109 protein-coding genes, 4 tRNA genes, 5 pseudogenes and 1 riboswitch (3 of these 119 cut by a window edge) are annotated in these 113112 nt (G+C 61.7%); of the genes and pseudogenes, 57 read left to right on the forward strand and 61 right to left on the reverse strand.

Features of this window, described 5'->3' with window-relative positions:
* Positions 1 to 405 (reverse strand): annotated as a pseudogene (locus M1B35_RS07600) (acyclic terpene utilization AtuA family protein) (it extends 926 nt beyond the left edge of the window).
* Position 406: 1 nt separating this feature from the next.
* The gene (locus M1B35_RS07605) at positions 407 to 1702 is read right to left on the reverse strand and encodes a CitMHS family transporter (protein ID WP_123328325.1); all 1296 of its coding nucleotides are present in this window, start codon (positions 1700 to 1702) and stop codon (positions 407 to 409) included.
* A gap of 131 nt (positions 1703 to 1833) precedes the next feature.
* Here M1B35_RS07605 and M1B35_RS07610 point away from each other — a divergent pair, with 131 nt between their 5' ends.
* A complete protein-coding gene (locus M1B35_RS07610) occupies positions 1834 to 2739 on the forward strand; it encodes a LysR family transcriptional regulator (RefSeq protein ID WP_123328326.1) in 906 nt (301 codons plus the stop codon).
* A gap of 39 nt (positions 2740 to 2778) precedes the next feature.
* Here M1B35_RS07610 and M1B35_RS07615 read toward each other — a convergent pair whose 3' ends face one another.
* Both M1B35_RS07615 and M1B35_RS07620 read right to left on the reverse strand, forming a co-directional pair.
* Complete coding sequence (locus M1B35_RS07615; RefSeq protein WP_268261621.1) at positions 2779 to 3381, reverse strand: glutathione S-transferase family protein; 603 nt, start codon at positions 3379 to 3381, stop codon at positions 2779 to 2781.
* 10 nt (positions 3382 to 3391) lie between these two features.
* Positions 3392 to 4558, reverse strand: coding sequence for an aminotransferase-like domain-containing protein (locus tag M1B35_RS07620; RefSeq protein ID WP_268261622.1), 1167 nt, complete (start codon positions 4556 to 4558; stop codon positions 3392 to 3394).
* An 82-nt stretch (positions 4559 to 4640) separates the two neighbouring features.
* Here M1B35_RS07620 and M1B35_RS07625 point away from each other — a divergent pair, with 82 nt between their 5' ends.
* The 3 genes from M1B35_RS07625 to M1B35_RS07635 all read left to right on the forward strand — a co-directional run bounded on the left by M1B35_RS07625 (position 4641) and on the right by M1B35_RS07635 (position 7369).
* A complete protein-coding gene (locus M1B35_RS07625; protein WP_123328329.1) occupies positions 4641 to 5093 on the forward strand; it encodes a MarR family winged helix-turn-helix transcriptional regulator in 453 nt (150 codons plus the stop codon).
* Between the two features lie 236 nt (positions 5094 to 5329).
* Positions 5330 to 6679: an NCS2 family permease gene (locus tag M1B35_RS07630; RefSeq protein WP_268261623.1), complete on the forward strand. Its 1350-nt coding sequence runs from the start codon at positions 5330 to 5332 to the stop codon at positions 6677 to 6679.
* Positions 6680 to 6742: 63 nt separating this feature from the next.
* The gene (locus M1B35_RS07635; protein ID WP_268261624.1) at positions 6743 to 7369 is read left to right on the forward strand and encodes a LysE family translocator; all 627 of its coding nucleotides are present in this window, start codon (positions 6743 to 6745) and stop codon (positions 7367 to 7369) included.
* A gap of 148 nt (positions 7370 to 7517) precedes the next feature.
* Here the strand turns inward: M1B35_RS07635 and uraH are convergent, their stop codons facing one another.
* Positions 7518 to 7871, reverse strand: coding sequence for a hydroxyisourate hydrolase (gene uraH / locus M1B35_RS07640; RefSeq protein ID WP_268261625.1), 354 nt, complete (start codon positions 7869 to 7871; stop codon positions 7518 to 7520).
* 423 nt (positions 7872 to 8294) lie between these two features.
* Here uraH and puuE point away from each other — a divergent pair, with 423 nt between their 5' ends.
* The 8 genes from puuE (at position 8295) to M1B35_RS07680 (ending at position 16618) form a co-directional block, all read left to right on the forward strand.
* On the forward strand, positions 8295 to 9221 hold the full coding sequence (puuE, locus tag M1B35_RS07645; RefSeq protein WP_123328333.1) for an allantoinase PuuE: 927 nt from the start codon (positions 8295 to 8297) through the stop codon (positions 9219 to 9221).
* A complete protein-coding gene (uraD, locus tag M1B35_RS07650; protein ID WP_268261626.1) occupies positions 9218 to 9733 on the forward strand; it encodes a 2-oxo-4-hydroxy-4-carboxy-5-ureidoimidazoline decarboxylase in 516 nt (171 codons plus the stop codon). The genes puuE and uraD overlap by 4 nt, the downstream gene beginning before the upstream one ends.
* Positions 9734 to 9824: 91 nt before the next feature.
* Positions 9825 to 10820 (forward strand): allantoicase, encoded by a 996-nt coding sequence (gene alc / locus M1B35_RS07655; RefSeq protein ID WP_268261627.1) that lies wholly within the window; start codon positions 9825 to 9827, stop codon positions 10818 to 10820.
* A 120-nt stretch (positions 10821 to 10940) separates the two neighbouring features.
* A complete protein-coding gene (locus M1B35_RS07660; protein WP_123328336.1) occupies positions 10941 to 11444 on the forward strand; it encodes an ureidoglycolate lyase in 504 nt (167 codons plus the stop codon).
* A 50-nt stretch (positions 11445 to 11494) separates the two neighbouring features.
* Positions 11495 to 12799 (forward strand): urate hydroxylase PuuD, encoded by a 1305-nt coding sequence (locus M1B35_RS07665; RefSeq protein WP_123328337.1) that lies wholly within the window; start codon positions 11495 to 11497, stop codon positions 12797 to 12799.
* Positions 12800 to 12971: 172 nt separating this feature from the next.
* The gene (locus M1B35_RS07670) at positions 12972 to 14330 is read left to right on the forward strand and encodes a nucleobase:cation symporter-2 family protein (protein WP_268261628.1); all 1359 of its coding nucleotides are present in this window, start codon (positions 12972 to 12974) and stop codon (positions 14328 to 14330) included.
* A 432-nt stretch (positions 14331 to 14762) separates the two neighbouring features.
* Complete coding sequence (locus tag M1B35_RS07675) at positions 14763 to 15548, forward strand: outer membrane protein OmpK (RefSeq protein ID WP_123328339.1); 786 nt, start codon at positions 14763 to 14765, stop codon at positions 15546 to 15548.
* Between the two features lie 215 nt (positions 15549 to 15763).
* Complete coding sequence (locus M1B35_RS07680) at positions 15764 to 16618, forward strand: pirin family protein (RefSeq protein WP_268261629.1); 855 nt, start codon at positions 15764 to 15766, stop codon at positions 16616 to 16618.
* Here the strand turns inward: M1B35_RS07680 and M1B35_RS07685 are convergent.
* Both M1B35_RS07685 and M1B35_RS07690 read right to left on the reverse strand, forming a co-directional pair.
* Entirely contained in the window at positions 16615 to 17772 is a 1158-nt protein-coding gene (locus M1B35_RS07685) for a patatin-like phospholipase family protein (protein WP_123328341.1), read from the reverse strand. The two genes, M1B35_RS07680 and M1B35_RS07685, sit on opposite strands and share 4 nt — an antisense overlap.
* Positions 17773 to 17815: 43 nt before the next feature.
* A complete protein-coding gene (locus M1B35_RS07690) occupies positions 17816 to 18748 on the reverse strand; it encodes a lipid A biosynthesis lauroyl acyltransferase (RefSeq protein ID WP_123328342.1) in 933 nt (310 codons plus the stop codon).
* Positions 18749 to 18869: 121 nt separating this feature from the next.
* Between M1B35_RS07690 and minC the strand changes: the two genes are divergently transcribed.
* The 7 genes from minC to M1B35_RS07725 all read left to right on the forward strand — a co-directional run bounded on the left by minC (position 18870) and on the right by M1B35_RS07725 (position 25586).
* Positions 18870 to 19607, forward strand: coding sequence for a septum site-determining protein MinC (minC, locus tag M1B35_RS07695; RefSeq protein WP_123328805.1), 738 nt, complete (start codon positions 18870 to 18872; stop codon positions 19605 to 19607).
* A gap of 199 nt (positions 19608 to 19806) precedes the next feature.
* The gene (gene minD, locus M1B35_RS07700) at positions 19807 to 20619 is read left to right on the forward strand and encodes a septum site-determining protein MinD (RefSeq protein WP_123328343.1); all 813 of its coding nucleotides are present in this window, start codon (positions 19807 to 19809) and stop codon (positions 20617 to 20619) included.
* Positions 20619 to 20873, forward strand: coding sequence for a cell division topological specificity factor MinE (gene minE / locus M1B35_RS07705; protein ID WP_019693048.1), 255 nt, complete (start codon positions 20619 to 20621; stop codon positions 20871 to 20873). Before minD ends, minE begins: the two co-directional genes overlap by 1 nt.
* 90 nt (positions 20874 to 20963) lie before the next feature.
* A complete protein-coding gene (locus M1B35_RS07710; RefSeq protein WP_123328344.1) occupies positions 20964 to 21599 on the forward strand; it encodes an RluA family pseudouridine synthase in 636 nt (211 codons plus the stop codon).
* A gap of 140 nt (positions 21600 to 21739) precedes the next feature.
* Positions 21740 to 23029 carry a M18 family aminopeptidase gene (locus M1B35_RS07715; RefSeq protein WP_268261630.1) on the forward strand — a complete coding sequence of 430 codons (1290 nt, stop codon included), beginning with the start codon at positions 21740 to 21742 and terminating at the stop codon, positions 23027 to 23029.
* A gap of 147 nt (positions 23030 to 23176) precedes the next feature.
* On the forward strand, positions 23177 to 23353 hold the full coding sequence (locus tag M1B35_RS07720) for a hypothetical protein (protein WP_185039065.1): 177 nt from the start codon (positions 23177 to 23179) through the stop codon (positions 23351 to 23353).
* Between the two features lie 76 nt (positions 23354 to 23429).
* Positions 23430 to 25586: a mechanosensitive ion channel family protein gene (locus M1B35_RS07725; RefSeq protein WP_123328346.1), complete on the forward strand. Its 2157-nt coding sequence runs from the start codon at positions 23430 to 23432 to the stop codon at positions 25584 to 25586.
* Positions 25587 to 25636: 50 nt separating this feature from the next.
* Here M1B35_RS07725 and M1B35_RS07730 read toward each other — a convergent pair whose 3' ends face one another.
* Positions 25637 to 26350 carry a UTRA domain-containing protein gene (locus tag M1B35_RS07730; RefSeq protein WP_268261631.1) on the reverse strand — a complete coding sequence of 238 codons (714 nt, stop codon included), beginning with the start codon at positions 26348 to 26350 and terminating at the stop codon, positions 25637 to 25639.
* A 358-nt stretch (positions 26351 to 26708) separates the two neighbouring features.
* Here M1B35_RS07730 and M1B35_RS07735 point away from each other — a divergent pair, with 358 nt between their 5' ends.
* The 6 genes from M1B35_RS07735 (at position 26709) to M1B35_RS07760 (ending at position 31963) form a co-directional block, all read left to right on the forward strand.
* Positions 26709 to 27776, forward strand: coding sequence for an ABC transporter substrate-binding protein (locus M1B35_RS07735; RefSeq protein ID WP_123328348.1), 1068 nt, complete (start codon positions 26709 to 26711; stop codon positions 27774 to 27776).
* A gap of 71 nt (positions 27777 to 27847) precedes the next feature.
* Positions 27848 to 28654, forward strand: coding sequence for an alkaline phosphatase family protein (locus M1B35_RS07740; protein ID WP_268261632.1), 807 nt, complete (start codon positions 27848 to 27850; stop codon positions 28652 to 28654).
* On the forward strand, positions 28651 to 29496 hold the full coding sequence (locus M1B35_RS07745; protein ID WP_268261633.1) for an ABC transporter permease: 846 nt from the start codon (positions 28651 to 28653) through the stop codon (positions 29494 to 29496). The genes M1B35_RS07740 and M1B35_RS07745 overlap by 4 nt, the downstream gene beginning before the upstream one ends.
* Positions 29483 to 30283, forward strand: a complete 801-nt coding sequence (locus tag M1B35_RS07750; protein ID WP_123328351.1) for an ABC transporter permease — start codon at positions 29483 to 29485, stop codon at positions 30281 to 30283. Before M1B35_RS07745 ends, M1B35_RS07750 begins: the two co-directional genes overlap by 14 nt.
* Positions 30280 to 31269, forward strand: coding sequence for an ABC transporter ATP-binding protein (locus tag M1B35_RS07755; protein ID WP_268261634.1), 990 nt, complete (start codon positions 30280 to 30282; stop codon positions 31267 to 31269). Before M1B35_RS07750 ends, M1B35_RS07755 begins: the two co-directional genes overlap by 4 nt.
* A gap of 40 nt (positions 31270 to 31309) precedes the next feature.
* A complete protein-coding gene (locus tag M1B35_RS07760) occupies positions 31310 to 31963 on the forward strand; it encodes an HAD family hydrolase (RefSeq protein WP_123328353.1) in 654 nt (217 codons plus the stop codon).
* A 111-nt stretch (positions 31964 to 32074) separates the two neighbouring features.
* Here M1B35_RS07760 and M1B35_RS07765 read toward each other — a convergent pair whose 3' ends face one another.
* Positions 32075 to 33037, reverse strand: coding sequence for a zinc-binding dehydrogenase (locus M1B35_RS07765; protein ID WP_123328354.1), 963 nt, complete (start codon positions 33035 to 33037; stop codon positions 32075 to 32077).
* 139 nt (positions 33038 to 33176) lie between these two features.
* Between M1B35_RS07765 and M1B35_RS07770 the strand changes: the two genes are divergently transcribed.
* Positions 33177 to 35258 carry a carboxy terminal-processing peptidase gene (locus M1B35_RS07770; RefSeq protein WP_425273397.1) on the forward strand — a complete coding sequence of 694 codons (2082 nt, stop codon included), beginning with the start codon at positions 33177 to 33179 and terminating at the stop codon, positions 35256 to 35258.
* 131 nt (positions 35259 to 35389) lie between these two features.
* Entirely contained in the window at positions 35390 to 37210 is a 1821-nt protein-coding gene (locus M1B35_RS07775) for a bifunctional diguanylate cyclase/phosphodiesterase (RefSeq protein ID WP_268261635.1), read from the forward strand.
* On the opposite strand, the gene M1B35_RS07780 is transcribed toward M1B35_RS07775, so the two are convergent.
* From M1B35_RS07780 to bamJ, 5 genes are all read right to left on the reverse strand, one after another.
* On the reverse strand, positions 37167 to 37577 hold the full coding sequence (locus tag M1B35_RS07780) for an SEL1-like repeat protein (protein WP_123328357.1): 411 nt from the start codon (positions 37575 to 37577) through the stop codon (positions 37167 to 37169). The genes M1B35_RS07775 and M1B35_RS07780 overlap by 44 nt on opposite strands.
* Complete coding sequence (locus M1B35_RS07785) at positions 37578 to 37949, reverse strand: hypothetical protein (protein WP_007898892.1); 372 nt, start codon at positions 37947 to 37949, stop codon at positions 37578 to 37580.
* Positions 37946 to 38287, reverse strand: a complete 342-nt coding sequence (locus M1B35_RS07790; protein ID WP_268261636.1) for a helix-turn-helix domain-containing protein — start codon at positions 38285 to 38287, stop codon at positions 37946 to 37948. Before M1B35_RS07790 ends, M1B35_RS07785 begins: the two co-directional genes overlap by 4 nt.
* A gap of 115 nt (positions 38288 to 38402) precedes the next feature.
* Complete coding sequence (locus tag M1B35_RS07795) at positions 38403 to 38858, reverse strand: YkvA family protein (protein ID WP_123328358.1); 456 nt, start codon at positions 38856 to 38858, stop codon at positions 38403 to 38405.
* Positions 38859 to 39151: 293 nt separating this feature from the next.
* Positions 39152 to 39865, reverse strand: coding sequence for a BamJ family beta-barrel-assembly machinery protein (bamJ, locus tag M1B35_RS07800; protein ID WP_123328359.1), 714 nt, complete (start codon positions 39863 to 39865; stop codon positions 39152 to 39154).
* 267 nt (positions 39866 to 40132) lie between these two features.
* Between bamJ and M1B35_RS07805 the strand changes: the two genes are divergently transcribed.
* Together M1B35_RS07805 and M1B35_RS07810 are read left to right on the forward strand one after the other, a co-directional pair.
* A complete protein-coding gene (locus tag M1B35_RS07805; RefSeq protein ID WP_268261637.1) occupies positions 40133 to 41941 on the forward strand; it encodes a c-type cytochrome in 1809 nt (602 codons plus the stop codon).
* 28 nt (positions 41942 to 41969) lie between these two features.
* Positions 41970 to 43106, forward strand: coding sequence for a catalase family protein (locus tag M1B35_RS07810; protein WP_268261638.1), 1137 nt, complete (start codon positions 41970 to 41972; stop codon positions 43104 to 43106).
* Between the two features lie 146 nt (positions 43107 to 43252).
* Here M1B35_RS07810 and M1B35_RS07815 read toward each other — a convergent pair.
* The 4 genes from M1B35_RS07815 to M1B35_RS07830 all read right to left on the reverse strand — a co-directional run bounded on the left by M1B35_RS07815 (position 43253) and on the right by M1B35_RS07830 (position 43799).
* Positions 43253 to 43329 (reverse strand) — tRNA-Asp (locus M1B35_RS07815).
* Between the two features lie 19 nt (positions 43330 to 43348).
* A tRNA-Val gene (locus M1B35_RS07820) sits at positions 43349 to 43424 on the reverse strand.
* Between the two features lie 202 nt (positions 43425 to 43626).
* Positions 43627 to 43703, reverse strand: a tRNA-Asp gene (locus M1B35_RS07825).
* 20 nt (positions 43704 to 43723) lie between these two features.
* A tRNA-Val gene (locus tag M1B35_RS07830) sits at positions 43724 to 43799 on the reverse strand.
* A 160-nt stretch (positions 43800 to 43959) separates the two neighbouring features.
* On the opposite strand from M1B35_RS07830, the gene rdgC reads away from it, so the two are divergent.
* The 3 genes from rdgC to sugE all read left to right on the forward strand — a co-directional run bounded on the left by rdgC (position 43960) and on the right by sugE (position 46423).
* The gene (gene rdgC / locus M1B35_RS07835) at positions 43960 to 44880 is read left to right on the forward strand and encodes a recombination-associated protein RdgC (protein ID WP_123328361.1); all 921 of its coding nucleotides are present in this window, start codon (positions 43960 to 43962) and stop codon (positions 44878 to 44880) included.
* Positions 44881 to 45022: 142 nt separating this feature from the next.
* Positions 45023 to 45988 (forward strand): bile acid:sodium symporter family protein, encoded by a 966-nt coding sequence (locus tag M1B35_RS07840; protein WP_123328362.1) that lies wholly within the window; start codon positions 45023 to 45025, stop codon positions 45986 to 45988.
* Between the two features lie 117 nt (positions 45989 to 46105).
* Positions 46106 to 46423: a quaternary ammonium compound efflux SMR transporter SugE gene (sugE, locus tag M1B35_RS07845; RefSeq protein ID WP_123328363.1), complete on the forward strand. Its 318-nt coding sequence runs from the start codon at positions 46106 to 46108 to the stop codon at positions 46421 to 46423.
* A 67-nt stretch (positions 46424 to 46490) separates the two neighbouring features.
* Here sugE and M1B35_RS07850 read toward each other — a convergent pair whose 3' ends face one another.
* The 3 genes from M1B35_RS07850 to M1B35_RS07860 form a co-directional block, all read right to left on the reverse strand.
* Entirely contained in the window at positions 46491 to 48365 is a 1875-nt protein-coding gene (locus M1B35_RS07850; protein WP_123328364.1) for an MFS transporter, read from the reverse strand.
* A gap of 82 nt (positions 48366 to 48447) precedes the next feature.
* Positions 48448 to 49599 (reverse strand): TDT family transporter, encoded by a 1152-nt coding sequence (locus tag M1B35_RS07855; RefSeq protein WP_268261639.1) that lies wholly within the window; start codon positions 49597 to 49599, stop codon positions 48448 to 48450.
* Positions 49600 to 49708: 109 nt separating this feature from the next.
* Entirely contained in the window at positions 49709 to 50020 is a 312-nt protein-coding gene (locus tag M1B35_RS07860; protein WP_268261640.1) for a cupin domain-containing protein, read from the reverse strand.
* A 200-nt stretch (positions 50021 to 50220) separates the two neighbouring features.
* On the opposite strand from M1B35_RS07860, the gene M1B35_RS07865 reads away from it, so the two are divergent.
* Positions 50221 to 51195 carry a GlxA family transcriptional regulator gene (locus M1B35_RS07865; RefSeq protein ID WP_268261741.1) on the forward strand — a complete coding sequence of 325 codons (975 nt, stop codon included), beginning with the start codon at positions 50221 to 50223 and terminating at the stop codon, positions 51193 to 51195.
* Positions 51196 to 51205: 10 nt separating this feature from the next.
* Here M1B35_RS07865 and M1B35_RS07870 read toward each other — a convergent pair.
* Positions 51206 to 52410 (reverse strand): annotated as a pseudogene (locus M1B35_RS07870) (MFS transporter).
* Between the two features lie 92 nt (positions 52411 to 52502).
* On the opposite strand from M1B35_RS07870, the gene M1B35_RS07875 reads away from it, so the two are divergent.
* Positions 52503 to 53048: a TetR/AcrR family transcriptional regulator gene (locus M1B35_RS07875; RefSeq protein ID WP_123328369.1), complete on the forward strand. Its 546-nt coding sequence runs from the start codon at positions 52503 to 52505 to the stop codon at positions 53046 to 53048.
* Between the two features lie 149 nt (positions 53049 to 53197).
* Positions 53198 to 56668: a hybrid sensor histidine kinase/response regulator gene (locus M1B35_RS07880; protein ID WP_123328370.1), complete on the forward strand. Its 3471-nt coding sequence runs from the start codon at positions 53198 to 53200 to the stop codon at positions 56666 to 56668.
* Positions 56669 to 56685: 17 nt separating this feature from the next.
* On the opposite strand, the pseudogene M1B35_RS07885 reads toward M1B35_RS07880, so the two are convergent.
* From M1B35_RS07885 to M1B35_RS07895, 3 genes and pseudogenes are all read right to left on the reverse strand, one after another.
* Positions 56686 to 58052: pseudogene (locus tag M1B35_RS07885) on the reverse strand (DNA recombination protein RmuC).
* Between the two features lie 175 nt (positions 58053 to 58227).
* On the reverse strand, positions 58228 to 58551 hold the full coding sequence (locus M1B35_RS07890) for an SEL1-like repeat protein (protein ID WP_123328372.1): 324 nt from the start codon (positions 58549 to 58551) through the stop codon (positions 58228 to 58230).
* A 302-nt stretch (positions 58552 to 58853) separates the two neighbouring features.
* Positions 58854 to 59162, reverse strand: a complete 309-nt coding sequence (locus M1B35_RS07895) for a hypothetical protein (RefSeq protein ID WP_123328373.1) — start codon at positions 59160 to 59162, stop codon at positions 58854 to 58856.
* Positions 59163 to 59485: 323 nt separating this feature from the next.
* On the opposite strand from M1B35_RS07895, the gene M1B35_RS07900 reads away from it, so the two are divergent.
* The 3 genes and pseudogenes from M1B35_RS07900 (at position 59486) to M1B35_RS07910 (ending at position 61897) form a co-directional block, all read left to right on the forward strand.
* Positions 59486 to 59710, forward strand: coding sequence for a hypothetical protein (locus M1B35_RS07900; RefSeq protein WP_007898912.1), 225 nt, complete (start codon positions 59486 to 59488; stop codon positions 59708 to 59710).
* A gap of 276 nt (positions 59711 to 59986) precedes the next feature.
* Positions 59987 to 60469, forward strand: a complete 483-nt coding sequence (locus M1B35_RS07905) for a hypothetical protein (RefSeq protein ID WP_123328374.1) — start codon at positions 59987 to 59989, stop codon at positions 60467 to 60469.
* Positions 60470 to 60611: 142 nt separating this feature from the next.
* A pseudogene (locus M1B35_RS07910) lies at positions 60612 to 61897 on the forward strand (OmpP1/FadL family transporter).
* 148 nt (positions 61898 to 62045) lie between these two features.
* On the opposite strand, the gene M1B35_RS07915 reads toward M1B35_RS07910, so the two are convergent.
* The 14 genes and pseudogenes from M1B35_RS07915 to cobO all read right to left on the reverse strand — a co-directional run bounded on the left by M1B35_RS07915 (position 62046) and on the right by cobO (position 73352).
* The gene (locus M1B35_RS07915) at positions 62046 to 62597 is read right to left on the reverse strand and encodes a glutathione peroxidase (protein WP_123328376.1); all 552 of its coding nucleotides are present in this window, start codon (positions 62595 to 62597) and stop codon (positions 62046 to 62048) included.
* A gap of 55 nt (positions 62598 to 62652) precedes the next feature.
* On the reverse strand, positions 62653 to 62775 hold the full coding sequence (locus M1B35_RS07920) for a hypothetical protein (protein WP_259740341.1): 123 nt from the start codon (positions 62773 to 62775) through the stop codon (positions 62653 to 62655).
* Complete coding sequence (locus tag M1B35_RS07925; RefSeq protein WP_425273398.1) at positions 62772 to 63974, reverse strand: MFS transporter; 1203 nt, start codon at positions 63972 to 63974, stop codon at positions 62772 to 62774. The genes M1B35_RS07920 and M1B35_RS07925 overlap by 4 nt, the downstream gene beginning before the upstream one ends.
* A 52-nt stretch (positions 63975 to 64026) precedes the next feature.
* Positions 64027 to 64431: a MarR family winged helix-turn-helix transcriptional regulator gene (locus tag M1B35_RS07930; protein WP_123328378.1), complete on the reverse strand. Its 405-nt coding sequence runs from the start codon at positions 64429 to 64431 to the stop codon at positions 64027 to 64029.
* Positions 64432 to 64495: 64 nt separating this feature from the next.
* Positions 64496 to 65226 (reverse strand): annotated as a pseudogene (locus M1B35_RS07935) (adenosylcobinamide-GDP ribazoletransferase).
* A 2-nt stretch (positions 65227 to 65228) separates the two neighbouring features.
* The gene (gene cobC / locus M1B35_RS07940; RefSeq protein WP_268261641.1) at positions 65229 to 65804 is read right to left on the reverse strand and encodes an alpha-ribazole phosphatase family protein; all 576 of its coding nucleotides are present in this window, start codon (positions 65802 to 65804) and stop codon (positions 65229 to 65231) included.
* Positions 65801 to 66856, reverse strand: a complete 1056-nt coding sequence (cobT, locus tag M1B35_RS07945) for a nicotinate-nucleotide--dimethylbenzimidazole phosphoribosyltransferase (RefSeq protein WP_268261642.1) — start codon at positions 66854 to 66856, stop codon at positions 65801 to 65803. The genes cobC and cobT overlap by 4 nt, the downstream gene beginning before the upstream one ends.
* The gene (cobU, locus tag M1B35_RS07950) at positions 66853 to 67374 is read right to left on the reverse strand and encodes a bifunctional adenosylcobinamide kinase/adenosylcobinamide-phosphate guanylyltransferase (protein WP_123328382.1); all 522 of its coding nucleotides are present in this window, start codon (positions 67372 to 67374) and stop codon (positions 66853 to 66855) included. The genes cobT and cobU overlap by 4 nt, the downstream gene beginning before the upstream one ends.
* A 39-nt stretch (positions 67375 to 67413) precedes the next feature.
* A complete protein-coding gene (locus M1B35_RS07955; RefSeq protein WP_123328383.1) occupies positions 67414 to 68871 on the reverse strand; it encodes a cobyric acid synthase in 1458 nt (485 codons plus the stop codon).
* Entirely contained in the window at positions 68868 to 69860 is a 993-nt protein-coding gene (cobD, locus tag M1B35_RS07960) for a threonine-phosphate decarboxylase CobD (protein WP_268261643.1), read from the reverse strand. The genes M1B35_RS07955 and cobD overlap by 4 nt, the downstream gene beginning before the upstream one ends.
* Entirely contained in the window at positions 69853 to 70761 is a 909-nt protein-coding gene (gene cbiB, locus M1B35_RS07965) for an adenosylcobinamide-phosphate synthase CbiB (protein WP_123328385.1), read from the reverse strand. Before cbiB ends, cobD begins: the two co-directional genes overlap by 8 nt.
* Positions 70758 to 71408 (reverse strand): 5,6-dimethylbenzimidazole synthase, encoded by a 651-nt coding sequence (gene bluB, locus M1B35_RS07970; protein WP_123328386.1) that lies wholly within the window; start codon positions 71406 to 71408, stop codon positions 70758 to 70760. Before bluB ends, cbiB begins: the two co-directional genes overlap by 4 nt.
* Positions 71405 to 72730: a cobyrinic acid a,c-diamide synthase CobB gene (locus M1B35_RS07975; protein ID WP_268261644.1), complete on the reverse strand. Its 1326-nt coding sequence runs from the start codon at positions 72728 to 72730 to the stop codon at positions 71405 to 71407. The genes bluB and M1B35_RS07975 overlap by 4 nt, the downstream gene beginning before the upstream one ends.
* A 10-nt stretch (positions 72731 to 72740) precedes the next feature.
* Complete coding sequence (gene cobO, locus M1B35_RS07980; RefSeq protein ID WP_268261645.1) at positions 72741 to 73352, reverse strand: cob(I)yrinic acid a,c-diamide adenosyltransferase; 612 nt, start codon at positions 73350 to 73352, stop codon at positions 72741 to 72743.
* Positions 73353 to 73435: 83 nt separating this feature from the next.
* Positions 73436 to 73671: riboswitch (cobalamin riboswitch) on the reverse strand.
* Between the two features lie 169 nt (positions 73672 to 73840).
* Here cobO and M1B35_RS07985 point away from each other — a divergent pair.
* Together M1B35_RS07985 and M1B35_RS07990 are read left to right on the forward strand one after the other, a co-directional pair.
* On the forward strand, positions 73841 to 74422 hold the full coding sequence (locus M1B35_RS07985) for a hypothetical protein (protein ID WP_123328389.1): 582 nt from the start codon (positions 73841 to 73843) through the stop codon (positions 74420 to 74422).
* Between the two features lie 73 nt (positions 74423 to 74495).
* Entirely contained in the window at positions 74496 to 75815 is a 1320-nt protein-coding gene (locus M1B35_RS07990; protein WP_268261646.1) for a PQQ-dependent sugar dehydrogenase, read from the forward strand.
* A gap of 2 nt (positions 75816 to 75817) precedes the next feature.
* Here M1B35_RS07990 and M1B35_RS07995 read toward each other — a convergent pair whose 3' ends face one another.
* From M1B35_RS07995 to M1B35_RS08020, 6 genes are all read right to left on the reverse strand, one after another.
* Entirely contained in the window at positions 75818 to 76480 is a 663-nt protein-coding gene (locus M1B35_RS07995) for a class I SAM-dependent methyltransferase (protein ID WP_268261647.1), read from the reverse strand.
* 24 nt (positions 76481 to 76504) lie between these two features.
* On the reverse strand, positions 76505 to 77038 hold the full coding sequence (locus M1B35_RS08000) for a C40 family peptidase (protein WP_268261648.1): 534 nt from the start codon (positions 77036 to 77038) through the stop codon (positions 76505 to 76507).
* A 164-nt stretch (positions 77039 to 77202) separates the two neighbouring features.
* Entirely contained in the window at positions 77203 to 77826 is a 624-nt protein-coding gene (locus M1B35_RS08005) for a C40 family peptidase (RefSeq protein ID WP_123328393.1), read from the reverse strand.
* Between the two features lie 212 nt (positions 77827 to 78038).
* A complete protein-coding gene (gene hda, locus M1B35_RS08010) occupies positions 78039 to 78743 on the reverse strand; it encodes a DnaA regulatory inactivator Hda (RefSeq protein WP_007898944.1) in 705 nt (234 codons plus the stop codon).
* 230 nt (positions 78744 to 78973) lie between these two features.
* On the reverse strand, positions 78974 to 80047 hold the full coding sequence (locus M1B35_RS08015) for an AI-2E family transporter (RefSeq protein WP_268261649.1): 1074 nt from the start codon (positions 80045 to 80047) through the stop codon (positions 78974 to 78976).
* A gap of 37 nt (positions 80048 to 80084) precedes the next feature.
* Positions 80085 to 81119, reverse strand: coding sequence for a DUF2066 domain-containing protein (locus M1B35_RS08020; RefSeq protein WP_268261650.1), 1035 nt, complete (start codon positions 81117 to 81119; stop codon positions 80085 to 80087).
* A 385-nt stretch (positions 81120 to 81504) separates the two neighbouring features.
* On the opposite strand from M1B35_RS08020, the gene purM reads away from it, so the two are divergent.
* From purM to M1B35_RS08040, 4 genes are all read left to right on the forward strand, one after another.
* Positions 81505 to 82563, forward strand: coding sequence for a phosphoribosylformylglycinamidine cyclo-ligase (gene purM / locus M1B35_RS08025; protein ID WP_123328396.1), 1059 nt, complete (start codon positions 81505 to 81507; stop codon positions 82561 to 82563).
* The gene (gene purN / locus M1B35_RS08030; RefSeq protein ID WP_123328397.1) at positions 82563 to 83225 is read left to right on the forward strand and encodes a phosphoribosylglycinamide formyltransferase; all 663 of its coding nucleotides are present in this window, start codon (positions 82563 to 82565) and stop codon (positions 83223 to 83225) included. Before purM ends, purN begins: the two co-directional genes overlap by 1 nt.
* An 8-nt stretch (positions 83226 to 83233) precedes the next feature.
* Positions 83234 to 83947: a DUF3108 domain-containing protein gene (locus M1B35_RS08035; protein ID WP_123328398.1), complete on the forward strand. Its 714-nt coding sequence runs from the start codon at positions 83234 to 83236 to the stop codon at positions 83945 to 83947.
* A gap of 283 nt (positions 83948 to 84230) precedes the next feature.
* Positions 84231 to 84419 carry a hypothetical protein gene (locus tag M1B35_RS08040; RefSeq protein ID WP_123328399.1) on the forward strand — a complete coding sequence of 63 codons (189 nt, stop codon included), beginning with the start codon at positions 84231 to 84233 and terminating at the stop codon, positions 84417 to 84419.
* 48 nt (positions 84420 to 84467) lie between these two features.
* On the opposite strand, the gene M1B35_RS08045 is transcribed toward M1B35_RS08040, so the two are convergent.
* From M1B35_RS08045 to M1B35_RS08075, 7 genes are all read right to left on the reverse strand, one after another.
* Positions 84468 to 85007, reverse strand: a complete 540-nt coding sequence (locus M1B35_RS08045) for a DUF2058 domain-containing protein (RefSeq protein ID WP_123328400.1) — start codon at positions 85005 to 85007, stop codon at positions 84468 to 84470.
* Between the two features lie 26 nt (positions 85008 to 85033).
* Positions 85034 to 85867 carry a nucleoside triphosphate pyrophosphohydrolase gene (gene mazG, locus M1B35_RS08050; protein ID WP_123328401.1) on the reverse strand — a complete coding sequence of 278 codons (834 nt, stop codon included), beginning with the start codon at positions 85865 to 85867 and terminating at the stop codon, positions 85034 to 85036.
* 69 nt (positions 85868 to 85936) lie between these two features.
* A complete protein-coding gene (gene relA, locus M1B35_RS08055; protein WP_268261651.1) occupies positions 85937 to 88180 on the reverse strand; it encodes a GTP diphosphokinase in 2244 nt (747 codons plus the stop codon).
* A gap of 121 nt (positions 88181 to 88301) precedes the next feature.
* Complete coding sequence (rlmD, locus tag M1B35_RS08060; RefSeq protein ID WP_268261652.1) at positions 88302 to 89654, reverse strand: 23S rRNA (uracil(1939)-C(5))-methyltransferase RlmD; 1353 nt, start codon at positions 89652 to 89654, stop codon at positions 88302 to 88304.
* On the reverse strand, positions 89654 to 90556 hold the full coding sequence (cysM, locus tag M1B35_RS08065) for a cysteine synthase CysM (protein ID WP_123328404.1): 903 nt from the start codon (positions 90554 to 90556) through the stop codon (positions 89654 to 89656). The genes rlmD and cysM overlap by 1 nt, the downstream gene beginning before the upstream one ends.
* A gap of 129 nt (positions 90557 to 90685) precedes the next feature.
* On the reverse strand, positions 90686 to 92047 hold the full coding sequence (locus M1B35_RS08070; RefSeq protein WP_123328405.1) for a sensor histidine kinase: 1362 nt from the start codon (positions 92045 to 92047) through the stop codon (positions 90686 to 90688).
* Positions 92034 to 92756, reverse strand: coding sequence for a response regulator transcription factor (locus M1B35_RS08075; RefSeq protein ID WP_268261653.1), 723 nt, complete (start codon positions 92754 to 92756; stop codon positions 92034 to 92036). The genes M1B35_RS08070 and M1B35_RS08075 overlap by 14 nt, the downstream gene beginning before the upstream one ends.
* Before the next feature lie 218 nt (positions 92757 to 92974).
* Between M1B35_RS08075 and M1B35_RS08080 the strand changes: the two genes are divergently transcribed.
* The 4 genes from M1B35_RS08080 to M1B35_RS08095 all read left to right on the forward strand — a co-directional run bounded on the left by M1B35_RS08080 (position 92975) and on the right by M1B35_RS08095 (position 97718).
* Positions 92975 to 95728, forward strand: a complete 2754-nt coding sequence (locus M1B35_RS08080) for a response regulator (RefSeq protein WP_268261654.1) — start codon at positions 92975 to 92977, stop codon at positions 95726 to 95728.
* A 71-nt stretch (positions 95729 to 95799) separates the two neighbouring features.
* Positions 95800 to 96789 (forward strand): 2-hydroxyacid dehydrogenase, encoded by a 990-nt coding sequence (locus M1B35_RS08085; protein WP_268261655.1) that lies wholly within the window; start codon positions 95800 to 95802, stop codon positions 96787 to 96789.
* A 90-nt stretch (positions 96790 to 96879) separates the two neighbouring features.
* Positions 96880 to 97317 (forward strand): hypothetical protein, encoded by a 438-nt coding sequence (locus M1B35_RS08090; protein WP_268261656.1) that lies wholly within the window; start codon positions 96880 to 96882, stop codon positions 97315 to 97317.
* Positions 97314 to 97718, forward strand: a complete 405-nt coding sequence (locus M1B35_RS08095) for an META domain-containing protein (protein WP_268261657.1) — start codon at positions 97314 to 97316, stop codon at positions 97716 to 97718. Before M1B35_RS08090 ends, M1B35_RS08095 begins: the two co-directional genes overlap by 4 nt.
* A 57-nt stretch (positions 97719 to 97775) precedes the next feature.
* Here the strand turns inward: M1B35_RS08095 and M1B35_RS08100 are convergent, their stop codons facing one another.
* Positions 97776 to 98243, reverse strand: coding sequence for a TlpA disulfide reductase family protein (locus tag M1B35_RS08100; protein ID WP_268261658.1), 468 nt, complete (start codon positions 98241 to 98243; stop codon positions 97776 to 97778).
* Positions 98244 to 98369: 126 nt separating this feature from the next.
* Between M1B35_RS08100 and arsC the strand changes: the two genes are divergently transcribed.
* The 4 genes from arsC (at position 98370) to M1B35_RS08120 (ending at position 100502) form a co-directional block, all read left to right on the forward strand.
* Complete coding sequence (gene arsC, locus M1B35_RS08105; protein ID WP_123328412.1) at positions 98370 to 98723, forward strand: arsenate reductase (glutaredoxin); 354 nt, start codon at positions 98370 to 98372, stop codon at positions 98721 to 98723.
* Positions 98720 to 99325: an NAD(P)H:quinone oxidoreductase gene (gene wrbA, locus M1B35_RS08110; protein ID WP_123328413.1), complete on the forward strand. Its 606-nt coding sequence runs from the start codon at positions 98720 to 98722 to the stop codon at positions 99323 to 99325. The genes arsC and wrbA overlap by 4 nt, the downstream gene beginning before the upstream one ends.
* The gene (locus M1B35_RS08115) at positions 99318 to 99743 is read left to right on the forward strand and encodes a DUF2069 domain-containing protein (RefSeq protein ID WP_123328414.1); all 426 of its coding nucleotides are present in this window, start codon (positions 99318 to 99320) and stop codon (positions 99741 to 99743) included. The genes wrbA and M1B35_RS08115 overlap by 8 nt, the downstream gene beginning before the upstream one ends.
* Before the next feature lie 87 nt (positions 99744 to 99830).
* Entirely contained in the window at positions 99831 to 100502 is a 672-nt protein-coding gene (locus tag M1B35_RS08120; protein ID WP_123328415.1) for a DNA-3-methyladenine glycosylase I, read from the forward strand.
* 78 nt (positions 100503 to 100580) lie between these two features.
* On the opposite strand, the gene ttcA is transcribed toward M1B35_RS08120, so the two are convergent.
* Complete coding sequence (gene ttcA / locus M1B35_RS08125) at positions 100581 to 101405, reverse strand: tRNA 2-thiocytidine(32) synthetase TtcA (protein ID WP_123328416.1); 825 nt, start codon at positions 101403 to 101405, stop codon at positions 100581 to 100583.
* A gap of 280 nt (positions 101406 to 101685) precedes the next feature.
* Between ttcA and M1B35_RS08130 the strand changes: the two genes are divergently transcribed.
* A complete protein-coding gene (locus M1B35_RS08130; RefSeq protein WP_123328417.1) occupies positions 101686 to 102288 on the forward strand; it encodes a Yip1 family protein in 603 nt (200 codons plus the stop codon).
* Positions 102289 to 102446: 158 nt separating this feature from the next.
* Positions 102447 to 102941 (forward strand): SprT family zinc-dependent metalloprotease, encoded by a 495-nt coding sequence (locus tag M1B35_RS08135; protein WP_123328418.1) that lies wholly within the window; start codon positions 102447 to 102449, stop codon positions 102939 to 102941.
* Positions 102942 to 102974: 33 nt separating this feature from the next.
* On the opposite strand, the gene M1B35_RS08140 is transcribed toward M1B35_RS08135, so the two are convergent.
* Both M1B35_RS08140 and M1B35_RS08145 read right to left on the reverse strand, forming a co-directional pair.
* Positions 102975 to 104156, reverse strand: a complete 1182-nt coding sequence (locus M1B35_RS08140) for a CaiB/BaiF CoA transferase family protein (protein ID WP_268261659.1) — start codon at positions 104154 to 104156, stop codon at positions 102975 to 102977.
* A 150-nt stretch (positions 104157 to 104306) separates the two neighbouring features.
* Positions 104307 to 105638 carry a dicarboxylate/amino acid:cation symporter gene (locus tag M1B35_RS08145; RefSeq protein WP_123328420.1) on the reverse strand — a complete coding sequence of 444 codons (1332 nt, stop codon included), beginning with the start codon at positions 105636 to 105638 and terminating at the stop codon, positions 104307 to 104309.
* A gap of 334 nt (positions 105639 to 105972) precedes the next feature.
* Here M1B35_RS08145 and M1B35_RS08150 point away from each other — a divergent pair, with 334 nt between their 5' ends.
* Positions 105973 to 106971 (forward strand): AraC family transcriptional regulator, encoded by a 999-nt coding sequence (locus M1B35_RS08150; protein WP_268261660.1) that lies wholly within the window; start codon positions 105973 to 105975, stop codon positions 106969 to 106971.
* Between the two features lie 21 nt (positions 106972 to 106992).
* Here M1B35_RS08150 and M1B35_RS08155 read toward each other — a convergent pair whose 3' ends face one another.
* From M1B35_RS08155 to M1B35_RS08165, 3 genes are all read right to left on the reverse strand, one after another.
* Positions 106993 to 108339, reverse strand: a complete 1347-nt coding sequence (locus M1B35_RS08155; protein ID WP_123328422.1) for an ATP-binding protein — start codon at positions 108337 to 108339, stop codon at positions 106993 to 106995.
* Complete coding sequence (locus M1B35_RS08160; protein WP_123328423.1) at positions 108336 to 109013, reverse strand: response regulator; 678 nt, start codon at positions 109011 to 109013, stop codon at positions 108336 to 108338. The genes M1B35_RS08155 and M1B35_RS08160 overlap by 4 nt, the downstream gene beginning before the upstream one ends.
* A 122-nt stretch (positions 109014 to 109135) precedes the next feature.
* Entirely contained in the window at positions 109136 to 109738 is a 603-nt protein-coding gene (locus M1B35_RS08165; protein WP_123328424.1) for a hypothetical protein, read from the reverse strand.
* 144 nt (positions 109739 to 109882) lie between these two features.
* Here M1B35_RS08165 and M1B35_RS08170 point away from each other — a divergent pair, with 144 nt between their 5' ends.
* Positions 109883 to 110674 carry a dienelactone hydrolase family protein gene (locus M1B35_RS08170; protein WP_268261661.1) on the forward strand — a complete coding sequence of 264 codons (792 nt, stop codon included), beginning with the start codon at positions 109883 to 109885 and terminating at the stop codon, positions 110672 to 110674.
* A gap of 80 nt (positions 110675 to 110754) precedes the next feature.
* Positions 110755 to 111471 carry a 4'-phosphopantetheinyl transferase family protein gene (locus M1B35_RS08175; protein ID WP_268261662.1) on the forward strand — a complete coding sequence of 239 codons (717 nt, stop codon included), beginning with the start codon at positions 110755 to 110757 and terminating at the stop codon, positions 111469 to 111471.
* 28 nt (positions 111472 to 111499) lie between these two features.
* On the opposite strand, the gene M1B35_RS08180 is transcribed toward M1B35_RS08175, so the two are convergent.
* Positions 111500 to 113112 carry the 3' portion of an ATP-binding protein gene (locus M1B35_RS08180; protein ID WP_268261663.1) on the reverse strand. It continues 1 nt past the right edge of the window, so the window shows 1613 of its 1614 coding nt (coding positions 2-1614); its start codon straddles the right edge of the window (only 2 of its three bases are visible, at positions 113111 to 113112); it ends in the stop codon at positions 111500 to 111502.
* Positions 113110 to 113112: the end of a winged helix-turn-helix domain-containing protein gene (locus tag M1B35_RS08185; RefSeq protein WP_268261664.1), read on the reverse strand. The gene runs 711 nt beyond the window's last position; 3 of the gene's 714 nt are visible here — the last part of the coding sequence; the start codon falls outside the window, past its right edge; it ends in the stop codon at positions 113110 to 113112. The genes M1B35_RS08180 and M1B35_RS08185 overlap by 4 nt, the downstream gene beginning before the upstream one ends.

Here is a 113112-nt window from a genome sequence, read left to right on the forward strand (position 1 = left end):
GGCCGTTATCCAGCACCTGCTCGGGCTGCTGACGCAACAAGTCCAGTACATCATCGCCTACCACCGCCAACACCTTGAGATCGAGCCCCAGTTCACTGGCGATTCGCCGGACCTCAGTGGCCGCCGCCACCGGGTTGGCGCCCCCATATTGGTGATGACCCGCAGGCGGCGCCGACCTTCAGGCCGGCCGACAAAAGGCAGGACACGGCGCATGCGCTCACTCAGCAGGGGATCGTAACCGCCTTGTGGGTCGCTGATGCGCGCCTGTTGCGCCAGGGCAATGGTACGTTCCGCCAAGCATTCGAAGACCAGGTAATCCAGGTCGCCCTGGGCCGCCAACTCGATGGCCGGCTCGATACGGTCGCCCGAGTAACCGGCGCCGGCGCCGATACGTATGGTTTTCATCTTAAAAAACTCCCAGCAACAGCGCGGTCAAGGTCATCAACACCGACGCGGCGAACAGAAAAGGGATGGTGAAGCGCTGGTGGTCGGCCAACTCGATCTTGCACAAACCCACCAGCAGGAAAGTCGCCGGGGTCAGCGGGCTCACCGGGAAGCCGGTGGTGTGCACCCCGAGCAACGAGGCCTGGGCCACTTGCAACGGGTCGACGCCCAGGGCCTTGCCCACTTCGGCGATCACCGGCATCACGCCGAAGTAATAGGAATCGGGGTCGAACAGCATGCTCAGCGGCATGGACAACAAGCCCACCACCGTCGGAATCAGCTTGCCGTGGCCGGCGGGAATTTGCGCCACCGCCACTTCGGCAATCGCCTTTAGCATGCCGGTGCCCTGCATGATGCCGGTGAACACACCGGCGGCGAGCAGGATACTGGCCATGGTCAGGGCGGTCTTGGCATGGGCGTCGATGCGGGCACGCTGGGCCTCGACGTCCGGGTAGTTGATGCACAGCGCCAGCACGGTACCGACCATGAACATCACCACCGGATCGACCCAGCCGGCAATCATGATCAGCATCACCAGCAGGGTCAGCAGCAGGTTGATCCAGAAGCGCCCGGGACGACGCAGCGCCTCCTCGGCCTCGCTCAATACCCGGCTCGGCACCCCCGCCCCACTGACGGCATTCGCCCCCAGGCCCAGGCGCCGCTCTTCACGGCGGCCCAGCCACCAGGCGCTGGCAAAAACAAACAGCAGACCGACGATCTGCACCGGGATCAGTGGCTGGAACAGGTCCGCTACCGGCACATGCAGGGCTGCCGAAGAACGCAGCACCGGGCCGGTCCAGGGCAGGAAGTTGACCCCGGCGGCCATGGCCGCGACGCAGGCGAGAATCCTCCGGTCGATGCCCAGCCGAGTATAGAGCGGCAGCATGGCCGGCACCGTGACCAGGAAGGTCACCGCACCGGAACCGTCCAGGTGCACCAGCAGGGCCAAGAGTGCGGTACCCACCACAATCCGCGTCGGCCGGGTGCCGACCGTGCGCAGGATGCGGTCGATGATCGGATCGAGCATGCCGGCGTCGGTCATGATGCCGAAGAACAGAATGGCAAAGACGAACATGCCCACCACGGGGGCGACGTTCTTGATACCGGCGACGATAAAGGTGCTGGTTTGCAAGCCGAACCCAGCGAGCAAGGCGGCAATGATCGGCAGCGCAATCAGCGCAACCAGAGGAGAGAGGCGTTTGCTCATGACAGCGGCGAGCAGACAGAGAATGGTGATGACACCGATTGTGGCGAGCATGGGGCAGCTCCAGTGTGCCGTTTCGCTGTGCCTGGGCACGGAAGCGGGCGGTTATTGTTTTCCCCGAGTATTGGAACCGCGCTAGTCTTTGTAAATTGGAATATTCAGTGCCTTGTATTCGGAAAAACAAAATGAAGAACTCGATTCAGCACATCCAGGCCTTCCTCGCCGTGGCCCGCAGCGGCAACTTCACCAAGGCCGCCACTGAGCTGCATCTGTCGCCTTCGGCGCTGACGGTGCAGGTTCAACAGTTGGAGGACTGGCTGGGGGTCGCCCTGCTGGATCGCAGCCCGCGCCACGTCAGCCTGACCGCCGCCGGCCAGGAAGCCCGTGGGCCGATGGAGAAACTCTTGCTGGACCTGGACAACATTGTCAGCGGCTCCCGGGACCTGGCCGCCCTGCGCCGTGGCGTGGTGACCATCGCCGCCCTGCCCTCGGTGTGCGCGGGCGTGCTGCCACCGGCCTTGCGCCTGTTTCGCGAACGTTTTGCCGGGATCGAGGTACGCCTGCAGGATTTGGTCGCCCACCGCATCCACGCCCAGGTACGCGCCGGCGAGGTGGATTTCGGCATCGGCGGCCGCGCCCGACTCAGCCACGGGCTGGACTTCCAACCGTTGCTGGTGGATCGCCTGTGCCTGTTCGTCGCCCTCGACCACCCACTGGCCCAGCGCACCTCGGTGGGTCTAAGGGAACTGGCGGTGCACCCCATCATCCTCACCGGCCGTGATAGCAGCGTGCGCGAGCAGGTCGAAGCACTGTTCGATGAAAGCCGCCTGACCTTGCTCTCGGCGATGGAGGCCAACTACATGACCACCGTCCTGGCCCTGGTGCGCCAGGGCCTGGGCATTACCCTGCTGCCGGAGTCTGCCGATGACGGTCGCGAAGGCTTGCGACGCATCACCGTCAAACACCCCAAAGTCAGCCGTGAAATCGGCCTGATCCGCCGCAGCGGCCAGCACTTGAGTCCGGCAGCCCAGCGTTGTTATCAAATGCTCGAAGAGTGCCTGGCCGACACTCCAGCAGCTGAAAACCCCTGAACCGCACAAGGCCGGTTCAGGGGGAGATTCAGGCATGCCTCAGTCGAGCATCGCCACATGCCCGGGTTGGCTTTGCACCCGTCGGATCCAGGCCTGGATGCCCGGGTAGCGCTGCAAATCGAAGCCGCCCTCATCAGCGACGTGGGTGTAGGCGAAGAGCGCTATATCGGCGATGGAGTAATGTTCGCCGACCAGATAAGGCGTGCGGCTCAATTGCTGCTCCATCACGTCCAGCGCCTTGTAGCCACGCTTATGGAGTTTTTCATACTCCTGGCGTCGATCGTCCGGCAGCCCTTGGTAGTGCTGGATAAAACGCGCCACGGCAATGTAGGGCTCGTGGCTGTATTGCTCGAAAAACTGCCATTGCAGAACCTGGGTGCGCAAACGCGGCTTGCTGGGCAAAAACTCACTGCCGTCGGCCAGGAAATTCAGGATCGCGTTGGATTCCCACAAACAAGTGCCGTCTTCCAGCTCCAGCACCGGGATCTTGCCATTGGGGTTCTTCGCCAGGAACGCCGGGGTCTGCGTGTCGCCCCCCAGAATATCCACCGCCTGCCACTCATAGGGCAGGTCGAGCAGGTGGAGCATCAGCTTGATTTTGTAGCAGTTGCCCGAACGGTAATCGCCGTGAACCTTGTACATGACCTCCCCCTTAGGCTGCCTGTGCAGCCTGTGCCTGACGGATCACACCGGCCAAGCGCTTGAGCCCTTCGTTCAGGCGCGCCGGGTCAATGTGGCTGAAGTTCAAGCGAAAATGCCCCGGGTTCAGCTCCGGCTCGGAGAAGAACGGTTCACCCGGCATAAAGGCGACATCCTGCTCCAACGCGGCCTTGAGCAAGGTCCGGGTGTCCAGCGGCTGCTTCAGGGTGAGCCAGAAAAACAGCCCGCCTTGAGGCACCTGCCAGTCGGCCAGGTCAGAGAAATGCGTCTCCAGTGCGGTCTGAAAACCGTCCCGGCGTACACGGTAGAAGGACCGCAGTTCACTGAGGTGACGCTGAAATTTCTCGGTGCCCAGCCATTGCATCGCTTGCCACTGGCCCACACGGTTGGTGTGCAGGTCCGCCGATTGTTTCAGCCGCAACAGGTGGGGAAACAAGTCCGGGCTGGCGATCAGATAACCGACGCGCAACCCCGGCAGCAAGGTCTTGGACACAGTGCCAGTGTAGATCCAGCTGGCCTTTTTCAGGCGGCTGACAATCGGCGTGGCGCTGCCGCCGTCGAAGCTCAGTTCACGGTAGGGCTCGTCCTCGATCAGGGTCACCCCGAACTCGTCCAGCAAGGCGGCCACGGCATCGCGCTTGGCTTCGCTGTAGCGCACTGCCGACGGGTTCTGGAAGGTCGGTATCAGGTAGATAAAGGCTGGCTGGTGCTGCTCCAGGTTGGCCCGCAGTTGCGTCAGGTCAGGGCCATCCGCCTCCAGGGGCACGGTCAGGCAGTCGGCACCGAACAGTTGGAAAATCTGCAGCGCCGCCAGGTAGGTGGGCGCTTCGAGCATGATCTGCGTGCCCTTGTCGATGTACAGCTTGGCCGCCAGGTCCAGGGTCTGCTGGGACCCACTGACCACCAGAACCTGGCTGGCTTCGCAGGGCACGCCCAAGGCCCGGGCCTCGGCCGCGAGGATTTCGCGCAGCTGCGGTTCACCCTCGCTCATACCGTATTGGCCCATGGCGAGCGGCATCTCATCCCACTGGATCTTGGGCAGCATCACTTCAGCCGGCAGGCCTCCGGCAAACGACATCACTTCCGGACGCTGGGCGGCGGCAAGGATTTCACGGATCAAGGAGCTTTTAAGGCGCGAAACACGTTCGGAGAAGGCCATGGAGATCACCGCTAGCGAAGGCTGAAGGAAATACGTCAAACTGGTTGACCGAAATTACGCTGACCTGGATAGATACGTCAATATGCTTGACCTTAAAAACCAGACCTCGCAACAAACCGCCATGGAAGCCTTTTTCTTCGGCTACCAGGCCTTCACTGCCAAGGCGGATGAAATGCTCGAGCGCCGCGGCCTGAGTCGAGTGCATCAACGCATCGTGTTTTTTATCGCCCGCTACCCGGGGCTTAGCGTCAAGGAACTGCTGACGGTGCTCGGGGTGAGCAAGCAAGCGCTGAACATTCCGCTGCGCCAACTGATGGAAATGCACCTGGTCAACAGCGTCGCGCCCGAGAGCGACAAGCGGAAGCGCCTGCTGGAACTGACCGCCGACGGGCGGCGCTTCGAGGAGTCCCTGCGCCGCGAGCAAGTCAAATTGCTGCAGCGAGCGTTCTCCGAAGCGGGCGAAGCCGCGGTCAACGGCTGGCTGGCGGTGAACCAGGCCCTGGGGGAGAACCAGCAACGCCCCGAACGCGACTGACCCCTCCTCCCCGGGCGCCGGCTTGCCGGCGATATGCCCTGCCCATCAGATTTTTCGCACACAACACAAAAAACATTATTTGCTTTCTTTGTATACAAAAGCATAATTCGCCACGTGCGAGTTCCTGACCTTTCAGTCAACAAAACCCGCCAGCCTTGCCTGCCTCAAAGAGCCGCTGCCCACCCTCGCGTGTCCGGTTCTGGAAAAAACAATAAAACTCTTGAGGAGTACTTGCTGTGGAAAGCCGCAAATCCGAAGCCCCGACGCTGGATCTCTCGCCGCCGCAGACCAGCGGTTGGCTGGAGCGAATCTTCAAACTCAAATTGCATGGCACCACGGTAAAGACCGAGTTGATCGCCGGGCTGACCACCTTCATCACCATGGCCTACATCATCTTCGTCAACCCCAACATCATGGCGGATGCCGGCATCGATCATGGCGCCGCCTTCGTCGCCACCTGCATCGCCGCGGCCTTGGGTTGCCTGTTGATGGGGCTCTACGCCAACTGGCCAGTGGGCCTGGCGCCGGGCATGGGCCTCAACGCGTTCTTCACCTACACCGTGGTCGGCACCATGGGCTACAACTGGGAAACCGCCCTGGGTGCGGTGTTCATTTCCGGCGTGCTGTTCATGATCCTGACCCTGTCGCGGGTTCGCGAATGGCTACTCAACAGCATTCCCGTGAGCCTGCGCTACGCCATGGGCGCCGGGGTCGGCCTGTTTCTCGGGCTGATCGGCCTGAAAACCGCAGGCATCATCGTTGACAGCCCGGCGACCCTGATCAAGCTGGGCTCCTTGCGCGAACCGGGGCCGCTGCTGGCCGCCATCTGTTTCCTGATGATTGCTGTGCTCAGCTACCACCGGGTGTTCGGCGCGATCCTGATCAGCATCATCACTGTGACCCTGGCCGGATGGGGCCTGGGGCTGGTGCAATACAACGGCATCCTGTCCACCCCGCCGAGCCTGGCGCCGACCTGGATGGCCATGGACATCGCCGGTGTGTTCAACGTCAGCATGATCAGCGTGGTGCTGGCCTTTCTCTTCGTACACATGTTCGACACCGCCGGCACCTTGATGGGCGTGGCCCAACGCGCCGGGCTGGTGAACGCCGACGGCAAGATCGAAAACCTCTCCCGCGCCCTCAAGGCCGACAGCGCCTCCAGCGTATTCGGCGCCGTGGTCGGTGTACCACCGGTCACCAGCTACGTCGAAAGCGCCGCTGGTGTCGCCGCAGGTGGTCGGACTGGTCTTACCGCCGTGACCGTAGGTGTGCTATTTATTGCCGCCATGTTCTTCGCCCCGCTGGCTGGCATGATCCCCGCTTATGCCACGGCTGGTGCGTTGATTTACGTGGCGATGCTGATGATGGGCGGCATGGCCCACATTAACTGGGACGAAGCCACCGACAGCATTCCGGCCATCGTCACGGCGATCATGATGCCGCTGACTTTTTCCGTGGCCGACGGCATCGCCCTGGGCTTTATCACTTACGTGGTGCTGAAGGCCGGCACCGGTAAACACAAGGAAATCTCCATCAGCCTGTACGTGCTGTGTGCGATTTTTATCGCCAAGTTCATTTTCTTGTAAGCAGTACCCGTTGCCCCCGCCTCACCCCGTCGGGTGGGGCTTTTGTTCATATGGAGGAAAGTGATGAGTCTGGAAACCTGGCTGCTGTTCAGCGGCGCTGCCCTGGTGGTGATCCTGATCCCGGGCCCCTTGTCGTTGCTGATGATCAGCAACAGCCTGAACTATGGCCTGCGCCGTTCGTACCCGGCGTTTCTGGGTGGGGTGATTGCCTCGATCTGCCTGCTCAGTGCCTCGGCGCTGGGCCTGGGCGCGTTGCTGCTGGCCTCGGAACAACTGTTCAGCGCGCTGAAAATCGTCGGCGCCCTGTACCTGTTTTACCTCGCCTGGCAGAGTTGGCAGCAATCACGCCAGCCGTCCCAGGGCGCCAACGTGCCGGAAGCCGCACCAATACCACGCTTCCGTGCACTCTTTGGGCGCGCCTTTGTACTGGGTGCCAGTAACCCGAAGGACATCCTGTTCTTCGCCGCTTTCCTGCCGCAGTTTCTCAGTGCCCAGCAGCCGTTTCTGCCCCAGTTGCTGATCATGATTGCCACCTGGACCGTGCTCGACCTGCTGTGCAAGCTGGCCTACGGCCTGGGTGCCCACGGTGCGGCGCGTTACCTGCGCAGCGGCAAGGGCCAGAGCTGGTTCAACCGCATCAGTGCCGGGCTGTTTGGTGGCGCTGGAGCCGCTTCCCTGCTCAGTCGTTAAGGGCTTCACGCCCCGCCAGGCCGGCGCTTGCCTGAGGGTGTAGGCGCCGGCTGGCGGGGAGGACTTTATGACTGGCGAAAAAAAGCCCGCAGTGTGAGCGGGCAAAAGACCAAAGAAGCTATTTGCGCAGGATTCTTGGGGGAAAGTCCTAGCTTCCTCTGTAGGTCGAATAGCTGTAGGGCGAGATCAGCAGCGGCACGTGGTAATGCTCCTGTTCAGCAGAGATGCCGAAACGCAGCACCACCACATCGAGAAACGCCGGCTCTGGCAATTGCACGCCACGGGCGCGGTAGTAATCGCCGGCATGGAACTGCAGTTGGTAAACCCCGGAGCGGTAGTCATCGCCTTGCAATAACGGGGTATCACAGCGGCCGTCGCTGTTGGTCAAGGCGCTGGCGACCAGTTCCAGCTGGGCGCCCTCGACCCGATACAGCTCGACCTTGATTGCGCTGCCGGGGCAGCCATGTGCGGCATCCAAAACGTGTGTAGTCAAACGTCCCATTGATTCTGCGTGCCGGCCGCCTTTCAAAGCGTCCAGGCCTCGCGCCTCCCGAGTCAGTTAGTAAGGAGACCGCACCGTTTTAGAGCGCGAACGGATGCGGCGAGGATCCGATTAAGACATTTTTCAAAAAAATTGTACACAATAATCAGCACAAATTAATGCATGGCTTTCAGCACTCGACAGCACCCGCCAAAAGACGCTCAAAGCATACGGGTAGAAGCTTTTTAATCGATTAGCTGACCACTCAGGCAAGTTTTTTGCAGGATCCATTCATCGAGAGCCCAGATGAAAAATGCAAAAAATCAGGCTTACAAAATGAATATGAATTTGTATACAATCAGCCCATCGTCGTGACGCCAGCCTGGCTTCTCATTCTCAGGTCCCGCCACGCCACCGTTATCACGAACAAGAAGGAAGACTGCAGTGAGCGCTGACTACCCTCGCGACCTGATCGGTTACGGCTCCAACCCTCCTCACCCTCACTGGCCGGGCAATGCCCGCATCGCCCTGTCCTTCGTGCTCAATTATGAAGAAGGCGGCGAGCGCAACATCCTCCACGGCGACAAAGAATCGGAAGCCTTCCTCTCGGAAATGGTCTCGGCGCAGCCACTGCAGGGCGAGCGCAACATGAGCATGGAATCCCTTTACGAGTATGGCAGCCGTGCCGGCGTCTGGCGGATTCTCAAGCTGTTCAAGGAATTCGACATTCCCATGACCATCTTCGCCGTGGCCATGGCTGCCCAACGCCACCCGGACGTTATCCGCGCCATGGTCGCCGCCGGTCACGAAATCTGCAGCCACGGCTACCGCTGGATCGACTACCAGTACATGGATGAAGCCCAGGAACGCGAGCACATGCTCGAAGCGATCCGCATCCTCACCGAACTCACCGGCGAACGGCCACTGGGCTGGTACACCGGCCGCACCGGCCCAAATACCCGGCGCCTGGTGATGGAGGAAGGCGGTTTCCTCTATGACTGCGACACCTACGACGACGATCTGCCCTACTGGGAACCCAATAACCCGACCGGCAAGGCGCACCTGGTGATTCCTTACACCCTGGACACCAACGACATGCGTTTTACCCAGGTCCAGGGGTTCAACAAGGGCGATGATTTCTTCCATTACCTGAAAGATGCCTTCGACGTGCTCTACGCCGAAGGGGCCGAAGCGCCGAAGATGCTTTCCATTGGCCTGCATTGCCGGCTGATTGGCCGCCCGGCACGCCTGGCTGCACTCAAGCGCTTTATCGAATACGTCAAAGGTCACGAACAGGTCTGGTTCACTCGTCGGGTTGATATTGCCCGCCATTGGCAGCAGGTCCATCCCTTCGCAGGAGCGGCAAAATGACCGCCTTCCAGACCCTGAAACCCTCGACCCTGAGCCGCGAGGCATTTGTCGAAGCCTTCGCCGACATCTACGAACATTCGCCATGGGTTGCTGAAAAAGCCTATGACCTAGGCCTTGATGCCTCCGTCGACCAGATCGAAACCCTGCACCAACGCATGAGCGATATCCTGTTGAGCGCCGATCACGCCAGCCAGCTGGCACTGATCAACGCTCACCCGGACCTGGCCGGCAAAGCCGCCGTCCAGGGCCAACTGACCGCTGCCAGCACTCAAGAACAGTCTGGCGCCGGTATTCACCAATGCACGGCCGAAGAGTTTTCTCGCTTCACCGAGCTGAACGACGCCTACAAAGCCAAGTTCAAGTTTCCCTTCATCATGGCGGTGAAAGGCAGCAACCGGCATCAGATCCTCGCAGCGTTCGAAACCCGCATTCACCATTCAGCCGAGGCCGAATTCAAATGCGCGTTAGCGGAGATCAACAAAATCGCGTTGTTCCGTTTACTGACCCTATAGCGAACTTAGCCCGAGAAACCTGATTCAACGCGTGCGTTTCCCAGGGCTCTGCAAGCATCCCCAGCCACTTATTTCAAGGCAGACAAGAAGAATGAAAGCTTACGCCGTACCTTTCGAGAAGTTCGTCAACCTGGCCGACGCCCGCCTGGGCACCAAGATCATTTCGGTCACCGATGACTGGTTCGCCGACGCCAACCGTCTGTTCCAGCCGACCCCGGCCGTATGGAAGGAGGGCGTGTTCGATGACAACGGCAAGTGGATGGACGGCTGGGAGTCGCGCCGCAAGCGCTTTGAAGGCTACGACAGCGCGGTGATCCGCCTCGGTGTGCCGGGCTCGATCAAAGGCGTGGACATCGACACTTCATTCTTCACCGGCAACTTCCCGCCGTCCGCCTCCCTGGAAGCCTGCTTCCTGGCTGAAGGCGAGCCGAATGAAAACACCCAGTGGGTCGAAGTGCTGTCGGCTGTCGAGCTGCAAGGTAACAGCCATCACTACCACGAAATCAATAACGACCAGGCGTTCAGCCACCTGCGCTTCAACATCTACCCGGATGGCGGCGTAGCTCGCCTGCGCGTCTACGGCATTCCGCACCGCGACTGGTCGGCCGTGGGCGACAACGAACAGATCGACCTGGCCGCCGCCCTCAACGGTGGCCGCGCCCTGGCCTGCTCCGACGAGCACTTCGGGCGCATGGGCAACATCCTCAACCCGGGCCGCGGCATCAACATGGGCGACGGCTGGGAAACCGCGCGTCGTCGCACCCCGGGCAATGACTGGGTCATCGTCGCGCTGGGCCACCCGGGCGAAATCGAGAAGATCATCGTCGACACCCTGCACTTCAAGGGCAACTACCCGGACACCTGCTCGATCCAGGCCGCATTCGTCAAGGGCGGCACCGACAGCCAGATCGAAACCCAATCGCTGTTCTGGCGCGAGCTGCTGCCGGCACAGAAGCTGGAAATGCACGCCGAACACAGCTTCGCCGAGCAGATCAAGGCACTGGGCCCGATCACTCACATCCGCCTGAACGTGTTCCCGGATGGTGGTGTGAGCCGCCTGCGGGTACTCGGCAAGGTCGCTAAATAAGCGCTGAACCGAAACCTGTAGGAGCCGGCTTGCCGGCGATAGCGATCAAACCGACGCCATCGCCAGCCAGCCGGGCTCCTACACAGCAATCACATCATTCAAAAGATTAAGAAGACAGCCATGCGCACACTGATGATCGAACCCCTGACCAAAGAAGCCTTCGCCCCTTTCGGAGACGTTATCGAAACCGATGGCAGCGATCACTTCATGATCAACAACGGGTCGACCATGCGCTTTCACAAACTGGCGACGGTGGAAACCGCTACGCCGGAGGACAACGCGATCATCAGCATCTTCCGCGCCGACGCGCAGGACATGCCGCTGACCGTGTGCATGCTGGAACGACACCCGCTGGGCAGCCAGGCTTTCATTCCGCTACTCGGCAACCCCTTTCTGATCGTGGTCGCGCCACTTGGCGATGTACCTGTATCGGGCTTGGTCCGCGCCTTCGTCACCAACGGCAGGCAGGGCATTAATTACCATCGCGGCGTCTGGCACCACCCGGTGCTGACGATCGAAAAGCGGGATGACTTCCTGGTGGTTGATCGCAGTGGCAATGGCAACAACTGCGATGAGCATTTCTTCAAAGAGGATGAGCGATTGATCCTCGCCCCCCACCAATAAGAGAAGGTCTGATCACTCGAAACAAGAGTGACAGGCGAGAGGTAAAGACTGTGGAAGCACATCTGTTGGAATGGCTCAACCTGAGCGTGCGTTGGATACATATGATCACGGGTGTGGCCTGGATTGGCGCATCGTTCTACTTCGTCTGGCTGGAGAACAACCTCAACCGCGCCAACCCCAAGGACGGCCTGTCCGGCGATCTCTGGGCGATCCACGGTGGTGGTATCTATCACCTGGAAAAATACAAACTGGCCCCCCCGTCGATGCCGGAAAACCTGCATTGGTTCAAATGGGAAGCCTATTTCACCTGGATGTCGGGTATCGCCCTGCTATGCCTGGTGTTCTACTTCAACCCCATGCTCTACCTCGTTGCCCCCGGCAGCGGCCTCAGCGGCCCTGAAGGTGTGGCCATCGGCATCGGCGCCTTGATCGCCGGCTGGTTCATCTACGACTTCCTCTGCGACTCCCCCCTGGGCAAGAAACCCGCCCTGCTCGGTTTTATCCTGTTCGTGCTGCTGATCGCCGCGGCTTATGGCTTCAGCAAGGTGTTCAGTGGTCGCGGTGCCTATCTGCACGTCGGCGCCATCATCGGCACCATCATGGTGGGTAACGTTTTCCGCATCATCATGCCGGCCCAGCGTGCGCTGGTGGCGGCGATCGCCGAGAACCGCACCCCGGACCCAACCCTGCCAGCCAAAGGCCTGTTGCGTTCACGCCACAACAACTACTTCACCCTGCCCGTGCTGTTCATCATGATCAGCAACCACTTCCCGAGCACTTATGGCAGCCAGTACAACTGGTTGATCCTGGCCGGGATCGCAGTGCTGGCGGTGCTGGTGCGTCACTACTTCAACACCCGGCATGACAGCCACAAGTTCGCCTGGACCCTGCCCGTCGCCGCACTGGGCATGATTTGCCTGGCCTACGTGACTGGCCCGGCGCCCATGAACAGTGCCCCTGAAGTGGCCAAGGCACCGGGGCAAATCGAGTATCAACCCCTGCCTGAAACCGCCCTGGGCGGTGGTGCCAAGCCTAAAGCCGAAACCGCACCGGCCGCGCCTGCCAGTGCTCCGGCCCAGGCATCCAACGCCGGCCCAGCCTTCGACAAAGTACACAGTGTGATCCAGGAGCGTTGCGCGGTTTGCCACTCGGCCAAACCCACCAGCCCCCTGTTCAGCACCGCACCGGGTGGCGTGATGTTCGATACACCGGAACAGATCCACCTGCAGGCTGCACGGATCCAGGCCCAGGCAGTCGCCAGCCAGATCATGCCACTGGGCAACATCACCCAGATGACCCAGCAGGAACGTGAGCTGATCGGTGCCTGGATCGCCCAGGGGGCTCAAACCAACTGATCAACGCCTGTCACCAGGCTGCTTCGCGGGCAAGCTCGCTTCTACAGAACCGAATTCATCTGTAGGGGCGGGCTTGCTTGCCATCAGCCGATCAAGATTCGCCTGTTGCAGACACGCTGTGCGCAAAGACCCAGCGGTTAAATCACAAGAATAAAAAGATCCGAGGTGTTGCATGTCCGATTCATCCGAACGGTGCGTTCCTGATGCGCCTGCCATCCAGCGCTTGCCCCTCTTGCAACTGATCCTGGTCGGTCTGCAGCACGTTCTGCTGATGTATGGCGGTGCCATTGCAGTGCCTCTGATCATCGGACAGGCCGCGGGCCTGAGTCGTGAAGAAATCGCCTTCCTGATCAACGCCGACCTACTGGTGGCGGGGATCGCCACCATCGTCCAGTCACTGGGCATCGGCCCCATGGGCATCCGCATGCCGGTGATGATGGGCGCCAGTTTTGCCGCGGTGGGCAGCATGGTCGCCATGGCCGGCATGCCCGGTATCGGCATGCAGGGGATCTTCGGCGCGACCATCGCCGCCGGCTTCTTCGGCATGCTGATTGCGCCCTTTATGTCCAAAGTGGTGCGTTTCTTTCCGCCCCTGGTCACCGGCACGGTGATCACCTCGATCGGTTTGTCGCTGTTTCCCGTGGCGGTGAATTGGGCTGGCGGCGGCAGCTCCGCCGCCCAGTTCGGCTCGCCGATCTACCTGACCATCGCCGCCCTGGTGCTGGGCACCATCCTGTTGGTCCACCGTTTTATGCGCGGCTTCTGGGTGAACATTTCCGTGCTGATCGGCATGGGCTTGGGTTACCTGCTATGCGGGGTGATCGGCATGGTCGACCTCTCCGGCATGGCCGAGGCGCCTTGGCTGCAAGTGGTCACCCCGCTTCATTTCGGCATGCCACAGTTTCACCTGGCACCGATCCTGTCGATGTGCCTGGTGGTGGTGATTATCTTTGTCGAGTCCACCGGCATGTTCCTGGCCCTGGGTAAAATCACCGGCCAGGACGTCACCCCTCGGATGCTGCGCCGTGGCCTGCTGTGCGATGCCGGTGCCTCGTTCTTCGCCGGTTTTTTCAACACCTTCACCCACTCCTCCTTCGCCCAGAACATTGGCCTGGTTCAGATGACCGGTGTGCGCTGCCGATCGGTAACCATCGTCGCCGGCGGCCTGCTGGTGGTGCTGAGCCTGCTGCCCAAGGCCGCCTTCCTTGTGGCGTCAATTCCGGCGGCGGTACTGGGCGGCGCGGCAATTGCCATGTTCGGCATGGTCGCCGCTACGGGCATCAAGATCCTCCAGGAAGCCGACATTGCTGACCGTCGCAACCAATTGCTGGTGGCGGTAAGCATTGGCATGGGCCTGATTCCAGTGGTCCGGCCAGAGTTTTTTGCGCACCTGCCGCTGTGGATGAGCCCCATCACCCACAGTGGTATTGCCATGGCGACCCTTAGCGCACTGGTGCTGAACCTGTTGTTCAACATCCTCGGTGGCGCCGAACGTGCTGCCGACAATCCCACCCACGTGCACCCGCACTAATCCCGCACCCTCTACCTCAGCGCACCCTCGCGACCCCATGAGCCTTAACTCGATGCTCGGCAACAGTGCCCCAAAGTTGTTTCAGGCGCTCTGTTGCGGGGCACTTGAGCGCGATTGCCGGAGCCAGTATTCTCCGCGGCCGCGCCAATCCGGGGTAAAAAAAAGCCCGGATAAAAAACCTGACCTGAACGCCAACTTATCCCGGCCCTGTCAGGCGCCAAAGCGCACGGATTCGAAGCCCAATCCGCTCTCAATCGACTGTATTCGTATTGTCGAGCGGGAGTTTTTTGCTTTTTTCCAGCCTTGGCTCAGCTCTTGCTATGAGCAATAAAGCTGACCGTTTGGATGATTTTTACCGCAGTGAAAAAAGGCGCCACACCAGAGTGCCGACGCTTGAAAAAACGTGGAACCACTTACTTTGGGAGCAACCGAATGAAACAGACGTGCACCAGCCTGATGCTTGCAGGATCCTTGCTGGCCGGGGGGCAGGCCATGGCCGGCGACCTGCTGCAATGGCAGAACAACAGCCTGACGTATCTGTATGGCAAGAACTTCGAGGTCAACCCACAAATCCAGCAGACCGTGACCTTCGAACACGCCGACGGCTGGAAATACGGGGACAACTTCTTCTTCCTGGACCGTATCTTTTACAACGGCAAGGAAGACGGTAACGCCGGCCCGAGTACTTACTATGGCGAGTTCAGCCCACGCCTCTCGTTCGGCAAAATATTCGACCAAAAGTTGGAATTCGGCCCAATCAAGGACGTGTTGCTGGCAATGACCTATGAGTTCGGCGAAGGCGACAACGAGTCGTACCTGATCGGCCCGGGCTTCGACCTGGCCATCCCCGGCTTCGACTACTTCCAACTGAACTTCTACAACCGTCAGACCGAAGGCAGCCGTGCCGGCGACAACGTCTGGCAGATCACCCCGGTCTGGGCCTACACCATTCCCGTGGGCAAGTCGGACATCCTGATCGACGGTTTCATGGACTGGGTCGTCGATAACGACAAAAACAGCAAAGGCACTTACCACGCCAACCTGCACTTCAACCCGCAGATCAAGTACGACCTGGGCAAAGCCCTGAGCTGGGGTGAAAAGCAGTTGTACGTCGGTATCGAGTACGACTACTGGAAGAACAAGTACGGCATCAAAGACTCTGGCGCGTTTGAAACCAACCAGGACACCGCCAGCCTGTTGGTCAAGTTCCACTTCTGACGTTCGCTGTCGCTGACAAGCCCGCTGCCGCACCCAGGCACCTCAATGCCTGGGCAGCAGCCGGCTTGCCGGCCACAGGGTGGCTGACCGGGCAAAAACAGGCTCCACCTCGAAACATCTAAATAGTCGATAAAAACACAGAAGAATTCGCAACCTTTGATCGATCGGACTGGCATAGCATGTCGACCATTCCCACCTGATCAGGAGTTGTACCCATGACTCAATTACGCAACGTTATCAGCGTCCATAGCGGCCAGCCCGCCTCGGACGGCGCCGGGGTCAAGCTGACCCGGGTCTTCGGTGGCCAAGGCGTAGAGCGTTTCGACCCCTTCCTGATGCTCGATGAATTTGGCTCGCAGAACCCCGACGACTACATCGCCGGCTTCCCGCCTCACCCCCATCGCGGTTTTGAAACCGTCACCTACATGCTCGAAGGTCGCATGCGTCATGAGGACCACCTGGGCAATGTCGGGCTGCTGGAAGGCGGAGGCGTGCAGTGGATGACCGCGGCCAAAGGCATCATCCACAGCGAGATGCCGGAGCAGGAAGAAGGCGTGATGCGCGGCTTTCAGTTGTGGCTCAACTTGCCGGGCAAACACAAGCTCGACCCGGCCAGCTACCAAGACATTCAACCCAAGGACATTCCGCGCCTGACCACGGCTGCCGGGGTCGAGGTGGTGGTGATCGCCGGCACCTTCGAGGATGGCCAGGTCCGGCAACCAGGCGCCGTGCAGCGTCCGGACACCGAGCCCTGCTACTTCGACCTGCACCTGGGTGCCGGCAGTCAGGTCGCCCCGCGCTTGCCCGAGGGGCATCGGGCGCTGCTCTATGTCTACGAAGGCGCCCTGGAACTGCCGGGCCACCCTCAGAGCGTGACCAGCAGCAAGCTGGTGCGCCTGTCCGATCACGGCGACCTGCAACTGGCCAGCCAGTCCGGGGCCAAGGTGCTGCTGATTGCCGGCAAGCCGCTGGGTGAACCCATCGTCCAATACGGGCCCTTTGTCATGAACACCCGGGAAGAGATCGAACAGGCCCTGAGGGACTTTCGTGACGACAAGCTGACCGCTTAAACCGACAGCCCCAGGAACCGCGACAACTCTTCACGCTTGGCCAAGGCATCGCGGCGCCCCAGTTCGATCAGCTCACTGCAGTAGCTGGCCTCGAACAGCAGGTAACTCAGGACACCGGCGCCGCTGGTCTTGGTCGCCCCTGGCCCGCGCAGGAACAAACGCAAGGCCTTGGGCAACTCTTGCCGATGCCGCGCAGCAATTTCATCGATCGGCTGGCTGGGAGCGATCACCAGCACATCCACCGGTGCCACCCCAAGGCTGCGCACGGGCACTTGCCGTGGCATCAGGTGGCTGAACTGGTTGAGCCGCTCCAGCAGCTCGATGTCACTTTCCAGGCTGTCGATGAAGGTGCTGTTGAGCATGTGCCCACCGATCTGCGCCAGGGTCGGCTGCTGTCCGGTGTACGTGCGCTGCGCCGCGCTGTCCGGGTCGACGCCCCGGGGGTTGCCGCTGACGCCCACCACCAGCACCCGGCTGGCCCCCAGGTGCAGCGCCGGGCTGATCGGTGCCGATTGCCGCACCGCGCCGTCGCCAAAGTACTCCTGTTCGATCTTGACCGGGGCGAACAGCAACGGAATTGCCGAGCTGGCCAGCAAGTGCTCCACGCTGATTTGAGTGGGGATCCCGATGCGCCGATGACGCAGCCAGGGTTCGATGACCCTGCCGCCCTGATAAAAAGTCACCGCCTGTCCGGATTCATAACCGAAGGCCGTCACCGCCACCGCATGCAATTGCCCCTGGGCGATGGCGTCATCGATCCCGGACAGTTGCAGCTTGTCGTTGAGCAGGTCTTTGAGGGGCGAGCTGTTGATCAGTGCCACAGGTACTTGGGCACCGAGTCCGAGCAGGCTGTGGCCGACAAAGCGGCTGGCCTGGCGAATCACCCCAGGCCAGTCACTGCGCATCACCTGATGACTGCGAAAGCTCTGCCAAAAGGCCGTGAGGCGCAGGATCGCCGTCTTGAAATCCGTGGCGCCGCTGGCCAGGCTCACCGCATTGATCGCCCCGGCCGAGGTGCCGACAATCACCGGAAACGGGTTGTCGGCGCCCGGCGGCAGCAACTCGGCAATGGCCGCCAGCACCCCCACTTGATAGGCCGCTCGCGCCCCGCCACCGGAAAGAATCAGGCCTGTAACCGGTTCAGCAGGGCTCATCGCAACACTCCATGGCGCTCGGGGGCCTTTTATCGTTATGGGGTCAACCGCGTTTGGGATACAGCTTCGGCTCGCCAGGTGGCCGGCTCTTGAAGCGTCGATGGGCCCACAGGTACTGCTCGGGGCATTCGCGCAAGGCGCTTTCGATCCACTGGTTAATGCGCAGGCAGTCGGCTTCCTCGGTCTCCCCGGGGAAATCACTCAGGGGCGCATGGATCACCAGTCGATAACCGCTGCCATCAGCCAGGCGCTCCTGAGTGAACGGCACCACCAGGGCCTTGCCCAGGCGAGCGAACTTGCTGGTGGCAGTGACGGTGGCCGCCTGGATGCCGAACAGCGGCACGAAAATGCTTTGCTTGGCGCCGTAGTCCTGATCCGGCGCATACCAGATGGCCCGCCCGGCACGCAGCAGCTTGAGCATGCCGCGCACATCCTCGCGCTCCACCGCCAGGGAATCCAGGTTGTGGCGCTCGCGACCGCGGCGCTGGATAAAGTCGAACAACGGGTTTTTGTGCTCGCGGTACATACCGTCAATGGTGTGCTGCTGACCGAGCAGGGCCGCGCCGATTTCCAGGGTGGTGAAATGCAGGGCCATGAGAATCACGCCCTTGCCTTCACGTTGGGCCGCCTGCAGGTGCTCCAGCCCTTCGATATGGGCCAGGCGCGCCAGGCGCGGCTTGGACCACCACCAGCTCATGGCCATTTCAAAGAAGGCAATGCCGGTGGAGGCGAAGTTGTCCTTGAGCAGGCGTCGACGCTCGGCGGCCGACTTCTCGGGAAAACACAGTTCAAGATTGCGCTTGGCAATCCGCCGCCGTTCGCCGGCGACCCGATACATCAACGCGCCCAAACCACGACCGATGACCAGCAACAGCGGATAAGGCAGTTGGACGACCAACCACAAGAGGCCAAGCCCCAGCCACAACGGCCAAAAACGCGGCGATAAAAATGCAGCTCGAAAACGCGGGCGATCCATTACAGATTCCGGACAGACAACAAGGTCGCGCATTCTACATCGGTTCGACCCGGGTTGCGGCTCGCGGGCGTTCTCGTTATAAGTCTCGGCACTTTTAGTGACAAGCCGCTTTATGCCGACCATGAGCCAAACCGAATCGCTAGACCAAGATCCTGTGTTCCAGTTAAAGGGCAGCATGCTCGCCATCACGGTGCTGGAACTGGCCCGCAATGACCTCGAAGGCCTGGATCGCCAGTTGGCCGCGAAGGTCGCGCAAGCGCCGAATTTCTTCAGCAACGCGCCCTTGGTATTGGCCCTGGACAAGCTCCCGGCCAGCGAAGGCGCGGTGGACCTGCCCGGGCTGATGCGCGTGTGCCGCCAGCATGGCCTGCGCACCCTGGCCATCCGCGCCAACCGTATCGAAGACATTGCCGCGGCCATCGCCGTGGACCTGCCGGTGCTGCCACCGTCCGGCGCCCGGGAGCGGCCCCTGGATCCCCAGGAAGGCGAAGTCCGGAAAAAACCGGAAAAACCGGCCGAACCGACGGTCAAGCCGACCCGTATCATCACTTCGCCAGTGCGTGGCGGGCAGCAGATCTATGCTCAAGGCGGCGACCTGGTGGTGATCTCCTCGGTCAGCCCAGGCGCGGAACTTCTCGCCGATGGCAACATCCATGTATACGGCCCCATGCGCGGTCGCGCGCTGGCCGGCGTCAAGGGCGACACCAAGGCACGGATTTTCTGTCAGCAATTGAGCGCTGAATTGGTCTCCATCGCCGGCCAATACAAGGTGTCCGAAGACCTGCGTCGAGATCCATTGTGGGGCTCCGGGGTCCAGGTCAGCCTGTCGGGCGATGTGTTGAACATCACTCGTCTTTAACGGATACTGCCGCATTTTCCAAGCATCTCTAAAACGTAGCGAAAACGGCTCAAACGAAGTAGGAAGTTGCCAGCACGTCGTGTTTACCAGGGGTAAATGGCGCCGCTGATCAAGCTCCAGCCAAGGCTGTCCGACTGCAGTAGTTTCAAGAGATGTTTTTCAGGGGCTAAAAGTCCTTTTTCCTTAGGGGTGAAACACCTTGGCCAAGATTCTCGTGGTTACATCCGGCAAGGGTGGTGTGGGTAAGACCACCACCAGCGCCGCTATCGGTACCGGCCTCGCTCTGCGCGGCCACAAAACAGTCATCGTCGACTTCGACGTCGGCCTGCGTAACCTCGACCTGATCATGGGCTGCGAACGCCGCGTGGTTTACGACTTCGTCAACGTGGTCAACGGCGAAGCCAACCTGCAACAAGCCCTGATCAAAGACAAGCGCCTGGAAAACCTCTACGTACTGGCCGCCAGTCAGACCCGCGATAAAGACGCGCTGACCGTCGAAGGCGTGGAAAAAGTCCTGATGGAGCTCAAGGAACAATTTGAGTTCGTGGTCTGCGATTCCCCGGCAGGCATCGAAAAAGGCGCTCACCTGGCCATGTACTTCGCTGATGAAGCGATTGTCGTGACCAACCCGGAAGTCTCCTCGGTCCGCGACTCCGACCGTATGCTCGGCCTGCTGGCCAGCAAATCCCGACGCGCGGAAAACGGCGAAGACCCGATCAAGGAACATTTGCTGCTGACCCGCTACAACCCGGAGCGCGTCAACAACGGCGAAATGCTCGGCGTCGAAGACGTCAAGGAAATTCTCGCCGTCACCCTGCTGGGTGTGATCCCAGAATCCCAAGCGGTGCTCAAGGCCTCCAACCAGGGCGTGCCGGTAATCCTCGACGACCAAAGCGACGCCGGCCAGGCGTATAGCGATGCCGTCGATCGTTTGCTGGGCAAAACCGTGGAACACCGGTTCCTTGATGTCGAGAAGAAGGGATTCTTCGAGCGCCTGTTTGGAGGTAGATAATGAATCTTTTTGACTTCTTTCGTGCCAATAAAAAGGTAAGTACCGCGTCGGTGGCGAAAGAGCGTCTACAGATCATCGTGGCGCATGAACGCGGCCAGCGCAGTACCCCAGATTACTTGCCCGCCTTGCAGAAGGAACTGGTGGAAGTGATCCGCAAGTACGTCAATATCGGGTCCGATGATGTGCATGTCGCCCTGGAAAACCAGGGTAGCTGCTCGATTCTGGAACTCAATATCACCCTGCCAGATCGCTGATCGATCCGGCGGGAGCCACGGCGGCCCGGGGACTTGGTGCAATGCATCGGGTTCCTGAGCCGCCGTTGGCGTTTGTTACGAGACTGTTTTATGCCGCTGTCGAATATTCACATCATTCACCAGGATGCCGCCGTGCTGGTGGTGAACAAGCCCACCCTGCTGCTTTCCGTGCCAGGGCGTGCCGATGACAACAAAGACTGCCTGATCACCCGCCTGCAGGAAAACGGTTACCCGGAAGCCCGCATCGTCCACCGTCTGGATTGGGAAACCTCGGGCATCATCCTCCTGGCCCGCGACCCCGATACCCACCGCGAGCTGTCGCGGCAGTTTCATGACCGGGAAACCGAAAAAGCCTACACCGCACTCTGCTGGGGCCAACCCGAACTGGACAGCGGCAGCATCGACCTGCCCCTGCGCTACGACCCGCCGACCAAACCCCGGCACGTGGTGGACCATGAGTTCGGCAAGCACGCCCTGACGTTCTGGCGTGTGCTGGAGCGCTGCGGTGACTGGTGCCGCGTAGAGCTGACCCCGATCACCGGCCGCTCCCACCAGTTGCGTGTGCATATGCTGTCCATCGGTCATCCGCTGCTGGGTGACGGCCTCTACGCCCACCCACAAGCCCTGGCCGCCTGGCCGCGCCTGTGCCTGCACGCCAGCATGCTAAGTTTCACCCATCCGCAAAGCGGCGAGCGCCTGCGCTTCGAGTGCCCTGCGCCCTTCTGAGACAACCTTTGCAGGAGCCGGCGTGCCGGCGATAGCGGCTTGAAGGCCCGACCCAGGTCGACGACCGCTTCGCCAGCAAGCCGGCTCCTACAGGGCTCGCCTATACGTTAAACTCGCGCCACTGCTGTCTGGAGCTATTTATGCGCGAAGAGTTGAACCAAGGCCTGATCGACTTTCTCAAGGCCTCCCCTACCCCTTTCCATGCCACCGCCAGCCTGGTTCAACGCCTGGAAGCGGCCGGTTATCAACGCCTGGACGAACGCGAAACCTGGACCACCGAAGCCAACGGTCGCTACTACGTCACCCGTAATGATTCTTCGATCGTAGCCTTCAAGCTGGGCCGACACTCGCCGCTGTCAGGCGGTATCCGCCTGGTCGGCGCCCACACCGACAGCCCCTGCCTGCGGGTCAAGCCGCAGCCGGAGCTGCAACGCCAGGGCTTCTGGCAACTGGGCGTGGAAGTCTATGGCGGCGCCCTGCTGGCACCGTGGTTCGACCGTGACCTGTCCCTGGCCGGCCGCGTAACCTTCCGTCGCGACGGCAAGGTGGAAAGCCAATTGATCGACTTCAAGGCGCCCATCGCGATCATTCCCAACCTGGCCATCCACCTCAACCGTGAAGCCAACCAGGGCTGGGCGATCAATGCCCAGACCGAACTGCCGCCGATCCTCGCCCAATTCGCCGGCGACGAGCGCGTGGACTTCCGCGCCGTGCTCACCGACCAATTGGCCCGCGAACACGGCCTCAACGCCGATGTGGTGCTGGACTACGAGCTGAGTTTCTACGACACCCAGAGCGCGGCGGTGATCGGCCTGCACGGCGACTTTATCGCCGGCGCGCGCCTGGACAACTTGCTGTCCTGCTACGCCGGCCTGCAAGCCCTGCTCAATGCCGACACCGAAGAAACCTGCGTACTGGTGTGCAACGACCACGAAGAAGTGGGCTCCTGCTCCGCCTGTGGCGCCGACGGCCCGATGCTCGAGCAAACCTTGCGCCGCCTGCTGCCCGAAGGCGACGAGTTCGTGCGCACCATCCAGAAGTCCCTGCTGGTGTCGGCGGACAACGCCCACGGCGTGCACCCCAATTACGCCGACAAGCACGACGCCAACCACGGTCCAAAGCTCAATGCCGGCCCGGTGATCAAGGTCAACAGCAACCAGCGTTACGCCACCAACAGCGAAACAGCCGGCTTCTTCCGCCACCTGTGCATGGCCGAAGAAGTGCCGGTGCAAAGTTTCGTGGTGCGCAGCGACATGGGTTGCGGCTCGACCATCGGCCCGATCACCGCCAGCCACCTGGGCGTGCGCACCGTGGACATCGGCCTGCCGACCTTCGCCATGCACTCGATCCGCGAGCTGTGCGGCAGCCACGATCTGGCACACCTGGTGAAAGTCCTGAGCGCCTTCTACGCCAGCCGCGACCTGCCATAGCAGCACGCCCTGGGAAGCGTCCGCAAACGCGGCGCTTCCCAGGGCTGCCCTCGCGCCCGCGCCACAAAAAGCGCCTGATGCATATCAATCGCAGTTCCCACAAAGCGGCCTAGACTCAACAGCATCCCTTCTGACAAGGCTGTCACTATGATCCCGATGTCTGCGTTCCATGCGATGCTGCTGCCCATCCTCGCGGGGATGATCCTGCTGGCCATCGGCTTCAACTTCCGCGACAAAAACATTGGGGTCTTCGGCATGTGGATCGGCATGCTGCTGATCCTCTGCACCGTGATCTACAAGATCCTTGCCAAGCTCGCCGAATAAAACCACACCAGACTCGCATTGGCCTGGGCTGCCTCGTACACTCGGCCGATCCGTTTTCTCCGAGGTTGACCGCCCCGTGCTTGCTCGTCTTTTCGCTTTGCCCTGCTGGCTGCTCGTCTGCCTGTTGACCCTGCTGCCGAGCATGACTGCCCAGGCCGTGGGCCTGCCGGGGTTGCTCAATACCCAGAGCCAGGCGCAGCCCCAGTCCCAGGAACCCTTGGGGCAGTCGCTGGATGAAGTGATCAAATCCCTGGAAAACGATCAGCAGCGCGCCAAGCTGCTGGCCGACCTTAAGAAGCTGCGAGATGCCACCAAGAAAGCCCAACCCACCGCCGAGGAAGGCGTGCTGGGGCTGATCGGCGGTACCCTGGCCAGCTTCGAAAAACAGTTCGCCGGTGCCGACAGCCCGCTGAGCCGCTGGTCAGATGAGTTCGACCTGGCCAAGGACGAACTTGGCGCGCTGATGCTGCCGGCCAGTCAATGGCTACCGATGATCTTTGCCTTCGCCCTGATCCTGCTGGTCTGGAGCCTGCTGGCAACGGCGCTGATCTGGCTCAGCCATCGGATTCGCCTGCGCTTCGGCCTGACCGAAGAGCTGCCTCAACACCCCAAGACCTGGGACATGTTGCGCTTCGCCCTGCGCAAGCTCGGCCCCTGGCTGATTGCCCTGCTGATCACCGTCTACATGAGCTACGCCCTGCCCTCATCCCTAGGCAAGGACCTGGCGATGGTGCTGGCCTATGCCTTGGTAGTGGGCACCTGCTTCTCGGCCATCTGCGTGCTGGCCTTCTCCTTGCTCGACGGCCCGCACCGCCATCGGGCGTTATACATCCTGCGGCGCCGGGCGTTTCGTCCACTGTGGTTGATCGGCAGTTTCGCCGCCTTTGGCGAAGCCCTGAGCGATCCACGGTTGGTGGCCAGCCTGGGCGCCCACCTGGCCCACACAGCAGCCACCTTCACCAATGTCCTGGCGGCGCTGTCGACCGGGGTGTTCATCCTGCGTTTCCGCCGCCCCATCGCCCACCTGATCCGCAACCAACCCCTGGCCCGGCGCCTGACCCGGCGCGCCCTGAGCGACACCATCGAAATCATCGGCACCTTCTGGTACCTGCCGGCCCTGGTGCTGGTCGGCATCTCGCTGTTCGCCACCTTCGTCTCGGCGGGCGATACCAGCACCGCCCTGCGGCAATCGCTGATCTGCACGGTGCTGCTGGTGCTGTGCATGGTGATCAACGGCCTGGTGCGCCGGCATGCCCTCAGGCCCCAGCGTGGCCACAAGCGCCATGCGCTGTATTCGGAACGCCTGAAAAACTTCTTCTATACCCTGGCGCACCTGGTGGTTTGGCTGGCCTTTATCGAACTCGGGTTGCGGGTCTGGGGCTTGTCGCTGATCCGCTTCACCGAAGGCGAAGGCCATGAGATCAGCGTCAGGCTCTTCGGCCTCGGCGGCACGCTGCTGTTCGCCTGGCTGATCTGGATCCTCAGCGATACCGCTGTGCACCATGCCCTGACCCGTTCGCGCAAAGGCCTGGCCAATGCCCGGGCGCAGACCATGATGCCGCTGATCCGCAACGTGCTGTTCGTGGCGATTTTCATCATTGCGCTGATCGTCGCCCTGGCGAACATGGGGATGAACGTCACGCCGCTGCTGGCCGGTGCCGGTGTGATCGGCCTGGCCATCGGTTTCGGCGCCCAGTCCCTGGTGGCCGACCTGATCACCGGGCTGTTCATCATCATTGAGGACTCCCTGGCCATCGACGACTACGTGGACGTTGGCGGCCACCTCGGCACGGTCGAGGGCCTGACCATCCGTACCGTGCGCCTGCGGGACATCGACGGCATCGTGCACACCATCCCCTTCAGCGAAATCAAGAGCATCAAGAACTACTCCCGGGAATTCGGTTATGCGATTTTCCGCGTGGCGATCCCTTACAACATGGAGATCGATGACGCGATCAAGCTGATGCGCGATGTCGGGCAAAAGATGCGCAGCGACCCTCTGCAGCGACGCAATATCTGGTCACCGCTGGAGATTCAGGGGGTGGAGAGTTTCGAGTCCGGCAGCGCCATTCTGCGTGCCCGGTTCAAGACTGCGCCGATCAAGCAGTGGGAGGTCTCACGGGCCTTCAACCTGTCCCTCAAACGCCAGCTCGACGAGGCCGGCCTGGACTTGGCCACGCCACGCATGAGCATCCAGGTCATCACCCCCGGCATCACCCCGGACAACAAATAACGGGTAGGATCCGGGTGGCCGGGGAAACCCTTCACCCTTGCCGGTAGCCCCTACAGCACATCGACGCCGACATGAATCGCGTCATGGCGCCAGAACTCCAGATCGCAATCGATCAGCCGTTCGTGCTGGTCGTAGTTGACCCGGGCAATCCGCAGCCCGGGGCTGCCCACGGACACCTTCAAGGCCGCCGCCGCTTCAGGCTGCAATGAGGTCGGCACGATTTCGAAACGCACCCGGCCGTAATGCAGGTCGTAATGCCGGGCATAGAGTTCGGTCATCGACTGGTTCAGGTCGAAGTCGAGAATCTGCGGAAAATACTGTGGGTTCAGGTAGTGCTCCACGTACAGCACCAGCCGCTCATCGATACGCCGGGCCCGACAGATCTGAATCACGCTGGACAACGCCGGCAGTTGCAACCAGGCACAGACCGCTGCCGACGCCGGCAACAGCCGTGCCGAGATCACTTCGGTAGAAGGCACTCGCCCCTGGGCGCTGACCATGGCGTGAAAATGGCTGCGCTGCATGAGGTTGTAGGCCAGCCGCGGCGGCGAGACGAACCAGCCACGGCGCTCCTCGCGATAAATCTGCCCTTGGGCCTCCAGTTGCAGCAAGGCCTCACGCACAGTAATCCGCGTGGTGTCGAACAACTCACTGAGCTTGCGCTCGGCGGGCAACTTGCTGCCGGGCGCCAATAGGCCATGGCTGATCTGCTCCTGCAGGACCTGGCCGATGCTTGTCACCGCTTTGGTTGTCTCGTTGCGCATCAATGTTACCCATCTGGACTAGACCAGCACCGTTACAGGGCGCAACGCCCCAGGAAAAACCCCTTGTCTGCCAAGCGAAGCCTAGGCAATGCACATGACTGACAGATGACAAAGCCGCTGAACGGCCCGTCCAGATACCTGCAATTGATCAGCCAAGCCCTTGTGGATCAGCCGTTTAACCATGGTCTACGCTTATCTCGCAGCCCCGCCCCTGCGGCCATGAAAACCCTTGCAGGACCAATGCCGACATTAAAGTGTCATCCGGCAAGCTTAAATTGGCTCAGGTATTGCTGACCTAGACCAATCCAACCGCAAACCTAAAAAAGTGCAGCGCTAACCACGCCCAAAGGAGCTTCGGATGAAACAGCTTTTCCTGGCATCACTGTTAGGCTCGACCATTGCCATGTGCACCGCCGCCATGGCCGCTGATATCGATTTGAAAACCCTGGAAGCCGCCGCCAAAACGGAAGGTGCGGTCAACAGCGTCGGCATGCCCGATGACTGGGCCAACTGGAAAGGCACCTGGGAGGACCTGGCCAAGAACTACGGCCTCAAGCACATGGACACCGACATGAGCTCGGCCCAGGAAATCGCCAAGTTCGCCGCCGAGAAAGACAACGCCAGCGCCGACATCGGCGACGTCGGTGCGGCCTTCGGTCCGATCGCGGTCAAGCAGGGCGTGGTGCAACCCTACAAGCCAAGCACCTGGGACCAGGTCCCGGACTGGGCCAAGGATAAAGACGGCAACTGGGCCCTGGCCTACACCGGCACCATTGCCTTCATCATCAACAAAAAGCTGCTGCACGGCTCCGAAGCACCGACCCGTTGGTCCGACCTGGAGAAAGGTAAATACAAGGTCTCCATCGGTGACGTGAGCACCGCGGCCCAGGCCGCCAACGGCGTGCTGGCCGCCGCCATTGCCAAGGGCGGCAACGAGAAAAACATTCAGCCGGCGCTGCTGATGTTCGCCGAGATTGCCAAGCAAGGGCGCCTGTCCCTGGCCAACCCGACCATTGCCACCCTGGAAAAAGGCGAGGTGGAAGTGGGCGTGGTCTGGGATTTCAACGGCCTGAGCTACCGCAACAAGATGGTCAACAAGGACGACTACATCGTACTGATCCCGTCTGACGGTTCGGTGATCTCCGGCTACACCACCATCATCAACAAGTACGCCAAGCACCCCAACGCCGCGAAACTGGCACGTGAATACATCTTCAGCGATGCTGGCCAAATCAACCTGGCCCGGGGCAATGCCCGTCCCATCCGCGCCGAGCACCTGACCCTGCCGCCAGAAGTACAGGCCAACCTGCTGCCCAACGAACAGTACAAGCACGTCACGCCGATCAAGGATCCGGATGCCTGGGAAAAAACCTCCAAGGCCCTGCCGCAGAAGTGGCAGGAAGAAGTGATCATCAATATGCAATGACACGATCACTGCAGGAGCCGGCTTGCCGGCTCCTGCAGTTGGTCCGTTTTATTGATCGGAGCCTTGCCCCTATGAAGCACAACGTCATCCTTGTGGTGCTCGACGGCCTCAATTACGAGGTTGCCCGGCATGCCATGGGGCACCTCCAGGCTTATGTCGGCGCCGGCCGCGCGGCGCTCTACAAGCTGGAATGTGAATTACCCGCGCTCTCGCGCCCGCTGTATGAATGCATCCTCACGGGCGTACCGCCGATCGACAGCGGCATCGTCCACAATAATGTCTCGCGCCTGTCCAACCAGCGCAGCATTTTCCATTACGCCACTGACGCCGGCTTGAGCACCGCGGCGGCGGCTTACCATTGGGTCAGCGAGCTGTACAACCGCTCCCCCTTTATTGCTGCCCGCGACCGGCATACCGACGACACGGCACTGCCGATCCAGCACGGGCACTTCTACTGGAACGACCACTACCCCGATTCCCACCTGTTCGCCGACGCCGAGCATCTGCGCCTGGGCCATCAGCCGAATTTTCTCCTGGTGCATCCGATGAACATCGACGATGCCGGGCACAAGCATGGCCTGGACAGCGCGCTCTACCGTAACAGTGCGCGCTCGGCAGACATCATCCTCGCCGACTACTTGCAAGGCTGGCTCGACGCCGGCTACCAGGTGCTGGTGACCGCCGACCACGGCATGAACAACGACCGCTCCCATAACGGCCTGCTGCCGGAGGAACGGGAAGTGCCGCTGTTCGTGATGGGCGATGCGTTCAGCCTCAATGCCGCTGCCGCACCCCGGCAAACCGAGTTGTGTGGCACCGTCTGCCAACTGCTGGGCATTGCCCATGACAAACCCCTGTGCCAGGAGCTGCTCAAGTGAACTCATTCACCCGAGGCAAATGGCTGGCGGTGCTGTGCCTGGTGCCCTTCGCCCTGTTCTTTATCGTGTTCCAGATTGCCCCGCTGCTGTGGGTCATGATCAACAGCCTGCAGTCGGAAGAGTTCGGCTGGGGCCTGGCCAACTTCAGCAAGATCTTCAGCTCGAAGTTCTACCTGCAGGCCATTCAGTACAGCCTGGAGATCAGTTTCTGGTCCAGCCTGTTCGGCATCATCATCGCCGTGCTGGGCAGCTACTCCCTGCGCCGGGTGGACTCGCGGCTGCGCAATTTCGTCAACGCCTTCGCCAACATGACCAGCAACTTCGCCGGCGTGCCCCTGGCCTTCGCTTTCATCATTCTGCTGGGCTTCAACGGCACCTTTACCCTGATGCTCAAGCAGTCCGGAATCATTCAGGACTTCAACCTGTACTCCAAGACCGGGCTGATCATTCTCTACACCTATTTCCAGATCCCCCTCGGGGTGTTGCTGCTCTACCCGGCATTCGACGCCCTGCGCGAAGACTGGCGTGAATCCGCCTCGCTGCTGGGCGCCAACGGCTGGCAGTTCTGGCGGCATATCGGCCTGCCGGTGCTGACCCCGGCCTTGCTGGGCACCTTCGTGATCCTCCTGGCCAACGCCCTGGGTGCCTACGCCACGGTGTTCGCCCTGACCACCGGCAATTTCAACGTGCTGCCGATCCGTATCGCCGCCATGGTGTCCGGGGATATTTCCCTGGATCCGAACATGGCCAGCGCCCTGGCGGTGGTGCTGGTGGCGTTGATGACCCTGGTGACCATCGTCCATCAGTTGCTGCTGAAGAGGAGCTACCATGTCTCGCGCTGAACCCGGCTCGGCCGTGCTCTACCACCGCGTGGTGGTGTACCTGCTGTTCGCGATTCTGTTGCTGCCGCTGCTGGGAACCTTGATCTACTCCATCGCCAGCAGTTGGTCGGCAACCATCCTGCCCAGCGGTTTCACCTTCAAGTGGTACCTGCAGCTGTGGAGCGACCCGCGTTTTCTCAACGCTTTCGGCCAGTCCCTATTGGTGTGTGTCGGCGCATTGATCCTCTCGGTGGTGCTGATCCTGCCGTTGCTGTTCGTGGTGCATTACCACTTCCCCAAGCTCGACGCGCTGATGAACATCCTCATCCTGCTGCCCTTTGCGGTACCGCCGGTGGTGTCTTCGGTGGGCTTGTTGCAACTCTATGGTTCAGGCCCCTTTGCCATGGTCGGTACGCCGTGGATCCTCATCGGCTGCTACTTCACCGTGGCCCTGCCATTCATGTACCGGGCGATCACCAACAACCTGCAAGCCATCAACCTGCGGGACCTGATGGACGCCGCCCAGTTGCTCGGCGCCAGCACCTGGCAGGCGGCGTTCCTGGTGGTGCTGCCGAACCTGCGCAAGGGGCTGATGGTCGCGTTGCTGCTGTCGTTTTCGTTCCTGTTTGGCGAGTTTGTGTTCGCCAACATCCTGGTGGGCACTCGCTATGAAACCCTGCAGGTCTACCTGAACAACATGCGCAACAGCAGCGGCCACTTCACCAGCGCCCTGGTGATTTCCTACTTCTTCTTTGTGCTGCTGCTGACCTGGGCCGCCAATATCTTGAACAAGGACAAAAGCCAATGAGCTTCGTCAGCGTCCAACACCTGCAGAAAAACTACGCGGGCACCACCGTGTTCAGCGACATCAATTGCGAGATTCAAAAGGGTGAGTTCGTCACCCTGCTGGGGCCATCGGGTTGCGGTAAATCCACCCTGCTGCGCTGCATCGCCGGCCTGACCCCGGTGGATGGCGGGCAGATTCTGCTCGACGGCCAGGACATCGTGCCCCTGAGCCCACAGAAGCGCGGGATCGGCATGGTGTTCCAGAGCTACGCACTGTTCCCCAATATGACCGTGGAACAGAATGTCGCCTTTGGCCTGCGCATGCAGAAGGTCAATGCCGACGACAGCCGCAAGCGGGTGCTCGAAGCCCTGCAACTGGTGGAACTCAGTGAATTCGCCGGGCGCTACCCACACCAACTGTCCGGCGGCCAATGCCAGCGCGTGGCCCTGGCCCGCTCCCTGGTGACCCGGCCGCGGCTGTTGCTGCTGGATGAACCACTGTCGGCACTGGATGCGCGCATCCGCAAACACCTGCGCGAGCAGATCCGCCAGATCCAGCGCGAGCTGGGCCTGACTACCATCTTCGTCACCCATGATCAGGAAGAAGCCCTGACCATGTCCGACCGCATCTTCCTGATGAACCAGGGCCGGATCGTCCAGAGCGGCGACGCCGAAACCCTCTACACCGCGCCCGTGGATGTGTTTGCCGCCGGTTTTATCGGCAACTACAACCTGCTGGACGCCGACAGCGCCAGCAAACTGCTGCAACGCCCCATCAGCGGACGCATCGCCATTCGCCCGGAGGCCATCGAACTGCGCAAGGATGGCGTGCCCAACGCGCAAATCCGCAGCCACAGCCTGCTGGGCAACGTGATCCGCTACCGGGTCGAGGCCCGCGGTGTGGAGTTGGTGGTGGATGTGTTGAACCGTTCGGCAGCGGACCTGCATGCCGATGGCCAGCAACTGACACTTTCCATCGATCCGACGGCCCTGTGTGAGGTAGCCTGATGCCTTTGATGCCGATGATTTTGAAGAGAGAGTTGCACTGATGGCCCTGGCAATTTTTGATCTGGACGAAACCCTGATTCATGGCGACTGCGCCACCCTCTGGAGCGAGCAGATGGGTCGCCTGGGCTGGGTCGACAGCGAATCCTTCATGCGCCGCAACCACGAACTCATGGACGCCTACAGCCAAGGCAAACTGGCCATGGAAGAGTTCATGGCGTTCAGCCTCGAGCCCATGGCCGGACGCACCCCGGAAGAGATCGAGCACCTGGTGGCGCCCTGGGTCGAGGACGTGATCGAGCCGATCATCTTCAGCGATGCGTGCAAGGCCATCGCCGCCCACCGCAAGGCTGGCGATCGGATCCTGGTGATCTCGGCGTCCGGGACCCACCTGGTGAAGCCGATTGCCGAGCGCCTGGGCATCGACGAAGTGCTGGGGATCGAGCTGGAGGTGCAGCACGGGGTGTACAGCGGCCACACCACCGGCACCCTGACGTACCGCGAAGGCAAGATCACCCGCTTGCTGGAATGGCTCGATGCCGAGGAAGAAAACCTGGAAGGCGCTAGCTTCTACTCCGACTCGCGCAACGACTTACCGTTGCTGCTTCGGGTCGACCATCCACAGGTGGTCAACCCGGACCCGGTGCTGCGCGAACACGCGGAAAAGGCCGGCTGGCCCATCCACCACTGGAAATAACCTTCAGAAAACCACGGCCTATCCTGTAGGCGCTGGCTTGCCAGCGATCAGGCCCCTCGCCCCAACAAGGCTTGAGGCCCCTTCGCCGGCAAGCCGGCTCCTACAATAGGGTCAGGTGAGGCTGGGATCGATCACCAGTACCAGCTTGCCCGAGACCTGATTGGTCGCCAGTTCGGCAAATGCCGCTTCAGCGTCCTGGATCGGGAAGGTCTTGGCCAATTGCGGGCTCAGGCGCCCCTCGCTGAACAACGGCCAAACGTTCTGCCCCAGGTCGCTCAACAGATCGGCCTTAAACTGGTCATCGCGACTGCGCAAGGTGGACCCCAGCAGTTGCACGCGCTTGGCCAGCACCTGGGCCAGGTCCAACTGGGCTTCGCGACCGCCCATCAGGCCAATCAGCACCCAACGCCCGTCGCGGTTGAGCAACTTAATATTCAGCGCGGCGTAATTGGCGCCGACCGGGTCGAGAATCACATCGAAAGGCCCGAAATCCTTCAATGCCTCCAGGCCATCGGTCCGCACCACGCCGCCCTGGGCACCCAGCGCCTCGCAGTAGGCCAGGCGATCAGCCGAACCAACACTGACCCAACACGGATTGCCGAACGCCTTGCACAGCTGGATGGCCGCCGAACCCACACCGCTGGCCCCCGCGTGCAGCAAGACTTTTTCCCCCGGCTTGAGGGCCGCCAGTTGGAACAGATTCAGCCAGGCGGTGCTGTAGACCTCGGGCAGCCCGGCCGCTTCGGCCAGGGACAGGCCCTCGGGCACCGGCAACACGTGGCGACCATCGACCACCACTTCTTCAGCCATGCCGCCACCGGCCAGCAGCGCGCACACCCGATCGCCGATCTGCCAGGACGAGCCTGGGCCCACCTCGCTGATAACCCCGGAGCATTCCAGCCCCAACACTTGACTGGCGCCCGGCGGTGGCGGGTAAAGCCCGGCACGCTGCAACAGATCGGCCCGATTCAGGCCGGCAGCGGCAACACGAATGCGCACTTGCCCTACATCACAAGCAGGACTTGGCTCTTCAACCCACTCCACATGACCTTCAACGCCTTGCAATGCTTTCACAGTGCCTCCATAGTGAGTCTGGACTGAGCCCGGAGCGGTAGCGCCGGGCTTTTTGCATTATGCGACCGGCCCTTTATGGAACCGGCGACTTCAAAGACGGCCTAATATGCGTTATCAATTGCCCCCGCGTCGAATCAGCATGAAGCATTTGTTCCCCAGCACCGCCCTCGCTTTTTTCATTGGTCTCGGCCTGTTGCCGATGTCGACCAATACGTTCGCAGCCAATAGCTGGGACAAACTTCAGCCTGATCGTGATGAGGTGATTGCCAGCCTTAACGTCGTTGAGTTGCTCAAGCGTCATCACTACAGCAAACCGCCGTTGGACGATGCGCGTTCGGTGATCATCTATGACAGCTATCTCAAGCTGCTGGATCCGTCGCGCAGTTACTTCCTGGCCAGTGACATCAACGAATTCGACAAATGGAAAACCCAGTTTGACGACTTCCTGAAAAGCGGCGACCTCAACGCCGGCTTCACCATCTACAAACGCTACCTGGATCGGGTCAAGGCACGCCTGGACTTCGCCCTGGTCGAGTTGACCAAAATCGACAAGCTCGACTTTACCGTCAAGGAGAGCTTGCTGATCGATCGCAAGGACGCCCCTTGGCTCAAGAGCACTGCGGAACTCGACGACCTGTGGCGCAAACGCGTCAAGGACGAAGTGCTGCGCATGAAGATCGCCGGCAAGGACACCAAGCAGATTCAGGAAACCCTGACCAAGCGCTACAAGAATCAGTTGGCGCGCCTGGACCAGACTCGGCCGGAAGATATCTTCCAGGCCTACATCAACACCTTCGCCATGTCCTACGACCCGCACACCAACTATCTGTCGCCGGATAACGCGGAGAACTTCGACATCAACATGAGCCTGTCCCTCGAGGGCATTGGCGCCGTGTTGCAGAGCGACAACGACCAGGTCAAGGTCGTGCGCCTGGTGCCGGCAGGCCCGGCGGACAAGACCAAGCAAGTGGCCCCGGCCGACAAAATCATCGGCGTTGCCCAAGGCAACAAAGAGATGGTCGACGTAGTCGGCTGGCGCCTGGACGAAGTGGTCAAGCTGATCCGCGGTCCGAAAGGCACCCTGGTGCGCCTGGAAGTGATTCCGGCCAGCAATGCGCCCAACGACCAGACCAGCAAGATCGTGCCGATCACCCGTGAAGCGGTGAAGCTCGAAGACCAGGCCGTGAAGAAGTCCGTGCTCAACCTGAAACAGGACGGCAAGGACTACAAGCTGGGGGTGATCGAAATCCCGGCCTTCTACCTGGACTTCAAGGCCTTCCGCGCCGGTGACCCGGATTACAAGAGCACCACCCGCGATGTGAAGAAACTGCTGACCGAACTGCAGAAAGACAAAGTCGACGGCGTGGTCATCGACCTGCGCAACAACGGCGGCGGCTCCCTGCAGGAAGCCACGGAACTGACCAGCCTGTTCATCGACAAAGGCCCGACCGTCCTGGTACGCAACGCCGATGGCCGCGTGGATGTGCTGGAAGATGAAAACCCCGGTGCTTTCTACAAAGGCCCGATGGCGCTGTTGGTCAACCGTCTTTCGGCCTCGGCCTCGGAGATTTTCGCCGGTGCCATGCAGGACTATCACCGCGCCTTGATCATTGGCGGCCAGACCTTCGGCAAAGGCACGGTGCAAACCATCCAGCCGCTGAACCATGGCGAGCTGAAGCTGACCCTGGCCAAGTTCTACCGGGTTTCCGGGCAGAGCACACAGCACCAGGGCGTGCTGCCGGACATCGATTACCCGTCGATCATCGACACCAAGGAAATCGGCGAAAGCGCGCTGCCGGAAGCCATGCCGTGGGACACCATCCGCCCAGCCATCAAGCCGGCAGTGGATCCGTTCAAGCCGTTCCTGGCGCAACTAAAGTCCGAGCATGAAAGCCGTTCCGCCAAGGATCCGGAGTTCGTGTTTATCCGTGACAAACTGGCCCTGGCACAGAAACTCATGGCCGAGAAAACCGTGAGCCTCAACGAAGCCGACCGTCGCGCCCAACATGCCGATATCGAAGCCAAGCAGTTGGCCCTGGAAAACATCCGCCGCAAGGCCAAGGGTGAAGAGCCGCTCAAAGAGCTGAAGAAAGAGGATGAGGACGCGCTGGCTGCCGCCGAGCCGGACAAAACCAAGCCGGAAGACGATGCTTACCTCAGCGAGACCGGGCGCATCCTCCTGGATTACCTGAAGCTCAACACCGCTGTCGCCAAGCACTGATGATGGCAATTTAATGCGAACGCTCCTCGGAGCGTCATTAAACAGTCATCATTCTGTCGTGAAATAAAGGACCGGGCGCTGCTCTTGAATCAAGGGCAGCCCCGGTCCTTTTTTTATCGACAGAGATCGCCATGACCACGACCGAGCAGCTGAGTGCCTTGAGTTCAATCCTGGCTCAAAGCGGTTTACACAGTCTGTTCCAACCGATCATCAGCCTCTCTGAACGGCGCATTCTGGGTTATGAAGCCCTGAGTCGCGGCCCCTCCAACAGTCCGCTGCATTCCCCCGTGGCGTTGTTCGCCGTGGCACGCCAGGCCGGCCGCCTGAGCGAGTTGGAAATAGCCTGCCGGCACAGCGCCTGCAAACGGTTCAGCGACCAGCAACTGCCCGGCAAGCTCTTCCTCAATGTATCGCCGGAGTCCCTGCTCGAAGCGGCGCACCAGCCAGGTCGGACCTTGCAACTGCTACAAGACTTCGGCATTCCTCCCAGCCAGGTGGTGATCGAACTCACCGAGCAAACACCGATCGATGACTTCCAGTTGCTGCAGAACGCTCTGCATCACTATCGGGACATGGGGTTCTCGATTGCCCTGGATGACCTGGGTGCCGGTTATTCCAGCCTGCGCCTGTGGTCCGAGCTCAGGCCCGACTATGTGAAGATCGACCGGCACTTTATCGACGGTATTCACCAGGATGCGCTGAAACGCGAATTCGTCGGTTCGATCCTGCAAATTGCCAAGGCCTCCCGGGCCCAGGTGATTGCCGAGGGCATCGAGTTGGCCGAGGAACTGACGGTGCTGACGGAAATGGGCGTGGACCTGGTCCAGGGCTACCTGCTCTGTCGTCCCCAGGAGCAGCCGCCACGGGATGCCCGGAGCATGCTGCCCAAGCAGGACAACCCGGCGACGGTACTCAACGATGAGAGCAGTGACCTCAGCGCCCTGCTCAATGAACAACCGGCCGTGGCCCGCAACACCCCTACCGCCACGGTACTGGAAGCCTTTCGCCGCCAAGCCAACCTGAACTCCCTGGCGGTCCTCGATGAGCAAGGCCAGCCGTGCGGCATCGTGCATCGACATTCCCTGTCAGATGCCCTGCTCAAGCCCTTCGCCACCGACCTGTTTGCCCGCAAGCCCATCAGCCGCCTGATGAACGACGACTTCCTCGCGGTCGAACTCAGCCAGTCGCTGCAGCAGGTCAGCCGGCTGATCACCAGCCGCGCCCGACAGCGCATCGAGGAAGACTTCATCATTACCCTCAACGGCAGCTACCTGGGCCTGGGCCGGGTCATCGATGTGCTGAAACTGATCACCGAGCTGAAAATCCAGCAAGCACGATACGCCAACCCCCTGACGCTGCTGCCGGGCAACGTGCCGATTCAGCAGTGCCTGACACGCCTGCTGCAACAGGCTCGGGAGTCGGTGATCTGCTACGTCGACATCGACAGCTTCAAGCCTTTCAACGACATCTATGGTTACGGTCGTGGCGATGAAGTGCTGCTGTGCCTGGCTCAATGTCTGAACGATCGGGTCGATCCCAGCCGGGATTTTGTCGGGCATATCGGCGGCGATGATTTTTTACTGGTGCTGGGCCCTGAAGACTGGCGCAAGCGCCTCAACCAATTGCTGGATGACTTTCACAGCCAGTGTCGACGTTTTTATCGCAGTGAACACCTGGAGGCCGGTTGCTTTATCGCCCCCAACCGCCAGGGCGTGCGCCAGGAATTCCCACTGTTGTCGCTGTCGATCGGGGTGGTGCACTTGCATCCACAGGCCTGTGGACAACTGGACTCCAGCCAGTTGGCGGAGCTGGCCTCAGAGGCCAAGCACCACGCCAAGAATATGCAGGGTTACAGCGTGCACGTGATCGACAGCCTGGAGGTGACTCAGCGGTTGGCGAGCGATGCCACTAATCCCGAGGCACAGGCGGCTGATTCAGCTGAGCCAGCTTGAGCGCCGCAAGAGGATGCCCGGCACGCGCCGAGAGCGCCCACCAGCGCGCAGCTTCGGTGGCGTCAGCCGGCTTGCTGGGCGAACCTGCCAGGCTGATGACACCGAGTTGATACGCGGCCTTGCCATCCCCCGCCAACGCCGCCAGGCGCAGCAGACGCAGCCCCTCCTCCCGAGCCGCCAGGCCCTGACCGCGGAAGGTCAGGATATGCCCATAAAAACTCTGCGCTGACACATCACCCAGGTTGGCCATGCGCGCAAACTGCCCCTCAAGCCAATGCCAGCCACGCGGTTGTTTCACCCACCATTGCCAGTGAAACAACCGACGCGCCAGCCAGTAGCTGAGCCGGGCCCGGAGCCGCCAGAGCATTCAGGCCTCCGCCGACTCGGGGTACTCATACTCGAACACCCGCACGACTTCAGACGCATGCCAGGACGCCGCCGCCACCCCATCGGAGGGGCCGGAAAAACGCCCCAGGCGCTCGACGCATTCAAAGAAGCCGGTACGTGGCAAGCGGCTCGCGCCCTGGCTGATCACCAGCGAGCTGCGCAAGGGTTGTTCCGCACGCGCGTCCAGGGCCGCCAAGTGCTCCAGAGCCGCGGTCAGGGTTTGCATGGCCGGAGTGGGTAACTGCAAGCGCTCCAGCAGCGCACGATAGGTAAGAAGATGCCGTTGTCGCCGGGCCTGGTCCAACTCCCCGAGCAACCCATCCCAATGTTGACGACTGATCCTGACGCTCACGATTGCTCCCTCCAACCCGGCACCGTCAGTTCCCAGGCCAGACTGCGGCGTATCGCAGCGTCGGGCTGACGCTCACCGCTTTCAATCAAGGCCAGGTAAGACGGGCTGATACCCACTTTGCGGGCCAACGCCTCGATGGCGATGCCCTTCCCTTCGCGCAAACTGCGTAGTTGATCCAACCCCGGAAGATCATCGGCCGGTGCGGCCGCCTGGCTGACCGTTGCGGCCAGCGGAGAGGAGTCGGTGATGCCTGCTGCTTTTAACAAAGCCTGATACTGAGCCCACGGCAAAACCGCATATTCGGGCTCGCCATCGCGTGCAATGATCTGAATATCCATTACTACCCCGTAGGACAACGACACTTAGCGAGTCGGACTTTTCCTTTGAAGTGTAATCCTAACAGCGGCGATGGTCGCGGGAAGCATCATTTACCGGTTCAGCCTCCAGGCAGGCTCAGTTTTTTCTCGGCCCCTCCAGCTGCAACTGCTCAGGGGTATCGGGCAAACGCTCGACTACCGCGAGCTTTTCCGGCAGTTGGCGATTGCGCCAGGCGCGAAAGGCATTGAGTTCGTCATCCAGGGTTTTCATCAACCAGGCCAGCACGGCGATGTCATCGAGCATGCCGAACACCGGGATGAAATCCGGAATTGCATCCAGCGGGCTGAGGAAATACATCAGGCCGGCGACCACCGAAAGTATGGCCTTGGGGCTGATCGCCCGGTACTCGCCACGCCAGTAAGCCAGGCACAGTGCCTGGAGCATGCGCAGGTCATCTTTGAGCTTGCCGAGGCGATTACCCTGGCTCGCACCTTTACTGGCAACCGCAAACAACAAAGTGGGCAAACGGCCACGGCTGAGCAGCCGGCCAGCCAGTGGCAGGAAGCGGGCAAAATTCCAGGGTGTCTTCATAAATCCCTCCCACTGAAATGTTATCCACACAAATTGTGGATAACCTTGTGAACAGAGCTATTTTTCACGGCTGAGAGCCCCGTTTTATAAGGGCTGAGCTCAGATCGGGCGTTTTTTACTCACATAAAAAAACCCAATATTTCATTGACTTGGCAGTCTTCAACGACTACCCGCCGGCGGTCTCTGGTTAAGACTGTGAGGGTCGCCTGGCGTTCGTATTTTTTACCAGCTTTAACCGCCAGATACGACAACGCCCCGTAGAGACGGGGCGTTGTCTGTGCAGCAGACGCGAATTACTTGGCGGCGTCTTGCTTGGCTGGGTCTTTGATAGCCAACAGCTCCAGCTCGAACACCAGCACCGAGTTGGCTGGAATTGCCGGGCTCGGGCTCTGGGCGCCGTAAGCCAGGTCGCTAGGGATGTACAGCTTGTACTTCTCGCCGACGTGCATCAGTTGCAGGCCTTCGACCCAACCCGGAATCACGCCGCTCACCGGCAGGTCAATCGGGCTGCCGCGCTCAACAGAGCTGTCGAACACTGTGCCGTTAGTCAGGGTGCCGGTGTAATGAACGGTCACTACGTCGGTCGGCTTAGGCTGAGCGCCGTCGGCCTTCTTCAGGACTTCGTATTGCAGGCCGGAAGCGGTGGTGGTGACACCTGCTTTCTTGCCGTTTTCTTCAAGGAACTTCTTGCCCGCTGCGGCGGACTCTTCGCTCATCTTGACCATGCGTTCTTCGGCACGCTTTTGCAGCGCTGCGAAGGCTTCGACCAATTCGTCATCTTTCAGCTTCTGTTCTTTCTTGCCGACGGCATCTTCGATGCCCTGGGCCACGGCTTTGGAATCCAGGTCATCCATGCCTTCCTGAGCCAGGCTTTTGCCCATGTTCAGGCCGATACCGTAGGAAGCTTTTTGCGCCGGGGTTTTCAGCTCTACGCTGGTCTGCGAATCACAACCCGCAAGGACCAGGCTAACCAGGGCTACCGCCGCCGCCAACCGATGCTGTTTCATGCTATTTCCTTGTTCATGCGCCAAAAGGGCAATCGAATAAAGCCGCGAGCTTATCAGGCTGCCACGACCAATGGCTACCGGCATAAGAGCAGGAAACCGTCGATAAGTTCACGTCTGCAAAGGCATTTTCTAGCCCGCGATAAACGCCCGACTGGCAAATGGCCGCAGCCCGAAAAAAACCTCAATCACCTTAGACCAAGTACTGGCTACTTGCCGCTTCCGATGGGCTAGGGCATAAGGAAACAAAATTCGACAAGGATGTTTATCTTGCGCCTCATCTACCGTGTTTTGCTGTTGATCGCCGTGCTGCTCGCCGGCGCTCTGGCCCTGGTTCTGTATTACGTCGCCAACCCCAAACTCCCCAGCTATGAGCCTGTGCAACAGGTGCATTACCTGGACCAGTGGAGTGCGGCCGACCGCCAGACTTACTACTTCACCCCCCAAGGCACTCAGGTCAAAGGGCTGCGCTACGACTGGTTCGGCGCCCTGGAGTTGCCATTCTCCAAGGAGCGCTTCGCCTCCCCGGAATACCTGGCGCGTTTCGGCTTCCTGGTGGACCCGCAACAACATGCCACGGCGGACAATCCCGGCAATCTCCCGGTAGGTTTTGCGCGGCATCAAAATCCCGGCAGCCAGGAGTACTACCTGGATATCACCTGTGCCGCCTGCCACACCGGCGAGTTGCGATTCAATCACCAGGCCCTGCGAATCGACGGCGGTACCGCACAGCACGTGCTGCCCTCCAGCGTACCGACGCTACAAGGGGGTAGTTTCGGCCAGGCACTGGTGGCGAGCCTGGCCGCCACCTATTACAACCCATGGAAATTCGAACGCTTTGCCCGCCAGGTACTGGGCCAGGACTACGACAGCCGCCACGAACAGTTGCGCCAGGACTTCAAGGCTTCGCTGAACAACTTCCTGCGGGTGGCCTGGAACGACACCCATCGTGGCCTCTACCCCACCGAGGAAGGCCCTGGGCGCACCGACGCATTCGGACGCATCGCCAACGCCAGCTTCGGCGATGCGATTACCCCCGATAACTATCGTGTGGCCAACGCCCCAGTGGACTACCCCCAGCTCTGGGATATCTGGACCTTCGACTGGGTGCAGTGGAACGGCTCAGCCCAGCAACCCATGGCACGCAACATTGGCGAAGCCCTTGGGGTCGGTGCGACGCTGAATTACTTCGACGCCCAGGGGCAACCACTCAAAGGCGCCGACCGCTACCCCTCCAGCGTTCGCGTCAACGATCTGCATCAGATCGAAGAGACCCTGCAACGTTTGAAGCCGCCTGCTTGGCCCGAAGCCCTGTTCGGCAAGGTCGACACCCGCCTGGCCGCCAAGGGCCGCGCGCTGTTCACCGAAAACTGCGCCGGTTGTCATGTGCCCGACGTCACCGAAATCAACGGCCGTCCCGTGCAGCAATTGAAGATGCTGCCGCTGGCAGTCATCGGGACCGACCCCAACAGCGCCAACAACATCGCCGATCAGCGCTATGACCTCAGCGCCTTACAGTGGGACCCAGCAGAATTGGCAGCCTCCAATGTCGAACTGCACCCCACGCCCAGCGAACCACTGGACCTGAGCCAACTGTCCGTGGCCAAAGGCCTGGCCTACGTCACCGCCTTTGTCGAAGAGCGAGCCTACCGCGACGCCAAGGTCACCCCGGCCGAACGGCCACGCCTGGACGGCTTCGGCCTGCCCATTGGCGTGCGCGAACTGCGGGCGTACAAGGCCAGGCCGCTGGCAGGCGTCTGGGCCACCCCGCCCTTTCTGCACAACGGCTCGGTGCCCAGCCTGTATGAGCTGCTATCGCCGCAAAGCGAACGCTCCAGCACCTTCTATAGAGGCACCTTCGAATACGACCCGCGCCACCTGGGTTATCGCACTGAAGCGTTTACCAACGGTTTCCTGTTCGACACCCGCATCAGCGGCAACCACAACAGCGGTCATGAATTCCGCTCCGGAAGCCGGGGCAACGGGGTCATCGGGCGCTTGCTGCAACCCGAAGAACGCTGGGCCCTGCTGGAGTACCTGAAAGTGCTCGGCGGCCCGCTGGAGTCGCAACTGCCATGAGCCTCGCCTTCGTCATAAGGATCTACCCATGTTGATTACCCTCTGGCTGCGCCTCGGCGCCTTGCTGGCCAAGACGCTGATGTGGCTGCTGGGCCTGGGCCTGCTGGCCTGGGCACTGGCCAGTGCCTGGTTCGCCTGGCAACACCGCGGCCCGGTGTCCACTGAAGAACAGATCGCGGCCGGCGAAAGCGCCATGAGCCAGGAAATCATCCAGACCGCCGTGCGCATCGTCGACCAGCACCGGGACAACAGCCGCTACCTGCGCGACGCCCACGCCAAGGCCCATGGCTGCGTCAAAGCCCAGGTCCAGGTGCTCAATGATTTGGCGCCGGAGCTGCGCCAAGGGGTGTTCGCCGAACCGGGGAAAACCTGGCAAGCCAGCGTGCGCCTGTCCAATGGCAACGCCTACCCGCAGTTCGACAGTATTCGCGATGCCCGGGGCATGGCAATCAAGCTGCTGGACGTCCCCGGCACACAGCTGCTGCAGGAACAGCCGGTGCGCACCGAGCAGGATTTCGTGATGTTCAACCATCCAAACTTCTTCGTCAGCGATGTGGCGGAGTACCGCACCAATGTGGCGGCGCAGGCGGACGGCAAGAAAGTCATGGCGTTCTTCCCAAGCCTGGACCCACGCAGTTGGCAGGTCCGCCATCTGTTTATCGCCCTGGCAACCCTGTCACCGGCACCCGCCAGCCCGACCCAGACCACTTACTTCTCGGTGTCGCCATACAAGTTCGGGAATGCCAATGTGAAGTTCCGCGTCGCGCCGGACCCGCAAAGCTGCCCTGGCTACACGTTACCGGCGCAAAATGAAAAGTTGCCGAACTTCCTGCGCAGCGCCCTGGTTCAACAACTGTCCACCGACCGCGTGCCGGCCTGCTTCGTCTTGCAGGTGCAGCGCCAGGACCCGAGCAAATTCATGCCCATTGAGGACACCAGCATTGAATGGCGGGAAAGCGACGCACCGTTCGAGACCGTGGCGCGGGTCAAGATCCCGGCCCAGGACTTCGATACACCGGCGCAAAACCTGCAGTGCGACAACCAGTCCTTCAACCCCTGGTTCGGCCTTGAGGCCCATCGCCCCATCGGCGGCATCAACCGCCTGCGCAAGGCGGTGTATGAAGCCGTGAGCGACTATCGCCACAGCCGCAACGCCGAACAGTAAGCCCATCACGAAAAAAGCGGCCCAAGGGCCGCTTTCTTTATTCATTGGGCTCACGCAGCACCGCGCCAAACCCCAGACAGCAAAAAGCCCGCACTGGGCGGGCTTTCTGTGATGATCTGGCGTTCAGTGGTCCAGATCATCGAATATGGCGCAGCGGACGGGACTCGAACCCGCGACCCCCGGCGTGACAGGCCGGTATTCTAACCGACTGAACTACCGCTGCGCGTAGCGTTGAAAGTAAGTGGTGGGTGATGACGGGATCGAACCGCCGACATTCTGCTTGTAAGGCAGACGCTCTCCCAGCTGAGCTAATCACCCTTTACCTTCGTTGCGGGGCGCATTGTGCCACAGAAATTCACAAGATGTTGATTTAATTAATAAATTTATTAAAAAAATCTGAATTTCGATGAAACGCTGCAAAACCCACGGAACTCTTTACAACCAACATCTAGAACAAAAAAGCCCGCCTAAGCGGGCTTTCTGTGGTGACCTGGCGTTCAGCGTTCCAGGTTACCGAATATGGCGCAGCGGACGGGACTCGAACCCGCGACCCCCGGCGTGACAGGCCGGTATTCTAACCGACTGAACTACCGCTGCGCGTAACACTTGAATGCGAATGGTGGGTGATGACGGGATCGAACCGCCGACATTCTGCTTGTAAGGCAGACGCTCTCCCAGCTGAGCTAATCACCCTTCACGTTCGGTGTGGCGCGCATTCTACGGAGCAGCCCCTACTCTGGCAAGCACTTTTTATAATAATTTTTTCAGGCCTTCCAAAGGCTTAGCGAAGGGTTGGCCTGAGCTGCCGCGAAGAGAATAATGCCCTCCTTTGTATAAAGGAGAGATTCACCCCATGTGGTTCAAAAACCTGCTTATCTATCGCCTGACCCAAGATCTAGCCGTTGATGCTGAGGCGCTGGAAACTGCACTGGCCACCAAACTGGCGCGTCCATGTGCAAGCCAGGAGTTGACCACCTACGGTTTCGTTGCACCGTTCGGCAAAGGCGAAGATGCGCCTCTGGTGCATGTCAGCCAGGACTTCCTGCTCATCGCCGCACGCAAAGAGGAGCGCATCCTGCCTGGCAGCGTGGTACGTGACGCGGTCAAGGAGAAGGTCGAAGAGATCGAAGCCGAACAAATGCGCAAGGTCTATAAGAAGGAGCGCGACCAGATCAAGGATGAAATCATCCAGGCCTTCTTGCCCCGTGCCTTTATTCGCCGTTCTTCTACCTTCGCTGCGATTGCCCCTAAACAAGGGCTGATCCTGGTCAACTCCGCCAGCCCGAAACGCGCCGAAGACCTGCTGTCCACCCTGCGCGAAGTGCTCGGCACCCTGCCGGTCCGTCCGCTGACGGTCAAGACCGCCCCTACAGCGATCATGACCGACTGGGTGAAAACCCAAAAAGCCGCCGACGACTTCTTCGTCCTCGACGAGTGCGAGCTGCGTGATACCCATGAAGACGGCGGCATCGTGCGCTGCAAACGCCAGGACCTGACCGGCGAAGAAATCCAGCTGCACCTGAGCACCGGTAAAGTGGTCACCCAACTGTCCTTGGCTTGGCAGGACAAACTGTCCTTCATGCTCGACGACAAGATGGTGGTCAAGCGTCTGAAGTTCGAAGACCTGCTGCAGGATCAGGCGGAACAGGACGGTGGCGATGAAGCCCTCGGCCAACTGGATGCCAGCTTCACCCTGATGATGCTGACCTTCGGCGACTTCTTGCCGGCGTTGGTTGAAGCCCTGGGTGGCGAAGAAACGCCCCAAGGGATCTGAGAACCTGCTGGGCTGACTTGCCTGCGATGAAGGGCTCCTGACAGACCTTGTCGCCTGGATCGCTGGCAAGCCAGTGCCTACAGCTTCTACCGATAGACGCCACCTGCCTTGGGTGGCGTTTTCACATAACAAGGAACAGGTCATGCGCGCATTGGCTGCATTGAGCCGCTTCGTCGGCAACACCTTCGCTTACTGGGTACTGATTTTCGCTGTGGTCGCCTTCCTCCAGCCCCACTGGTTCATCGGCCTCAAAGGCGCCATCGTGCCGCTGTTAGGCCTGGTGATGTTTGGCATGGGGCTGACCCTGAAACTTGAAGATTTCGCCGAGGTGGCCCGCCACCCATGGCGCGTGGCCTTGGGCGTGGTCGCGCATTTCGTGATCATGCCGGGCGTCGCCTGGTTGCTGTGCCAGGCCTTTCACCTGCCACCGGAAATCGCCGTCGGGGTGATCCTGGTCGGCTGCTGCCCAAGCGGCACTTCATCCAACGTCATGACCTGGCTGGCTCGGGGCGACCTGGCGCTGTCCGTGGCCATCGCCGCTGTCACCACCCTACTGGCTCCGCTGCTGACGCCGGCGCTGATCTGGCTGCTGGCCTCGGCCTGGTTGCCGGTGTCGTTCATGGAGCTGTTCTGGTCGATCCTGCAAGTGGTGCTGCTGCCGATAGTGCTTGGGGTGGTCGCCCAGCGGTTGCTCGGTGAGCGGGTACGCCACGCGGTGGATGTGCTGCCGCTGGTCTCGGTGGTGAGCATCGTCATCATCGTCACCGCCGTAGTGGCCGCCAGCCAAGCGAAGATCGCCGAATCCGGCCTGCTGATCATGGCCGTGGTGATGCTGCACAACAGCTTTGGTTACCTGCTGGGCTACTTCACCGGCCGAGTGTTCAAGCTGCCCCTGGCCCAGCGCAAGTCCCTGGCCCTGGAAGTCGGCATGCAGAACTCCGGTTTGGGGGCCGCCCTGGCCAGCGCTCACTTCTCGCCATTGGCGGCGGTGCCCAGCGCCCTGTTCAGCGTTTGGCACAATATTTCCGGGGCCTTGCTGTCCACTTACTTCCGCCGGATGAGTGAGAACGCCGAGAAAAAACTGGAAACACACCCAGCCGCCGACTGAGCAAAAAGTTGACCACTCGGTTAGCCGCGAGCACTACACTGCGCACCGCGAGGACGACCTCGCGGCTCGATCGAGTCATTCATGTTGGGGACGGCCCCGTCAATTGATGAGGTCTTTATGTCCTGGATCATTCTGTTTTTTGCCGGTTTGTTTGAAGTGGGCTGGGCCATCGGCCTGAAATACACCGACGGTTTTACCCGCCCGCTGCCCACGGCCCTGACCATTATTGCCATGGCCATCAGCCTCGGCTTGCTGGGCCTGGCGATGCGCGACCTGCCCCTGGGCACCGCCTACGCCATCTGGACCGGGGTCGGCGCCATCGGCACGGTCATCGCCGGGATCATTCTGTTCGGCGAATCCATGGCTCTGATGCGCCTGGCCAGCGTGGCGCTGATCGTCGCCGGCCTGGTGGGCTTGAAAGTCAGCGCCAGTTGACGCTCAGCCAGCGAACATAAAAAACGCCCGCAATCTTGCGGGCGCTTTTGTATCCGTCACAAACAGCCTAGCGAGCCTTACCCCGCAACTCGCCCACCAGCGCTTGCAACTGCGCAGGTTCGGCCGCTTCCACAGCGACCGCAGGGCCGGCCACCAGGGTCACTCGCGACCAGATGCGATGGAACAGCCCCTTGGCCGGATCACGGCTGAAGAAACTGCCCCACAAACCTTGCAACGCCAGGGGAATCACCGGCACCGGTGTTTCCTGGAGGATCCGTGTCAACCCGCCCTTGAACTCATTGATCTCACCGTCCACGGTCAGCTTGCCTTCGGGGAAGATGCACACCAGTTCGCCGTCCTGCAGGTACTGGGCAATCCGCTGGAAGGCTTTTTCGTAGATCTGGATGTCTTCATGACGTCCGGCAATGGGAATGGTCCCGGCGGTGCGGAAGATGAAGTTCAGCACCGGCAGGTTGTAAATCTTGTAATACATCACGAAGCGAATCGGCCGACGCACCGCGCCACCGATCAGCAAGGCATCGACAAAGGACACGTGGTTGCACACCAGTAAGGCCGCACCTTCATCGGGAATCTGCTCCAGGTTGCGGTGCTCGACGCGGTACATGGAATGGCTGAGCAGCCAGATCATGAAGCGCATGCTGAACTCGGGCACGACCTTGAAGATGTAGACGTTGACCGCGATGTTGAGCAGCGACACCACCAGGAACAGATGGGGAATCGTCAGCTTGGCCATGCTCAGCAGGACGATCGAAACAATCGCCGAGACCACCATGAACAACGCATTGAGAATGTTGTTGGCGGCGATCACCCGGGCCCGCTCGTTCTCCGGGGTACGCGACTGAATCAGGGCATACAGCGGCACGATGTAGAAGCCGCCGAAAATCCCCAGCCCCAGCACATCGAACAGCACCCACCACGCATGGCCGAAGGTCAGCACCTGGAGCCAGCTATGGCCTTCGGCGCTGACCGGAATCCCCCCCGAATGCCACCACAGCAGGAGACCGAACACCGTCAGGCCGAATGAGCCAAACGGCACCAGGCCGATTTCTACTTTGCGCCCCGACAGCCGCTCGCACAGCATGGAGCCGGCGGCAATGCCCACCGAGAACACAGTCAGAATAAGGGTCACCACGGTCTCGTCGCCGTGCATCCACTCCTTGGCATAGGCCGGGATCTGGGTCAGGTAGATTGCCCCGACAAACCAGAACCAGGAGTTGCCGACAATCGAGCGCGACACCGCCGGGGTTTGCCCCAAGCCCAGGCGCAAGGTCGCCCAGGACTGGCTGAAGATGTTCCAGTTCAGGCGCATTTCCGGGGTCGCCGCCGCAGCTCGGGGGATGCTGCGGCTGGCCAGGTAGCCCAGCACAGCGACGCCGATAATGGCCGTGGAAACGATCGGCGCGTAGTGAGCCGAGGACATCATGATGCCCGCGCCGATGGTACCGGCCAGGATCGCCAGGAAGGTGCCCATTTCCACCAGACCATTGCCGCCTACCAACTCCTCTTCGTGCAAGGCCTGGGGCAGGATCGAATACTTGACCGGCCCGAACAGCGCCGAGTGGGTACCCATGGCAAACAACGCCACCAGCATCAGCGACAGGTGATCAAAGACGAACCCCACCGCGCCCACCGCCATGATCGCGATCTCGCCGAGCTTGATCAGGCGAATCAGCGCGTCCTTGGCGAACTTTTCGCCAAATTGCCCGGCCAGGGCCGAGAACAGGAAAAACGGCAGGATAAACAACAAGGCGCAGAGGTTGACCCAGATTGAACGGTCGCCTTCGATACTCAGCTTGTAGAGGATGGCGAGGATCAACGATTGCTTGAAGATGTTGTCGTTGAACGCACCAAGGGATTGGGTGATGAAAAACGGCAGGAAACGCCGCGTGCGAAGCAAGGTGAACTGCGAAGGGTGACTCATCTTCCATGTCCCTGAGTGGCGTGGATGCTGTAATTGGAATGTCGTTCGTCGATCCAGGCCACACCTTACCTACCTTTAACGATTATTTCCCTAACCCGGCAATGCACGGCGACACAAACAACTCGCCTTTATAGGCCCCTTGCAGAGTGCGCTTGGCCACCACCAGCCACAGCAGCCCCAGGGCCAGGACCAACACGCTGCCAAAGACACTGAAAAACATCAGGTGCAGGGTGCTGGCCAGTTTCAGCGTGGCCAGGGCGTAGACACCCAGGGGGAAGGTGAACCCCCACCAACCGAGGTTGAAGGGAATCCCGCCGCGCAGGTAACGCAAGGTGATCAGCACGGCGATCAACATCCACCACAAGCCGAAGCCCCATAGGGTGATACCGGCCACAAGGCCCAGCCCGGCGGCAATCTCGCCCACGCCCGGCAAGCCATTGGCGGCAAACACCTGGGGCGCGTCACTGCCCAGCAACAACATGCCCAGCGCCCCGGTACCGATCGGCCCCAGCGCCAGCCAACTCGAGGCCGCCATGTTTTCATGGGGCAACTTGTGCAGCGCCATGCGCAGCAAGAGGATGGTCAGGATGCTGAAAGCCACAGGCAGGGAAAAAGCCCACAACACGTAACTGGTGACCAACACTACGAACTGTGAATGAACGTCCGGCAAATGGGGCGCGAGCAATCCACCACTGGCTGCCGCCACCTCGGCGGCGACCACCGGCAACAGCCAGACGGCGGTCATCTGATCAATGCTGTGCTCCTGACGGGTGAACATCATGAACGGGATCAACACCCCACAGGCCACGGCCATTGCCACATCCAGCCACCAAAGCGCCTCCACCAGAGGGACTACGCCCTCCCCCCAGCGCGGCAACCCGAACAACAGAAAGCCATTGATGATGGTCGCCAGGCCCATGGGGATGGTGCCGAAGAACATCGAGACCGTGGAGTGGCCAAAAATCCGCCGTGCCTCATCAAAGAACAACAACCAACGGGCGCCATACAAAGTGGAAAACAGCAGGAACAGGGCCATCGTCAACCACCATAGCCCCTCGGCCAGCACCCGCAGGCCGGGAGCCTGCGAGGGCAATTGGACCAACGCCAAGGCCAGGACCCCGGTGCCCATGGTGGCAGCGAACCAGTTAGGGGTGAATTGGCGAATGGCTTCTCGCGGGTGCTGCAGATGGCTCAACGGCCGAAGGCCGGCGTTGACACGATTGGGGCAAGTCATGGTGCGTCTCCTGTCCTCGGAAGAGGTGGAGCCATCCTAGAACCGAATCGAATATCTATATAACGGGTAATTTCTCTAACTGTTATCTGTTTTACAGATATAACCCATCCTAGACGCTGCCTTCGGTCTCAATCACCAGGACCCGCGCTACGCCCTGGGGATAGGCCACATGCTCGGTGCCCGGCCCTGCGTAGAAAATATCCCCCACTTCCAGCCACTGCGCCTGCTCCCGGCCCTCTTGGCGATAGCGCATCTGCACTCGGCCATCGAGCACCACGAACACTTCCTGGCCATCGTTGATGTGCCATTGGTAGGGCTCGTCGGTCCAGTGCAGGCGCGTGCTGATGCCGTTGATGCTGGCTATATCCAGGGCCGCCCAGGCCCGCTCCCCCGTGAACTCCCGACTGCGAATCACCTTCATGCCCCACCTCCAGCCAACCATCGTGAGGGTGCGATCCAGGGGGGTGACAAAGGAAGACAGACAGCGGCCTGCATGGTGAGTACCCGATAGAAGTCAGCGAGTGCTCAGGGTGATCGTGGCAAAGGATTTTAATAAGTGGCCCGATAGACATTCTTCGATAGAATCAGGCCAATTCATTGACCCGCCCCCCGTCCCTGCCCATGACCACCGCCCCCGCCGATTCTCTTATCCGCGTCGCCGTGATTGCCTTCAACGGCATCAGCCCGTTTCACCTTTCAGTGCCTACCCTGGTCTTCGACGAACAGCATCAAGGCGCCGACATGCCGCGCTTCCAGCTCCGAGTGTGCGGCTTTGAATCTGGACCACTGCACACCAGCGCCGGCTTCGACATCCAGGTTCACCATGGCCTGGAGCAACTGCAGGACGCCGACGTGGTGATCATGCCCTCCTGGCGTGACACCCTGGAGCGACCGCCCCAGCCATTGCTCGACGCCCTTTGCGCCGCCCACCGTCGCGGTGCACGCCTGGTGGGGTTGTGCCTAGGGGCGTTTGTGTTGGCGGAAACCGGGCTGCTCGATGGTTGCCAGGCCACCACCCATTGGAACTGGGCCCAGGCCTTTGCCGCGAAGTACCCCAAGGTGCTGCTGGACGCCGAGGTGCTGTATGCCGAATCCGGCACTCTGCTGACCTCCGCCGGCACTGCGGCCGGGCTGGATTGCTGCCTGTACTTGATGCAGCAACTATGCGGCGCGCACAGCACCCACAAAGTCGCGCGTCGCCTGGTGATCGCGCCCCATCGCAGCGGCGGGCAAGCACAATTTATCGAACGTCCGATCCCCGCGAGTGGCGAGCAGGACCGCATGGGGCAATTACTGCAATGGCTGGGGCAGCATTTCACCCAGCCTCACTCGCTGGACGCCCTGGCCCAGCGGGTGGCCATGAGCCGACGTTCATTCACCCGACACTTTCGCCAGCTCACCGGCACCACCGTGGGCCAATGGTTGCTTGGCCAGCGCCTGAGCCATGCCCAGCGCTTGCTGGAAAGCAGCCAGCAAAGCATCGACGCGATTGCGCTGGCCTCGGGTTTTGGCAGCGCCCTGTCGCTGCGCCAGCATTTCAACGCTGCCTTGCGACTTTCCCCTTCAGCCTACCGGGCACAGTTTCAGGGCCGCTGAGCCTTATTGCTCAACCACCAGCCGCCTCGCAAACCTTGGCCGGGCGTTGGCGCAACAGCCCCAGCAAGGCCCCCAGGGACAACACCAGCAACACGGCGCCATAACCATAGGTGGTAGCAATCAGGCCAAAGCTGCGGGTCAGGCTGCCCGCCAGCAGCGCCGGCAAGCAGAACGCCAGGTAACTCAAGACATAAAAGGCCGACATCAGGCCGGCGCGCTCATGGGGCAAGGCCAGGGGCACCACACTGCGCAAGGCGCCAAGAAACCCCGCGCCAAAACCACTGCCCAGCACCAGGGTGCCAAAGAAAAACACCGGCAGACTGGCGCTTTGCACGGCCCCCAGGATCAGCAGCACACCCAAGGCCAACAGGCCGGCACCGAGGCGCAACACCTGATCAGCCGGGCGATGGCGCAAGGAAAAAATCATCAATGCCCCGCTCAGGGTCAGCACTGCCACCAACGCCCCGCCGATCAGGTTAGAAGTGGAGCCGGTGGCCGCCCGCACCAGGGACGGCGCAAGGGACAGGTAAAAACCACCCACGGCCCAGACCGCCACATCCACCGGCAAGGCCAGCCACAAAGCACGACGCGCTTGCCGCGGCACATGCAGCGTGGGCCGCAAAGAGGCCCACGCACCGGGTTGCGGGCTGACACTTTCCGGCAGGCGCCAGACGTACAGCGCCTGGGCCACAAACAGACCGAGCAGCAGCCAATAGCTCAGTTGCAACGGCAGCGGCGCAAACTCCACCAGCACGCTGGCGCCCAAAGCACCCACGGCCATGCCCAGCAACGGCGCAATACTGTTGATCAGCGGCCCCTGCCGACGATCGCTGTCGAGCAAGGCGCCCCCAGGACACTGGTGGCCATGCCCGTGGCGAACCCTTGCATGATTCGCGCAGCCAGCAACCAGGCCACGCTGGCCTGATGGATAAACAGCAGCATGGCCAGGATGTTCAGGAGCAAGGCGACAAAGATCACCGGCCGCCGCCCCAGGTAATCCGACAGCGAGCCCACCGTCAGCAAGGCAGCCAGCAGGCTGATGGCGTAGACGCCGAAGATCAGGGTCAAGGTCGCAGAGGAGAACTGCAGGTGCTCTTGATACAGGTGATACAGCGGTGTAGGCGCGCTGGACGCCGCGAGAAAACTGAGCAAGGTGATGGCCAGAAACACCAGGCTGTGGCGCCCGGGCTGGGGAATATCGGTAGGACTGGGCATGGGCACGCTCCGCTAAAGCTAATATTTTGCTTTTGCGGAGTCTGCTACTGCCCTGTGCTTAAAGCAAATTCTTTGTGTTAAGGTTCGGCCCCATGGCGATTAAAGAAGGTTTACGCCCTGGCGGCCGCAGCGCCCGGGTCCAGGAATCCATCCACGCGGCAGTCCTTGAACTCCTCGATGAGCAGGAGCGCTCGACCCTGACCGTTCCCCAGATCGCCACCCGTGCCGGCGTGACCCCCTCGACCATTTATCGACGCTGGGGCGACCTCTCCGCGCTGCTGGCCGATGTGGCCCTGGCGCGCATGCGCCCAGACAGCGAGCCGGCCGATACCGGCAGCCTGCGGGGCGACCTGCAAGCCTGGGCCGAGCAATACCTGGATGAAATGAGCTCCGAACCCGGGCGCAACATGATGCGCGACGTGCAATGCAGCGCCACGCCCGGCTACTGCGTAAGTATTCTCAGCGCGCAACTGAACATCATCCTCGAACGCTATCAAGGCTCGGCACCGGGCCTGCCCTCAGTCGACCGCCTGCTGAACCTGCTGGTGGCACCCACGGTGTTTCGCATCCTGTTCGCCAGCACCCCGCTGGAACTGCAGGAACTGCACGCCCTGATCGAACTGGCGCTGGCCGAATAAATACCCGGTAAAACCAAGCTCTGCAGGGCGTTTTTGAGCCTGCGACACCTGGCCACGCAATACCTTGGTCGACACTGACGCCGCCCACGCATCGTGCCAGACTGTCGCACCGGGCTGCCGCGCCCGGACGTCTTCTGTTCGGAGCTACCATGTCGTTGTCCAGCGGGCTGATCGCCGCCGTTGCCCTGGCCTATATGGCCATCATGTTCGCCATCGCCTTCTACGGTGACCGTCGCAGTGCGCCCTTGCCGCCTCGGGTACGCGCTTGGGTCTACAGCCTATCCCTGGCCGTCTATTGCACCAGCTGGACCTTCTTTGGCGCAGTCGGCCAGGCCGCCGAACAGCTCTGGGCCTTCCTCCCCATCTACCTGGGCCCGATCCTGCTGCTGGTGTTCGCGCCGTGGGTCCTGCAGAAGATGGTGATGATCAGCAAACAGGAGAACATCACCTCCATCGCCGACTTCATTGCCGCCCGCTATGGCAAATCCCAATCCCTGGCAGTGGTGGTGGCGCTGATCTGCCTGGTGGGGGTGCTGCCGTACATTGCCCTGCAACTCAAGGGCATCGTGCTCGGGGTCAACCTGCTGATCGGGGCAGGCGCCGACGCCATGGGCACCCGCGCCCAGGACACGGCACTGATCGTCTCGCTGATCCTGGCGCTGTTCACCATTGTCTTCGGCACCCGCAACCTCGACGCTACCGAACACCACCGCGGCATGGTGCTGGCCATTGCCTTTGAATCCCTGGTCAAGCTGTTCGCCTTTCTCGCCGTCGGCGCCTTTGTCACCTACGGCCTGTACGACGGCTTCGACGACCTCTTCAGCCAGGCCATGCTCGCCCCGCGCCTGGAGCAATACTGGAAGGAAACCATCAACTGGCCCTCCATGGTGGTGCAAACCGGGGTGGCGATGATGGCGATCATCTGCCTGCCCCGGCAATTTCACGTCACCGTGGTCGAAAACATCGAACCCCAGGACCTGCGCCTGGCCAAGTGGGTGTTCCCCGCTTACCTGGCCCTGGCCGCGCTGTTTGTGGTGCCGATTGCCCTGGCCGGGCAAATGCTCCTGCCCAGCAGTGTGCTGCCGGACTCGTTCGTCATCAGCCTGCCCCTGGCCCAGGCGCATCCAGCCCTGGCCTTGCTGGCATTTATCGGCGGCGCCTCGGCCGCTACCGGCATGGTGATCGTGGCCAGCGTGGCGCTGTCGACCATGGTGTCCAACGACATGCTGCTGCCTTGGCTGCTGCGGCGCAAAAACGCCGAGCGCCCGTTCGAAGTCTTCCGCCACTGGATGCTCTCGGTGCGTCGGGTCAGCATCGTGGTGATTCTGTTGCTGGCCTACGTCAGCTATCGCCTGCTGGGTTCCACCGCCAGCCTGGCCACCATCGGCCAGATCGCCTTTGCCGCCGTGACCCAACTGGCACCGGCCATGCTCGGTGCGCTGTACTGGAAGCAGGCCAACCGCCGCGGCGTCTTCGCCGGCCTGGCGACCGGTACTTTTCTCTGGTTCTACACCCTGGTCCTGCCGATTGCCGCCCACAGCCTGGGTTGGTCCCTGGACAGCTTCCCGGGCCTGGCCTGGCTCCACGGCAACCCCCTAAACCTGCCCATTACCCCACTGACCCAGGGCGTGGTGTTGTCCCTAGCGGGTAACTTCACCCTGTTCGCCTGGGTCTCGGTGCTCTCGCGAACCCGAGTCTCTGAGCACTGGCAGGCCGGTCGATTCATCGGTCAGGAAATCAGCGGCCGCCCCAACTCCCGCTCGATGCTGGCGGTGCAGATCGACGATCTGCTGCAGCTCGCTGCGCGCTTCGTCGGCGAAGAACGGGCGCGCCAGAGTTTCATCCGCTTCGCCTACCGCCAAGGCAAGGGCTTCAACCCGAACCAGAACGCCGACGGCGAGTGGATCGCCCACACCGAACGGCTGCTGGCCGGCGTGCTCGGCGCCTCCTCGACCCGCGCCGTGGTCAAGGCCGCCATCGAAGGCCGGGAGATGCAGCTCGAAGATGTGGTGCGCATCGCCGACGAAGCCTCGGAAGTCCTGCAATTCAATCGTGCCCTGCTGCAAGGGGCGATTGAAAACATTACCCAAGGCATCAGCGTGGTCGATCAGTCGCTGAAACTGGTGGCCTGGAACCGCCGCTACCTGGAGCTCTTCAATTACCCCGAAGGCCTGATCAGCGTCGGTCGGCCCATCGCCGACATCATTCGCTACAACGCCGAGCGCGGCCTCTGCGGCCCAGGCGAAGCCGAGGTCCACGTGGCCCGGCGCCTGCACTGGATGCGCCAAGGGCGGGCCCACACCTCCGAGCGTCTGTTTCCCAATGGCCGCGTTATCGAACTGATCGGCAATCCCATGCCTGGCGGCGGTTTTGTCATGAGTTTCACCGACATCACCCCGTTCCGAGAGGCCGAACAAGCCCTTACCGAAGCCAATGAAGGCCTGGAACAACGGGTGGCCGAACGCACCCATGAACTGTCCCAACTCAATGCCGCCCTGACCGACGCCAAGGGCACTGCCGAGGCGGCGAACCAGTCCAAGACCCGCTTCCTCGCGGCGGTCAGCCATGACCTGATGCAACCCTTGAACGCCGCCCGGCTGTTTTCCGCCGCCCTCTCCCATCAGGATGACGGCCTGTCGGCGGAAGCCCAGCAACTGGTGCACCACCTGGACAGTTCCCTGCGCTCGGCCGAGGACTTGATCAGCGACCTGCTGGACATCTCGCGCCTGGAGAACGGCAAGATCACCCCGGAGCGCAAACCCTTTGTACTCAACGACCTGTTCGACACCCTGGGCGCCGAGTTCAAGGCCCAGGCCCAGGAGCAAGGCCTGAAATTCCGCCTGCGGGGCAGCCGCCTACGGATCGACAGCGACATCAAGCTGCTGCGGCGGATCCTGCAGAACTTCCTCACCAACGCCTTCCGCTACGCCAAGGGCCCCGTGCTGCTGGGGGTTCGTCGTCGTGGCGAAGAGTTGTGCCTGGAAGTCTGGGACCGTGGACCGGGGATACCCCTGGATAAACAGCAGGTGATCTTTGAAGAGTTCAAGCGCCTCGACAGCCACCAGACCCGTGCCGAAAAAGGCCTGGGGCTCGGCCTGGCGATCGCTGACGGCCTGTGCCGTGTACTCGGCCACGGGCTGCAAGTGCGCTCATGGCCTGGCCAGGGCAGTGTGTTCAGTGTCTGCGTGCCTCTGGCGCTCAATCCCGACGCAGCACCGGGCAAAGCAGTCCAGCCCAAGGGACAGACGCTCAACGGCGGCCAGGTGCTGTGTGTGGATAACGAAGACAGCATCCTGATCGGCATGAACAGTTTGCTCACCCGCTGGGGCTGCCAAGTGTGGACCGCGCGCAATCGCGAAGAGTGTGCCGCGATCCTCAGCCAAGGCGTTCGCCCGCAACTGGCCCTGGTGGATTACCACTTGGACGACGGCGAGACCGGCACCCAGATCATGGCCTGGCTACGCACCCAACTCGGGGAGCCGGTTCCCGGCGTGGTCATCAGCGCCGATGGGCATCCGGAAACCGTGGCTCAAGTGCACGCGGCGGGCCTCGACTACCTGGCCAAACCGGTGAAGCCGGCGGCCTTGCGGGCGCTGTTGAGCCGTCATCTGCCGCTCTGAGGGTTTACGCTGCCGGCTTACTCCGGCAGTTCGAGCTCGCGCCCATCGGCATCGGTCATGGCCCGTTCCAGCAGGTCGGCGGGCAAGCTTTTGCTCGCACGGGCGCCCAGCAACTTGAGCTGTTCACTGCGACTGACGAGATTGCCGCGGCCTTCGGTCAGTTTATTTCGTGCGGAGCTGTATGCCTTATCCAGTTGCTGCAGTCGATTGCCGACCTCATCCAGGTCCTGGATAAACAGCACGAACTTGTCGTACAGCCAGCCGGCACGCTCGGCGATCTCCCGCGCGTTCTGACTTTGCCGCTCCTGCTTCCACAGGCTGTCGATCACTCGCAAAGTCGCCAACAAGGTCGTTGGGCTGACAATCACGATGTGCCGATCGAACGCTTCCTGAAACAGATTCGGCTCGGCCTGCAGCGCCGCCGAAAACGCCGCCTCGATGGGCACGAACAGCAGCACGAAATCCAGGCTGTGCAAGCCTTCCAGACGCTTGTAGTCCTTGCCCGACAAGCCCTTCACGTGATTGCGCAACGACAGCACGTGCTGTTTCAGGGCCGCCTGGGAAACCGCCGGATCATCGGCACTGACGTATTGCTGATAGGCCGTCAGGCTGACTTTGGAGTCCACCACCACCTGCTTGTCACCGGGCAACATGATCAGCACGTCCGGCTGGAAGCGCTCGCCATCCGGGCCTTTGAGGCTGACCTGGGTCTGGTACTCACGGCCCTTCTCCAGACCGGCGTGCTCCAGCACCCGCTCCAGGATCAACTCGCCCCAGTTGCCTTGAGTCTTCTGCCCTTTCAGGGCGCGGGTGAGGTTGGTCGCCTCGTCGCTCAGCCGCAGGTTCAACTGCTGCAGGCGCTCCAGTTCCTTGGCCAGGGAAAAACGCTCCCGGGCCTCGGACTGGTAGCTTTCCTCGACTCGTTTTTCAAAGGACTGGATGCGTTCCTTGAGCGGGTCCAGCAATTGTCCCAGGCGCTGCTGGCTGGTTTCGGCGAAACGCTGCTCGCGCTCATCGAAAATCTTGCCAGCCAATTCAGCGAACTGGGCACGCAGCTCGTCCCGTGAGCCTTGCAGGTCAGTCAAACGTTGCTGGTGGCTGTCCTGCTGCTCGCGCAATTCGGCACTGAGCGCCGCGCCTGGGCATCCAGGCGCCGCAGCTCAGCCTCTTTGCTGGCACGTTCGAGGTTCCAGGCATGAGCGGCATCGCGGGCATTGTCGCGGTCGATCTGCAGCAGTTCGACTTCACGGCGGATCGCGGCCAGGTCGGCTTGCTTCAAGGTGTTGGCCTGGCTCAGGTCACTGACTTCGTCACGGCAGGCATCCAACTGCGCTGCCAGCCCTTCCTGAGCCAGAAGCGCCGTGGCCAGACGCTCTTCCAGCAGCGACAACTCGGTTTGGCGAGAACTCACTCGGCGTTGCAGTTGCCAGGCCAGCATCAACAAGGGCAGCGCTGCCCCAGCCAGACCGAGCAAGATGCTGGTCAAGTCCATAGCCATAGCGACTCCCGCCCGTGAAATGAGGTGTGAAGGTTAACCAAGCCGTCCCGCCTTGGACAGCTCAGTCTTCGAGCTGGCCCAGCTCGCGTTGGGCACGTCGATCACCCGCTCGGGCAGCCTGGCGCAACAAGTCATGACCAATCCGGCGGTCCCGGGCATTGCCGCATTCGCGACACATCAACTGGCCCAAACGGCTTTGCGCCGCGACCACCCCTTCCCGCGCCGGCTGCTTGAGCAGGCGACCGGCAAAATGCTTGATATTGGGGTTTTCACCCAGGCGCGGGCTGTCGAGCAGCCACATAGCCACACGCATGGAAAAACGCTTGGGTTCGGTAACACTGGACGGCGTTGCGGTAACAGATGGTGATACTGAGCGAAACTTCATAAAGCACTGTGGGGCAGATCGGAAGGCGCGCCACTCTACTCCTTTTTTCGCTGGGGTAAAGTCAGAAAAAGCCGGTACGCCCGTGCTAGAGCAAGCGCTCGGGACAATCCACAGAAGCTGTGGATAACTCAGTGGACAACCCCTCCACAACGCCCTCAAAGCCCCAAGATACGGGGCCCCCAGTCAAACTGACGATTTTTTCACCAGTAAAAAAAACCGATGTTTTTCATTGACTTAAATTTTCAGCGCAGGCAATGGAGGGAACCGGATACGCGAGGGCGACCCGGTCACTGGCAGCGCAACTAATGTGCACAAGTGGCATTCCAGCCGTTATAGGGGCGCATTTTTTTGCCCAATTTGTGGAGAACAACGGTGACAACCTCCATGCGGATCGACACCCTAAGGCCAGCCTGGCTTTCGCACATCTGCACGAGAAAATTCCTGATCGGCTGCTCAAAAAAATACTTTTGCATCAGGCCTTCCCATCCAGGATTCGATCCGTTATCATCCGCCCCGTTTGTACCAAGCTGAAAAGTCAATTCTGGTCGAAAAAGTCCCCCGATACCCTTCCCGACAACGCGGAACGGCATCGACAACAAGGGATCGACCACCTCGATGGTTTCCAGGTAAAACTTACGCAGACGCCACCTTGAGCAATTCTCAAGAGCCGTCGCCAAGTCTTTTTTACTCTGACCTAACCAACCTGCAAATTGATCAGGATCTTCACCTGGGGCCCAGAACCTTTGCCCCCGTCGTGCTGCCTGCCCTCCTAAGTACCTACCTGCCAGCCTTAGCGCACACTTATTAACGCGCTTGCCACTGGCTGCTTTGTTCCAGTCGGGTTCTTCGTCAGACCAATGGTGGTCGACGTTACTGGAACGTTTTAACGTTGCACGGTTCTTAACCGTGTCATTTGTAGGAACACCTAATAACTATGTCGACTCAAATCCACACTCAGGATGCCATTCGCACCCTCACCAACGCTTTTGCTCCAATGAACTGCCTGATCATGGCCGCTCGCAAAGGCTGCTTCAGCTTCACCCTGGTCAACGAACACGGTATCGCCCGTCACAGCGAACGCCTGTACCCCGACCAGTATTCCAGCGCCGAACCGCTGCAAGCGGTCATCGAGCGTACGCGTCAGGCACTGGTTGCCTAACACGCCAGAACGCTGAACCCCCTCAAAGCCTCGCCTGAACAGCGGGGCTTTTTCTTGCCCGAATTTCGCGCATGCAAAGGCAAATGAACAACACCAACGGCTATAAGCCTTATAACAAGAAGACGGAAATATTTTAAAAACAGACCTTTACATCAAAGATATGACACTACACTTCAACTCAGGCGGCACACACCGCTTCCGGCGAGCCTGACCCGACTCACAGCTGCCAAGCCCCCCCCCAGACCTCGCCGGTCACTTTCACGCTTCGAGGGCTTTATGGGTATCGCCGCCAGCGAACTGTGCCGCTATGTCATCCGCCCGACGCTGATTTACCTGGGCAGCCACAGCAAAACCGCTGAAAGCTTATTGCTGGGCATCGCCGCCAGCCAATCCGCACTGGGCTCCGCCCTGCATGATCGACGTGGCCATGGCCTGTATCGCATCGCCGAACTGCGCCACCAAGCCCTCTGGGATCATTACCTGGCCCTGGACCCCGAGCGCGCCAGCCTGGTACGCGGGCTGGCCAGCCAGCATGCGTTCCTCAACGGGCCCCACCTGGAACTTACTGTCAACCTGCGTTACGCCACCGCCATCGCCTGGCTATTGATCGAAGAACAGCACACTCCGCTCCCGGCCGCCGACGATTTGATCGGTATGGCCCGCATCTGGAGGAAGACCTTTCAACCACAAGGACGTCTCAGGGACTTCACCTGTGCCTGGCAAACCTGTGTCTCGCCGCCAAGCCAACTCGCCTGCTGATCGACCTTTTTAAAATCGGTGAAAAATCGCCAATTTGGTCGGATTGTCCTACAAAACCGCTCTAAATCAACTGTTTCCGCCTATAGCGCTGAGATCAAAATGTTGGTAATTTTCGCCCCGGTGATCACCAGGAGTTCTAATAATGAAAAAAGTAATGCTCAAATCCACCATCAGTCTCGCCGTTGCCCTGGCCTCCAGCCAACTCTTCGCGAGCGCTTTGCCCTCAACGAACAAAGCATCAGCGGGATGGGTACTGGTTTCGCAGGTCGCTCTTCCTCTGCCGATGATGCAAGCACCGTGTTTGGCAACCCGGCCGGTATGTCGCGCCTGAAACGCCAACAAGTGACTGGCGGCCTGGCGGCAATCGACGCCTCCACCGACATCAATGATGCCAGCGGCAGCCAATCGGGGACCAACAAAGGCGACATGGTGCCGTTCACCGCCGTACCCATGGGTTACTACGTCAAGCCAATCGACGACCATTGGGCTTTCGGCCTAGGTGTTTACGCACCGTTCGGCCTGGTGACCAACTACGAAAGCAACTTCCAGGGCCGTAACTTCGGCAGCAAGAGCGAAGTTAAAGTCGTGACCTTCCAACCGACCGTCAGTTACGCCTTCAACGACAAGGTCTCGGTAGGTTTTGGCCCGACCATCAACCGTCTTTCCGGGACCCTGGAATCGGCCTTGACCACACCTGCCTCGCCCAACGACGGTAACGTGAAGATCAAGGGTGACGACATCGGTTACGGCTTCAACGTCGGCGTTCTGGTGCAAGCCACCGACACCACTCGCGTCGGCCTGACCTACCACTCCAAGGTCAACTACAAGCTGGAAGGCCACACCGAGGTCACCGCAGGCGCGGGCACCAACCCATTGCTCCTGAGAAGCAACCGCTACGACGCTTCGCTGAAAATCGAAACCCCGGAATCCTATGACCTCTCGGTCACCCAGGACCTGAACGATGCCTGGAAACTCTATGCCGGTACCACCTGGACCCGCTGGAGCCGACTGAAAGAAATCACCGTCAACAACGAAGGTGTCAGCGCCACCACCGGCGGCGGCCTCGCCCCCATTCTTGGGCTGGACAGCATCACCGAAGAACAGAACTGGCACGACACCTGGGCGTACGCCATTGGTACTTCCTACCAGTTGAACAAGCAGTGGGTACTGCGTACCGGCCTGACCTTCGACCAGGCGCCGACCAACAACACCGATCGTTCGCCGCGCATTCCTACCGGTGACCGCACGATCTTCAGCCTGGGCGCCGGCTGGAGCCCAACCGATGACCTGACCATCGACGTGGCCTATTCCTACCTCAAGGAAGAAAAGGTCAAGGTTGGCGGCAGCAACGAGCTCAACCAAAACTACAGCTCCGAGTACAAAAACAGCGCCAATGGTTTTGGCGTAGGGGCCACCTACCGCTTCTAACGTGGAGGGTGAGCGCTGCTCGCCAGCCAAATGAAAAAGCCCCGCATCCTTGGATGCGGGGCTTTTTTTGTTGGTTGTCGGCTGAGGGCGTCATTGAGGAAGGCGTCGCCGGCAAGCCGACGCCTACAAAAGGCCTGTGCTGGCGAGCTTAGGGTTGTGAAGCCAGGGCTTTTTCCACGGCTTCAATCAATGCGGGGTCATCGGGCTTGGTCAGGCTTGAGAAACTGGCAATCACCTTGCCCTGACGATCCACCACGTATTTGTAAAAATTCCACTTCGGTGCGCTGCTCTGCTGGGCCAAGACCTTGAACAGGTGAACCGCGTCATCACCCTTGACCTTTTGCGGCTCGGTCATGGTGAAGGTCACACCGTAATTGACGTAGCAGACCTTGGCTGTCTCCTCGCCATCCTTGGACTCTTGCTTGAAGTCATTGGAGGGCACGCCCAACACCTCCAGCCCCTGGCCCTTGTAACGCTGGTACAGCGCCTCAAGGCCTTTGAATTGAGGGGCAAAGCCGCAAAAGCTCGCGGTATTGACCACCACCAGCGGCTTACCCGCAAACTGCTGGCACAAGTCAATGGACTCTTTTGACCGCAGCTTTTGCACAGAGCCTTGCAGCACCGAGGGGCATTCCGCCGCCCAGGTCGAAGTCGCAAACGCAACCAGCACAGTCGGAACAACAAACCAGCGCATCACCATGTCCAGTGTCCTTGAAGGATCGTCAAAGGATGACGTTACTCGCCCCCTCGCCGGTCTAGCAAGCGCCCATGCCCAACTGCATCAGCGCCAACCCACCGCGCTGCCAGCCCCACCAGGCCAGCCACAGCAGCGCCATGACCGCTGCCAGGGCGATGCCGCAGAACAAGCTGCGCCTCACGCCGCGCTCACTTGCAGGCGCGCCACCGGACGCTCGCGCACCGGCCAGTTGAGGGCTGCCGCCAGCAGACTCAGAAGAATCGCCACCTGCCATATCAGGTCGTAACTCCCGGTGCGGTCATACACCACGCCACCGAGCCAGCCACCCAGAAACGAACCCAGTTGATGGAACAGAAAGACAATGCCACCGAGCATGGACAGGTTACGTACACCGAACAGGGTGGCCACCGTGCCATTGGTCAGGGGCACGGTGGACAGCCAGAGAAATCCCATGGCCATGCCGAACAGGTAAGCGCTGGTCTGAGTCACTGGCAACCAGAGGAACAAGCCGATCACCACGGCGCGCAGCAAGTACAGGCCGGTCAGCAGGCGCGGCTTGGACATGCGCCCGCCCAGCCAGCCGGCGGTGTAGGTGCCGAAGATATTGAACAAACCGATCAGCGCCAGCACCGTGGTGCCCACTGTGGCCGGCAAATGCTGATCCACCAGATAGGCCGGCAGGTGCACGCCAATAAACACCACCTGGAAGCCACAGACAAAAAAGCCGAAGGCCAGCAGCCAGAACCCCGAATGGGAACAAGCCTCACGCAGCGCCTGAGAGAGGCTCTGCTCATGCCCAAGGACCGGCAATGGCTTGTCCTTGAGCATGCTCACCAGCGGCACGATCAACGCCACCAACAGGCCCAGGACCAACAACGCGCTCGACCAACCGAGCCAGCCGATCAAACCCAGGGTGCCTGGCAACATCGCGAACTGGCCAAAAGACCCCGCGGCGCTGGCAATACCCATGCCCATGCTGCGTTTCTCGGCCGGCACCGCGCGCCCCACCACCCCGAGAATCACCGAGAACGAGGTCCCGGACAGGCCGATGCCAATCAACAGGCCCGCACTCAGGGACAGGGACAACGGCGAGTCGGCCAAGCCCATGAACAACAGGCCGACGGCATAGAGCACACCGCCCACCAACACCACTTTGGCCGCCCCGAAGCGGTCGGCCAGGGCGCCGGTAAAGGGTTGGGCCAGGCCCCAAATCAGGTTTTGCAGGGCGATGGCGAAGGCAAAGACTTCACGCCCCCAGCCAAACTGAGCGCTCATCGGTGGCAGGAACAAACCAAACCCGTGCCTAACCCCCAGGGACAGGGCCAGGATCAACGCACTGCCGAGCAGAACCCAGCCACTGGTACGCCACATCGATGTCATTCTTATTCTCCGCTTGCGGGTATATACCCGCTTATAGGCAAACGCAGGGGCGTCAAGCCAGTTCGTTAAGCAAGGCCAACAGGGCCTCGCGTTTTTCCACACCCAGGCGCTCAACCAGGCGCTCCTGGGCCGCCTCCCAAGCCGGCAAGGCGGCCTGTAGCCGCTCCTCGCCCGCAGCCGTGAGGCGGACAATACGATTACGCTGGTCCTCTCCCTCGGCCAGGGTCAGCAAACCTTCGCCCTCCAACACCCGCAAGTTGCGCCCGAGGGTGCTGCGGTCCAGGCCCATGGCTTCCGCCAGGCTGGAGATGCTCGGCTCCTGCAATCGCTGCAGATTGCACAGCAAGGAATATTGAGCGACGTTGATCCCGAAGCCGTCGAGGGCGCCGTCGTAGTGCCTGCTGACACCCCGGGCGGCGCGACGCAGGTTGATGCACAAACATTGGGAAGGAAGCATGGTGCGTGTATATACCCGCGATTAACGGAAAGCAAGATTTTTCAGGGTCACGAGCACCGCGTAATTACAGCAGCGCCAGCCCCACCAATACCGCCACCTCAAGCAATTCCAGCAAGGCTCCTGCGGTGTCCCCCGTGGTGCCCGCCAGGCGTTGCATCATCAGCCAGCGCAGCCAGCCGAACAACGCCAGGGCCAGGGCCAGGGCAAACAGCCCCGGGTAACCGGCAATCAGCACACAGGCCAGACCACTGAGCAACAGCACCTGGCGACCAGCACGGCGCGGCAAGTGATCCGCCAAAGCCTGCCCCAAGCCACCAGAGCGCACGTACGGCGTAGTCAAAAACAACCCGAGCAAGGCACTGCGACCGAGCAGCGGCGCCAACAACAAGGCCTCAGCGTGTTGCCCCTCGATCAGGGCCACCAGCGCCGTGAACTTGAGCAGCAGCACCAGCACCAACGTAATCACGGCAATCGGGCCGCTGCGCGGGTCCTTCATGATGCTCAAGGTACGCTCACGATCACCGAAACCGCCCAGCCAGGCGTCAGCGCTGTCCGCCAACCCATCCAGATGCAACCCGCCGCTGAGCCAGACCCAGGCAGCGAGCAACAGCGCCGCATGCAGCAACACCGGAGCTCCAGCCAGCAAGGCGTTCAAGGCCCACAACAGCGCGCCAAACAGCAGCCCCACCAACGGATAGAACAGCAAGGAGCGCCCCAGTTCCTGAGGCTCGGCATGCCCGGCAAGCGAATGGGCAGGCTGCTGAGAAACTGCAGGGCAATCCAGAAAGGCAACATGCTCAGACGTCCTCGCTCACCAACCCATCGGCACCAACGCGCAACGAGAACAGCGCGCCGTGAGCGACCTCGACATTCAGCAATTGCTCCCGAGGCAAGCCCCGGGCCCGGGCCAGCAACAGGCGCATCACCCCGCCATGGCTGACCAGCAAGACCCGCTCGCCCGCGTAGGCCAGCCGCAAGCGCTCGACCGCCGCCAGCACCCGCTCGGAGAAAGCCAGCACCGGCTCACCTTGAGGCGGCGTGAAGCCATAGGGATCGGCCCAGAACCGGCCCAGCGCCTCTGCATCGGTGTCCATCAAGGACGCCGCACTTTGCCCCTCCCAGACGCCGAAATGCAGTTCCTGCAGGCCCGGTTCCAGGGTCACTGGCAAACCGAGACGCCCCCCCAATTCATCGGCGAAACGCGCACAGCGTTGCAGCGGCGAACTCACCAAGCGATCCCAGGGACCCTGGCCCTCGACGGTGTCGCGCATCTGCGCCCAGCCCTTGGCGGTCAGCGCATCGTCCAGGCTGCCACGCAAGCCGCCACCCAGTTCGGTCTCACCATGGCGCAACAGGTCGAGAATCAAGGTCATGCCGGACGATCGGCCACAGCCGCCTCGGCGAAGGTCGCCATCTGCCCGTGCAGGTCGCAGGCCAGACGCAGCAACGGCACCGCCAACGCCGCGCCGCTGCCCTCGCCCAGGCGCAACCCCAGATCCAGCAACGGCTGAGCCTCAAGGGTCTGCAGCACATGCCGGTGGCCCGGCTCTGCGCCACGGTGCCCGAACAGCAGCCAAGGGCGGCAAGCCGGATTCAAGCGCACGGCGACCAACGCCGCGACGCTGCAGATAAAGCCATCCACCAGCACCGCGATGCCCTCCTGGGCACAGGCCAGATACGCCCCTACCAACGCCGCGACTTCAAAGCCGCCGAGGTTGAACAAGGTCTGCAGGACGTCACCCCGCTGAGCCGCGTGCACCGCTAACGCACGCTCGATCACCTGGGCCTTGTGGTTGACCCCGGCGGCATTCAGGCCAGTACCCGGCCCCGCCAGTTGCGCCACCGGAATGTCCAGCAACGCGCAGGCAATGGCGCTGGCCGCCGTGGTGTTGCCGATGCCCATCTCTCCGCCGATAAACAACTGGGCACCGACGGCCTGGGCCCGACGCGCACTATCACGCCCAGCCTGCAGGGCCAGTTCGCCCTGAGCCTGAGTCATGGCCGGCCCTTGGGTGAAATTGGCCGTGCCGGCCCCCAGGTTCAGGTGCCGAACCCCTGGCAGATTCAAGTCAGGGGTCACCGTCCCCAGGTCGACCACCTCCAACTGCGCACCCAACTGCCGCGCCAGAACGCTGATGGCCGCGCCGCCGCTGACAAAGTTCAACAGCATCTGCCCGGTGACCGCTTGCGGATAGGCCGACACCCCTTCCGCCACCACCCCGTGATCGCCGGCAAAGATGGCGATCCACAGCTGCTCCAGGCTCGGCTTCAGCCGCCCCTGCAAGCCGGCCAGTTGCACCGCCAGGTGCTCCAGCTGCCCGAGGGAACCGGCCGGCTTGGTCAGTTGCTGCTGACGGGCTTCGGCTTGCTCAAGGACCTGGATATCCACGGCCTTGCACGGTTCCAGCCACCAGGAGTGATTCATAACGCAGTTCCTTTCAAAGTCAGGGGCAGGCCGGCCACCGTCAGCACCACTCGCTGACAACGCTCGGCCAGGGCTTGATGCAACCAACCGGCTTCATCGACATAGCGGCGAGTCAATTCGCCCAGCGGCACGACACCCATTCCGGTCTCGTTGCTGACAACAATAATTTCACCCGGCAGTTCAGCCAGGCCGTGCAGCAACGCGTCACGCTCGGCGGCCAGTCGCTGCGGGTCTTCGAGCATCAGCAGGTTGGTCAGCCATAGGGTCAGGCAGTCCACCAGCAGGCACTGATCGGGCCGAGCCGCTTCTTGCAGCACCCGCGCCAGGGCCAGGGGTTCTTCGATCAGGGCCCAGTCCGCCGGACGACGCTGGCGATGCTGGCGAACACGCTCACTCATCTCGCCATCCAGCGGCTGGCTGGTGGCGATGTAGGTCACCGCCAAGCCCGTGCCCTGGGCCAGTTGTTCAGCCAGGCGACTTTTGCCGGAACGGGCACCGCCGAGGATCAGTTGCAGCATGCTGGGACACCTATGAAATGAAAAAGAAGCGCCGCTCTACTAAGCCGGGAGCCCACAGAGTTCGCGCAAATAGCGGGTATCCAGGTGCTGCTCCACCAGGTCCGCCAGGCGCTCGATATCGCGCTCACGCAAGCCGTGGTAGTCAACCGTTTGCACCTCGGCCAGGCCGGCCCAACGCAACAGTGCGCTGCTGGCCGCCGGGGACTCGAACAGCCCATGCAGGTAGGTGCCGAAGATCTGCCCGTCGACGCTCTGGGCACCGTCGCAACGACCGTCGTCCAGGTGCACGGCGGCTCGCTCCAGGGCCGGCCCACGGGTGACCCCGGCATGAATTTCATAGCCGCTGACCTCGGCGCTCTCCAGGCCCAGGCGTCCGCGAACGTTGCGCAGTTGCTTCTCTTCTTCGAGCACCGTTTCAAAGTCCAGCAGGCCCAGACCGGCACTGGAACCGGCCGCCCCTTCCAGGCCCAGCGGGTCATGCACCTGCTGGCCCAGCATCTGCAAGCCGCCGCAGATTCCCAGCACTTTGCCGCCGTAGCGCAGGTGCCGGGCAATCGCCGTCTCCCAGCCATTGGCGCGCAGGTAGGCCAGATCGCCACGCACGCTCTTGGAGCCGGGGAGAATGATCAGGTCTGCGGGAGGGATGTCCTGGCCGGGGCCGACGAATTGCAAATCCACCTGAGGGTGCAGGCGCAGCGGATCGAAGTCGGTGTGATTGCTGATGCGCGGCAGCACGGGCACCACCACCTTCAATACCTGCTCGACCTTGTCGGCCTGGCGCTGGTCGATGCCGTCCTCGGCTTCCAGGTGCAGGTCCAGCACGTAGGGCAGTACGCCGATCACCGGTTTGCCGGTCCTGGCTTCCAGCCAATCCAGCCCCGGTTGCAGTAAAGCAATATCGCCACGGAAGCGGTTGATGATGAAACCTTTGACCCGCGCCTGCTCGCTGGGCGAAAGCAACTCCAGGGTGCCGACCAAGTGGGCGAACACACCGCCGCGATTGATATCGGCGATCAGCAGCACCGGGCAATCCACCGCCTCGGCAAAGCCCATGTTGGCAATATCGCCGGCCCGCAGGTTGATCTCCGCCGGCGAGCCGGCGCCTTCGACCATCACCACCGGATAGGTCGCGCTCAGGCGCTGGTGAGAGGCCAGCACAGCCTGCATGGCGATGGCTTTGTAGTCGTGATAGGCCACCGCATTCATGCTGGTGACGGCACGCCCGTGAATGATCACCTGGGCCCCGGTATCGCTGTTAGGTTTGAGCAGCACCGGATTCATGTCGGTGTGGGGCTCAAGGAAAGACGCCTGAGCCTGCACCGCCTGGGCCCGGCCGATCTCGCCGCCATCGGCAGTGACCGCACTGTTGAGGGCCATGTTCTGCGGTTTGAACGGCACCACCGCCACGCCCTGGCGTACCAGCCAGCGACACAGGGCCGTCACCAATGTGCTTTTACCGGCATCCGAGGTGGTGCCCTGGACCATCAATGTGCTCATGGATGCTCCTTGGAATAGGCTTGCAGCCCCTGTTCAAGACGCGCCCAATCGGCTTCGTCGGCCGGCAGGCCAAAGCGCAGGCTGCTGTTGTGCACGAACAGGCGCAAGAGGATGCCGCGCTGCGCCAAAAATTCGTGCAAGCGCTCGGCGTCGGCGTGGATCAGCCACTGAAACAAGGCGCAGCCGCCATGGGGTTTCAAGCCGTTCTGCGCCAGCATCTGGGCCAGGCGTAGGCTCGCCTCTTCAGTGCGCAGGCGTTGGCGTCGCTGCCCTTCGGTGTCGCGCAGGCAGGCCTGGCCCAGTACCCGAGTCGGCCCGCTGACCGCCCAAGGCCCGACCTGTTCGGCCAGCAACCGGAGCAGCTTGCGTTCCGCGAGGACAAACCCCAGGCGCACCCCGGCCAGACCGAAGAACTTGCCAAAGGAGCGCAACACAATCAGCCCCACCTGCTGGGTATGGGCCGCCAGGCTCAGGTGCGGGGTGTTATCCATAAAGGCCTCGTCCACCACCAGCCAGCCGCCGCGCTGGGCCAGGCGTGCGTGCCAGTCCAGCAGGCGCTGCGGCGACAGGCTCAGCCCCGTGGGGTTGTTCGGGTTGACCACCACCAACACGTCCAGGCTGTCGAGGAAAAAGTCCACTTCCTGTTCCAGCACTTCGCGCACGATGTAACCGCTGCGCCGCCAGGCTTCGGCATGCTCGGCATAACAAGGCGACAGCACGCCAACCTTGCCCGGCCGCCGCAGGCGCGGCAGCAGTTGAATCGCCGCCTGGGAGCCCGCCACCGGCAACACCTGGCTCACGCCGTAATAGGCGCACGCGGCCTGCTCCAGGCCGTCATCGGTTTCCGGCAGGCGAGCCCAGGCGCGCAGGGGAATGTCCGGCACTGCAAAGGGCCAGGGCGCGAGGCCGCTGGACAGGTCCAGCCAGGCCTCCTCGGCAATACCGTATTGCTGCGCCGCCTGGCGCAACCGGCCGCCATGCTCAAGCATAGAATTCCGCCCCCACGCAGAGGATCAACAACCACAACCAGACCCCGCGCTGCACCAGTTGCCAACCACGCTCGATGGCATCGGCGTCCGCCACGGCCCCCTCACCCAGCGTCGGCCGCTGATGCAGCTCACCGTGGTAGGTGGCCGCGCCGCCCAGCTCAACCCCCAGGGCACCGGCGCCGGCGGCCATAACCGGACCGGCGTTGGGGCTGTCCCAGGTCGGCCCCTGGCGTCGCCAGCAACTCAAGGCCAGGCGAGTCTTGCCCAGCAACGCGTAGGTCAGGGCCACCAAACGCGCCGGAATGTAGTTGAGCAGGTCATCGATCTTGGCCGCCGCCCAGCCGAAACGCTCAAAGCGTTCATTGCGATAGCCCCACATCGCATCCAGGGTATTGCTCAACCGGTACAACACCACCCCTGGCGCACCGGCTACGGCAAACCAGAACAGCGCCGCGAACACCGCATCGCTGCCATTTTCCAGCACCGATTCGGTGGCGGCACGGGCCACGTCGGTGGCGTCCAGTTCGCTCGTTTCCCGGCTGACCAGATAACCGACCCGCTGCCGCGCCGTCTCCAGGTCACCACCGCGCAAGGCCTGGGCCACCGGCTGCACGTGTTCACCCAGGCTGCGCAGGCCAAGGGCGCAATACAGCGCCAGGATTTCCACCAGCCAGCCGATATAGGGCAGCCAGGACAGCGCCGTGGCCAGCAAGGTCAGGGGCAATACCGCCAACACCCAGGCGGTCACGCCATGGCTGCGCCAGCCGCGGCCACCTGAGTTGAAACGTTGCTCGATACGATCGGCCAACGCGCCGAACGCCACCAGCGGATGCCAGCGCTTGGGTTCGCCCAGCAGCGCATCCAGCGCGACCCCGGCGACACTCAGCAACGCCACACTCATTGACCCACTCCCCAGTAATTCTCAAACAACAGTTCATTCAGCGGACGCGGTTGCGCCCAGCCTTCCAGCACCAGCATGGGCGCCGGATAAAATTCGCTTACTGGCCCCAGGCACAACACCGCCAGCGGCTTGGCCCCCGGGGGCAGGCCCAACAGGTCCGCCAGGGCTTGCGGTTCGAATAGCGATACCCAGCCCATGCCCAGGCCCTCGGCGCGGGCCGCCAGCCACAGGTTCTGGATCGCGCATGACAGCGACGCCAGGTCCATTTCCGGCAAGGTACGGCGGCCGAAGATATGCCGCTCACGGTCATCCATCAACGCCGCAACCAGCACCTCGGCGCAGTCATTGATGCCTTCGACCTTGAGCTTCATAAACTCGTCTGAGCGTTCGCCCAAGGCTTCGGCGGTGCGCACCCGCTCCTCCTCCACCAGTTGCTGGACCTGGCCGCGCAACCCGCGATCGCTGATGCGGATAAAACGCCAGGGTTGCATCAAGCCGACGCTGGGCGCCTGATGCGCTGCTTCCAGCAGGCGCCGCAACAACTCCGGCTCGACGCCACCACCGGTGAAATGACGCATGTCGCGGCGCTCGGCGATGGCGCGATACACCGCCTCACGCTCTGCCTCGGAAAAAGCCAGCTCAGTCACTCGCCACGCCCTCGGCTGACAAGGGCGTCAGGCGCCAGCAAGGCCGCCACCGCAGCCGGATTGGAGGGAAAGTAGAAATGCACGTAGGAAGCCGTCATCCGACCGTCGCGATACACCGCTTCCGCGCCGCGCCCGCCATTGGGGCTCAGGCCACGGGCGATGGGCACCTGCTCGGTGGTGGTCAGCGAATGGTGATAGGTGTGCCCGCGCAATGCGCCTTCCGGCAGCTCGACCGCCTGCAGGGCCAGGGCCGCCAGACGCTTTTGCATCACCGCGTCACCCGGCAGCAACCCCAGCAATTCGGCACGCTGGCCCTCGACATCAGTCAAGGAGTCCAGCAGGTACAACATGCCGCCGCACTCTGCGAGCAAGGGTTTGCCCGCTTCGTGGTGGGCGCGGATGGCCGTCAGCATCGAGGCATTGGCCGCTAGCGCTTGATGATGCAACTCCGGGTAACCCCCCGGCAGGTACAGGCTGTCGGCTTCGGGCAGGTGGTGGTCGTGGATCGGCGAGAAAAACGCCAGTTCAGCCCCCATCGCCCGCAGCAGGTCCAGGCTGGCGCCGTAGGTAAAGGCGAAAGCCTCGTCACGGGCGACGGCGATCCGCACCCCCTCCAGCAACGGCTCGGCTGGCTGCACCTGGGGCGCGGCAAAGGCCACGGCCGGCGGCAGGGCCACTTCGCAACTGCTGGCCAGGGCTTGCGCCGCGGCGTCCAAACGCACGTCCAGATCATTCAGCTCGCTGGCCTGCACCAGGCCCAGATGCCGGCTCGGCAATTCGATCCCGATCTCCCGGGACAACGCGCCATACCAACGCAGCCCTTCGGTCAAGCTGCCTTCGAGCAACTGCGCGTGACGCAGGGTGCCGACCCGGTTGGCCAGCACTCCGGCAAACGGCAAATCGGGCTGATAACGGGCCAACCCCAACGCCAGGGCACCGAACGTCTGGGCCATGGCCGTGCCATCGATCACCCCCAGCACCGGCACGCCAAAGTGCCGGGCCAGATCGGCGCTGGACGGCGTACCGTCGAACAGCCCCATGACCCCTTCGATCAGGATCAGATCGGCCTCGCCCGCGGCGTCCCACAACAGACGCCGGCTCTCCTGCTCGCCGACCATCCACATGTCCAGCTGATAAACCGGTGCGCCACTGGCGCGCTCAAGGATCATCGGGTCAAGAAAGTCCGGGCCGCACTTGAACACCCGCACCTTGCGCCCTTGGTTACGGTGCAAGCGCGCCAGGGCAGCGGTCACGGTGGTCTTGCCCTGGCCGGAGGCCGGTGCGGCGATCAACACCGCCGGGCAATGACGAACTTCACTCATGCTGGGACGCTCACAGTTCAACCCCTTTCTGCGCCTTGATGCCGGCCTGGAAGGCGTGCTTGACCACGCCCATTTCGGTGACGGTATCGGCCAGTTCGATCATCTCCGGCTTGGCACCACGGCCGGTTACCACTACATGCTGCATGGGCGGACGGGCCTGCAAGTCGCTGAGCACCTGATCCAGGTCGAGGTAACCGTGCTTGAGGGCGATGTTCAATTCGTCGAGCACCACCAGGCCGATGGCCGGGTTGCGCAGCAACTCGCGGGACACAGCCCACGCGGCCTCGGCGGCAGCGATATCACGCTGGCGATCCTGGGTCTCCCAAGTAAAGCCTTCGCCCATCACATGGAAGCGCACTTGCTCGGGAAAACGCCGGAAGAACAACTCCTCGCCGGTGCTGTTGCGGCCTTTGATGAACTGCACCACGCCGCATTGCATGCCGTGGCCCATGGAACGCGCGAGCATGCCGAAAGCCGAGCTGCTCTTGCCTTTGCCATTGCCGGTCAACACCAGCAGCAAACCGCACTCGTTGGGCGAGTTGGCGATGCGTTCGTCGATCACGGCTTTTTTGCGCAACATCCGCGCCACATGGCGTTCGTCACGATCGGGGGATTCAGTCATGGGGCAGCTCTCCGTTGGGGCTGGATAACGGGGGGCAGGAAAAAAGGGTATAGAAGGCGCAAGCCTGGCATCGCCCACCGTGATGCCGTTGGATGGATCAGGCCGGTCTCCGGGCTCATGAGGGGCATCACTGCCGGACCGCGCGCCTTCCCGCATCGATCTCGACACAGTGGCATCAGGCGCAGTCTTGACTCATTTACCGTTGCGGGGGCAGCGCCGGAATCGTCGCCCGTTCCACTGGAGGAACGTGCACTCACCGGCTTCCCTGTTTCACTCTGTCGACCGTGGGCCACAGAGCACCTGAAACAAGTCGCGAAGGTTAGAGGGTTGGGGGTGGAGCGTCAATTAAAGCCGGCCGTCGGCGACACGTGGAGAACACCACAGATCAATAAAATGACGCCAATCTTGTGCCACACTGGAAGCAGTGATATCAAATAGCCATAACGGCAAAAAACCCAGACCAATCACAAACAATAAGGGTGAGTTCGATGCAAGGCATGACCATCAGCAATCCACGACTGGAATTCCTGCGCCCCCTGCTGGAGCGCTGGTTCGATTGCATTGACCGCTACAACGCGGTGCGCGGCGATAACGAAACACCGTACTGGTTCGACGAACACGCCAACCTGGGCCTGCTGTCTGCCGCAGCCTGGATGGCGGAAATGGTCACCCTGGAACAGACCCAGAGCAAAAAACAGCAGGAAGACGGCGATCGCAACAGCCGCGCCGACCTCTACATTGCCAGCCAGGACGAGCGCGTCTACATCCAGGCCACCCAGCGCTGGCCACGGGTCAACAACCTCAACCTGACCCAAGCCTTGCTGGACGCCACCAGCGCCGCAAAAAGCATCAGCTACGCCAGCGACCTGCGGCTTGGCTGCCTGTTTGTCGCCCCGCAAAAGGCCCAGCACAGCGCCACCCCGGAAGAACTCCAGGACATGGTCGACGACCTGCAGAAGGAACACAGTTGCGCCGTTGCCTGGTACTTCCCTTACGCCTACCGCAAGCTGCGCAACGAGGCCGGCAACTACCACCCAGGTATCGCCGTACTGTTCAAAGAGGCCCGCTGAACGGTTTGAACCATCGGTAAGCGCTGTTCCTCTATGACTAGACACCCCCTCGTGTACGCATAGGGAAACCCGCATGTTCAAGCCCAACACCTTTCTATTGATCGCTGTCGCCACAGGCCTGGCCGCCTGCGGCGAAACAGCGCGCCTGCAGGTCAGCGACGGTACCGGCCCCACGCCAACCTTGCCCGAGCCGAACAAAACCCTGATCCCGACATTGAACATCGCCCCGGCGATCGGCTGGCCCCAGGGCGCCAAGCCGATCGCGGCGCCCGGCACCCAGGTCTCCGCCTTTGCCGAAGGCCTGGACCACCCGCGCTGGCTCTATGTGCTGCCCAACGGTGACGTGCTGGTGGCGGAAACCAATGCGCCGTCCAAACCCGATGACAGCAAGGGCATTCGCGGCTGGGTCATGGGCAAGGTCATGGGCCGCGCGGGTGCCGCAGTGCCCAGCGCCAACCGCATCACCCTGCTGCGCGACCAGGATCACGACGGCGTGGCGGAAACCCGTACGGTATTGATCGATCAGCTCAACTCACCATTTGGCATGACCCTGGTGGGCAACGACCTGTATGTGGCCGACACCGATCGACTGCTGCGCTTTCCCTACCGAACGGGCGATACCCAAATCAGCGTCGCGCCGACCAAGGTCGTCGACTTGCCCGGCGGCACGTTGAACCACCACTGGACCAAAAACGTCATTGCCAGCAAAGACGGGAGCAAGCTGTACGTCACGGTGGGCTCCAACAGCAACGTTGGCGAAAACGGCTTGGACCAGGAACAGGGCCGCGCGGCCATCTGGGAAGTGGACCGCGCCAGCGGCCAGCAACGGATCTTCGCCTCAGGCCTGCGCAATCCCAACGGCCTGGCGTGGGAGCCCGACAGCGGGCAGTTGTGGACAGCGGTCAACGAGCGCGATGAGATCGGCAGCGACCTGGTGCCGGACTACATCACCTCGGTGCAAGATGGGGCGTTCTACGGCTGGCCTTTCAGCTATTACGGACAACACGTGGATGTGCGAGTCACGCCACAGAACCCGCAGCAGGTGGCCAAAGCCATTGCCCCGGATTACGCGGTTGGGCCCCATACCGCGTCGCTGGGGCTGGCGTTTGCAGAAGGCAGCCAACTGCCGGCGCCCTTTACTCAAGGGGCCTTTATCGGCCAGCACGGTTCATGGAATCGCCAACCCCACAGCGGCTACAAAGTGATCTTCGTGCCCTTCGCCAACGGTAAGCCCCAGGGCGCACCTATTGACCTGCTGACGGGGTTCCTCAATGCCGACGAAAAAGCCATGGGGCGTCCGGTGGGCGTGGCCATGGATAAACAGGGTGCATTGCTGGTGGCGGACGATGTGGGCAACACGATCTGGCGCGTATCAGCCAGTAAGGCACCCTAGGCTCAACGCTTGCGGCACAAGGTCAAGCCATCGCCCAAGGGGAGCAGGGACAGGTCGACACGCAGGTCATCCTTCAGGGCGAGGTTGAGCTGTTGGATGGCGCGGGTATCGTCACTGTCGGGCTGCTCCCGCAGCACCCGACCGCTCCACAAGGTGTTGTCGAACAGCAGCAAGCCGCCCTCGCGCAACAGGCGCAGGGCGCTCTCCAGATACAGTGGATAGTTGGCCTTGTCGGCGTCGACAAAAATCAAGTCGAAGGTAGCGCCCTGGCCCTGGGCCTCCAGGACGGCCAGGGTTTCCAGGGCCGGTGCCAGGCGCAATTCGATGCGCTCGGCGACTCCAGCCTCCCGCCAATACGCCTGGGCGGTGGCATTGTAGTTTCCCGGCAAGTCGCAACACAGCAACGAGCCCCCTTCCGGCAGCGCCTGAGCCATACACAGCGCGCTGTAACCGGTGAACGTCCCGACTTCCAGCAAACGCCGGGCGCCCAGCAACTTGACCAGTAACCCGAGAAATTGCCCCTGCTCCGGCGCCACCTGCCAGCGAGCCTCGGGCAAGGCCTGGGTTTCGTCACGCAGCCGACGCAGCAACGGCGTCTCGCGCAAGGAGACGTCCAGCAGATACTGATAGAGGGGGTCGTCGAGGCTGAGGGTTCGGGCGGTCATCGCTACCTCGACAAGGGACGGCGCTTAGGGGATGCGCGCCAGATGCTCAGGCTGCAACACCCGCTTGGCACTCAGATAGGCTTTTTGCCAATAGGCCTTGGACAGACTGTCCAGCTTGACCGTACCGCCGGTGGCCGGGGCATGCACAAAGCGGCCTTCGCCCACGTAGATGCCGGCATGGCTGACCTGGGAGCCGCCATTGGTGGCGAAAAAGATCAGGTCGCCGGTTTGCAACGCATCCTTGCCCACGTCCGGGGCCTGCATACCGATCATTTCCCGGGTGGAGCGCGGCAGCGAGATGCCTGCGGCGTCGCGGTACACGTAGCCGATCAGGCCGCTGCAATCGAAACCCGAATCCGGGGTGTTGCCGCCCCAACGATAAGGCGTGCCCACCAAGCCCAAGGCGCGAAACAGTACGTCTTCAGCGACCGGAGAAAAGTTTTGCGAAGGATTGAATACGGGAGCGCGTACCACTTGCGCCGGAGGCGGTGTACGGCTGGCGCAGGCGCTGAGCAGCGCTGCGAGAACAATGAATGCGAGGCGGGCCGACGTCGACATAAGCTGAACAATCCTGATCGGGATGCGGCTTTCTCTGCCGTGGCGCTGAAAACAAAACCGCGTAAGCAGGGCTTACGCGGTTAGTTTCAACAATAGATCAGAATTCTAGCGGCTACGCTTCAAACTTCAAGTAAGACTTTAAGTTCGCCTTACAAAATGCCTGCTTATTTGCGCGCGGTGACCACGGTCGGTGCCATCGCCAGTGCGCGCTTGGCTTCGATGAAGGTCTTGCTCCAGTAAGTGTCGCCCAGGCTGTCTACCCGAACGCCACCGCTACGGCGGCTGCTGGAGTGGATGAACTGATCGTCACCCAGATAGATCCCGGCGTGACTGACACGACCACGGCGACCATTGGTAGCGAAGAACAGCAGGTCACCCGGTTGCAGCTTGTTGCGGGCAACCAATGGCGCGTCGACGTTGATCATTTCCCGAGTCGAGCGCGGCAGGTTCATGCCGGCTTCTTCACGGAACAGATAACCGATGAAACCACTGCAATCAAAGCCGGCTTCCGAGGAGCCGCCAAAACGGTAACGGGTACCGATCAGGGACATGCCACGCTCGAGGATGCTATCGGCCAGAACAGGCAACTGATAAGGCTTGTTATCAGCGAATTCAGCCAGTTCTTTTTCAGTGGCGACTTCTTCCTGATAGACCAGGGAAGACTGATTTTTGACGCTGGTTTGAACCTGTGGTGCTTGTTGCTGCTGGGACACTGGAGTGTGAGAAGCGCAACCAAACAACAGGGTAACGAGTGCGAGAGGCACGAGGGGTGCGAAGCGATTTAGCATGGGCACGACCGTGGCTTGAAATAAAAGAAGCCGCGACTATGCCTCCTATCGCCCTCATTTGCAAATTCAATCGATCTAAATGTGACTTATGAGTTTCTGCTTTGCATCTAAGGCTTTAAGCCCATTTTCTAGCAAAACGCCTCTGGAAACCTCTCCAGAAGCGATTTTTCTGACGCCTGAAATATGTCGAAACATCGCTGGAGGCCGCGGTTTTACCAGCCCAGGGTTTCTTTGAGGAAGGGAATCGTCAGCTTGCGCTGCGCCTGCAATGAAGCCTGATCGAGGCGCTCAAGCAGCTCGAACAAGGCGCTCATGCTGCGAGTGCCACGGGTCAAAATAAAATGCCCGACTTCGTCGGTCAGGTGCAGGCCGCGACGGGATGCGCGTAACTGCAAGGCACGTAATTTGTCTTCATCGGAGAGCGGGCGCATCTGGAAAATCAGCGCCAGGGTCAGTCGGGACTTCAAATCCGCCAGCTTGACCGGCAGCTCCCGCGGCGAGGTCGATGCTGCAATCAACAAGCGTCGGCCGCTGTCGCGCAGGCGATTGAACAGATGAAACAGTGCCTCTTCCCAATCCGCCTTGCCCGCCACCGCTTGCAGATCGTCCAGGCAGACCAGTTCGTACTGCTCTAGGTTGTCGAGAATCTCGATACCGCGATCCAGAAGCTCCGCCAAAGGCAGATACACCGCCGGCTCACCCAACTGCTCGAAACGCAGGCACGCCGCCTGCAGCAAATGAGTACGCCCCACCCCATCCTTGCCCCAGAGGTAAATCAGACTTTCGGTCCAGCCGGCGTCGGCTTCGCAAAGCCGCTCGACATAGCCGAGTGCAGCGGCATTGGCGCCTGGATAGTAGTTGATGAAGGTGGCGTCATCACGCAGACGCACACCTAGGGGCAGCTGAATCGGTTTCATGCTGACTGAACAGTTCGAAACGAACCGTTAGTGGCCTCTGTGTAAAGTTTGCAAAGTTTATACCCGTGACGCCGGGCGCACAATGCAGCAGACCACAAGCAAAATCAAAGGTTTGCGTTGGCTGCAAGGGCTACCCGGAGAATGGCCGAGCGCAAATGTGACAGCCCCCACGCCCACCGTGGCAACCCGGGACCAAGCCCGGCTGCCACCCACAGGAGGATCAAAAGCCGTTACAGATCAGGATCTTCAACCCCACTGTAAAGATCCGAGTGCTTGTACAAGTCATGCACGTGACGTACCAGCACCATGATCACGGCCGCCACCGGCAACGCCAGCAGGACCCCGGTAAAGCCGAACAGCTCGCCCCCCGCCAGAATGGCGAAGATCACCGCCACCGGATGCAGGCCAATACGGTCGCCCACCAACAGCGGCGTCAGCACCATGCCTTCCAGCGCTTGGCCAACCATGAACACCGCCACGATGCCAATCATTGGGTACAGGTCGCCACCAAACTGGAACAGCCCGGCCACCAACGCCGCGCCAATGCCAATGACAAAGCCCATATAAGGCACGATGGCCGCCAGACCCGCGATCAAACCGATCAACAGCCCCAACTCCAGCCCCACCAGCATCAGCCCTGCGGCGTAGATCATGCCCAGCGCCACCATCACCAGCAGTTGCCCGCGGACAAAGGCGCCCAGCACTTCATGGCACTCTCCGGCCAGCGACACCACGCGCTCTTCACGGTCACGGGGCAACAGGCTGCGGATCTTGGCCATCATCAGATCCCAGTCACGCAACAGGTAGAAGCTCACCACCGGGATCAACACCAGATTGGCCAGCCAGCCGATCAAGGCCAGGCTCGACGCCGTGGCCTGGCTCAGGACCACGCCGACAATATCGGTGGTCTGGCCCATGTGCTCACTGATGGCAGCCTTGACCTTGTCGAACTTCCAGAAGCCGTCCGACAGCCCCAGCTTGGACTGTGCCCACGGCATCGCGGTGTGCTGCAACCAGTCGAGCATCTGCGGCGCCAGCTCATAGAGCCGGACCAATTGCTTGGCCAGCATCGGCACCAGCACCAGCAGCAAGGTCATGACAATCAGGGTAAACAGTGCGAACACTGCCACCACGCCCCAGGTCCTCGACAAACCGAGCTTTTCCAGGCGATCCACCAGGGGATCGAACAGGTAGGCCAACAGCAGCGCCACCAGGAAGGGCGTGAGGATGGGATGCAACAGGTACACAAACGCGCAAAACAGGGCGACCACGCCCAACCAGACCCAACGACGCGTATCGGTCATGAACCACTCCCGCTTCTATATATAAGGAAACAAACCACTACCAACGGAAATGCAACTGCCCGGCTGGTGCCGCGACGGGCGCAGCCCCCTCCCCCTCGGCCGGAGGCGCAGCAGCTTCACCGGGCGGCACCTCCTGCAGCTTGGCTAGGGACAACTGCGCTCGCAGCTGTTCAGGGCTGCCGTTGAGGCGGTAGACAATGCGATCCCCATCCACACTGCGCAGTTGCGCGCCAAACGGCTCCAGCAGATGCCCCAAGGTGGCGTAACGCTCCAGCGTCATGCCCTGCACCTCAAGCCACTGCTCGCTTGAGGCCCCCGGCTTAGTGACAAAGCGCGGCGCCAGGCGCTGGCTCACTGCCAACAGCACGGCATCGGCCAGGGCTGCGGTATCGGCGCCCTGCACGGAACCCTGTTCCTTCTGATCGCCCAGCCACAGGCGCCACTTGGCCTGCCATTGCCCACCTTCTTCCCGCGCATGCACCGCCAGCAAGGCGTCGGCACCGTAGCGCTCGGAAGCGTCATGCAATGGCGCAGGGTCGGCCCCTTCAAGGTTCGGCGCGGTCGCCACGATTTGCTCATTCAGGTCACCCAGCGGCAGGCGCAGCGGCAACCCGCGATGCTGCGCGGCACGCCGCAGCGGCGCAGCGCTGGCTTGACCATCCCCCACCAGGCTCGAGCCCTCAGTCGAATCACTCAACCACCAAGCGAGGATCGACGGCCGATTGCTGCCCCACAACGACAGCCCCGCTTGACGCAAGGCACGGTCGGTACTGACCGGGTCGAAATCCACTTGCAGACTTTCCGGCGGCCCGGCGTCGTAACCGTATTGACTGATGATCTGCTGTGGGTCCTTGCGGATCGCTGCCAGGCCCGGCCCCTGGGCAGCCTTGGCATCGCCGGTCAGGCGCAGCACCAGGGTTTCCACGGCACGCTGGGTTGCCTGATCGCGCTCTTCAGGGGCCTGACTGCTGACAGGCTCGCGCACTTGATAAAGGCCATTGAGGGTTTCGGCGTGACTCGCCAGGCTGACCAATGACAAACAGCCCACAACTAAAAATTGACCCAGACGCATGGAGAATTCCCGACGACAAAAACCATTGAAACCGAACCCGTAAAGCGGGTTGCGCAAGCCTGTGACCACTCGGCCCGGCAAAACATTCACAGGTCCGCTGAAAGATTTCGTGCTGTCATAACGATAGCCGGTTAGAGGCTATACCTTTTAGGACGCGGCAGGAGACTGGCAATACAAGCAAATACAGTTTTTTTGCCGGGATATGCCCCTGCCCGTCGGCCCGAGGATGGCCGCTGCCCCTCAAGCCTGATAAAATCGCGCGCCTTCGCAGACCGGCAACAGCTGGGCACCCTGAAACTCGCAAGCGGCGATCCCGCCTGCACTGGTTCGGCGGTCTCACTGGGTTCGGTCGATACCCCCTGAATCCCCCCTAAAGGCCTGGATCATGAGCAAGCAACCCTCCCTGAGCTACAAAGACGCCGGTGTAGACATCGACGCCGGTGAAGCATTGGTCGAACGCATCAAGAGCGTGGCCAAGCGCACTGCGCGCCCGGAAGTCATGGGCGGCCTGGGCGGTTTCGGCGCCCTCTGCGAAATCCCGGCCGGCTACAAACAACCTGTTCTGGTCTCTGGCACCGACGGCGTCGGCACCAAGCTGCGCCTGGCCCTGAACCTGAACAAACACGACAGCATCGGCATCGACCTGGTGGCCATGTGCGTGAATGACCTGGTGGTCTGCGGCGCCGAACCGCTGTTCTTCCTCGACTACTACGCCACCGGCAAACTCAACGTCGACACCGCTGCCCAGGTCGTGACCGGCATCGGCGCCGGCTGCGAACTGTCCGGCTGCTCCCTGGTGGGCGGCGAAACCGCTGAAATGCCAGGCATGTACGAAGGCGAAGACTACGACCTGGCCGGCTTCTGCGTTGGCGTCGTGGAAAAATCGGAAATCATCGACGGCTCCAAAGTGGCCACCGGCGACGCCCTGCTGGCCCTGCCTTCCTCGGGCCCGCACTCCAACGGCTACTCGCTGATCCGCAAGATCATCGAAGTGGCAGGCGCCGACATCGAAAACATCCAGCTGGACGGCAAGCCGCTGACCGAGCTGCTGATGGCCCCGACCCGCATCTACGTCAAGCCACTGCTCAAGCTGATCAAGGACACCGGCGCGGTCAAAGCCATGGCCCACATCACCGGTGGCGGCTTGCTGGACAACATTCCACGCGTTCTGCCAAAAGGTGCCCAGGCCGTGGTTGACGTCGCCAGCTGGCAGCGCCCGGCGGTCTTCGACTGGCTGCAAGAGCAAGGCAACGTCGACGAGCACGAAATGCACCGCGTCCTGAACTGCGGCGTAGGCATGGTCATCTGCGTAGCCCAGGAACACGTTGAAATAGCCTTGAACACCCTGCGTGAAGCCGGCGAACAACCTTGGGTCATCGGCCAGATCGCTACAGCGGCCGAAGGCGCTGCCCAAGTCGAGCTGAAAAACCTCAAGGCACACTGATGCAAGAGCGGAAGTCGCCGACCTGTGATGTTGTGGTGCTGCTGTCGGGCACCGGCAGTAACCTGCAAGCCCTGATCGACAGCGCGCGGACCGACGACAGTCCGGTCCGCATCGCTGCCGTGATCTCCAACCGCGCTGACGCCTATGGACTGCAGCGCGCCCAGGACGCGGGAATCGCTACCCGCTTCCTCGATCACAAGGCATTCGAAGGCCGCGAGGCCTTCGACCACGCCCTGATCGAGCTGATCGACACCTTTGCCCCAAAGCTGGTAGTGCTCGCCGGATTCATGCGCATCCTCAGCGCTGATTTCGTGCGCCACTATCAAGGACGCCTGCTGAATATCCACCCTTCGCTGCTGCCCAAATACAAAGGGTTACACACCCATCAGCGCGCCCTCGAGGCCGGCGACACGGAGCACGGCTGCAGCGTGCACTTCGTCACCGAGGAACTCGATGGCGGACCTCTGGTCGTACAGGCTGTGATCCCGGTAGAGTTGCACGACTCGCCCCAGAGTCTGGCGCAGCGGGTACACGTTCAGGAACACCAGATCTATCCCCTGGCCGTACGCTGGTTTGCCGAAGGCCGACTGACCCTCGGCGACCAGGGCGCTTTACTGGATGGTCAGTTACTGGCCGCCAGCGGCCACTTGATTCGAACCTAGGAGATTTTATGCGTCGCGCCCTGCTCTTCGCTTGCGCTCTGTTCGCCCTGCCCCTCGTGCAGGCGGCAGACCTTCAACCTTTCTCCGCCAGCTACACCGCCGACTGGAAACAACTGCCGATGAGCGGCACGGCTGAACGTAGTCTGGAAAAATCCAGCAACGGCGCCTGGAAGCTCAGCTTCAAGGCCTCGATGATGATCGCCAGCCTGAGTGAAGAAAGCACCCTGACCCTGGACAAGGACACCCTCCTGCCGCAGTCCTACCACTTCGAGCGCGGCGGCTTGGGCAAAGCCAAGAAAGCCGACCTGGACTTCGACTGGACCGCCAAGATGGTCACCGGTACCGATCGTGGCGACCCGGTCAAGCTGCCACTGAACCGGGGCATGGTGGATAAGTCCACCTACCAACTGGCCTTGCAGCACGACGTGGCAGCCGGCAAGAAAAGCATGAGCTACCAGGTGGTTGATGGCGGCGAAGTCGACACCTATGACTTCCGCGTCCTGGGCACCGAGAAAGTCGACACCAAGGCTGGCCAGATCGAAGCGATCAAGGTTGAGCGGGTTCGCGACCCGACACAAAGCAAACGCATCACAGTGATGTGGTTCGCCAAAGATTGGGACTACCTGCTGGTACGTCTGCAACAGGTCGAAACCGACGGCAAGGAGTACAACATCATGCTCCTCAACGGCACCGTCAACGGCAAGGCCGTCAAAGGCAGCTAACGCAACACGGTCCGTTCGTTAAGAAAAACGCCGCTTCTCTTCCAGAGCAAGCGGCGTTTTTTTTGCCTCGCACATACCCGTGCAGCGAGCTTGAAGATGAAACTTTTGTCATGAAACCTTCGTGCCTGCGACCAAATGTCACGGTTTGCGCGGGCTGCAGCACTGTCGCAAATCCTGCAAAGGACTGTTGCAAATCCAGGCGATTTACTTAGCCAGCTAACAAAACATATAACGGAGTCCTGCACACGCCTTGCTGCAGATCAACAGAGATTGGAGCTAGCAGATGACTGTAAAAGTGACTGAACGCGACGATTCACACATGTCCCATGAAGGCGTAGCCGCGGGTGTACGGATCTGGGATGTGCATCAACAAGACTTGCTGGTCGGCATGTTCCACTCCGAGAGCGATGCCCACAGCTACAAGGCCGAGCTGGAGCTGCAAGAGCAAAACCGCGCCAGCCAGACTCAATAATCACCGACTTGAAAGCACAAACCCCGCTGATAAGCGGGGTTTGTCGTTTTACCACATCAGATCGTCAGGGATCTGGTAGGCCGCGTACGGATCGTCCTCGTCCGGCGCCTCGGTTGGCTCGTTGAGCTGCACGATACGTCGTGGGTCGCGCTCCTGGATCTTCAGCGCCGCCTCACGGGGGATCACTTCGTAACCGCCACCGTGATGCACGATAGCCAGCGAGCCGCTGCTCAGCTTGTTGCGCATCAGGGTGTTCACCGACAGACGCTTGACCTTCTTGTCGTCGACGAAGTTGTAGTAGTCCTCGGTGGTCAGCTTGGGCAGGCGCGACACCTCGATCAGTTGCTTGATCTGGGCGGTGCGGGCCTTCTGCTCGGCCTTCTCCTGCTGCTGGCGGTTGAGCTCTTGGTCGCGCTTGACCTTCTCGGCCATGGCCTCCTGGGCCGCGCGCTGCTGGGAATCATCCAGCTCGATCTGCCCCTTGTGGGCCAGGCGCTGCTGCTTCTGTTTGTCTTTGCTGACCTGCTTGGCCTGCTTTTGGTTGACCAACCCTGCTTTGAGCAACTGGTCGCGAAGGGAAATGCTCATGATGCTTACTCACTTAGGCAACGGCCTCAGCCACAGCTGGGCAAATTCTTTTCCTGGCGTTTGGCTTCACCCCACAGGGCGTCCAACTCTTCGAGGGTGCAATCTTCTATTGGGCGGCGGGTGTCACGCAATGCCTGCTCGATAAATCGGAAACGTCTTTCGAACTTGGCGTTGGCGCCGCGCAAGGCCGTCTCCGGGTCCACCTTGAGGTGCCGGGCCAGATTGACCACGGAAAACAGCAAGTCCCCCAACTCATCGCTGACCCCGGCCGGGTCATTGGAGGCCATGGCCTCCAATACTTCATCGAGCTCTTCCCGGACCTTGTCCACCACTGGCAATGCATGGGGCCAGTCAAACCCGACCTGGGCCGCACGCTTCTGCAACTTGGCGGTGCGCGACAAGGCCGGCAACGCCGTGGGCACATCGTCGAGCAAGGACAACTGCAGCGGCGCCTCGGATTTCTCGGCGCGCTCCTCGGCCTTGATCTCCTCCCAGCGCTGCTTGACCTGCTCCTCGTCGAGCCGCGCAATGTCCAGCGGCGCGTACAGGTCCCCAGTGGGAAACACATGGGGATGGCGACGGATCAGCTTGCGGGTAATGCTGTCGACCACCCCGTCGAATTCGAAACGCCCCTCTTCCCGGGCCAACTGGCTGTAATACACCACTTGGAACAGCAGGTCGCCCAGCTCACCCTGCAGGTGATCAAAATCCCCGCGCTCAATGGCATCGGCGACTTCGTAGGCTTCTTCAAGGGTGTGGGGGACGATGCTGGCGTAGGTTTGCTTGATGTCCCAAGGGCAGCCGTATTGCGGGTCGCGCAGGCGTGCCATGAGGTGCAGCAGGTCTTCAAGGCTGTACATCGATTGATCCATTTCACAGGCATGGCCATGGCCGTCGTCGCGGAGTGCGACAACGGCCACAGAGGATGGCTACGGCGTCCGGTTGCGACGGGTCTCGATGATGTTCGGCAACTGGGAAATACGCCCCAACAACCGCCCCAACGCGTCCAGCCCCGGAATCTCGATGGTCAGGGACATCAACGCGGTGTTGTCCTCTTTGTTCGAGCGGGTGTTGACCGCCAGCACGTTGATCCGCTCGTTGAGCAACACTTGGGACACATCTCGCAGCAGACCGGAACGGTCGTAGGCGCGGATGATGATGTCCACCGGGTAGGTCAACACCGGCACCGGGCCCCAACTGACCTGGATGATCCGCTCGGGCTCGCGCCCGCCCAATTGCAACACCGAGGCGCAGTCCTGACGGTGAATGCTCACGCCACGCCCCTGGGTGATGTAACCGACGATGGCGTCCCCGGGCAGCGGCTGGCAGCAGCCGGCCATCTGGGTCATCAGGTTGCCCACGCCCTGGATCTGGATATCCCCGCGCTTGCCCGGCTTGTAACCGGCGGCCTTGCGTGGAATCAGTTCCAGTTGCTCGTTGCCACGCTCTGGCTCGACCAGTTGCTGGGCCAGGTTGACCAGTTGTGCCAGACGCAGGTCACCGGCCCCCAGGGCGGCAAACATGTCCTCGGCGGTTTTCATGTTGGCCTTTTCGGCCAACTTGTCGAAGTCCACCTGAGGCAAGCCCAGGCGATTGAGCTCGCGCTCAAGCAGGGTCTTGCCGGCAGCGACGTTCTGGTCCCGCGCCTGCAACTTGAACCAGTGGACGATCTTCGCCCGCGCTCGGGACGTGGTGACGTAGCCCAGGTTCGGGTTCAGCCAGTCACGGCTAGGCGTGCCGTGCTTGCTGGTGATGATCTCCACCTGCTCGCCGGTCTGCAGGCTGTAGTTGAGCGGCACGATGCGCCCGTTGATCTTCGCGCCCCGGCAGTTGTGGCCGATCTCGGTGTGCACCCGGTAAGCGAAGTCCAGCGGCGTGGCGCCCTTGGGCAAATCGATCGCGTGGCCATCAGGGGTGAAGATGTACACCCGGTCCGGCTCGATATCCACCCGCAACTGCTCGGCCAGGCCGCCGATGTCGCCCAGCTCCTCGTGCCATTCCAGCACTTGCCGCAGCCAGGAGATCTTCTCTTCGTAATGATTGGAACCGGATTTGACGTCGGTGCCCTTGTACTTCCAGTGCGCACAGACCCCCAACTCCGCCTCTTCGTGCATGGCGTGGGTACGGATCTGCACTTCCAGCACCTTGCCCTCGGGACCGATCACCGCGGTGTGCAGCGAGCGGTAGCCGTTTTCCTTGGGGTTGGCGATGTAGTCGTCAAATTCCTTGGGGATGTGCCGCCACAGGGTGTGGACGATCCCCAGCGCGGTGTAGCAATCGCGCATTTCCGGCACCAGCACCCGCACAGCGCGCACGTCGTAGATCTGGCTGAACTCCAGCCCCTTGCGCTGCATTTTGCGCCAGATGGAATAGATGTGCTTGGCCCGGCCGCTGATGTCCGCGTCCACGCCGGTGGCCTGCAACTCGTTCTGCAACTGGTTCATCACGTCGCTGATAAAGCGCTCGCGGTCCAGGCGCCGCTCGTGCAGCAGCTTGGCGATCTGTTTGTACTGGTCTGGCTCCAGATAGCGGAAGGACAGGTCCTCCAGCTCCCACTTGATATGGCCGATCCCCAGGCGGTGAGCCAGGGGCGCGTAAATGTCGAACACCTCACGGGCAACCCGGTTGCGCTTCTCGTCGTCGGCGGTTTTCACCGCACGAATCGCGCAGGTGCGTTCGGCCAGCTTGATCAGCGCCACGCGTACGTCGTCGACCATCGCCACCAGCATTTTGCGCAGGTTTTCCACCTGGGCCTGGGTGCCCAGCACCAGGGACTGGCGAGGGCTGAGGCTGGCACTGATGGCGGCCATGCGCAGCACGCCGTCGATCAGCTTGGCGACCACCGGACCAAAACGCTGGCTGACCGCCGGCAACTGGATCTGGCCTTCACGCACGCCACGGTAAAGTACCGCGGCCAGCAGCGAATCCTGGTCCAGCTTGAGGTCCGCGAGAATCTCGGCGATCTCCAGCCCCGTGCGAAAACTCGACGTGCCTTCGGCCCAGAGATTCTTCGCCGCATTGTGTTGTTGCTCGGCCTCACGAGCGAACTCGCAGGCCTCCTTCAAGGCTTCACGGTCCAGCGCGATGTCGACGCTGACCGCATGATCGAGCCATGCCTCGAGATTGATACTGCCGTCGGTGTTGATCGGCTGGTGCGCTCTCACCTGTACCATGTTGCTTTACCTTCCCTACGACGCACATTCAATGCGTCAAATCGCTGACCTTCGTTGCCAGTGCCTGCTCGCAGGGCCTACGAACGTTGCCTGGCGGGCCAGTCGGATTAGACAAGCCATCCTAGCTTGCTTCAAATAACGCCATGGCTTCGACATGCGCCGTCTGAGGAAACATATCGAGGATCCCGGCACGTTTTAACCGATAGCCCTGTTTGACCAATTCGACCGTGTCACGCGCCAAAGTTGCAGGGTTGCATGACACATAAACCAACCGCTTGGCGCCGAGGCTCGCAAGCTGGCGAACCACCTCGAAAGCACCGTCGCGGGGTGGGTCCAAGAGTACCGCAGAAAAGCCCTCGCTGGCCCATTCGGCAGCCCCCAGGGGCTGGGATAAATCGGCCTGAAAAAACTGCGTGTTATGCAAATTATTACTAGCCGCATTGTCTGCAGCACGGGCCACCATGGTTGCCACGCCTTCCACCGCCACCACATGCTGCACAGCCTGGGCCAGGGGCAGGGCAAAGTTGCCCAGCCCGCAAAACAGATCCAGTACCCGCTCATACGCCTGAGGCGCCAGCCAGTTCAGGGCCTGGGCGACCATGGCTTCATTGACCCCGGCATTGACCTGCACGAAATCCCCCGGCCGATAGGCCAGTTGCAGGTTCCAGGACTCCAGGCGATAGCCCAGGGGCTGGCTCGGGTCCACCGGTTGCGGCTCACCTTCACCGTGCAACCACAGCTGGGCCTCATGAAAGGCACAGAATTCCTTGAGGATGGTCAGGTCCGCCTCGGACAACGGGGCCATGTGCCGCAACAGCACGGCAATCGCCGAACCGCTGAACAGCTCCACATGCCCCAGGGCCTGAGGTTTGCTCAGGCGTCGCAGCATGGCCGGCAAACGGCTCATGATCGGTTGCAATGCCTGTACCAGCACCGGGCAGTCGTCGATGGCGATGATGTCCTGGCTGCTGGCGGCACGGAATCCCACCTCAAGCTTCTTGCCCTTGGCGTCCCACCACACGGCTACGCGGGCGCGCCGTCGATAACCGAACTCGGGGCCGCTCAAAGGCGCCGCCCACTCCTCGGGTTCAACCCCGGCCACCCGCGACAATTGCTCGGCGAGCATGCGCTGTTTCAGGGCAAGCTGTTCGTCGTGGGGCAGGTGCTGCACGCTGCAGCCACCACAGCGGCCGGCGTGGGCACAGGGCGCGGGGCGCCGCAAATCACTGGCACTGAAGATCCGTTCGGCGCGGGCTTCCACCACCTTGGCATGGGCACCCAGCACTCGGGCTTCGACCTCTTCACCCGCCAGGGCGCCGGTGACGAACCAGGTACGGCCTTCCAGGAAGGCAATGCCGCGCCCATCGTTGGCCAGACGCTCAATGCTCAGGCGCTGTTTTTTACCGACGGGGATCTGCGGGGCCCGGCTACCGCCCGAAGGCTGGAAGCGCAGGCCTCTCTCGTGCTTAGCCATCAGTTGGGCGCATCGAAAATGCCGGTCGACAGGTAACGATCGCCACGGTCGCAGATGATCGCCACCATGACTGCGTTTTCCAGCTCGCGGGACAGGCGCAACATGGCCGCCACCGCACCGCCCGAAGAGACGCCGCAGAAGATGCCTTCTTCACGGGCCAGGCGCCGGGTCACGTCTTCGGCTTCGCTCTGGGCCATATCGACAATGCGATCGACGCGGCTGGCCTGATAGATTTTCGGCAGGTATTCCTCGGGCCAGCGGCGGATGCCGGGGATGGCCGAACCTTCCATGGGTTGCAGACCGACGATCTGCACCTCGGGGTTCTGTTCTTTCAGGTAGCGCGAGGTGCCCATGATGGTGCCGGTGGTGCCCATGGAGCTGATGAAGTGGGTGATGCCACCTTGAGTCTGGCGCCAGATTTCCGGGCCGGTACCGGTGTAGTGGGCTTCCGGATTATCGCCATTGGCGAACTGGTCGAGCACCTTGCCGCGACCTTCGGCCTGCATGCGCTCGGCCAGGTCCCGGGCCCCTTCCATGCCCTCTTCCTGGCTGACCAGGATCAGCTCGGCGCCATAAGCAGTCATGGCCGCCTTGCGCTCGGCACTGGAGTTGTCAGGCATGATCAGGATCATTTTGTAACCCTTGATCGCCGCAGCCATGGCCAGGGCGATGCCGGTGTTGCCCGAGGTCGCTTCAATCAGGGTGTCGCCCGCCTGGATCTGCCCACGCAACTCGGCGCGGGTAATCATCGACAGTGCCGGACGGTCTTTGACCGAACCCGCCGGGTTATTACCCTCGAGCTTGAGCAGCAGGGTGTTGCTGGTGGCGCCGGGCAGGCGCTGTAAACGAACCAGCGGAGTGTTGCCGACGCAATCGGCGATGGTGGGGTACTGCAAGGTCATGGCGTATTCGCAATCCAGACTGCGGGGGCGCCTATCATACCGGCAAACGTGCGACGGCCATATCACGCAAAGTGCGGGACTTATCGCTGAAAGATATAAGCAAAAAACCTCTCACTAATAAGCCTGCGCCTAGGCATCAGCGGCAAGCAGGCGCATGTGCAGGCGCAGCCCATGGCCGGTGTTCTCGGCCCACAGATACCCACCCTGGCGCTGCACCGCATTGCGCGCAATGCTCAGGCCCAGACCGAAACCGCCATTGCCCGGGCGCGAGCCATCCAGGCGGGTAAAGGGAGCGAAGATTCGCTCCAACTCTTCCTCGGCCACCCCCGGCCCTTGGTCATCCAGCCACAGGTTCCAGTATTGGCCGTCCCGGCAACCGCCCAGGCTGACCACGCCCCCCGGCGGTGAATGGCGAATGGCGTTGCGCAGGATATTTTCCAAGGCCTGGGCCAGGGTATTCAGGTGGCCGCGCACCCAGCAGGACGCGTCCAGTTCACAGCTCAGTTGCCCCGGCGACCAGCCGCTTTCAAAGCAGGCGTTCTCGCTGAGCATTTCCCACAGGGCCTGGACCTGGATCCGTTCTTCGGCCAGCGGCGCACGCTCGGTGTCCAGCCAGGCCAGTTGCAGGCTGTCTTCCACCAGGCGCTGCATGCCATCCACCTCACGCCCCAGGCGCTCACGCAAGGCCGGCAGGCTCTGTTCGCCATCGCAGGCCACCCGTAGGCGGCTCAGGGGCGTGCGCAATTCATGGGACAGGTCGCGCAACAACTGCTGCTGCACCAGCACCGTGCTTTGCAGGCGCTCGGACATCTGGTCGAAGGCCCGCCCCAGTTCGCCCAGTTCATCCTTGCGCTGAGTGGTTTGATGGGACACGCGTGCCGTCAACTGCTCGGCCCGCCAGGCGTTGGCCTGCTCACGCAGTTGATTGAGAGGCACCACCAGCAGACGGTAGAGGCCCACGCACAGCAACAGGGTAAAGACCCCGGGAATCACTCCGTTGGTGATGGCCTGCCAAAACACCCGATAACGCCCAGGCATAAAACGCTGGGGCAGTTCGATCACCAGGCTGCCCGCGGACGGGTCATCGGGGAAGGGGATTTTCAGCCAGGGCAAACCGCGGGTGTGCCGACTCACCGGCCAATCGATGCCCCGCAAGAAGGTCAGGCGCTGCACGTCCTGCCAGCGCAGCGGCTGATTACCCAGGGACTGCAGGTCGCCGCCGATGACGCCGATCCAGGTGCTTTCCCGCTGGCTCATGCGCTGCAGCCAGGCGTCGACGCCGTCACGGCCACTGCGATTCCAGGCTTGCTCCGCCGCTTGCGCGTAACGGTTCAGGGTGCGATGGGCATCATCGGAGAGGTAGAGGTTGCGCTGCTCCACATAACGTCCCCAGGACCAGCTCAGCCAGATCATCAGCAGGCAAAAGCCCACCAAGAGAAACGCCAGCTTCCAGAACAGCGAATGCCTGCCGGGCAAATCAGAGCATTTCATCGACGGCACTCAGCACATAACCCTTGCCCCAGACTGTGCGCACTTCACGCTCGGCATAGCCGACCGCCTTGAGCTTGCGACGAATCTGGCTGACGTGCATGTCCAGGCTGCGGTCGTGGGGCGCATAACCGCGCTGCAGCACATGCTGATAAAGGAAGGCTTTGCTGAGCACCTCTTCGCTGCTGCGGTGCAGGGTTTCCAGCAGACGGTATTCGCTGCGGGTCAGCCCGGCCCACTGTTCGGCGAAGTACACGTCGCACAGCTCATCGTCAAAACGGAGGCTTTGCGCATGAATGGGCAACGGCAGCGGCATGGGCCGACGATCCAGGGCCACGCGCCGCAGAATGGCTTCGATACGCACCCGCAACTCGGCCATGCTGAAGGGCTTGGGCAGGTAGTCGTCGGCGCCCAGGCGAAAGCCGCTGATGCGATCGGCCTCCGCGCCCAGGGCCGACATCAGCAACACGGGGGTGGAATGGCTCTGGCGCAAATGGGTGAGCACCGCCAAGCCGTTCATGCCTGGCAGCAGGATGTCCATCAACACCACGTCGAACGCTTCACGGCGGGCCAGCCCCAGGCCTTCCTGGCCGTTCTGGCACCAAGTCACGTCAAAACCACAGTGAACCAATTGCTCGTGCACGTAGGCGCCGAGCACCAGATCATCTTCAATCGCCAGGATACGGGGCTGACCAATAGGTACGGGTGTCATTAGCTTCTGCAAGTCATTCTCAATTACGCGATTATTCGTGATTGCCCGAAAGCGATCAACCGGTGCCGGGGTCGCACCCGGACAAACCGCCCGCCGGTAGCGGCCACCCCGGATCAATTTGCCGGGATCACGCCCCCGCAAATCGCTACACTGCGCAGGTGGCGCAGGATGCGAAGCCTGCCAATCCTTTGAAAACACTGTGGTAGCGGGAGAGTTGGGTGCTTAAGAAACTGGGGATTAAAGGCCGCGTGCTGTTGCTGACCTTGCTGCCAACCAGCCTGATGGCCGTGGTGCTGGGTGGCTACTTCACCTGGATGCAGCTCTCGGACCTGCAAACCCAACTTCTGCAACGCGGTGAAATGATTGCCGAACAACTGGCGCCCCTGGTGGCCCCGGCCATGGGTAACAAAAATGCCGACGTGCTGGAGCGCATCGCCACTCAGTCCCTGGAACAGCAGGACGTGCGCGCCGTGTCTTTTCTCGCCGCCGATCGCACGCTCCTGGCCCATGCCGGCCCGAGCATGCTCAATCAGCCACCGCTGGGTAACGGCAACCACATGATGCAGCGCACTGGCAGCGATGCGACCCGTTACCTGCTGCCGGTATTCGGCCGGCACCGCAACCTGGCCGGCGAGCTGATTCCCGATGAAGCCGATCGCCTGCTGGGCTGGGTGGAACTGGAGTTGTCCCACAGCGGCATGCTGCTGCGCGGGTACCGCAGCCTGTTTGCCAGCCTGCTGCTGATCATCGCCGGGCTGGCCTGCACCGCGCTGCTGGCCCTGCGCATGGGCCGCACCATCAACGACCCGCTGAATAAAATCAGCCAGGCGGTGGCCCAACTCAAGGACGGCAACCTGCAAACCCGCCTGCCGCCCCTGGGCAGCCAGGTGCTCGACGAGTTGGCGTCCGGCATCAACCGCATGGCCAGCACCCTGCAAAACGCCCAGGAAGAATTGCAGCACAGCATCGACCAGGCCACGGAAGACGTGCGCCAGAACCTGGAAACCATTGAGATCCAGAACATCGAACTGGACCTGGCGCGCAAGGAGGCCCTGGAGGCCAGCCGCATCAAGTCGGAATTCCTGGCCAACATGAGCCATGAAATCCGCACTCCGCTCAACGGCATCCTGGGCTTCACCCACCTGTTGCAGAAAAGTGAATTGACCCCACGCCAGCTGGATTACCTGGGCACCATCGAAAAGTCCGCCGACAACCTGCTGGGGATCATCAACGAAATCCTCGATTTCTCGAAAATCGAAGCCGGCAAGCTGGTGCTCGACAGCATCCCCTTCAACCTACGGGACCTGTTGCAAGACACCCTGACCATCCTCGCACCGGCCGCCCACGCCAAGCAGCTGGAACTGGTGAGCCTGGTCTACCGCGATACGCCGCTGTCCCTGGTGGGCGACCCGCTGCGCCTGCGGCAGATCCTTACCAACCTGGTGAGCAACGCCATCAAGTTCACCCGCGAAGGCACCATCGTCGCCCGCGCCATGCTCGAAGAAGAGCATGAGGACAGCGTGCAACTGCGCATCAGCATCCAGGACACCGGCATCGGTTTGTCCAGCCAGGACGTGCGCGCCCTGTTCCAGGCCTTCAGCCAGGCCGACAATTCCCTGTCGCGCCAACCCGGCGGCACTGGCCTGGGCCTGGTGATTTCCAAGCGTCTGATCGAACAGATGGGTGGCGAGATCGGCGTCGACAGCACCCCGGGCGAAGGCTCCGAATTCTGGATCAGCCTCAGCCTGCCCAAAACCCGCGACGATGCCGAAGACCTGCCCGCCCCGCCGCTGCTGGGACGTCGAGTGGCGGTCCTGGAGAATCACGAACTGGCCCGCCAGGCGCTGCAACACCAGCTGGAAGACTGCGGCCTGGACGTCATCCCGTTCAACACCCTGGAAGCCCTGGCCAATGGCATCACCGGGGTGCATCAGACCGATCAGGCCATCGACCTGGCGGTGCTGGGCATCACCAGCAACGACATGCCGCCCGAGCGCCTGAGCCAGCACATCTGGGACCTGGAACACCTGGGCTGCAAAGTCCTGGTGCTGTGCCCAACCACTGAGCAAACGCTGTTCCAGTTGACGGTGCCCAACCCCCACAGCCAGTTGCAGGCCAAGCCCGCCTGCACCCGCAAACTGCGACGCGCCCTCTCCGATCTGGTGATCCCGCGCCAGGTGCGCAACGAGCCGGGTGAGCCCCTGTCCAGCCGCGCCCCGCGAGTGCTGTGCGTCGATGACAACCCGGCCAACCTGCTGCTGGTGCAGACCCTGCTGGAAGACATGGGGGCCAAGGTGCTGGCGGTGGACAGCGGCTATGCCGCACTCAAGGCGATCCAGACCGAATCTTTCGACCTGGTGATGATGGACGTGCAGATGCCGGGCATGGACGGTCGCCAGAGTACCGAGGCGATCCGCCAGTGGGAAAGCGAGCGCCACGGCACTCCGTTGCCTATCGTCGCCCTCACCGCCCACGCCATGGCCAACGAGAAACGCGCCCTGTTGCAAAGCGGCATGGATGACTACCTGACCAAACCCATCAGTGAGCGGCAACTGGCCCAGGTAGTACTGAAGTGGACCGGCCTGGCCCTGCGCAACCAGGGCCCGGAGCGCACCAGCGAATTCCACGGCAGCGGTTCCGAACTGCTGGTGCTGGACCCCGAGGAAGGCTTGCGCTTGGCGGCCGGCAAGGCCGATCTGGCGGCGGACATGCTGGCCATGTTGCTGGCCTCGCTGGAGGCCGACCGCGAAGCCATTCGCAACGCCCGCAGCACCGGCAACCACAATGCCCTGATCGAACGCGTGCACCGCCTGCACGGGGCCACGCGCTACTGTGGCGTACCGCAATTGCGCGCCGCCTGCCAGCGCAGCGAGACCTTGCTCAAGCAAGAAGACATCAAGGCCCCAGCAGCCCTGGATGAGCTGGACAAGGCCATCCAGCGCCTGGCGAGCGAGGCCCGGATCAACGCCTGATGACCCATGGCAATGCCGGTGCAACCGGGCACCGGCATGCTGTGGCCCCCTCACGTGACAAGGATGAACACATGCGCACGATCCTCTTCAGCAGCCAGACCTATGACCGCGACAGCTTTCTCGCGGCCGAGCAACCGCCGGGCATCGTCTTGCAGTTTCAAGACGCGCGCCTGAGCCTGGACACGGTCGCCCTGGCCGAGCGCCATGAAGTGGTCTGCGCCTTTATCAATGATGATTTAAGTGCCCCGGTACTGGAACAACTCGCGGCCGGCGGAACCCGCCTGATCGCCCTGCGCTCGGCCGGCTACAACCACGTCGACTTGCTGGCCGCCAAACGCCTGGGGCTGAGTGTGGTCAGGGTGCCGGCTTACTCGCCCCACGCGGTGGCCGAACACGCCGTGGCCCTGATCCTGGCCTTGAACCGACGCCTGCACCGCGCCTACAACCGCACCCGCGAGGGCGATTTCACCCTGCATGGGCTGACCGGTTTCGACCTGGTGGGCAAAACCGTGGGCATCGTCGGCACCGGGCAGATCGGCGCCACCTTCGCCAGGATCATGGCCGGCTTCGGCTGCCAGTTGCTGGCCTACGATCCCTACCCTAACCCTGAAGTCCAGGCCCTCGGCGCCCGCTACCTGGAGCTGCCGGAGCTGTTGGCGCAATCGCAGATCATCAGCCTGCATTGCCCCCTCACCGCCGACAACAAGCACCTGATCAACCGCCAGAGCCTGGCCCACATGCAACCCGGGGCGATGCTGATCAATACCGGACGCGGCGGCCTGGTGGACACCCCGGCGCTGATCGACGCCCTGAAGGACGGTCAATTGGGCTACCTGGGCCTGGACGTCTATGAAGAAGAGGCCCAGCTGTTTTTCGAGGACCGCTCCGACCTGCCGTTGCAGGACGATGTGCTGGCCCGCCTGCTGACCTTTCCCAATGTGATCATCACCGCGCACCAGGCCTTCCTGACTCGTGAGGCCCTGGCCGCCATTGCCGAGACCACCCTGCACAACATCGCCGCCTGGGCCGCGGGCCAGGCGCAGAACCTGGTGCATGGCTGAGCCTGCCGCGCCGGGCTGATCGAAGGTCGCCTGGCTGCAACCTTAGGCACGGAGGCGCGTGCTAGCATACGCCGCAGATTTGGAGGACCCATGGTCGAACACGATTTCCGCTACAGCCTGATGAACCCGCAACACACCCTTATTGAATGCCGCGCCCTGGTACCGGGCCGCTATCAAGTCACCGGCAACGGCGGCTCGATCCGCAACGACGACGTGCTGATCGTCACCCTCAAGGGCAGCAAGGACCTGTCCATGCGCCTGACCGTGGAAACGGTGCGCCACCTGATCAACCCGGTGGGGCAATGGGTGGCCGTGGCTCGCGGCCCGGTATTTGGCGAACTGGCGATTCACCAGTGGCAAGTCAACTGCAACAGCTGCGAAGCCCAACTGAACTTCGAGTTCGCGGTGGACGCCAAGCTTGGCAACAAGGCCCAGAAACCGGCCGCCAGCGCGCGAATCGCCGAGTTGGGCTGGGCCAGCGAAGGTGAACACCATCGCTGCCCGAAATGCCAGCGAGCGGCCTCATGAAACGCCTGTTACTCGCCACGGCCCTAGGCCTCAGCCTTTTCGGCTGTGCCGCCGAGCCGGTCAAGCCGCAACAGGACCGCAGCTATGTGCTGGAGTGGATCGGCGCACGGCCCTTGATCGACAACAGCCACCTGACCATCACCCTGGGCGCCGATGGCCGCGCCTATGGCAATGGCGGCTGCAATCATTGGTTCGCACCGTACAACCTGGACGGCGACAGCCTCAGCTTCGGCAAGGTCGGCAGCACCCGCAAACTGTGCGCCCCGGCCCTGATGGAGCAAGAGCGGCGGTTCCTGCAAGCCCTGCAAGGGGTGCAACGCTGGGACATCTCGCCGATCGACCAACTGCGTTTCTGGCCAGCCGAAGGCAAGCCGCTGCGCTGGTGGCTCGAAGAAGGTTGAAGAACATTCGCCGTCAGCCACCCCAGGGATTCACCCAGGGCGGCTGACGGCGAAAGGTCATTGGGCGCTACGCAGCGCCTGCAGCTTGGCAGTCACTCCGGCGGCCGTCTGCTCACCCATCAACTGCTCACGCACCTTGCCCTTGTCATCAATGATGAAGGTCACGGGTAGCGCTTCACTGCGCGGCAGCTCGAAGTGTTCCGCAGGGTCCTGGGCCAGTACGGTGAATTTGATGCCCAGTTTTTCACTGACGCTTTTCAATTCCTCGCCCTGCACATTATCGAAATTGACCCCCAGCACCGTAACCGGCTGCCCCTTGAGCTGTTCGCTCAGGGCATTGAGCTCGGGAATCTCGGTCCGGCACGGGCCGCACCACTCCGCCCAGTAGTTGAGCACCAGCCAATGCTTGTCCACGCGCTCGGCCGAGACCTTCTGGCCATGCTGGTCGACCCCGTAATCGTTGCCGCAGCCGCTCAGCAGCAAGGTGCCGAAAATCGCCAGTGCCGCCGCCAGTTGCCTTGTCATGCGCTGTTCCTTGTCTGAAAAATGATCTGAAACTTATTGCGGCTGCGACCCATCGCCTCCCACGGTTCAGCAGGGCCCGCCGCGCAGGTAGAATAGCCGCCACCTTACGCAAGATGCGACCCGCTCATGACCGATCTGACGCTTTATCACAACCCGCGTTGCTCGAAATCCCGTGCCGCCCTGGAGCTTTTGGAGCAACGTGGCCTGGCCCCGACCGTGGTCCGTTACCTGGAAACCCCGCTGGATGCCGAGCAATTGCAACGCCTGCTGGCCAAGCTCGGGATCAGCGCCCGGCAACTGCTGCGCAGCGGCGAAGACGAGTACAAGGCCCTGAACCTGGCCGATACCGAGCTCAGTGAAAGCCAGTTGATCGCCGCCATCGCCGAGCATCCAAAACTCATGGAGCGGCCGATCCTCGAAACTGCAGACAAGGCCATCATCGGCCGGCCGCCGGAGAACGTGCTGGAGATCCTGCCGTGAGCGCGCCCTACATCCTGGTGCTGTATTACAGCCGCAATGGCTCGACCAACGAGATGGCCCGGCAGATTGCCCGGGGCATCGAGCAAGGTGGCATGGAGGCCCGCCTGCGCACCGTGCCGGCGATTTCCAGCGAGTGCGAAGCCGTGGCGCCGAGCATCCCCGAAGCCGGCGCACTGTACGCCAGCCTCGACGATCTCAAGCACTGCTCGGGCCTGGCCCTGGGCAGCCCGACCCGTTTCGGCAACATGGCGGCGCCACTCAAGTACTTCCTCGACGGCACCAGCAACCTGTGGCTGACGGGCGCCCTGGTGGGCAAGCCCGCCGGCGTGTTCACCTCCACCGCCAGCCTGCACGGCGGCCAGGAAAGCACCCTGCTGTCGATGATCCTGCCGCTGCTGCACCACGGCATGCTGATCACCGGCCTGCCCTACAGTGAATCGGCCCTATTGGACACCCGTGGCGGCGGCACACCCTACGGTGCCAGCCACCATGCCGGTGCCGACGGCAAGAGCCCCCTGGACGAACATGAAATAGCCCTGTGCCGGGCACTGGGTCTGCGCCTGGCCAAAACCGCCGGGCTACTGGAGAGCAAGCGTGGCTAAGAAGCCGAAAGTCCTGCCGACGGTGGAATGGCTGGAACCCCGGGTGCGTATCGCCCGGGTGCTGAGCCTGGTCTGCTTCTTCACCCTGATCGGCCTGCTGGCCGGCTACTACCTGTGGGTCGCCGACCTGCACGGCGCCCGTCCCTGGGTGATCCTGCTGGTCGAGCTGGTGCCCCTGCTGTTGATGGCCCCCGGCATGCTGACCGGCAGCGCCCGCGGGCACTCCTGGATGTGTTTCGTGGTCAATCTGTACTTCATCAAGGGCGCCCTGGCCGCGTACGACCCGAACCGTCATCTGTTCGGCCTGCTGGAGATGCTCGCCAGCCTGGCGCTGTTCTGCTCGGCCCTGCTGTATGTGCGCTGGCGTTTCCAGCTCAACCGCAAGCTGGCCGGCGAAGGCGCAGCCAGCCCGGCGTGAGTCGCGACGCGGCCAGCCACCGGGCTGACCGCCGCTGCCGCCTGGCAGGCAGACGCCCTGATACCCACGACTTTTCTCGGAGCAGGCATGCACGATTACAAATGGTTGAATGAATACTGTCTTAACCGCTTCGGCTCCAAAGCGGCCCTGGAAGATCACTTGCCGAGCCCGGCCAGCCCCGAGTTCCTGCGCTCGCTAAGCGCTGATCGCTACCTGTCGACCCTCGCCCTGCGGGTGTTTCGCGCAGGCTTGAAACACAGCCTGGTGGACGCCAAATGGCCGGCCTTCGAAGAAGTGTTCTTTGGCTTCGACCCGGAAAAGGTGGTGTTAATGGGTGCCGAGCACCTAGAGCGACTGATGCAGGACACGCGCATCATCCGCCATCTGGGCAAGCTCAAGAGCGTGCCGCGCAATGCGCAGATGATTCTCGATGTGGAAAAACAGCACGGTAGCTTCGGCCAGTTCATCGCTGACTGGCCGAGCGACGATATCGTCGGGTTGTGGCAGTACCTGGCCAAGCACGGCAACCAGATGGGCGGTCTGTCGGCGCCGCGCTTCCTGCGGATGGTGGGCAAGGACACCTTCATCCCGACCTGGGACGTGGTGGCCGCCCTCAACGCCCAGAACATCGTCGACAAAGTGCCCAGCAGCAAGCGCGACCAGGCATTGGTTCAAGAGGTGTTCAATCAGTGGCAGCAGGAAAGCGGCCGCCCGCTGTGCCAACTGTCAGCCATGCTGGCCTACACCGTGAATCACTGATAACCCCGCCAAACCCAGGGCCAGGCCCCGGCAATGCCTGGCCTGGGCTGCTAGCCCCTCCAGCGCCGGAGTCAGGGCCTAGAGGTTGACCACATTGACGAAGCGCGAGGCCGCGCTTTCGTCGATCCGCAGGTTGTTGAAGTCGAACAGGTTGCGGTCCGCCAATTGGGACGGAATCACATTCTGTAGGCCGCGGAAAATACTCTCGGTGCGCCCCGGAGTCTTGCGCTCCCACTCCTGAAGCATCTCCTTGACCACCTGACGCTGCAGATTTTCCTGAGAGCCGCAGAGGTTGCAGGGGATGATCGGGAACTGCTTGAAGTCGGAATAGGCCTGGATGTCCTTCTCGTTGCAGTAGGCCAGCGGACGGATCACCACATTGCGCCCGTCATCGGCACGCAGCTTGGGCGGCATGGCCTTGAGCGAGCCGTTGTAGAACATATTGAGGAAGAAGGTTTCGACGATGTCATCGCGATGATGACCAAGGGCCATCTTGGTCGCCCCGATCTCGTCGGCAAAGGTGTACAGGGTGCCGCGACGCAGGCGCGAGCACAGTGAACAGGTGGTCTTGCCTTCCGGGATCAGCTCCTTGACCACCGAGTACGTGTCCTTCTCGACGATGTGGTATTCGATCCCCAATTCCTTGAGGTACGCCGGCAGCACATGCTCGGGAAACCCTGGCTGCTTCTGGTCCATGTTCACGGCGACGATCTCGAACTTGATCGGCGCGACCTTCTGCAGGTGCAGCAACACATCAAGCATGGTGTAGCTGTCCTTGCCGCCGGACAGGCAAACCATGACCTTGTCACCGTCTTCGATCATGTTGAAATCGGCGACCGCTTCCCCCGCCAGACGGCGAAGGCGTTTCTGCAGTTTGTTCTGGTTGACCGTAAGAGTGCCCATGGCGCTTGAAATCCGCGAGGTGTGTGACGAAAAGCCGGATATTTTACGCAAAAACCCCGGTTCGGCAAAAGCCTGGGCGCCCGCCAGCCTGGGGTATGCAGGTGGCGATTAAGCGGCGGTTTTACAGCGCAATTTGCTCTAAGAGCCCCGCCCCTATTGGGCAAGCCCTTCTATACTGCGACATAAGGTCGCATGAATGTTCAGACCTTTACCTTACTTGGCCGCTGGCCTGTAGGCGCTCCACTGGGGGGCGATGGCAACACAACAGGAGTGACTGACTATGATCCATCATGTCGTAGGACTCTTCACCCACCCTGACCAGGAATGGCGCGAAATTCGTGGCGACAAAGAAGAAAGCATCAGCCACATGTACCTCACCCACACCCTGGTCCTCGCCGCGATCCCGGCGATTTCAGCCTTTATCGGTACCACCCAGGTTGGCTGGGTCATCGGCAGTCGGGCGCCGGTCATGCTGACCACCGAAAGCGCACTGTGGATGACCATCATGTCGTACCTGTCGATGCTCGGCGGTGTGGCGGTCATGGGCGCGTTTGTCCACTGGATGGCCCGCACCTACGATGCCAACCCAAGCCTGGCGCGCTGCATCGCATTCGCCACCTACACCGCGACACCGCTGTTCGTCGGCGGGTTGGCGGCGCTGTATCCCCATATGTGGCTGGGGATGATCGTCGGCACGGCGGCCATCTGCTACACGGTGTACCTGCTGTATGTAGGGCTACCGACCTTCATGAACATTCCTGCGGACGAGGGTTTCCTGTTCTCAAGTTCAGTGCTGGCCGTAGGGCTGGTGGTGCTGGTGGCGATCATGGCGTTCACCGTGATCGTCTGGGGCCTGGGCGTCGGCCCTGTGTATACCAACTGACGCCTTCCGAAAACTATAAATCTGCCAATACAGGCCGCCGCAAGGCGGCCTTCTAATTTCAGCGGGTGCATGTCATCGAACATGACCATTCGGCGCCTGAACGATTCGGCAAACCGGGTATTTGCGGCATACTCGCCCTCTCTGGAGAACCGTTAAGCATGCCCGAGCAACTCAATACCCGCGTCGAAGACTGTTTCCAACTCGCTGAATCCTTTTTCAAACGCCCTTTCAAACGCCCGGTGGTCAGCCTCAAGCTGCGCGGTCAGAAAGCCGGTGTCGCCCATCTGCACGAGAACCTGCTGCGCTTCAACCCCCAGCTGTACCGGGAAAACAGCGAAGACTTCCTCAAGCAGACCGTGGCCCATGAAGTGGCCCACCTGATTGCCCACCAGCTGTTCGGCGAACGTATTCAGCCCCATGGCGAAGAATGGCAACTGATCATGCGCGGCGTGTACGAGCTGCCGCCCAATCGCTGCCACACCTACGAGGTCAAGCGCCGCAGCGTAGCCCGCTACATCTACCGTTGCCCCTGCCCCGACAGCGATTTCCCGTTCTCGGGGCAACGCCACAACCTGGTGAAACAGGGGCGGCGCTACCTGTGCCGACGCTGTCGGAACACCTTGGTATTCAGCGGAGAAACCCGGGTGGAGTGACGTCCGGCAGGTGCAACACCAACCATCTGCGGGTTAGACAATGACCTTGGCCCCACGCAATTCCTCGATGCGCTCAGGGCTGTAGCCCAGCTCAGCCAATACCTCCGTGCTATGAGCGCCGAGGCCCGCACCGATATGCCGAGGCGCCGGCAAGCCCTGGGAGAACTTCAGCGGGCAGGCGATCTGCGCCTGGCTGCTGCCGTCGCCACGAGGCACTTGCTGGACCAACTCTCGCGCCTGCAATTGGGGATGGGCCAGGGCTTCGGCCAGGCTCAGCACCGGCTCGACGCAAGCATCAAGGGGGGCAAACAGGGCACAGAGCTCGGCGAAATCGTGCTTTTCAAACTCGATCTGCAGGGCTTGCTTGAGCGCCTGTTGCTGGACCGGCTCGGGCGACAGGCCCAAGACCGACAGTTCCGGCCGCCCCAGGGCCTGACACAGCGCCTGCATAAACCCCGGCTCCAGGCTGCCCACCGAAAGCCAACGGCCATCACGGCTGCGGTAGTAGTCATAAAAGCTGCCGCCATTGAGCAGTTGGTCTTCCCTTCCAGGCTCCACGCCGCAGGCCAGGTAACCGGCGCCAGCCATGGCGTGCAGGCTGAACACACAGTCGGTCATGCTCACGTCCAGGTGCTGACCCTGACCGCTATGCTGGCGGGCGATCACCGCCGCCAGCAAGGCGATCACCCCGTGCAACGAACCACCGGCAATGTCCGCCGCCTGGATCCCCAAGGGCAGCGGCCCGCTGTCTTGGCGCCCGGTGTAACTGGCCAACCCCGACAGTGCCAGGTAGTTGATGTCGTGCCCGGCGCGGTCCTTATAGGGGCCGGTCTGGCCGTAGCCGGTGATGGAGACATAAATCAGCCGCGGGTTGATCGCCTTCAACGCCTCGTAACCCAGGCCCAGGCGCTCCATCACCCCCGGGCGGAATTGCTCGAGGACAATGTCATGCTCCATTACCAGTTGCTTGACCACCTCCAGTGCCGCCGGCTGCTTGAGGTCCAGGGCCAGGCTGCGTTTATTGCGGTGTAGATAGGCATGGCTGGCGGAAGTCCCCTGGTCGTAGGGCGGCAGCACCCGCAACAGGTCCGTGCGACTCGGCGATTCGATGCGCAGCACCTCAGCCCCCATGTCCGCCAACAACAACGAGGCGAACGGCCCCGGCAACAGGGTGGAAAAATCCAAAACCTTGAGTGATGCCAACGGCCCCGGCATAACGCTGCTCCTCTGTGGATCGACTGTTCCACAGAGTAGGCAGCCGCGCCGCCAGCGGCAATTACCCCATGCATCCGCCAGACTGACCATTGCGCTCAAATTCCAGGCGATAAAAAACCCGCCGAAGCGGGTTTTTTAGTACAGCCTTGCTTACTTGACGGTTGGCGCCGGACCTTCGGCAACACCAAGGTCGTCTTCTTCACGGGTGTCGGAGATGCCACGACCACCGGAAGCCAGCTCAACCTGCAGCTTGTCTTCGTCCAGTTCCTTGACCCACTTGGCAACCACCAGGGTGGCCACAGCGTTGCCCACCAGGTTGGTCAGGGCGCGGGCTTCGGACATGAAGCGGTCGATACCCAGGATCAGTGCCAGGCCGGCAACCGGCAGGTGGCCCACGGCGGACAGGGTCGCTGCCAGCACGATGAAGCCGCTACCGGTAACGCCTGCAGCGCCCTTGGAGGACAGCAGCAGCACCAGCAACAGGGTGATCTGGTGGGTGATGTCCATGTGGGTGTCAGTCGCTTGAGCGATGAACACGGCCGCCATGGTCAGGTAGATCGAGGTACCGTCGAGGTTGAACGAGTAACCGGTTGGGATCACCAGGCCGACCACCGACTTCTTGGCACCCAGGCGCTCCATCTTGATCAGCATGCGTGGCAGTGCCGATTCCGAGGAGGACGTACCCAGCACGATCAACAGCTCTTCACGGATGTAGCGGATCAGCTTCAAGACGCTGAAACCGTGGGCGCGGCAGATACCGCCCAGCACCACCAGTACAAAGAGTACGCAGGTGATGTAGAAGCAGATCATCAGTTGACCCAACTGCACCAGCGAACCTACGCCGTAGGCGCCGATGGTGAAGGCCATGGCACCCAGCGCACCGATAGGCGCCAGTTTCATGATCATGTTGATGATGTTGAACATCACGTGGGCGAAGCGATCGATGAAGTCCAGCACCGGCTTGCCGTAGGCACCCAGGCGATGCAGGGCGAAACCGAAGATCACCGAGAACATCAGCACTTGCAGGATGTCGCCGGTGGCGAAAGCGCCGACGATGGTCGACGGAATCACGTTGAGGATGAAGCCGACAATGCTCTGGTCAGCGCCTGCAGTCACATAGGCAGCGACTTTCGAAGCGTCCAGGGTGGCGACGTCGATGTGCATGCCGTTGCCCGGCTGCACGACGTTGACCACGATCAGGCCGATCAGCAGGGCAACAGTGGAAACGATTTCGAAGTACAGCAGCGCGTAGCCGCCGGTCTTGCCGACCGATTTCATGCTCTGCATGCCAGCGATACCGCTGACCACGGTGCAGAAGATGATGGGGGCGATGACCATTTTGATCAGTTTGATGAACCCGTCACCCAGCGGCTTCAAGGCCACGCCGGTCTGAGGATAGAAGTGACCGAGCAGGATGCCGATGGCGATGGCAACGATCACCTGGAAGTACAGGGTTTTGTAGAAGGGCTGACGAGTCGTCATTGCAAGTTTCCTCAAGAGCCTCGGTGTACACCATCCATCGATGCACACGACGCCTAAAGTGCGAACCCTCCTGCACTGGAGGGATTTGTTTTGTCGAGCTGCGCTCAGGCAGATCTACTCGCTCTATCGCAAAGCTCGTGCCATTGTTCAGAAATATCCTACAGGCCTTTAGACATCAGGCTATCAGCCCCATTGGCCCCCTCCAGCCCACGCGCCAGAGGTGGCGGATTCCCGCCAACCTGCCACTGATCGTTCTACAATTTGGCGGATATCCGCCTTGTTGCTCCCTGTCGCGCTGGCTAACATCCGCGACTCAATGGACGGACCGACCTTCATGCGCGAACGCACCATCGCCAGTCACTTTGCCCGCGCTGCCCTGGGTGGCGCGCGCCGCCGAGGCCATGACTATGGCCCCCTGCTGCAGCGCCTGGGGATCAGTGCCGAGCTGCTGAGCCAACCGAAGGCGCGGATCGCTCCCGAACAATTTGCCGGCCTGCTGCAACAGCTGTGGCTGGAGCTGGACGATGAATACCTGGGCTTCGGCCATGGCCCGAGCCGACGCGGCACCTTCGCCATGATGTGCCATGCCCTGATTCACTGCCGCACCCTGGAAAAGGCGCTCAAGCGCGGCTTATTGTTTTATAGCTTATTCCCAGAGGCACCGCGGTTGAGTCTGACGTACGAGGGGGAAATGGCCCGCTTGAGCCTGGATGACTCCGAGCTTTGGGACCCGGATCACTTCCTCTGCGAGAGCCTGCTGTTGATTTGGCACCGCTTGGGCAGTTGGCTGATCGGCCAGCGAATCCGCCTGGAGCAGGCCAGCTTCAGTTACCCGAAACCTCAGCACGCCGCCGAGTACGAGCTGCTGTTCCCCTGCCCGCTGCAGTTCGCCAGTGCCTCCAGCAGCCTGCTATTCCAGCGGCGCTACCTGGACATGCCGCTGCTGCAGGACGAACGCACCCTCAAGCATTTTCTTGAACGCTCGCCCTCTGACCTGCTCGCTCGCCCGGACGAAGGCGACAGCCTGAGCAGTCGCTTGCGCCGCTTGCTGAGCCGCGACACCGAACACTGGCCAGACCTGGAAAGCGTCGCCCAGCAATTGCACGTCAGCCCCCAGACCTTGCGCCGTCATCTGCGCGAAGAAGGCGCGAGTTTCCAGGGTTTGAAGGATCAACTGCGCCGGGACATTGCCATCTACCACCTGGGGCGCGCCGACCTGTCGTTGCAACAGATCGCCGAACAACTGGGGTTTTCCGAGCCTTCAGCCTTTCACCGGGCCTTCAAGAAGTGGACCGGGCTGACACCCGGCGCCTATCGCGCCGGAGAACACTGAGCCCAATAGCCCAGCGCAGGGTCAACGCAGCGGAAAGTGAATGCGGAACGCCGCGCCGCCCAATACCGATTCGCCCAGGGTCAGTTGTGCGCCGTAGCTTTCAATGATGTCTTTGACCACTGCCAGGCCGATGCCCTGCCCCGGATGCTGGCGATCCAGGCGCTCACCGCGCTGGAGAATTCGCGCCCGCTGGTCTGCCGGCACGCCCGGGCCGTCATCCTCGACACACATCTCAGCGCCCTCCAGGGTGTCGCGCACACTGATGCGCACCGAGCCCAGGCACAGGCGATAGGCGTTTTCCAGCAAGTTGCCCAGCAATTCCAGCAAAGCACCGTGTTCGATCGGCACATAACAGCGTTCCGGCAAATCGAAAGACACCTGGACCTGCTTGTCGCGGTAAACCTTGTCCAGGGTGTCGCAAAGACTCTTGAGCACCGGGCGCAAACGCACCCGATGGCGTACCAGGCCGCTCTTGCGCAGGCTGGCCCGCTGCAATTGGTAGCTGATCTGCTGGCTCATACGCTCGATCTGGCTTTGCAGCACCCAGGCCTGCTCACGCTCGGCGGGCCGCTGGGCCATGTCTTCGCTCACACCCTGCAACACCGTCAGCGGCGTTTTCAGGCTGTGGGCCAAATCGTCCAGGGAATCGCGATAACGGCTGCGCTGCTCGCGCTCGCTGTGCAGCAAGCGGTTCAGCGAGCCGGTCAGGCGCAGCAACTCTCGGGGGTGCTGCTCGCTGAGGCTTTCCCGGGTGCCGCTTTCGATCTGGTCCAGCTCCCGGCTCAAACGACGCAACGCCTGCAAACCCCAGGTCAAACCGAGCCAGAGCAGGGCCAGGAGCACCAGCAGCGCGGCACCAAAGCCCAGGTAGAGGTTTTCCCGCACGCCTTCCAGAGTCTGTTCATACTCGCGCACCGGTTGCAGGGCGACGATGCTGAATGCCGCATTCTTGCCGCCCAGCAGCTTGATCTCGACGTCGTAGACAAAGTATTCCTGCCCATCGACTTCGTGGATCCGCGCAAACTCATTGCCACGCCCGTCATAGCGCGGCTTGTAGTTGATGTTCTCTTCCTTGGTCGCCCGCGAGCGCCACACCAGCTTGCCGTCGCGGTCGTAGATGTAGCCCAGCAGGCGGCTGTCCGCCAGGTTGAAACGCTCATCGGGCAACTGCGCGGGCATCTGCAGGTGGTTGTTTTCAATCCGAGCGGCGGAGATCAAGGTGGTGACATCAGACGCCAGGCGCTGCTCGATGGAGTCCTGCAACGCCAGGCTGAAGGCGCCTTGCATGGCCGGCAGCAACGCCAGCATAAACAGTACCGCCAGGGTGGTGGCGGCCAGCATCAGGCGCAAACGCAGCGATCGAATCATCGGCAGCGCTCATTGAACAAATAACCCAGGCCACGCACGGTATCGATCGGTTTAAACCCCGAAGGTGCCTCCAGCTTGCGCCGCAGGCGCCCCACCAAGACCTCGATCACATTGGGATCGCGCTCATCATCATCCGGGTAGAGCTGCTCCATCAGCCGGTCCTTGGCCACCACTTGCTGGTGATGACGCATCAGGTATTCAAGGATCCGGTACTCATAGGCCGTCAGCGCCAGGGGCTGTTCGTCCAGCGAGGCCTGCTTGCGGTTGAGGTCGAGCAGCAAGGGCCCGGCGGTGATGGTGGAATGGGTAAAGCCACTGGAGCGACGCAGCAGGGCATTGAGGCGCGCATCCAGCTCCTCGAACTGGAACGGCTTGACCACATAGTCGTCGGCCCCGGCGGCCAGGCCTTCGACCTTGTCCTGCCAGTTGCCGCGTGCAGTGAGGATCAGGATCGGAAACGTCTTGCCCCGGGCACGCAACTGGCGGATCAGGTCCAGGCCGCCCATGCCCGGCAGCCCCAGGTCGATCACCGCCAGGTCATGGTTGAACTGCTCGGTCTGATACAGGGCCTCCTCCGCATTGGCTACGGACTCGACCACATGACCGCTGTCGGTCAGCCGGGTTTGCAAGTGATGACGCAGCAGCGCCTCATCTTCAACGACCAGCAGTTTCATAACCCTCTCCCAGGCAACATTCATCATCTTTGCGGGCAACCCTGCGCCCTGCTTGCATACACGCCAACGCCGGATCTGCCCCAAGGCAAGATCCGGCGTCGTCCAGCAGCCACTACGCGAGTCTAGAACGCGTAGTTGGCCGACAGATAGGTCTGAGCGCTGCTGGTGAGGCTCAACGAACCCTGCTTGCTGCCGCCGCGCTCGCTCATCTCGGTGGCCGCGTTGCTGCGCAGATAACGGTAGCCAAGCTCCACCGAAGTGTTTTGCGCCACTTGCTGCAACACACCGGCCTGGAAGCCCACGGCGTAGCCGATATCACTGTCGCGGCTGAAACCGGGCGATTCCTGGGTCAGTTTGGTCAAGCCGGCGCTGGCACCGCCAAACAGCTTGGTGCTGCTGGTGATCGGCAGGAATCGATCGTAACTGCCCAACAGATTTTGCTGGCGCAGTTTAATGCCATTGTGCGATCCGGAAACGTAGTCATAGGTGGCGTAGTAACGCGACAGGTCGTTTTGCTGGCCGAGGCGCAGGCCCCAGGTCGAATCTTTAGCGATGACCCCATCGGCATTGGGGTGGCCGAGGTTGTTGTTGAGCTGGGTGGATTTTTTCACTTTGTCGCTGGTCTGGCCGAGGGTCAGGCTGGCAAAGGTATCGTCGGCGGCTTGTGCAGCGGTGCTGGCGCCCACCACGGTGAAGGCAAGAATCAGTTTTTTCAGTGCGTTCATAGGAAGTTTCCTTTTGCGCTCTAGGCTTTTGGGTACGGCGCAAGGTTAAACACCTGGCGCTGAACTGCCCCTGAACGGTCTCTGAACCTGCCCTGAACCAGATCGACTAGGCTGTGTGAAATCTTTTTCACCGGAGAAACGACCATGCGTGCATTCCTCGCCTGCCTGTTACTGGCCATCAGTGGATGGAGCCAGGCTGCCATCAAGACTCAGGAAATGCCCTATCAAAGCTCGGACGGCACCCAGTTGATCGGTTACTACGCCTATGACGACAGCCTTAAAGGCGCCCGCCCCGGGATTGTGGTCGTGCATGAGTGGTGGGGGCTGAACGATTACGCCAAGCGTCGCGCGCGGGACCTCGCCGCCCTGGGCTACAGCGCCCTGGCCATCGACATGTACGGCGAAGGCAAAAATACCGAGCACCCGAAAGACGCCATGGCCTTTATGCAAGCCGCGTTGAAAGACAGCGCAGCCGCCAGTGCGCGCTTCAATGCCGGCCTGGCGCTGCTCAAGCAACAGCCCCAGACCGACCCCAACAAGCTGGCCGCCATCGGGTACTGCTTTGGTGGCAAGGTGGTGCTCGACGCCGCTCGCCAGGGCGTCCCCCTGGCCGGCGTGGTGAGTTTCCACGGGGCCCTGGTCACCAGCACGCCCGCCAGCCCCGGCAGCGTCAAGGCCAAGATCCTGGTGGAACATGGCGCCCTGGACAGCATGGTCACCGCCGACAACGTCAGCGCTTTCAAGGCCGAGATGGACAAGGCAGGCGCCGACTACCGCTTCGTCAGTCTGGAAGGTGCCAAGCACGGTTTCAGCAACCCTGATGCCGACCGCCTGAGCCACGGCGAACACGGCGGGCCGGACATTGGCTACAACCAGGCCGCCGACCAGCGCTCCTGGGCAGACATGCAGGCGTTCTTCAAAACACTGTTCAACTGAACCCAAGCCCCTGAGCCGCCCGCGCGGGCGAGAACCAGACGAGGCTACCCTCGGCCCGCGCAACCCGGCAAAATGCCCTCATGAATGCCCTCCCTGCCTGCTGCACCCCACTGGACGCTCACTGGCCACTGCCCGAAGCCCTTCCCGGCACGTGCCTGTTGAGTACTCACTTCAATCCCGCGCTGCTGGCGCAGGACGATTTCCAGCGCTGCGCGATCGCGCCGCCGGCGAGCATTCAGCGCTCGGTGGCCAAGCGCCAGGCAGAGTTCCTTGCCGGTCGCTTGTGCGCCCGGGCGGCCCTGCGGCAACTGGACAATCTCGACTGCATCCCGGCCATCGGTGAAGACCGGGCACCGATCTGGCCCGAACATGTCTGCGGTTCAATTACCCACAGCACCGGCCGGGCAGCCGCCATCGTCGGCTACAAACGGCAGTGGCAAGGTTTGGGCATGGACCTGGAAAACCTCCTCGACAGTGAGCGCGCCGAACGCCTGGCAGGGGAAATTCTCATCCCGGCCGAGTTGCAGCGCCTGCATGCCGGGCCCCACAGCCAGCTGGCCCTGCTGGTCACCCTGACCTTTTCGATCAAGGAAAGCCTGTTCAAGGCCCTGTACCCCATCGTGCAGCAGCGTTTCTACTTCGAACACGCCGAAGTGCTGAGCTGGGACCCCAACGGCAAAGTCCGCCTGCGCTTGCTGATGGACCTGTCCTCGGAGTGGCGGCAGGGGAGCGAACTGGAGGGGCAATTTGCCGTGCACGAAGGGCAACTGCTGAGCCTGGTGGCGATCAAGGCTTAGCCCGCTCCGGTCATGGGCGCGAAGACGGCTAGGGATGTTTCTCCTGGTGCCGGGGCCAGCTCAGGCTGAAACAGGCACCGCCCAGGTTCTTGCTGCGGCTGATCAGCGCCCGACCGTCATGCCAGTGAATGATCCGCCGCACGATGGAAAGGCCCAGGCCATGGCCGCCCGAGGCTCGGGTGCGACTGTCATCCAGGCGCAGGAACGGGGTGAAGATTTTTTCCCAGGCGCTTTCCGGCACCCCCGGCCCGTCATCCTCGACATCGATCCGGCAGCGTATTTGTCCGACCTGATAACTGATGGAAACCCGTGATTCGGCATGCCGCAGGGCATTGCCCACCAGGTTTTGCAGGGCGCGGTGCAAGTAGCGCGGCTCGGCCTCGACCCACGCGTCGTCGCAATCCGCCGCGGACAGACACAACCCGCGTTGCACCTGGACAGTGGCGCGCAACGGCGCCAACTCGCTGATCACCTGATTGACCAAAGCATCGAGGTCGATGCGCTGGAAATTCAGCGCCGGCGAGCCCTGCTCCAGCCGCGCATAGGTGAGCATTTCGTCCACCAGGCGGTCCAGGTCCTGAATGTCGTTGTCCATGCCTTCGAGGTACTTTTCTCGAGCGGGGGCGGTGGTGGCGCTGGCGATCATTTCCAGGCCGAAACGCAGGCGCGCCACCGGGGTGCGCAGTTCGTGGGACACCGCCCGCACCAGTTCTCGCTGGATCGCCAGCAGCCGCTGCAGGTGCTCGGCCATGCCATTGAACGCCGCCGCCAGGCGCCCCACCGAATCCACGCCCCGGGCCGGAACCCGGGTGTCCAGGCTGCCTTCGGCGATCAGCGTAGCCGCCGACTCCAGACCGCGCAGGCGCCGCTCCAACTGGCGCACCAACAGATAGACGATTAGCCCGATCAGGCTCAGGCCCAGCACGGCAATCAGCACCAGCCACTCGGGTGGATAGGGATTCATCTGGTACAGCGGGCCGATTTCCAGGACCCAGGGAGTGCCGACCATGCCGGCGAACACCCGAATGGAGTCGCCGCCCTTGCCCAGCGCCATCACCGTATCGCCCTCGGCAACCCTCCGCCGCTGGTCCTCATCCATGTCAGCCTGGTCCAGGGGCAGCAGGTGCATGTCGAAACCAAAGCCCTTGCTCTCCTTGAGGGCCGCCAGACGCCCGGGCTGTTCAGCCACCGGGTAGCGCACCAACTCATCGGCCAGCAGATAGATGGTGGCCCGGGCCAATTGCTCGCTGATTTGCAGCACTTCGCCGGTGAGCAACAACGACTCCTTCTCGCTGACCAGGCGATAGACCCGGGCCGCATAGGGGCCTGTCTGCTCAACCAGCGCCTGCCCGCGCAGCACACGGTTGCGCTGGCCAAGGTCGAGATCGGTCTGGCTGAAGGTTTTCAACGCCAGGGGAATGCCCAGCAACCGCTCCCACACCGCCAGGGCCCGCCGACGCTCAATGTCGCTCATCGGTTGCAAGTTATCGGCCATCAGGGAAAAGGTGCCGTGGGCCAGGCGCTCGCGGTACTGCTCGCTGCGTACCTGGTTCAGCAGGTGCAACGCCAGCACCCCGAGCAAGGCCACCAGGATCAGCGCAGCGCACATGCCGCCATAGATGCGCAGGAAAATCGAATTCA

It is taken from the genome of Pseudomonas morbosilactucae (genome assembly GCF_023241665.1).
Taxonomy (GTDB): Bacteria; Pseudomonadota; Gammaproteobacteria; order Pseudomonadales; family Pseudomonadaceae; genus Aquipseudomonas; species Aquipseudomonas morbosilactucae.

Bases quoted from the DNA above. Each gene is read 5' to 3' on its own strand.
- cobD (WP_268261643.1), bottom strand. From the start codon at position 69,860: ATGCTTGAGCATGGCGGCCGGTTGCGCCAGGCGGCGCAGCAATACGGT.
- M1B35_RS08015 (WP_268261649.1), bottom strand. From the start codon at position 80,047: ATGACCGATACGCGTCGTTGGGTCTGGTTGGGCGTGGTCGCCCTGTTT.
- M1B35_RS08095 (WP_268261657.1), top strand. From the start codon at position 97,314: ATGAAACGCCTGTTACTCGCCACGGCCCTAGGCCTCAGCCTTTTCGGC.
- M1B35_RS08135 (WP_123328418.1), top strand. From the start codon at position 102,447: ATGCCCGAGCAACTCAATACCCGCGTCGAAGACTGTTTCCAACTCGCT.
- M1B35_RS07890 (WP_123328372.1), bottom strand. From the start codon at position 58,551: ATGAAGTTTCGCTCAGTATCACCATCTGTTACCGCAACGCCGTCCAGT.
- purM (WP_123328396.1), top strand. From the start codon at position 81,505: ATGAGCAAGCAACCCTCCCTGAGCTACAAAGACGCCGGTGTAGACATC.
- M1B35_RS08035 (WP_123328398.1), top strand. From the start codon at position 83,234: ATGCGTCGCGCCCTGCTCTTCGCTTGCGCTCTGTTCGCCCTGCCCCTC.
- M1B35_RS07770 (WP_425273397.1), top strand. From the start codon at position 33,177: ATGAAGCATTTGTTCCCCAGCACCGCCCTCGCTTTTTTCATTGGTCTC.
- M1B35_RS07915 (WP_123328376.1), bottom strand. From the start codon at position 62,597: ATGGTGATGCGCTGGTTTGTTGTTCCGACTGTGCTGGTTGCGTTTGCG.
- M1B35_RS07855 (WP_268261639.1), bottom strand. From the start codon at position 49,599: ATGACTTGCCCCAATCGTGTCAACGCCGGCCTTCGGCCGTTGAGCCAT.
- M1B35_RS07990 (WP_268261646.1), top strand. From the start codon at position 74,496: ATGTTCAAGCCCAACACCTTTCTATTGATCGCTGTCGCCACAGGCCTG.
- M1B35_RS07685 (WP_123328341.1), bottom strand. From the start codon at position 17,772: ATGAGCCCTGCTGAACCGGTTACAGGCCTGATTCTTTCCGGTGGCGGG.
- M1B35_RS07995 (WP_268261647.1), bottom strand. From the start codon at position 76,480: ATGACCGCCCGAACCCTCAGCCTCGACGACCCCCTCTATCAGTATCTG.
- M1B35_RS07760 (WP_123328353.1), top strand. From the start codon at position 31,310: ATGGCCCTGGCAATTTTTGATCTGGACGAAACCCTGATTCATGGCGAC.
- M1B35_RS08130 (WP_123328417.1), top strand. From the start codon at position 101,686: ATGATCCATCATGTCGTAGGACTCTTCACCCACCCTGACCAGGAATGG.
- M1B35_RS07790 (WP_268261636.1), bottom strand. From the start codon at position 38,287: ATGGATATTCAGATCATTGCACGCGATGGCGAGCCCGAATATGCGGTT.
- minE (WP_019693048.1), top strand. From the start codon at position 20,619: ATGAATCTTTTTGACTTCTTTCGTGCCAATAAAAAGGTAAGTACCGCG.
- M1B35_RS07975 (WP_268261644.1), bottom strand. From the start codon at position 72,730: ATGAGTGAAGTTCGTCATTGCCCGGCGGTGTTGATCGCCGCACCGGCC.
- M1B35_RS08085 (WP_268261655.1), top strand. From the start codon at position 95,800: ATGCGCACGATCCTCTTCAGCAGCCAGACCTATGACCGCGACAGCTTT.
- cobC (WP_268261641.1), bottom strand. From the start codon at position 65,804: ATGACCTTGATTCTCGACCTGTTGCGCCATGGTGAGACCGAACTGGGT.
- M1B35_RS07750 (WP_123328351.1), top strand. From the start codon at position 29,483: ATGTCTCGCGCTGAACCCGGCTCGGCCGTGCTCTACCACCGCGTGGTG.
- rlmD (WP_268261652.1), bottom strand. From the start codon at position 89,654: ATGGCTAAGCACGAGAGAGGCCTGCGCTTCCAGCCTTCGGGCGGTAGC.
- cbiB (WP_123328385.1), bottom strand. From the start codon at position 70,761: ATGAGTGTGGCGTTGCTGAGTGTCGCCGGGGTCGCGCTGGATGCGCTG.
- M1B35_RS07735 (WP_123328348.1), top strand. From the start codon at position 26,709: ATGAAACAGCTTTTCCTGGCATCACTGTTAGGCTCGACCATTGCCATG.
- M1B35_RS08040 (WP_123328399.1), top strand. From the start codon at position 84,231: ATGACTGTAAAAGTGACTGAACGCGACGATTCACACATGTCCCATGAA.
- M1B35_RS08165 (WP_123328424.1), bottom strand. From the start codon at position 109,738: ATGAACGCACTGAAAAAACTGATTCTTGCCTTCACCGTGGTGGGCGCC.
- M1B35_RS07925 (WP_425273398.1), bottom strand. From the start codon at position 63,974: ATGACATCGATGTGGCGTACCAGTGGCTGGGTTCTGCTCGGCAGTGCG.
- M1B35_RS07900 (WP_007898912.1), top strand. From the start codon at position 59,486: ATGTCGACTCAAATCCACACTCAGGATGCCATTCGCACCCTCACCAAC.
- M1B35_RS08090 (WP_268261656.1), top strand. From the start codon at position 96,880: ATGGTCGAACACGATTTCCGCTACAGCCTGATGAACCCGCAACACACC.
- M1B35_RS07680 (WP_268261629.1), top strand. From the start codon at position 15,764: ATGACTCAATTACGCAACGTTATCAGCGTCCATAGCGGCCAGCCCGCC.
- M1B35_RS07795 (WP_123328358.1), bottom strand. From the start codon at position 38,858: ATGAAGACACCCTGGAATTTTGCCCGCTTCCTGCCACTGGCTGGCCGG.
- M1B35_RS08100 (WP_268261658.1), bottom strand. From the start codon at position 98,243: ATGACAAGGCAACTGGCGGCGGCACTGGCGATTTTCGGCACCTTGCTG.
- M1B35_RS07905 (WP_123328374.1), top strand. From the start codon at position 59,987: ATGGGTATCGCCGCCAGCGAACTGTGCCGCTATGTCATCCGCCCGACG.
- M1B35_RS07850 (WP_123328364.1), bottom strand. From the start codon at position 48,365: ATGAGTCACCCTTCGCAGTTCACCTTGCTTCGCACGCGGCGTTTCCTG.
- M1B35_RS08020 (WP_268261650.1), bottom strand. From the start codon at position 81,119: ATGCGTCTGGGTCAATTTTTAGTTGTGGGCTGTTTGTCATTGGTCAGC.
- M1B35_RS07780 (WP_123328357.1), bottom strand. From the start codon at position 37,577: ATGCTCTGGCGGCTCCGGGCCCGGCTCAGCTACTGGCTGGCGCGTCGG.
- M1B35_RS08175 (WP_268261662.1), top strand. From the start codon at position 110,755: ATGAATGCCCTCCCTGCCTGCTGCACCCCACTGGACGCTCACTGGCCA.
- M1B35_RS07615 (WP_268261621.1), bottom strand. From the start codon at position 3,381: ATGTACAAGGTTCACGGCGATTACCGTTCGGGCAACTGCTACAAAATC.
- M1B35_RS07865 (WP_268261741.1), top strand. From the start codon at position 50,221: ATGACCACCGCCCCCGCCGATTCTCTTATCCGCGTCGCCGTGATTGCC.
- M1B35_RS07720 (WP_185039065.1), top strand. From the start codon at position 23,177: ATGATCCCGATGTCTGCGTTCCATGCGATGCTGCTGCCCATCCTCGCG.
- M1B35_RS07860 (WP_268261640.1), bottom strand. From the start codon at position 50,020: ATGAAGGTGATTCGCAGTCGGGAGTTCACGGGGGAGCGGGCCTGGGCG.
- cobU (WP_123328382.1), bottom strand. From the start codon at position 67,374: ATGCTGCAACTGATCCTCGGCGGTGCCCGTTCCGGCAAAAGTCGCCTG.
- uraH (WP_268261625.1), bottom strand. From the start codon at position 7,871: ATGGGACGTTTGACTACACACGTTTTGGATGCCGCACATGGCTGCCCC.
- M1B35_RS08005 (WP_123328393.1), bottom strand. From the start codon at position 77,826: ATGCTAAATCGCTTCGCACCCCTCGTGCCTCTCGCACTCGTTACCCTG.
- M1B35_RS07670 (WP_268261628.1), top strand. From the start codon at position 12,972: ATGTCCGATTCATCCGAACGGTGCGTTCCTGATGCGCCTGCCATCCAG.
- ttcA (WP_123328416.1), bottom strand. From the start codon at position 101,405: ATGGGCACTCTTACGGTCAACCAGAACAAACTGCAGAAACGCCTTCGC.
- arsC (WP_123328412.1), top strand. From the start codon at position 98,370: ATGACCGATCTGACGCTTTATCACAACCCGCGTTGCTCGAAATCCCGT.
- M1B35_RS08150 (WP_268261660.1), top strand. From the start codon at position 105,973: ATGCGCGAACGCACCATCGCCAGTCACTTTGCCCGCGCTGCCCTGGGT.
- alc (WP_268261627.1), top strand. From the start codon at position 9,825: ATGAAAGCTTACGCCGTACCTTTCGAGAAGTTCGTCAACCTGGCCGAC.
- hda (WP_007898944.1), bottom strand. From the start codon at position 78,743: ATGAAACCGATTCAGCTGCCCCTAGGTGTGCGTCTGCGTGATGACGCC.
- M1B35_RS07620 (WP_268261622.1), bottom strand. From the start codon at position 4,558: ATGGCCTTCTCCGAACGTGTTTCGCGCCTTAAAAGCTCCTTGATCCGT.
- rdgC (WP_123328361.1), top strand. From the start codon at position 43,960: ATGTGGTTCAAAAACCTGCTTATCTATCGCCTGACCCAAGATCTAGCC.
- M1B35_RS08145 (WP_123328420.1), bottom strand. From the start codon at position 105,638: ATGACGACTCGTCAGCCCTTCTACAAAACCCTGTACTTCCAGGTGATC.
- M1B35_RS07715 (WP_268261630.1), top strand. From the start codon at position 21,740: ATGCGCGAAGAGTTGAACCAAGGCCTGATCGACTTTCTCAAGGCCTCC.
- M1B35_RS07880 (WP_123328370.1), top strand. From the start codon at position 53,198: ATGTCGTTGTCCAGCGGGCTGATCGCCGCCGTTGCCCTGGCCTATATG.
- relA (WP_268261651.1), bottom strand. From the start codon at position 88,180: ATGGTACAGGTGAGAGCGCACCAGCCGATCAACACCGACGGCAGTATC.
- M1B35_RS07675 (WP_123328339.1), top strand. From the start codon at position 14,763: ATGAAACAGACGTGCACCAGCCTGATGCTTGCAGGATCCTTGCTGGCC.
- M1B35_RS08140 (WP_268261659.1), bottom strand. From the start codon at position 104,156: ATGCCGGGGCCGTTGGCATCACTCAAGGTTTTGGATTTTTCCACCCTG.
- M1B35_RS07985 (WP_123328389.1), top strand. From the start codon at position 73,841: ATGCAAGGCATGACCATCAGCAATCCACGACTGGAATTCCTGCGCCCC.
- M1B35_RS07930 (WP_123328378.1), bottom strand. From the start codon at position 64,431: ATGCTTCCTTCCCAATGTTTGTGCATCAACCTGCGTCGCGCCGCCCGG.
- M1B35_RS08120 (WP_123328415.1), top strand. From the start codon at position 99,831: ATGCACGATTACAAATGGTTGAATGAATACTGTCTTAACCGCTTCGGC.
- mazG (WP_123328401.1), bottom strand. From the start codon at position 85,867: ATGTACAGCCTTGAAGACCTGCTGCACCTCATGGCACGCCTGCGCGAC.
- M1B35_RS07810 (WP_268261638.1), top strand. From the start codon at position 41,970: ATGTTGATTACCCTCTGGCTGCGCCTCGGCGCCTTGCTGGCCAAGACG.
- M1B35_RS07730 (WP_268261631.1), bottom strand. From the start codon at position 26,350: ATGCGCAACGAGACAACCAAAGCGGTGACAAGCATCGGCCAGGTCCTG.
- M1B35_RS08155 (WP_123328422.1), bottom strand. From the start codon at position 108,339: ATGATTCGATCGCTGCGTTTGCGCCTGATGCTGGCCGCCACCACCCTG.
- minC (WP_123328805.1), top strand. From the start codon at position 18,870: ATGAGCCAAACCGAATCGCTAGACCAAGATCCTGTGTTCCAGTTAAAG.
- M1B35_RS08170 (WP_268261661.1), top strand. From the start codon at position 109,883: ATGCGTGCATTCCTCGCCTGCCTGTTACTGGCCATCAGTGGATGGAGC.
- M1B35_RS07690 (WP_123328342.1), bottom strand. From the start codon at position 18,748: ATGGATCGCCCGCGTTTTCGAGCTGCATTTTTATCGCCGCGTTTTTGG.
- M1B35_RS07875 (WP_123328369.1), top strand. From the start codon at position 52,503: ATGGCGATTAAAGAAGGTTTACGCCCTGGCGGCCGCAGCGCCCGGGTC.
- uraD (WP_268261626.1), top strand. From the start codon at position 9,218: ATGACCGCCTTCCAGACCCTGAAACCCTCGACCCTGAGCCGCGAGGCA.
- M1B35_RS07775 (WP_268261635.1), top strand. From the start codon at position 35,390: ATGACCACGACCGAGCAGCTGAGTGCCTTGAGTTCAATCCTGGCTCAA.
- purN (WP_123328397.1), top strand. From the start codon at position 82,563: ATGCAAGAGCGGAAGTCGCCGACCTGTGATGTTGTGGTGCTGCTGTCG.
- M1B35_RS07740 (WP_268261632.1), top strand. From the start codon at position 27,848: ATGAAGCACAACGTCATCCTTGTGGTGCTCGACGGCCTCAATTACGAG.
- M1B35_RS07610 (WP_123328326.1), top strand. From the start codon at position 1,834: ATGAAGAACTCGATTCAGCACATCCAGGCCTTCCTCGCCGTGGCCCGC.
- M1B35_RS08045 (WP_123328400.1), bottom strand. From the start codon at position 85,007: ATGAGCATTTCCCTTCGCGACCAGTTGCTCAAAGCAGGGTTGGTCAAC.
- M1B35_RS07755 (WP_268261634.1), top strand. From the start codon at position 30,280: ATGAGCTTCGTCAGCGTCCAACACCTGCAGAAAAACTACGCGGGCACC.
- cobT (WP_268261642.1), bottom strand. From the start codon at position 66,856: ATGAATCACTCCTGGTGGCTGGAACCGTGCAAGGCCGTGGATATCCAG.
- M1B35_RS08000 (WP_268261648.1), bottom strand. From the start codon at position 77,038: ATGTCGACGTCGGCCCGCCTCGCATTCATTGTTCTCGCAGCGCTGCTC.
- M1B35_RS08160 (WP_123328423.1), bottom strand. From the start codon at position 109,013: ATGAAACTGCTGGTCGTTGAAGATGAGGCGCTGCTGCGTCATCACTTG.
- M1B35_RS07955 (WP_123328383.1), bottom strand. From the start codon at position 68,871: ATGAGCACATTGATGGTCCAGGGCACCACCTCGGATGCCGGTAAAAGC.
- M1B35_RS07635 (WP_268261624.1), top strand. From the start codon at position 6,743: ATGAGTCTGGAAACCTGGCTGCTGTTCAGCGGCGCTGCCCTGGTGGTG.
- M1B35_RS07710 (WP_123328344.1), top strand. From the start codon at position 20,964: ATGCCGCTGTCGAATATTCACATCATTCACCAGGATGCCGCCGTGCTG.
- M1B35_RS07840 (WP_123328362.1), top strand. From the start codon at position 45,023: ATGCGCGCATTGGCTGCATTGAGCCGCTTCGTCGGCAACACCTTCGCT.
- cysM (WP_123328404.1), bottom strand. From the start codon at position 90,556: ATGACCTTGCAGTACCCCACCATCGCCGATTGCGTCGGCAACACTCCG.
- M1B35_RS07605 (WP_123328325.1), bottom strand. From the start codon at position 1,702: ATGCTCGCCACAATCGGTGTCATCACCATTCTCTGTCTGCTCGCCGCT.
- bamJ (WP_123328359.1), bottom strand. From the start codon at position 39,865: ATGAAACAGCATCGGTTGGCGGCGGCGGTAGCCCTGGTTAGCCTGGTC.
- cobO (WP_268261645.1), bottom strand. From the start codon at position 73,352: ATGACTGAATCCCCCGATCGTGACGAACGCCATGTGGCGCGGATGTTG.
- sugE (WP_123328363.1), top strand. From the start codon at position 46,106: ATGTCCTGGATCATTCTGTTTTTTGCCGGTTTGTTTGAAGTGGGCTGG.
- M1B35_RS08075 (WP_268261653.1), bottom strand. From the start codon at position 92,756: ATGACACCCGTACCTATTGGTCAGCCCCGTATCCTGGCGATTGAAGAT.
- M1B35_RS08070 (WP_123328405.1), bottom strand. From the start codon at position 92,047: ATGAAATGCTCTGATTTGCCCGGCAGGCATTCGCTGTTCTGGAAGCTG.
- M1B35_RS07660 (WP_123328336.1), top strand. From the start codon at position 10,941: ATGCGCACACTGATGATCGAACCCCTGACCAAAGAAGCCTTCGCCCCT.
- M1B35_RS07625 (WP_123328329.1), top strand. From the start codon at position 4,641: ATGCTTGACCTTAAAAACCAGACCTCGCAACAAACCGCCATGGAAGCC.